The 107,831-nt window shown below is 42.3% G+C and carries 108 protein-coding genes and 1 pseudogene (1 of these 109 only partly in view); 67 read left to right on the top strand and 42 right to left on the bottom strand.

All coding sequences use genetic code 11. The features are described from left to right. Positions 1-160 precede the first annotated feature (160 nt). Positions 161-391: a helix-turn-helix domain-containing protein gene (locus CWB72_RS08205; protein WP_138630498.1), complete on the bottom strand. Its 231-nt coding sequence runs from the start codon at positions 389-391 to the stop codon at positions 161-163. A 592-nt stretch (positions 392-983) separates the two neighbouring features. Further along, positions 984-1,592 carry a PKD domain-containing protein gene (locus CWB72_RS08200; protein ID WP_138630496.1) on the bottom strand — a complete coding sequence of 203 codons (609 nt, stop codon included), beginning with the start codon at positions 1,590-1,592 and terminating at the stop codon, positions 984-986. Between the two features lie 182 nt (positions 1,593-1,774). Here CWB72_RS08200 and CWB72_RS08195 point away from each other — a divergent pair, with 182 nt between their 5' ends. Beyond that, positions 1,775-5,470, top strand: a complete 3,696-nt coding sequence (locus CWB72_RS08195) for a M4 family metallopeptidase (protein ID WP_138630494.1) — start codon at positions 1,775-1,777, stop codon at positions 5,468-5,470. A 59-nt stretch (positions 5,471-5,529) separates the two neighbouring features. On the opposite strand, the gene CWB72_RS08190 is transcribed toward CWB72_RS08195, so the two are convergent. Then, complete coding sequence (locus CWB72_RS08190) at positions 5,530-7,650, bottom strand: methyl-accepting chemotaxis protein (RefSeq protein WP_138630492.1); 2,121 nt, start codon at positions 7,648-7,650, stop codon at positions 5,530-5,532. Between the two features lie 107 nt (positions 7,651-7,757). Next, positions 7,758-9,464: an alkaline phosphatase D family protein gene (locus CWB72_RS08185; protein ID WP_138630490.1), complete on the bottom strand. Its 1,707-nt coding sequence runs from the start codon at positions 9,462-9,464 to the stop codon at positions 7,758-7,760. A 430-nt stretch (positions 9,465-9,894) separates the two neighbouring features. Between CWB72_RS08185 and CWB72_RS08180 the strand changes: the two genes are divergently transcribed. Then, positions 9,895-10,809 carry a diguanylate cyclase gene (locus tag CWB72_RS08180; protein WP_138630488.1) on the top strand — a complete coding sequence of 305 codons (915 nt, stop codon included), beginning with the start codon at positions 9,895-9,897 and terminating at the stop codon, positions 10,807-10,809. Between the two features lie 2 nt (positions 10,810-10,811). Here the strand turns inward: CWB72_RS08180 and CWB72_RS08175 are convergent, their stop codons facing one another. Continuing rightward, a complete protein-coding gene (locus CWB72_RS08175) occupies positions 10,812-11,213 on the bottom strand; it encodes a YbaN family protein (RefSeq protein ID WP_130256079.1) in 402 nt (133 codons plus the stop codon). 185 nt (positions 11,214-11,398) lie between these two features. On the opposite strand from CWB72_RS08175, the gene CWB72_RS08170 reads away from it, so the two are divergent. The 3 genes from CWB72_RS08170 (at position 11,399) to CWB72_RS08160 (ending at position 15,634) form a co-directional block, all read left to right on the top strand. After that, complete coding sequence (locus CWB72_RS08170) at positions 11,399-12,250, top strand: D-hexose-6-phosphate mutarotase (RefSeq protein WP_138630486.1); 852 nt, start codon at positions 11,399-11,401, stop codon at positions 12,248-12,250. A 162-nt stretch (positions 12,251-12,412) separates the two neighbouring features. Next, the gene (locus CWB72_RS08165) at positions 12,413-12,667 is read left to right on the top strand and encodes a hypothetical protein (protein WP_138630484.1); all 255 of its coding nucleotides are present in this window, start codon (positions 12,413-12,415) and stop codon (positions 12,665-12,667) included. Between the two features lie 93 nt (positions 12,668-12,760). Beyond that, the gene (locus tag CWB72_RS08160) at positions 12,761-15,634 is read left to right on the top strand and encodes a TolB family protein (protein ID WP_252371512.1); all 2,874 of its coding nucleotides are present in this window, start codon (positions 12,761-12,763) and stop codon (positions 15,632-15,634) included. A 44-nt stretch (positions 15,635-15,678) separates the two neighbouring features. Here CWB72_RS08160 and CWB72_RS08155 read toward each other — a convergent pair whose 3' ends face one another. The 6 genes from CWB72_RS08155 to CWB72_RS08130 all read right to left on the bottom strand — a co-directional run bounded on the left by CWB72_RS08155 (position 15,679) and on the right by CWB72_RS08130 (position 24,004). Continuing rightward, the gene (locus CWB72_RS08155; RefSeq protein WP_138630483.1) at positions 15,679-16,794 is read right to left on the bottom strand and encodes a hypothetical protein; all 1,116 of its coding nucleotides are present in this window, start codon (positions 16,792-16,794) and stop codon (positions 15,679-15,681) included. 161 nt (positions 16,795-16,955) lie between these two features. Beyond that, positions 16,956-18,188, bottom strand: coding sequence for a sensor histidine kinase (locus tag CWB72_RS08150; protein WP_138630481.1), 1,233 nt, complete (start codon positions 18,186-18,188; stop codon positions 16,956-16,958). A gap of 3 nt (positions 18,189-18,191) precedes the next feature. After that, positions 18,192-19,520, bottom strand: coding sequence for a sigma-54-dependent transcriptional regulator (locus CWB72_RS08145; RefSeq protein WP_252371511.1), 1,329 nt, complete (start codon positions 19,518-19,520; stop codon positions 18,192-18,194). Positions 19,521-19,586: 66 nt separating this feature from the next. Continuing rightward, a complete protein-coding gene (locus tag CWB72_RS08140) occupies positions 19,587-22,049 on the bottom strand; it encodes an ABC transporter permease (RefSeq protein ID WP_138630479.1) in 2,463 nt (820 codons plus the stop codon). Continuing rightward, positions 22,046-22,738, bottom strand: a complete 693-nt coding sequence (locus CWB72_RS08135; protein WP_138567612.1) for an ABC transporter ATP-binding protein — start codon at positions 22,736-22,738, stop codon at positions 22,046-22,048. Before CWB72_RS08135 ends, CWB72_RS08140 begins: the two co-directional genes overlap by 4 nt. Before the next feature lie 9 nt (positions 22,739-22,747). After that, positions 22,748-24,004: an HlyD family secretion protein gene (locus CWB72_RS08130; RefSeq protein WP_138630477.1), complete on the bottom strand. Its 1,257-nt coding sequence runs from the start codon at positions 24,002-24,004 to the stop codon at positions 22,748-22,750. A 272-nt stretch (positions 24,005-24,276) separates the two neighbouring features. On the opposite strand from CWB72_RS08130, the gene CWB72_RS08125 reads away from it, so the two are divergent. Beyond that, positions 24,277-24,570, top strand: coding sequence for a hypothetical protein (locus tag CWB72_RS08125; protein WP_138630475.1), 294 nt, complete (start codon positions 24,277-24,279; stop codon positions 24,568-24,570). A gap of 91 nt (positions 24,571-24,661) precedes the next feature. On the opposite strand, the gene CWB72_RS08120 is transcribed toward CWB72_RS08125, so the two are convergent. Beyond that, positions 24,662-27,178, bottom strand: a complete 2,517-nt coding sequence (locus CWB72_RS08120) for a zinc-dependent metalloprotease (protein ID WP_138630473.1) — start codon at positions 27,176-27,178, stop codon at positions 24,662-24,664. Between the two features lie 281 nt (positions 27,179-27,459). On the opposite strand from CWB72_RS08120, the gene CWB72_RS08115 reads away from it, so the two are divergent. From CWB72_RS08115 to CWB72_RS08095, 5 genes are all read left to right on the top strand, one after another. Next, positions 27,460-28,620, top strand: coding sequence for an efflux RND transporter periplasmic adaptor subunit (locus tag CWB72_RS08115; protein ID WP_138630471.1), 1,161 nt, complete (start codon positions 27,460-27,462; stop codon positions 28,618-28,620). A 10-nt stretch (positions 28,621-28,630) separates the two neighbouring features. Continuing rightward, the gene (locus CWB72_RS08110; protein ID WP_138630469.1) at positions 28,631-31,780 is read left to right on the top strand and encodes an efflux RND transporter permease subunit; all 3,150 of its coding nucleotides are present in this window, start codon (positions 28,631-28,633) and stop codon (positions 31,778-31,780) included. Between the two features lie 164 nt (positions 31,781-31,944). Further along, positions 31,945-32,496 (top strand): hypothetical protein, encoded by a 552-nt coding sequence (locus CWB72_RS08105; protein WP_138630467.1) that lies wholly within the window; start codon positions 31,945-31,947, stop codon positions 32,494-32,496. 90 nt (positions 32,497-32,586) lie between these two features. Next, positions 32,587-34,650 (top strand): S9 family peptidase, encoded by a 2,064-nt coding sequence (locus CWB72_RS08100; RefSeq protein WP_138630465.1) that lies wholly within the window; start codon positions 32,587-32,589, stop codon positions 34,648-34,650. Between the two features lie 70 nt (positions 34,651-34,720). After that, complete coding sequence (locus CWB72_RS08095) at positions 34,721-35,146, top strand: hypothetical protein (RefSeq protein WP_138630463.1); 426 nt, start codon at positions 34,721-34,723, stop codon at positions 35,144-35,146. Here the strand turns inward: CWB72_RS08095 and CWB72_RS08090 are convergent. Next, positions 35,114-35,587: a Dps family protein gene (locus tag CWB72_RS08090; RefSeq protein ID WP_130255401.1), complete on the bottom strand. Its 474-nt coding sequence runs from the start codon at positions 35,585-35,587 to the stop codon at positions 35,114-35,116. The two genes, CWB72_RS08095 and CWB72_RS08090, sit on opposite strands and share 33 nt — an antisense overlap. A gap of 297 nt (positions 35,588-35,884) precedes the next feature. Here CWB72_RS08090 and CWB72_RS08085 point away from each other — a divergent pair, with 297 nt between their 5' ends. Continuing rightward, on the top strand, positions 35,885-36,094 hold the full coding sequence (locus tag CWB72_RS08085) for a hypothetical protein (RefSeq protein ID WP_138477677.1): 210 nt from the start codon (positions 35,885-35,887) through the stop codon (positions 36,092-36,094). Between the two features lie 13 nt (positions 36,095-36,107). On the opposite strand, the gene CWB72_RS08080 is transcribed toward CWB72_RS08085, so the two are convergent. Together CWB72_RS08080 and CWB72_RS08075 are read right to left on the bottom strand one after the other, a co-directional pair. Continuing rightward, positions 36,108-36,713 (bottom strand): alpha/beta fold hydrolase, encoded by a 606-nt coding sequence (locus tag CWB72_RS08080; RefSeq protein WP_138630461.1) that lies wholly within the window; start codon positions 36,711-36,713, stop codon positions 36,108-36,110. A gap of 119 nt (positions 36,714-36,832) precedes the next feature. Next, complete coding sequence (locus CWB72_RS08075) at positions 36,833-37,369, bottom strand: YaeQ family protein (RefSeq protein ID WP_138630459.1); 537 nt, start codon at positions 37,367-37,369, stop codon at positions 36,833-36,835. A 151-nt stretch (positions 37,370-37,520) separates the two neighbouring features. On the opposite strand from CWB72_RS08075, the gene ylqF reads away from it, so the two are divergent. Continuing rightward, entirely contained in the window at positions 37,521-38,465 is a 945-nt protein-coding gene (gene ylqF, locus CWB72_RS08070; RefSeq protein WP_138630457.1) for a ribosome biogenesis GTPase YlqF, read from the top strand. A 770-nt stretch (positions 38,466-39,235) separates the two neighbouring features. On the opposite strand, the gene CWB72_RS08065 is transcribed toward ylqF, so the two are convergent. After that, a complete protein-coding gene (locus CWB72_RS08065) occupies positions 39,236-39,433 on the bottom strand; it encodes a hypothetical protein (protein ID WP_138630455.1) in 198 nt (65 codons plus the stop codon). A gap of 94 nt (positions 39,434-39,527) precedes the next feature. Between CWB72_RS08065 and CWB72_RS08060 the strand changes: the two genes are divergently transcribed. The 8 genes from CWB72_RS08060 to CWB72_RS08025 all read left to right on the top strand — a co-directional run bounded on the left by CWB72_RS08060 (position 39,528) and on the right by CWB72_RS08025 (position 48,027). Then, positions 39,528-40,163 (top strand): hypothetical protein, encoded by a 636-nt coding sequence (locus CWB72_RS08060; protein WP_138630453.1) that lies wholly within the window; start codon positions 39,528-39,530, stop codon positions 40,161-40,163. 47 nt (positions 40,164-40,210) lie between these two features. Beyond that, positions 40,211-41,119 carry a serine hydrolase domain-containing protein gene (locus CWB72_RS08055; protein ID WP_171037244.1) on the top strand — a complete coding sequence of 303 codons (909 nt, stop codon included), beginning with the start codon at positions 40,211-40,213 and terminating at the stop codon, positions 41,117-41,119. A 1-nt stretch (position 41,120) separates the two neighbouring features. Then, complete coding sequence (locus CWB72_RS08050) at positions 41,121-42,182, top strand: sensor histidine kinase (RefSeq protein WP_138630449.1); 1,062 nt, start codon at positions 41,121-41,123, stop codon at positions 42,180-42,182. After that, a complete protein-coding gene (locus tag CWB72_RS08045) occupies positions 42,179-42,871 on the top strand; it encodes a LytR/AlgR family response regulator transcription factor (RefSeq protein WP_138630447.1) in 693 nt (230 codons plus the stop codon). Before CWB72_RS08050 ends, CWB72_RS08045 begins: the two co-directional genes overlap by 4 nt. Positions 42,872-42,991: 120 nt before the next feature. Beyond that, positions 42,992-44,293: a GntP family permease gene (locus CWB72_RS08040; protein WP_138630445.1), complete on the top strand. Its 1,302-nt coding sequence runs from the start codon at positions 42,992-42,994 to the stop codon at positions 44,291-44,293. An 88-nt stretch (positions 44,294-44,381) separates the two neighbouring features. Continuing rightward, the gene (locus tag CWB72_RS08035; RefSeq protein ID WP_058031343.1) at positions 44,382-45,170 is read left to right on the top strand and encodes a TIGR00266 family protein; all 789 of its coding nucleotides are present in this window, start codon (positions 44,382-44,384) and stop codon (positions 45,168-45,170) included. 193 nt (positions 45,171-45,363) lie between these two features. Then, positions 45,364-47,451 (top strand): elongation factor G, encoded by a 2,088-nt coding sequence (gene fusA / locus CWB72_RS08030; RefSeq protein WP_138630443.1) that lies wholly within the window; start codon positions 45,364-45,366, stop codon positions 47,449-47,451. 183 nt (positions 47,452-47,634) lie between these two features. Beyond that, positions 47,635-48,027, top strand: coding sequence for a hypothetical protein (locus CWB72_RS08025; protein ID WP_138567595.1), 393 nt, complete (start codon positions 47,635-47,637; stop codon positions 48,025-48,027). A gap of 51 nt (positions 48,028-48,078) precedes the next feature. On the opposite strand, the gene CWB72_RS08020 is transcribed toward CWB72_RS08025, so the two are convergent. The 12 genes from CWB72_RS08020 to CWB72_RS07965 form a co-directional block, all read right to left on the bottom strand. Beyond that, the gene (locus CWB72_RS08020) at positions 48,079-50,802 is read right to left on the bottom strand and encodes an ExeM/NucH family extracellular endonuclease (protein WP_138630441.1); all 2,724 of its coding nucleotides are present in this window, start codon (positions 50,800-50,802) and stop codon (positions 48,079-48,081) included. Positions 50,803-50,941: 139 nt separating this feature from the next. Beyond that, the gene (gene hemB, locus CWB72_RS08015) at positions 50,942-51,952 is read right to left on the bottom strand and encodes a porphobilinogen synthase (protein ID WP_138630439.1); all 1,011 of its coding nucleotides are present in this window, start codon (positions 51,950-51,952) and stop codon (positions 50,942-50,944) included. Between the two features lie 9 nt (positions 51,953-51,961). Beyond that, complete coding sequence (locus tag CWB72_RS08010; protein ID WP_138630437.1) at positions 51,962-53,797, bottom strand: sensor domain-containing diguanylate cyclase; 1,836 nt, start codon at positions 53,795-53,797, stop codon at positions 51,962-51,964. A gap of 1 nt (position 53,798) precedes the next feature. Further along, entirely contained in the window at positions 53,799-54,587 is a 789-nt protein-coding gene (locus tag CWB72_RS08005) for a TatD family hydrolase (protein ID WP_138630435.1), read from the bottom strand. After that, positions 54,587-55,066 carry a hypothetical protein gene (locus CWB72_RS08000; RefSeq protein ID WP_138630433.1) on the bottom strand — a complete coding sequence of 160 codons (480 nt, stop codon included), beginning with the start codon at positions 55,064-55,066 and terminating at the stop codon, positions 54,587-54,589. Before CWB72_RS08000 ends, CWB72_RS08005 begins: the two co-directional genes overlap by 1 nt. Further along, on the bottom strand, positions 55,063-55,809 hold the full coding sequence (tatC, locus tag CWB72_RS07995) for a twin-arginine translocase subunit TatC (protein ID WP_138630431.1): 747 nt from the start codon (positions 55,807-55,809) through the stop codon (positions 55,063-55,065). Before tatC ends, CWB72_RS08000 begins: the two co-directional genes overlap by 4 nt. A 12-nt stretch (positions 55,810-55,821) precedes the next feature. Then, the gene (tatB, locus tag CWB72_RS07990) at positions 55,822-56,154 is read right to left on the bottom strand and encodes a Sec-independent protein translocase protein TatB (protein WP_130256613.1); all 333 of its coding nucleotides are present in this window, start codon (positions 56,152-56,154) and stop codon (positions 55,822-55,824) included. 5 nt (positions 56,155-56,159) lie between these two features. Next, positions 56,160-56,390 (bottom strand): Sec-independent protein translocase subunit TatA, encoded by a 231-nt coding sequence (gene tatA, locus CWB72_RS07985; protein ID WP_130256614.1) that lies wholly within the window; start codon positions 56,388-56,390, stop codon positions 56,160-56,162. 57 nt (positions 56,391-56,447) lie between these two features. After that, on the bottom strand, positions 56,448-58,049 hold the full coding sequence (gene ubiB / locus CWB72_RS07980) for a ubiquinone biosynthesis regulatory protein kinase UbiB (RefSeq protein ID WP_138630429.1): 1,602 nt from the start codon (positions 58,047-58,049) through the stop codon (positions 56,448-56,450). 10 nt (positions 58,050-58,059) lie between these two features. Next, a complete protein-coding gene (locus tag CWB72_RS07975; protein ID WP_138630427.1) occupies positions 58,060-58,662 on the bottom strand; it encodes a ubiquinone biosynthesis accessory factor UbiJ in 603 nt (200 codons plus the stop codon). A gap of 8 nt (positions 58,663-58,670) precedes the next feature. Then, complete coding sequence (ubiE, locus tag CWB72_RS07970; protein WP_130256643.1) at positions 58,671-59,426, bottom strand: bifunctional demethylmenaquinone methyltransferase/2-methoxy-6-polyprenyl-1,4-benzoquinol methylase UbiE; 756 nt, start codon at positions 59,424-59,426, stop codon at positions 58,671-58,673. A 118-nt stretch (positions 59,427-59,544) separates the two neighbouring features. Continuing rightward, the gene (locus tag CWB72_RS07965) at positions 59,545-60,528 is read right to left on the bottom strand and encodes a GGDEF domain-containing protein (RefSeq protein ID WP_138630504.1); all 984 of its coding nucleotides are present in this window, start codon (positions 60,526-60,528) and stop codon (positions 59,545-59,547) included. Between the two features lie 361 nt (positions 60,529-60,889). On the opposite strand from CWB72_RS07965, the gene CWB72_RS07960 reads away from it, so the two are divergent. Further along, on the top strand, positions 60,890-62,617 hold the full coding sequence (locus CWB72_RS07960) for a DUF885 domain-containing protein (protein ID WP_138630425.1): 1,728 nt from the start codon (positions 60,890-60,892) through the stop codon (positions 62,615-62,617). Positions 62,618-62,685: 68 nt separating this feature from the next. Here the strand turns inward: CWB72_RS07960 and speE are convergent, their stop codons facing one another. Then, positions 62,686-63,546 carry a polyamine aminopropyltransferase gene (gene speE / locus CWB72_RS07955; RefSeq protein WP_138630423.1) on the bottom strand — a complete coding sequence of 287 codons (861 nt, stop codon included), beginning with the start codon at positions 63,544-63,546 and terminating at the stop codon, positions 62,686-62,688. 311 nt (positions 63,547-63,857) lie between these two features. Here speE and speA point away from each other — a divergent pair, with 311 nt between their 5' ends. The 5 genes from speA to CWB72_RS07930 all read left to right on the top strand — a co-directional run bounded on the left by speA (position 63,858) and on the right by CWB72_RS07930 (position 69,806). Further along, entirely contained in the window at positions 63,858-65,738 is a 1,881-nt protein-coding gene (speA, locus tag CWB72_RS07950; protein ID WP_138630421.1) for a biosynthetic arginine decarboxylase, read from the top strand. A 112-nt stretch (positions 65,739-65,850) separates the two neighbouring features. Next, positions 65,851-66,717, top strand: a complete 867-nt coding sequence (locus CWB72_RS07945) for an acyltransferase (protein ID WP_138630419.1) — start codon at positions 65,851-65,853, stop codon at positions 66,715-66,717. Positions 66,718-66,747: 30 nt separating this feature from the next. Further along, positions 66,748-67,647 carry an acetyltransferase gene (locus CWB72_RS07940; RefSeq protein WP_138630502.1) on the top strand — a complete coding sequence of 300 codons (900 nt, stop codon included), beginning with the start codon at positions 66,748-66,750 and terminating at the stop codon, positions 67,645-67,647. Beyond that, positions 67,644-68,819 (top strand): mechanosensitive ion channel family protein, encoded by a 1,176-nt coding sequence (locus CWB72_RS07935; protein WP_138630417.1) that lies wholly within the window; start codon positions 67,644-67,646, stop codon positions 68,817-68,819. The genes CWB72_RS07940 and CWB72_RS07935 overlap by 4 nt, the downstream gene beginning before the upstream one ends. 207 nt (positions 68,820-69,026) lie before the next feature. Continuing rightward, positions 69,027-69,806 (top strand): substrate-binding periplasmic protein, encoded by a 780-nt coding sequence (locus CWB72_RS07930; RefSeq protein ID WP_138630415.1) that lies wholly within the window; start codon positions 69,027-69,029, stop codon positions 69,804-69,806. Here CWB72_RS07930 and CWB72_RS07925 read toward each other — a convergent pair whose 3' ends face one another. From CWB72_RS07925 to CWB72_RS07905, 6 genes are all read right to left on the bottom strand, one after another. Then, entirely contained in the window at positions 69,807-70,172 is a 366-nt protein-coding gene (locus tag CWB72_RS07925) for a nuclear transport factor 2 family protein (RefSeq protein WP_138630413.1), read from the bottom strand. A gap of 30 nt (positions 70,173-70,202) precedes the next feature. After that, positions 70,203-70,361: a hypothetical protein gene (locus CWB72_RS20520; protein ID WP_171037243.1), complete on the bottom strand. Its 159-nt coding sequence runs from the start codon at positions 70,359-70,361 to the stop codon at positions 70,203-70,205. A gap of 33 nt (positions 70,362-70,394) precedes the next feature. Next, positions 70,395-70,715, bottom strand: coding sequence for a helix-turn-helix domain-containing protein (locus CWB72_RS07920; RefSeq protein ID WP_138630411.1), 321 nt, complete (start codon positions 70,713-70,715; stop codon positions 70,395-70,397). A gap of 9 nt (positions 70,716-70,724) precedes the next feature. Continuing rightward, positions 70,725-71,156, bottom strand: coding sequence for a hypothetical protein (locus tag CWB72_RS07915; protein ID WP_138630409.1), 432 nt, complete (start codon positions 71,154-71,156; stop codon positions 70,725-70,727). A 226-nt stretch (positions 71,157-71,382) separates the two neighbouring features. Further along, complete coding sequence (locus CWB72_RS07910) at positions 71,383-71,727, bottom strand: rhodanese-like domain-containing protein (RefSeq protein WP_138630407.1); 345 nt, start codon at positions 71,725-71,727, stop codon at positions 71,383-71,385. A gap of 4 nt (positions 71,728-71,731) precedes the next feature. Continuing rightward, positions 71,732-71,914: a YgaP family membrane protein gene (locus tag CWB72_RS07905; RefSeq protein WP_354384658.1), complete on the bottom strand. Its 183-nt coding sequence runs from the start codon at positions 71,912-71,914 to the stop codon at positions 71,732-71,734. 136 nt (positions 71,915-72,050) lie between these two features. Here CWB72_RS07905 and CWB72_RS07900 point away from each other — a divergent pair, with 136 nt between their 5' ends. From CWB72_RS07900 to CWB72_RS07890, 3 genes are read left to right on the top strand one after another with little or no spacing between them, the layout of a single operon-like run. Continuing rightward, complete coding sequence (locus CWB72_RS07900; protein WP_058031315.1) at positions 72,051-72,353, top strand: ArsR/SmtB family transcription factor; 303 nt, start codon at positions 72,051-72,053, stop codon at positions 72,351-72,353. Next, positions 72,353-75,643, top strand: coding sequence for an efflux RND transporter permease subunit (locus CWB72_RS07895; protein WP_138630405.1), 3,291 nt, complete (start codon positions 72,353-72,355; stop codon positions 75,641-75,643). The genes CWB72_RS07900 and CWB72_RS07895 overlap by 1 nt, the downstream gene beginning before the upstream one ends. Beyond that, complete coding sequence (locus CWB72_RS07890; protein WP_138630403.1) at positions 75,627-76,685, top strand: efflux RND transporter periplasmic adaptor subunit; 1,059 nt, start codon at positions 75,627-75,629, stop codon at positions 76,683-76,685. Before CWB72_RS07895 ends, CWB72_RS07890 begins: the two co-directional genes overlap by 17 nt. 67 nt (positions 76,686-76,752) lie before the next feature. Here the strand turns inward: CWB72_RS07890 and CWB72_RS07885 are convergent, their stop codons facing one another. Continuing rightward, the gene (locus CWB72_RS07885) at positions 76,753-77,430 is read right to left on the bottom strand and encodes a nitroreductase family protein (protein ID WP_138630401.1); all 678 of its coding nucleotides are present in this window, start codon (positions 77,428-77,430) and stop codon (positions 76,753-76,755) included. A gap of 151 nt (positions 77,431-77,581) precedes the next feature. Between CWB72_RS07885 and CWB72_RS07880 the strand changes: the two are divergent. From CWB72_RS07880 to purT, 3 genes and pseudogenes are all read left to right on the top strand, one after another. Beyond that, positions 77,582-77,944 (top strand): annotated as a pseudogene (locus CWB72_RS07880) (ATP-binding cassette domain-containing protein); the annotation flags it as partial. Between the two features lie 323 nt (positions 77,945-78,267). After that, positions 78,268-78,927, top strand: a complete 660-nt coding sequence (locus CWB72_RS07875; protein WP_138630399.1) for a fumarylacetoacetate hydrolase family protein — start codon at positions 78,268-78,270, stop codon at positions 78,925-78,927. Between the two features lie 44 nt (positions 78,928-78,971). Then, positions 78,972-80,159, top strand: a complete 1,188-nt coding sequence (gene purT / locus CWB72_RS07870; protein WP_130256634.1) for a formate-dependent phosphoribosylglycinamide formyltransferase — start codon at positions 78,972-78,974, stop codon at positions 80,157-80,159. A 62-nt stretch (positions 80,160-80,221) separates the two neighbouring features. Here purT and CWB72_RS07865 read toward each other — a convergent pair whose 3' ends face one another. After that, complete coding sequence (locus CWB72_RS07865) at positions 80,222-80,887, bottom strand: TorF family putative porin (protein ID WP_138630397.1); 666 nt, start codon at positions 80,885-80,887, stop codon at positions 80,222-80,224. Positions 80,888-81,129: 242 nt separating this feature from the next. Next, complete coding sequence (locus CWB72_RS07860) at positions 81,130-82,296, bottom strand: hypothetical protein (protein WP_138630395.1); 1,167 nt, start codon at positions 82,294-82,296, stop codon at positions 81,130-81,132. 242 nt (positions 82,297-82,538) lie between these two features. On the opposite strand from CWB72_RS07860, the gene CWB72_RS07855 reads away from it, so the two are divergent. The 18 genes from CWB72_RS07855 (at position 82,539) to rplQ (ending at position 93,295) form a co-directional block, all read left to right on the top strand. Then, entirely contained in the window at positions 82,539-84,497 is a 1,959-nt protein-coding gene (locus CWB72_RS07855) for an AsmA family protein (RefSeq protein ID WP_138630393.1), read from the top strand. Positions 84,498-84,824: 327 nt separating this feature from the next. Further along, a complete protein-coding gene (rplN, locus tag CWB72_RS07850) occupies positions 84,825-85,193 on the top strand; it encodes a 50S ribosomal protein L14 (protein WP_058031680.1) in 369 nt (122 codons plus the stop codon). Positions 85,194-85,203: 10 nt separating this feature from the next. Then, positions 85,204-85,518, top strand: a complete 315-nt coding sequence (gene rplX / locus CWB72_RS07845) for a 50S ribosomal protein L24 (protein WP_058031301.1) — start codon at positions 85,204-85,206, stop codon at positions 85,516-85,518. A gap of 16 nt (positions 85,519-85,534) precedes the next feature. Continuing rightward, the gene (gene rplE / locus CWB72_RS07840) at positions 85,535-86,074 is read left to right on the top strand and encodes a 50S ribosomal protein L5 (protein ID WP_058031300.1); all 540 of its coding nucleotides are present in this window, start codon (positions 85,535-85,537) and stop codon (positions 86,072-86,074) included. A gap of 10 nt (positions 86,075-86,084) precedes the next feature. After that, positions 86,085-86,390 carry a 30S ribosomal protein S14 gene (rpsN, locus tag CWB72_RS07835; protein WP_058031299.1) on the top strand — a complete coding sequence of 102 codons (306 nt, stop codon included), beginning with the start codon at positions 86,085-86,087 and terminating at the stop codon, positions 86,388-86,390. Between the two features lie 20 nt (positions 86,391-86,410). After that, complete coding sequence (rpsH, locus tag CWB72_RS07830) at positions 86,411-86,803, top strand: 30S ribosomal protein S8 (protein WP_058031298.1); 393 nt, start codon at positions 86,411-86,413, stop codon at positions 86,801-86,803. Positions 86,804-86,816: 13 nt separating this feature from the next. Then, on the top strand, positions 86,817-87,347 hold the full coding sequence (gene rplF / locus CWB72_RS07825; RefSeq protein WP_058031297.1) for a 50S ribosomal protein L6: 531 nt from the start codon (positions 86,817-86,819) through the stop codon (positions 87,345-87,347). A 9-nt stretch (positions 87,348-87,356) separates the two neighbouring features. Further along, the gene (gene rplR, locus CWB72_RS07820; protein ID WP_058031296.1) at positions 87,357-87,707 is read left to right on the top strand and encodes a 50S ribosomal protein L18; all 351 of its coding nucleotides are present in this window, start codon (positions 87,357-87,359) and stop codon (positions 87,705-87,707) included. 9 nt (positions 87,708-87,716) lie between these two features. Beyond that, positions 87,717-88,223 carry a 30S ribosomal protein S5 gene (gene rpsE, locus CWB72_RS07815; RefSeq protein WP_058031295.1) on the top strand — a complete coding sequence of 169 codons (507 nt, stop codon included), beginning with the start codon at positions 87,717-87,719 and terminating at the stop codon, positions 88,221-88,223. A 6-nt stretch (positions 88,224-88,229) separates the two neighbouring features. Next, positions 88,230-88,409 (top strand): 50S ribosomal protein L30, encoded by a 180-nt coding sequence (gene rpmD, locus CWB72_RS07810; RefSeq protein WP_058031294.1) that lies wholly within the window; start codon positions 88,230-88,232, stop codon positions 88,407-88,409. A 4-nt stretch (positions 88,410-88,413) separates the two neighbouring features. Further along, on the top strand, positions 88,414-88,848 hold the full coding sequence (gene rplO / locus CWB72_RS07805) for a 50S ribosomal protein L15 (protein WP_130256640.1): 435 nt from the start codon (positions 88,414-88,416) through the stop codon (positions 88,846-88,848). A gap of 11 nt (positions 88,849-88,859) precedes the next feature. Next, on the top strand, positions 88,860-90,188 hold the full coding sequence (gene secY / locus CWB72_RS07800) for a preprotein translocase subunit SecY (protein WP_058031292.1): 1,329 nt from the start codon (positions 88,860-88,862) through the stop codon (positions 90,186-90,188). Between the two features lie 22 nt (positions 90,189-90,210). Next, positions 90,211-90,324: a 50S ribosomal protein L36 gene (rpmJ, locus tag CWB72_RS07795; RefSeq protein WP_002959476.1), complete on the top strand. Its 114-nt coding sequence runs from the start codon at positions 90,211-90,213 to the stop codon at positions 90,322-90,324. A 127-nt stretch (positions 90,325-90,451) separates the two neighbouring features. Then, positions 90,452-90,808, top strand: coding sequence for a 30S ribosomal protein S13 (gene rpsM / locus CWB72_RS07790; protein ID WP_058031679.1), 357 nt, complete (start codon positions 90,452-90,454; stop codon positions 90,806-90,808). A gap of 13 nt (positions 90,809-90,821) precedes the next feature. Beyond that, a complete protein-coding gene (gene rpsK / locus CWB72_RS07785; RefSeq protein ID WP_010562279.1) occupies positions 90,822-91,208 on the top strand; it encodes a 30S ribosomal protein S11 in 387 nt (128 codons plus the stop codon). Between the two features lie 18 nt (positions 91,209-91,226). Further along, the gene (gene rpsD / locus CWB72_RS07780; RefSeq protein ID WP_058031291.1) at positions 91,227-91,847 is read left to right on the top strand and encodes a 30S ribosomal protein S4; all 621 of its coding nucleotides are present in this window, start codon (positions 91,227-91,229) and stop codon (positions 91,845-91,847) included. A 24-nt stretch (positions 91,848-91,871) separates the two neighbouring features. Continuing rightward, on the top strand, positions 91,872-92,858 hold the full coding sequence (locus CWB72_RS07775) for a DNA-directed RNA polymerase subunit alpha (protein WP_130256641.1): 987 nt from the start codon (positions 91,872-91,874) through the stop codon (positions 92,856-92,858). A 38-nt stretch (positions 92,859-92,896) separates the two neighbouring features. Beyond that, the gene (gene rplQ / locus CWB72_RS07770; RefSeq protein ID WP_130256642.1) at positions 92,897-93,295 is read left to right on the top strand and encodes a 50S ribosomal protein L17; all 399 of its coding nucleotides are present in this window, start codon (positions 92,897-92,899) and stop codon (positions 93,293-93,295) included. 426 nt (positions 93,296-93,721) lie between these two features. On the opposite strand, the gene plsB is transcribed toward rplQ, so the two are convergent. Then, on the bottom strand, positions 93,722-96,148 hold the full coding sequence (gene plsB, locus CWB72_RS07765) for a glycerol-3-phosphate 1-O-acyltransferase PlsB (RefSeq protein ID WP_138630391.1): 2,427 nt from the start codon (positions 96,146-96,148) through the stop codon (positions 93,722-93,724). A 382-nt stretch (positions 96,149-96,530) separates the two neighbouring features. Here plsB and rpsJ point away from each other — a divergent pair, with 382 nt between their 5' ends. From rpsJ to CWB72_RS07705, 12 genes are all read left to right on the top strand, one after another. Beyond that, complete coding sequence (rpsJ, locus tag CWB72_RS07760; RefSeq protein ID WP_005495349.1) at positions 96,531-96,842, top strand: 30S ribosomal protein S10; 312 nt, start codon at positions 96,531-96,533, stop codon at positions 96,840-96,842. A 27-nt stretch (positions 96,843-96,869) separates the two neighbouring features. After that, positions 96,870-97,505, top strand: a complete 636-nt coding sequence (rplC, locus tag CWB72_RS07755) for a 50S ribosomal protein L3 (RefSeq protein WP_138630389.1) — start codon at positions 96,870-96,872, stop codon at positions 97,503-97,505. A gap of 17 nt (positions 97,506-97,522) precedes the next feature. Next, positions 97,523-98,125 carry a 50S ribosomal protein L4 gene (rplD, locus tag CWB72_RS07750; RefSeq protein ID WP_058031286.1) on the top strand — a complete coding sequence of 201 codons (603 nt, stop codon included), beginning with the start codon at positions 97,523-97,525 and terminating at the stop codon, positions 98,123-98,125. Then, the gene (gene rplW, locus CWB72_RS07745) at positions 98,122-98,424 is read left to right on the top strand and encodes a 50S ribosomal protein L23 (RefSeq protein ID WP_058031285.1); all 303 of its coding nucleotides are present in this window, start codon (positions 98,122-98,124) and stop codon (positions 98,422-98,424) included. The genes rplD and rplW overlap by 4 nt, the downstream gene beginning before the upstream one ends. 17 nt (positions 98,425-98,441) lie before the next feature. Beyond that, the gene (gene rplB, locus CWB72_RS07740; RefSeq protein WP_138567563.1) at positions 98,442-99,266 is read left to right on the top strand and encodes a 50S ribosomal protein L2; all 825 of its coding nucleotides are present in this window, start codon (positions 98,442-98,444) and stop codon (positions 99,264-99,266) included. A 16-nt stretch (positions 99,267-99,282) separates the two neighbouring features. Then, entirely contained in the window at positions 99,283-99,561 is a 279-nt protein-coding gene (gene rpsS / locus CWB72_RS07735; RefSeq protein WP_010561269.1) for a 30S ribosomal protein S19, read from the top strand. Between the two features lie 12 nt (positions 99,562-99,573). Next, on the top strand, positions 99,574-99,906 hold the full coding sequence (gene rplV / locus CWB72_RS07730) for a 50S ribosomal protein L22 (RefSeq protein WP_058031283.1): 333 nt from the start codon (positions 99,574-99,576) through the stop codon (positions 99,904-99,906). 12 nt (positions 99,907-99,918) lie between these two features. Next, a complete protein-coding gene (rpsC, locus tag CWB72_RS07725; RefSeq protein ID WP_058031282.1) occupies positions 99,919-100,620 on the top strand; it encodes a 30S ribosomal protein S3 in 702 nt (233 codons plus the stop codon). 13 nt (positions 100,621-100,633) lie between these two features. Continuing rightward, positions 100,634-101,047, top strand: a complete 414-nt coding sequence (gene rplP / locus CWB72_RS07720) for a 50S ribosomal protein L16 (RefSeq protein WP_058031281.1) — start codon at positions 100,634-100,636, stop codon at positions 101,045-101,047. Then, positions 101,047-101,238, top strand: coding sequence for a 50S ribosomal protein L29 (rpmC, locus tag CWB72_RS07715; protein ID WP_058031280.1), 192 nt, complete (start codon positions 101,047-101,049; stop codon positions 101,236-101,238). Before rplP ends, rpmC begins: the two co-directional genes overlap by 1 nt. After that, positions 101,238-101,495 (top strand): 30S ribosomal protein S17, encoded by a 258-nt coding sequence (gene rpsQ, locus CWB72_RS07710; protein WP_138630387.1) that lies wholly within the window; start codon positions 101,238-101,240, stop codon positions 101,493-101,495. Before rpmC ends, rpsQ begins: the two co-directional genes overlap by 1 nt. Before the next feature lie 336 nt (positions 101,496-101,831). Then, positions 101,832-102,404, top strand: coding sequence for a hypothetical protein (locus CWB72_RS07705; protein WP_138630385.1), 573 nt, complete (start codon positions 101,832-101,834; stop codon positions 102,402-102,404). A gap of 27 nt (positions 102,405-102,431) precedes the next feature. On the opposite strand, the gene CWB72_RS07700 is transcribed toward CWB72_RS07705, so the two are convergent. Beyond that, the gene (locus CWB72_RS07700; protein WP_138630383.1) at positions 102,432-103,073 is read right to left on the bottom strand and encodes a DUF2959 domain-containing protein; all 642 of its coding nucleotides are present in this window, start codon (positions 103,071-103,073) and stop codon (positions 102,432-102,434) included. Between the two features lie 86 nt (positions 103,074-103,159). Between CWB72_RS07700 and CWB72_RS07695 the strand changes: the two genes are divergently transcribed. The 3 genes from CWB72_RS07695 to dtd all read left to right on the top strand — a co-directional run bounded on the left by CWB72_RS07695 (position 103,160) and on the right by dtd (position 105,555). Continuing rightward, entirely contained in the window at positions 103,160-104,050 is an 891-nt protein-coding gene (locus tag CWB72_RS07695) for a virulence factor BrkB family protein (RefSeq protein ID WP_138567692.1), read from the top strand. A gap of 20 nt (positions 104,051-104,070) precedes the next feature. Continuing rightward, positions 104,071-105,009 carry an alpha/beta fold hydrolase gene (locus CWB72_RS07690; protein WP_138630381.1) on the top strand — a complete coding sequence of 313 codons (939 nt, stop codon included), beginning with the start codon at positions 104,071-104,073 and terminating at the stop codon, positions 105,007-105,009. 108 nt (positions 105,010-105,117) lie between these two features. Next, positions 105,118-105,555, top strand: a complete 438-nt coding sequence (gene dtd, locus CWB72_RS07685) for a D-aminoacyl-tRNA deacylase (RefSeq protein WP_138630379.1) — start codon at positions 105,118-105,120, stop codon at positions 105,553-105,555. On the opposite strand, the gene CWB72_RS07680 is transcribed toward dtd, so the two are convergent. After that, positions 105,552-106,241 (bottom strand): spermidine synthase, encoded by a 690-nt coding sequence (locus CWB72_RS07680; RefSeq protein ID WP_138630377.1) that lies wholly within the window; start codon positions 106,239-106,241, stop codon positions 105,552-105,554. The genes dtd and CWB72_RS07680 overlap by 4 nt on opposite strands. Before the next feature lie 197 nt (positions 106,242-106,438). Between CWB72_RS07680 and CWB72_RS07675 the strand changes: the two genes are divergently transcribed. Next, positions 106,439-107,332: a bifunctional GNAT family N-acetyltransferase/hotdog fold thioesterase gene (locus CWB72_RS07675; RefSeq protein ID WP_130254377.1), complete on the top strand. Its 894-nt coding sequence runs from the start codon at positions 106,439-106,441 to the stop codon at positions 107,330-107,332. Between the two features lie 64 nt (positions 107,333-107,396). Here CWB72_RS07675 and CWB72_RS07670 read toward each other — a convergent pair whose 3' ends face one another. Continuing rightward, positions 107,397-107,831, bottom strand: the final stretch of a protein-coding gene (locus tag CWB72_RS07670) for a phospholipase A (RefSeq protein WP_138630375.1). The gene runs 585 nt beyond the window's last position; the window shows 435 of its 1,020 coding nt (coding positions 586-1,020); its start codon lies beyond the right edge, outside the window — the gene reads right to left on this strand; the stop codon is at positions 107,397-107,399.

Below are 107,831 nucleotides of genomic sequence, written 5' to 3'. Positions count from 1 at the left end.
GCTCGAAAGATCTGATCACCACAAGGGCATTTAGTTCAATTTCTTATGCGCAGCTCAGGTTAAATAGGTGTTTTTTCCAATGTTTAGTGATTAAAGTGAGCAAAAAAATAGCGAGTAATCGTCGACTCGCTATTTTACCTAACGTTTGGAGGAGTTAGGGTTAGGCGGTTTGCTGGGTGAGCCGAGCATCAATGTTGGCGATATTGGCCATTAACTGCTCTCTAACTCGTTGCAAATGTTGTTGTCGCTGCTCAGGGGCTTGTTTAGCAAAACGTAATGCGCTGTAAAGGCTGCGTTTTGAAACTTGATATCTTGATGCGGCTTGTGAGAGGCTCGACTCGCCGATCATGACGCTTAACATGGCTTCGTTTAACCCCGGTTGCATACTCATTAAAGTTGCTCCTTAGCGTGTTGTGAGACCTGTTTCTCTTCGTGAATTGGCCATATACTCACTTTTGAGTACCAATCTAAGTGCCAAATTAGCTGCATGGTTTGAATAAAGTTGTGCATACGAAAACCCCTGTAATAACTGCTTTGCTTCTTATATTAAGAAAAAGTTATGCCAAGATTATAAGGTTATGATTTTAATTAATTTCTTGTTTTTTTACTTGTACCTGTTGCACTATTTATGTGAAGACCATAGCCATATTGCACTGATACGGCGCAGGGCTATTGAGAAGCCTAGGCGTTCTTTAATATAGATTATGAAGAAGATTATTTTTTTGCTTGGAGCGCCTTAAAAGTGAAAGTCCTCGGCTAAAAATTATCTACAAATTACTCTTTAAATGTTTGTTAGTAAATAAAAAGGAATGAGTTTTATCTATTAAGGAAATAGGAGGTAAAGTGCAGTGGTTAAAAGTACAGATTTTCAAGTAGTCAGGTTGTCATACTTAATATATTTGAATTCTTTTCACTTAGGTTTTTCGCACTAAAAAAGGGCTTTTCAGCCCTTTTAATTGTTTTAATATTTAGAATTTTTAGCTTTATTGTTTACGCCTTAACACCAAAATAAATAGGGCTGGCAGCATCCAAAAAAGTGATCCGCCCCCACCATCTGATTGCTGAGCCTTGTCTTTGGGAGTGGTTGGTGATGGGGTTGTATCAGCCGCCGTTACTGTATAAGAAAGCATGTCTGTTGTGACCTTCCTCCCTTCAAAAAAGCCACTTACGCTTAGCTCAAAAGACCCTACTTTGTCTGTCGTAAATGTGTATTGATTACCACTATGCTCAATGCCTTCATGGTTAGTCCAGATATAACTCAACTGTAATGGCTTTGTTGTTTCAAGTTCTGCTGAAAAAGAGACTCGCTCTCCAACTTTGGTATTGTTTTTTCCTAAAATGCTAAACTGTTTAATAGCTGGAGATACTGCATCAATCACGTGTTGCTTGCTGTAACTGAGTTTTTCATTCACGAATGCGTTGAGAGTTACCTGATAAAAACCCGGTTGTTGATATACATGATTGGGGTTGGCTTCTGAACTGGTTGTGCCGTCTCCGAAATCCCACTGATAATCTGTTATTTCTATACCGTAAAGAGTCGAGGAAAACGCGAGTATTGTTAAGCATCCTAGCCATCGTTTAATTGTATACATCTTTATCTTTGTCCTTAAATTAGAAAATGCTTTTTTATAGCAATAGCAAAAATAATAAACTTTTACTAGTAGCTAAGTAGTTGATAAGAATATTTTTAATTTACATTTGTATCTGTAAAAGGTAAGTTATTTTATGCGTTTTTTACATTATTAAACTAGAAAAACTTTTAAGGGATATAATTTTGAAGGATCATTTGAAGCTTACTTCATTGCTTTTGTTTTTAACGGCCCCCCTCAAAGCAACAGAGCACACTTATTCTGCCGTACCCGCTATGATGGGTAATGCAAAAATGGGCTTATTGTGCGCACAAGCCCCCGAATTTGCTAGTCGTGATTGTCAAACCACAGTGATACCCGATAATGGGCGAACAAGAGCGCTGTTTCCATATATTCCAGAGCAATATAATTTATTGTATCGGGACGAAGATAGCCGGTTATTTTCTCAGTTCAGTGGTTATCCGTTTGTTGTAAAACATCAAGACGGAGTGTGCTCTTTAGAAAATGCCGCCGTGATTACGCGCCAGAATACGGTTGATTATCCAGTCTACAGTTACACCTGTGACGGGGCTGCACAAGAGAGTGCGGATCTATCTCGGGTTCAAGTTAATTATAATGGTGCTGGTGTTTTTCAAACTGAGAACGATGCCCACTTTTATGGCGGTATTACTATGGATATCTTGCATAAAGAATTTGCCGCTATGTATCCAAACACCACAGTTCCTTGTGATTCAGAGGCCGAATATTGTTTAGAACAATTAAATGTTGTGGTGAATGGTAGTAGTGAGCCTTACTCTAGCGCTTGGAAAGATGGAAGGGTTTTGTTGGGCAGAGGTATTATTGGAAGTGGAGGGTTTTCACATGCGACTTCACTGGATATCATTGCCCATGAAACGGGTCACGCTCTATTAACCTGGAACTCAATAATTGGCTATGAAAATAATGACACAGCTGCGATTCAAGAGGCATTTGCTGATCTAACCGCTGTACTAGTTCGAAATGAGTTTTATAAAAAATTACAGGCAGGTGGCGAACAAAACTTTATAGAGTCTGATGCGCATCAACAGTTATCCACTGGTGGTAATTTTTATTATGCCATGGCATGGGATAAATATGTTCAAAATAGAGCGCTGCGTTATTTATACTCGCCGATGACAGATGGTAAGAGTATTGATGATTGGCGTGATATAGAGATTGAAACTCCTGGCCCACATTATCAAGCAGGGATTTTAAATCGTTTCTTTTATCGTTTATCTACTTCAAAAGAATGGAATATTTCGAAAACCTACCGCTTAACCATGAAAGCTGCACAGTCGTGTTTTGTTGAAGATACTACGTTTGAACATGCGGCATTTTGTTTGATAGATGTGGCTGAAGAGCAAGACAAAGCCATGGTCTCAGCCAAGTTGCAAGAGGTTGGTTTAATCCCGACAAACACCTTAGCAAACAACCTAGACTTTTCTATTGAGCGGATTTATACCTCGATTAATTACGCTTTGGCTGAGTCAGAGCAAGCTGATCTCAGTGCAGTGAATATTAACCTTAATGAGCAGCCATTGTATCAGTGGCAATCACACTTCAATACTCAATCACAATTTAACGCGATTAAACAAGCGCAGCTTAGTTTAGATTCAGGCGAACATTTATTGTCAATTACCACTTCAAACACAAATGGCGAGACTAAAACAGGCCACAGACTATTGAGTGTTTTCGCTGAACCATGGTGTCAGCCTGAAACCGGCAGCGTGCTATCGAGTCAATTCAGTGTGAATGGTGAGGACTTTGCGTTAGATCAGGGTTATGCCTTGTTAGCAGCACAAAATATATGGTACCAGCAATCATTAGGCGAGTTTCAACTCCACAATATGCCTGCCGATAAAGTGGTATCGGTATTTTATGATTTGAATCGAGACCGTCAGTTTACAGACGATGAAAACGTATTAAGTACGACAGAGTACAATAGTGCAGTCACGCTACCTAATGTTGATGCAGTGCCTGGCGACATGCTGGTGAGATTTCGCATTGATGATTCATCTGTGAGTGCATGTACTGAGAATGAGTTAAGCCAGTCTTTTGATCTTAAAGTGCACATTGAAGCGGGTGTACCTACTACACCTATTGACTTCAGCCATAAACAAGTTGAGCAAACACTACTCCTAACTGTTTTACCTAGTTATGACGAGCAAGCAATGTTCCGTTGGATCTTACCTGAGCAAGTGATAGAGCAGCGCGAAACTGAACTAGAGCAAGCAGTAAATGCACAAGGTGCTTATACCATTTCACTCGAGCATGTAGTAAGCGATCGTGTGCTTAGTCGAGCTGAAAAGCAGATTGAGCTCATTGCAGATCCAAATTTAACCATAACATGTGAAGCTCAAGGCACGCAGTGTACACTATCTGCGAGTCACGATGCCCAACAGGCAGGAGTTGAATACCGCTGGATTTTGGCTGGGGAGCAACTTGTAAAGCAAGATAACCAGCCATTTAATTATGATTTTGCAGGTTATGGTGAATTTGATGTCTCTTTGGCTATGGCATACATAGATGGTACAGCAGAGTTCTCTGTGCAGACCAAAGTGCTTCTCAGTGAGCCTTTGCCCGATTTAAGTTTAGTGATTGGCAAGCAAGTGAATAGTGTCATTACTTTATCAGCCAATAGCGAATTTGATAATCGCTATACTTTAAATTGGTTTATTGGCGGCGAGCTGCAGTCTAGCCATGAAAAAGAAATAGCGTATGAATTTACTGCAGCGCAAATGGTTACTTTGCAGCTGCTGAAAGCAGGTGAAGTTGTAAAAGAAACATCTCAATTGGTCACACCTATCAGTGATCCTAATCTACTTATCCAATGTGAGCTTTCAGGCACTCAATGCGAGCTATCTGTAGCTCATGACTTAGCAGATATTGGGCTTACCTATCAATGGGTCCTAAATGGAGAAAGAATTGCTAAAGCTTCAATGGATACATTTAATTATGACTTTGCAGGCTATGGAGAGTTTACGATTTCACTTACCTTGCTAGTACCTGATTCTAATGCTGAGTTTACAACTAGCAGAGTAATTCAGATCCAAGAACCTGAGCCATTACCAGACGTGAGTTTTAATATCTCTCAGGTCAATAACACATTTACTTTTGCGTTGAGTTCGGAATTACCTGCTGGGTTCGAAATCACAGTGGTTATTGATGGGCAAGAGTATGTTTTAGAAGATGGTCAACTGCAAATAGAGCTGCTGAGTGATGCATCAAGTTTTGTTTATATGTTGAAAAAAGAAGGCCAGATAGTCGAGCAGCAAACACGTGACTTACAGAGAGAAGTGGTGCCAAACTTGGACTTTGTGTGTGTGGCTGATGGTTTAAGTTGTCAATTGAGTGCATCACATAACGCAGATGTTCAAGTTGAGGAGTATTTATGGTCTACAACAGCAATGCAACAGCCAGTACAAACCTCAGAGCCTAATTATGTCATGCAGTTTTCAGAGGCTGGTGAATACGCGGTGTTACTTACTATAGTAACAGAGTCGGGTGCACGATTTACAAAACAAAAAGTGGTGGTCGTTGCTGAGCAGCCTTATGCAAATGTAGACATTTCATCTTCTCAACATAATGCTAGCTTAAAACTTTCTACAACCAATGCTGATCAGCTAGGTGAGCAATATCAGTTTATTTGGTTGCTTAATGATAAGCAAATTACTGCAAAGCAACTTGAAACTGAATTAGCAACGTTGGCAACTGACTATACGGTGAAGCTGCAGGTGCTTATGGCAGGTAAACTTGTTAAAGAAGTTTCGCAAACCATTTATGTATACGAAGATATAGGCCTTGATTTTACTTGGCAAAGTAATACAGAGCAGCCGTTAAGGTTTTCATTCAAAAGCCTTTAAGTTAAATAAAAAGGGTCACTATGATGTGACCCTTTTTATTTATGGGTTTACATTACCTACTAAGTTCTAAGTAGTCCTAGTTGACTGTTCTTATGTTCGACAAGCTTCATCAGATGCTGCGCTGCATCTTCAATTGTATCTGCGAGTTGTGCAAGCTCTGCGGCTGCATCTGAGATCCCCGTCATGTTGGCACTTAGGTCTTCTGTAACGGCGCTTTGTTGCTCGGCAGCTGTCGCGATTTGGGTCACTTCATTCGAAATATCGTCCAAAGCCGCCACCATTTCACTCATTTGTGCTGCAGCACTACCGCAATGGGTCATGGCATCATGCGCTTTCACCACAGAGTGCTCGATAATATCTTCTGAGGTTTTAACTTCAGTTTGCAAGTTATCTATTAATTGACTGATCTCGTTTGTTGAATCTTGCGTTTTTGAAGCCAGAGAACGCACTTCATCGGCTACCACCGCAAACCCTCTGCCTTGTTCTCCCGCTCTTGCCGCTTCAATGGCAGCATTGAGAGCAAGTAAGTTGGTTTGTTCAGCAATAGCTCTGATCACATCAAGAATTTGGGTGATATCGTTACTTCGAATCGCAACGGCATTGATGGACTCTTTGGCATTTGCAATTTGCTCAGACATCACTTGGACAGATGAGGAGGCCGCGGAGATCCCTCGTTCACTGGCTTTGACTTTCTTATTGGTTTCATTCGTAGATGAAGCGGCGTTTTCAGAAGAACGAGCGACTTCACTGGCTGTGGCGCTCAATTCATTGATAGCTGTAACTACGCTATCGATTTCCATATGTTGCATGTTTACTTTGGCTTTAATGTCTTCGGCAGCCTGTGAAGTTTTGGTGGATTGCTCGTAAGAGTTGTTCGCTAACCCTTTTAGATCATTCACCATATTACGCAGCTTTTGAGTGAACAAGTTAAAGCCAGTCGCAATGGCTATCAGCTCTTCATGTTGAGTTACATCGAGTTGCACCGTCAAGTCACCATCGTTGCTTGCAAGATTTTCTACTCTATTTTTAATCGCAGTGAGTGGATCTATGATGGTTTCTAAAATAATCAGAGATAGAGTAAGTGCGATTATAGTTGCGATAACACCAGTTAAAATCATGCTAGAACCAACACTTGAAGTATCTTTAGCTTGTTGCATTGCTAATAAATATGCTTGTTCTAGTGCAAGGGCTCTAGGTAGTTCTATTACTAAACTCCATGTGGTGTTGGCGACTTTGATATCGATTGGCATGGTAAAAACGAGGTTATCACCAATTTCAAATTCAGCTTGTCTCTTACGGTTGTCCATAATGGTTTTGCCTGCATTACCAGGTAGAGATTCAAGCAAAGGGCGGGCTAATTTATCGTAATGACTAGAACCAACTAACAAACCTATATCACTTAAAATACTGACCTTAGCTTGACCGTTATAAAGTGATTTCGATACTTCTTCTGTAAGCGTTTGAAAGCGCGGTAAATTAATATCTACGCCGACTAAGCCAATAAAACGGTTGTTTGCGATTACTGGAGTGGTGAGTGAGGTCATTAACTCTGAATTACCAGGGGTGATCTCATAGAGGTAAGGTTCCATAATACATGGCTTTAAATTGTCCTTGGCACACAAATACCATTCGCTTTCTCGAAACCCAAATTCGTTACGTGCGTTTAGGTATTTCTCACTAGGATCTTCAATTTGATGTTGTGTAAATTGGCCTGGTGCATCGCGGGTAATATAAATTTCGAGAGAGCCCGCACCTGGAACCGAATGGGTTTGGTTGGCATTGCTAAATTGGCTGTCTTTACCATCGTAGCCATTGGCTTCAAATTGCGCATAAATTGACGAGACACCTCGGTTTTTTTCTAGTGCACCAAGGGCCATTAAATATAAACTTTGCCGAGATATAGGGCTTTGTTCGGCGGTTTTAGCTATTCCCCCCGCCAATGAATATGGGATTTGATATTCTTTATTTATGTAGGCACTCACTTGCTCTGAATAGAGTCTGGCTTTTGCCATTAAGCGGCCATTGATTTCGTTAAGCACAACATTTTGCACGCGCTCACTTTGTACTTGGTTATTACTATTAAGCTGAAGCCAACTAATAGTGACAAGTGAAGTGATAAGCAAAATTAGAGTAACCGAGATAAATGCTATAAGCTTAATTTTGATAGAGCGCTGATCCATATTCCTACCGATTTATTTTAAACAACTATTACTAAAGACAATGAGGGGGGGCTGGTGGCTTAGGTTGGGTGAGAAAAGCGGTTTACCTTAACCGCTTTTCTATCATGCTAAAGCGCTTTTTGCATCAGTTGTTGATGCTCAATCGCAAATACTTGAGATTGTACGTCGCTAATAAAGTGCCACTGACTATCAATTTTATCAGGCGTAAATGTTAACGTCATAAAGCCGCGCTGATGAATATTGGCAAATTCGAGGTCATCAACGAGTAACTTCAGCACATCGGCAAATTCGGTGACTTGTGCTTGTGGTAACTGGAGGTAGTATTCCAAGCCTGGCGAACTGACTGAAGGGGTAGCAAATTCATACCCACAAATGTCACCTTGAGCATTACACAGCTTACCCGACCAAGCGTTATGCGTATCTCCGGCTATGGTGACAAGGTTTTTATTTGCGGCTTTTGCGGTTTGTAACAACATTTCACGCTCAACAGGGTAACCATCCCATGCGTCCAGATTATAAGGAGCAGCAAAACTGATGCGGCTTTTTTCTTGCTCGGTTAAAGATGTATCAGCAGCCATTACTCTGCTCTTTAATTGAGCCAGTTCAGTCATTTGTGAGGCAATAGATACATTTGGATTAGCCAATGCAGTAAGCAACTCTGCAGGTAGCAACATCTTGGTCATAAGTACCTGTTGACCGAGTACTTGCCACTTTGCCTGTGATGTTTTGATGTTATCTGTGAGCCAAGTTAACTGTTCAGTACCGATGAGTTGCTGCTTAGGCGCTGTGATATCAGCTTGAAAGCCGGCAATATCTAACTGTCCTGATGTAGGGTCTAGGTAGTTTTGATAATCGAGTGGCTTTGAACGTGCTTCATGACGGGTATCGAGCATATATAGAGAAACCAATGAACCAAAGTCGAACTTACGATATAGGCTTTCGGCTTGGCCTGTTACATAAGGTCGGATTGGCATCCACTCATAGTAGGCTTTAAGTGCAGCAAGCTTACGCTCAGTAAACATGCCTTCATTGTCATTGTGGTTTTCTGCACCATCAATATAGGCATCGTTACACACTTCGTGATCATCCCACACCGCAATAAAAGGCGCTTTAGCATGTAATTTTTGTAAGTTAGTGTCGGTGCGGTATAGCGCGTAGCGTTTGCGATAATCTTGTAAAGAGATCAGTTCGCCTTGATTGTCTGCTGGTAATGCACGACCCAGTTCCACGGCTTTATCGGTCGCATATTCACCCATACCGTACTCATAGATATAGTCACCTAAATGTAAAACGGCATCTAGATCTTGCATCTTGGCAGCTTCTCCATAGGCATGGAAATAGCCTGCTGGGTAGTTTGCACATGACATAACAGCAAATTTAACTTGATCAACATCATTTCTTGGCAATGTTTTTGCCTGACCAATTGCTGACGGGGTTTCGTTTACTTTGAAACGATAGTAGTAGCGGGTATTGGCTTTTAGCCCTTTGAGGTCGACTTTGATGGTGTAATCATTTGTCTTTAAAGCAGTAATCGCTTCATCAAATTCAAGGTTTTCGAATGTTTTGTCTAATGAAACTTCTAGGCTGACATTGACGCTTTGAGGCTCACCTTCGGGTGTAACACGCGTCCATAAAATGACACGGTCGTCTAACGGATCACCACTTGCGACGCCATGATTAAAGCTTGCATTAAAGTCGTTATAAGATGGACTTGAGTCATTGTTAGTGCATCCAATCAGTGACAATGAAACCGTAGTTGTGCCAACGCCAATCAATGCGCTCTTAATAAAATCTCGACGAGAAAACCCTGTCATGAGATGTACCTCTATATTGTTATGTCTTTTAAAAAGCGCTGATGTTAGACAACGGATATGACACTTTTACGACTGGTCGTACCTTGTCATATGTTATTCATGCTAGTGTCATACAACATGAACTTAATATGTTTAATTTGCTGATTTATAATGTTTTAATACTTTAGTTTCTGATTTGTTAACGGTTCGAGAAGGCAATATTTTGTTTATGTTTCATTGCAACAACTTAGGTGCATTGGTGCATTTTTTGGACTAGCCTCATAGGCTAAGTTAAAGGTTTTATTCGCTATTTAAGTTGTTATAACTTCTGCCGATAAGTTTTAAGGCTGTGTATTAAGAATGCTTTATTTGGTGATGAAAAAATGTTCACGTCAAGTGAAGTGGCAAGCTGCAAGGTTGGCTATCAGTTTTATTAAATGGAAACGACTATATGTTTAAAGATGTTAGTGACCTTGCAAGTTGTGAAGTACTAATTGTTGATGATTCAGAGCTAATGCGTAAGTTACTTATCGGTTGTTTGCAAGATATGTGTAAAGTAAAAACCGTTGAATCTGCAGAAGAAGCGATTCAATATTGTCGTGAAGATAAGCCTGACTTAGTGCTTATGGACTGGGTATTAGAGGGCATGTCTGGGCTGGATGCATGCAAAATGATGCAGGCGACTCCTGAACTGTCTGAAATCCCAATCGTGTTTGTGACGTCTAACGCTAATGAAGAGAGCCAGTTACAATGTTGGGAAGCCGGAGCGGTAGATTTTGTGCCAAAACCAATCGTACCTAAGACCCTACAAAACAGAGTTAGAACGCATTTAAATTATAAAATTCAAGCAGATATCCTACGCAATTACTCATTTATTGATGGTCTAACAGGCATTTATAATCGCCGTTTCTTTGATACCGAAGTTGCACGACTTTTGAAGCAGCGTCATCGTGTTTCCCATTCTCTCTCTACTATTATGATTGATATCGATTTTTTCAAAAAGTATAACGACCATTATGGGCACTCGGCTGGTGATGATGTACTTAAACAAGTTGCCACTAAATTGAAAGATATCGTTCGCAGGCCATTAGATTCAGTGTGTCGATATGGTGGTGAGGAGTTTGTTATTTTATTACCGGATACACCTTTGCAGGGGGCGAGGATCATCGCAAAAACGTTAGTTCGTGCAATTGCCGGTATGCAGATTGAACATACACAATCACCTCATCAATTTATTACTATTAGTGCAGGAGTTGCTTCGGCGGCTGAGTCATGTGCTTCAGTATCATCTTTAATGAACAGCGCCGATAAAGTGCTGTATGAAGCAAAAGAAGCGGGCCGAAATACCTTTAAGTGCGCTGAATAAGGTTATTGCACCTTGATAGGTGGTGTAGAGGGTTTTGAAATTATATACGCCATCACCGCCATTTCTATACTGGCAACGAGCATTAATACCCAAATCGCTGGCTGACTAAAAGCCAAAATAATAAAGCCAAGTAGCATACCTAAACCCGCCCCCCATTTACCTTTGCTAGGGATCACTTGGTGGTCTTGCCAAAGTCTTAAAGGCTCTCCAAACTTAGGATGAGTGAGTAACCAGTTCGCAAACTTAGGTGAAGAGCGAGTAAAACAGGCAAGAGCCAGAATAAAAAAAATGGTGGTTGGCATTACAGGTAAGGCCATGCCTATAAAGCCTAAGCCGACAAAGATGATTCCCGCGGCATGTAGCCAAAAGCACTTGTTGAACAACTTAGGACGACTTTTATTCATTCTTTCACCTCGCCAACTTGTAATAATTTAAGCTTATCACAGAGTCTTCTCTTTGCGAGTTTTTCAATGACTTTACTGTATGACGTTTGAATGAAGATGCTTCATTTAAGTGTTTTCATGTTTACTCTTAGTGTGATTGTTCGGTAATGTAAGCAAGTTATCAAAATCTTGAAGTTAGGTGAATTATGGAACTTTCAGCATCGGTTTCTATCCAGCGCACGGAGCCTGGACTTGAGTATTTAAATGTCGATAGTCCGCGTTGTAGCGCAAAAATATTTTTGCAAGGTGCGCAATTGACAGAGTTTACCCCTGCGGGTAAAGGCAACTTGATTTGGGTATCGGCAGATGAAGATTACCTTGAAGGCAAAGCAGTACGAGGCGGTATTCCAATTTGTTGGCCTTGGTTTGGTGTGCATAGTGATCCTGATTGGCCGATCCATGGTGTGGCTCGCAAACTAATGTGGCGTGCCGAAGAGGTGCATGAAAATGATGATGGCATAATAATTAAACTGTCATTACCTATGTCTTTAGTGGATGAAACCTATTGGCCGCATAAATCTAGGCTAGAAGTTGAATTTCATTTGACTGAACAGTTACGTGTTAGCTTAACCAATACGAATTTAGGTGAGTCAGCGTTTACTTTAACTCAAGCACTTCATACTTACTTTCCAACGCCGAATATCGAAGCTACAAACGTAGATGGTTTGCAAGGTTCGAAATTTATTGAATTTGGCGAAGGGCCATTTGATCAAAATGAAGTGATAGGTTTTGCGCGCGAAACCGATATGGTTTACACACAGGCTGCGCCAGTACAAATTATCAAAACACCTGTGGGTGATATTGAAGTGGGGCGAGAAAATTCTAGCTCGTGTGTTCTTTGGAATCCTTGGATTGAAAAATCTAAACGCCTTAGTAACTTTAGAGACGATGAATACCTTACTATGTTGTGCCTAGAAGCAGCGAATGTAATGGACGATGCTGCGACAGTTGAGCCGGGGAAAAGTCATACATTAACCACGACTTTACGTTGGTTATAAACGTTTATTAAGCATTTTCTCAATTTTTTGTAAGCCGTATTGAATAGATATGGCTTTTTTTATTTCACCACTTGATAATGATTCTTATTAGCATATACTTTGTTCTAGTTTATTGAACGGTATATGAGTTAGAAACTTAGTTAGTTTTAAAAGGAGGTGGAGATGATGTTTATATTGAGTTTGTTAGTTGTGGCTTTAATGATAGCTGCATTGGTAAATATTCGCGCTTATACCCCGATATTTAAATCGCTACATCATATCGCAACCTGGTCTGTGGCAGGGATTATCGCCAGTACGATGTTTTATATGGGATTGAGCTTAATCCTTGCGATATTTATGTTCGCAATTGCTGGGAGTATTTTAGCGCTATTTATTACGCTGGCTAAGCCTGAGCAAGGGGAGAATAGTTTCTTTTAAACACGGTGTTACAATTTCCTACGCCTTACCTACATTCTTTAATAAATGATTGCCTTATTCTATTGAACATTCTTTTTGCAAGGATTTTGGAATATGCACTCACTTATGAAGAACTTGGCAGCAGGCTCTTTGATGTCGATCTCGAGTATTGGCTACGCAATACCGTCTTGGTTTACCATAGAAACAGAGCACTTTAATGTGCACTATACCCAAGGTCATAAAAGTTGGGCAGAGTCAGCAGCTCATGAGCTTGAATTAGTGCGTGATAAAGTCATCGAGCAGCAGCAACGGAGTTTAGAAGCGAAAGCCGATGTGGTTGTGTTCGACCCTTACCATGGCGCAAATGGCTTTGCTATCCCCAGTACTGATAAACCGCTAATGGCACTTTTCACTACACCTCCTCAATCAGATACCGTTATTTCTAATAGTAGTGGCTGGCAGCAGCTATTGATATTACATGAGTACATTCACTTGGTGCATTTATCCCAACCTAACCGCAGTACATGGCGACAAACTTTACGAGATGTTTGGGACCCATACGATATTGCACTTGCCGTGATGCCTCGCTGGGTTGCCGAAGGCTACGCCACCTTGATGGAGTCGAAAATGACGGGGCGTGGTCGTCTTTATGATAACTATACAGAAGCACTATTAACTGAGTTTGCAAGACAAGGCGCTTTGCTACCTTATTCAGCTTTAAACAATGGTAATGATAGTTATCTGAGTGGTTCGATGGCCTACTTAATCGGCGTTCGTTACTTAGCTTGGCTTGAAAAAAATTATGGCGAACACACTTTAGATGCTGTGTGGACACGTATGCAAGCCGTTGAATCTAGGAACTTTGACGAAGCATTTAAGGGCATATTTGGCGATCATCCTGCTAAGTTATATAAGCGTTTTGTTGCTGAGTATACATATATAAGTATGGCGTCAGCACAAGCTTTACCTGAACTTGATACTCAGTTATGGCATGATTTTAAATTCGACGCTAAAAATTTAAGGTTGTCGCCAAATAGTGAATTGGTAGCCGTGACTGAACGAGATAGTAAAGGTCGAACTGCGCTTAATGTTTATACAACACAAGAGAATACTGAGGCGCAAGAAGACTTTACACGAACGCAGCGAGCGCTATTAGAAAGCGACCCCAAAGATATCGCCAATAAAGCACCAGATACATTCGGTCGCAATAAAAAATATACGTTAACGCCAGAAAATTTTGCTGGGATCCGCTATGCGCGTTGGAAAGATGATAAGACGCTATATTTTATCGCATCTGTGCAAAAGCAAGATAATCAACACGCAGTACAAGGGGAGCTATTCCAATGGCATATAGAACGAGATGAAGTGACTCAGCTAACTCAGAATGCGGGGATCCGTCGCTTTAGTATTAGTAAAAACACGAAAGCCATTGTGGCGGAGAAAGTACGTTACGGTTATTCAAGTTTAGTAAATATAGAACTAGCCTCAGGTACTGAGACGCTATTATCTAACAATCAACTAGGCGACACTTTCGACTACCCTGAGTTTGCGCCAAACGGCGATTATCTTGCTTTTTTAAAGGCGAGTTTAAATCAAAATTGGCAACTTTATATTCGTAACACACAAAATCAATCTACATTGCAAGTACCAGCGCCAAAGGGTTATCAATTTTTGACTCAGCCTAGCTGGTCTGCTGATGGTCGAACGTTATTTTATGTTGCTGGAGTAAATGGACAAATTAATCTTTATGCATACCATTTAGATAGTCAGCAATTAAAACAACTGAGTCATGGTCAACAGGTTGTGAATTCTCCGCAGCAGCTGAGTGATGGTAATTTACTTTATTTGGGTGTTTCACCTGAAGGACCCGATGCATTTCAGCTTTCTAAGCACCATATTGGCAGTCTAGTGACTGAGTTGAGTGATACAAAGCAAGCGCCTAAGTTATCTACAGCTAAGGTGCAATTAGAGGATGCAGAGGTTTTTACCCAGCCACTTCAAAGTCAAGTTTATGATAAATGGGAGCAAAGTGCTTCTATGACCTTAGGTTCGCAATATCATAGTGCCAGCACGAGTGTATTACATGTAGGAGTAAAAGGGTCTGATTTCTTAGAAGAGCTTAGTTGGCATGTGGGCTTAACAAAAAGCCTAGGCGATGAAACTTTAGCTGGTGGTTTCGCCGATGTTAAACTTCAGCAAGAAAATACCCAATGGCGCGCTAAATTATTTAGCTTAGACTTAGATACCACAGAGCAAAATAGCCTTGTAGATGAAAGCTTTTTAGGCCGTCACCAGCAAAAAAGGACAGGGATCGCAGCACAAGTCAGTCATACTTACCGTCAAGGTACATTCTCACTGACAGGCGAGGCAGCTGCACACTTGAGTCAACTTGAAATGGCAGGCACTGACTATGACCAGCAGTGGTTACGTGTAGGGTTGGCGCAAAGCTGGCAGTACGATAAACAGGCATTTTCTATTGGGCAGCAGATCACTGCGCAATGGTTTGATGGTGCTTTAGATGAGACCGATTGGCAAGGTTACAACCTAGGTGTAAGTATCTTTGGTAAAGCATTTCATATGCCTATGTATGTTCAAGCTGAAAAAATGAAACGTGAAGATGCATTACTGGAGCTTGGCGGGTTCCAATCTAGTTTGGTCGATAACACAGTAATGGCCAATACCATTTATAAACCGGATTTACCTTTCTTAGCTGATGCTGGTGAGCGCTACCAAGGTTATGGCGGTGGTATAGCGGTTACTGAAGGTGCTCCCTGGCTTTATTATCAGCAACATCAACTGGATAGTGCGGTATTTGGACAAAGCTATGGCTTGAAATGGACGACTTGGTTTAACGGTCAGGATTGGAGCGCTAAATTTGCACCGGCAGGGATCAGTGATATGCGCCTAGATTTTGGTATTAGCCGTGTAGAGAGTGAACAGTATGAAAATGAAAACCGTGCCTGGATGGGGATCTGGTTTGATTTGTAAAGTTTAACAACTAAAAAGGCTCGCTTTATGGCGAGCCTTTTTGTTTAGTGCAATGTCAATTCTAATGACTTGAGTTTGGCTTCATACATCCCTGTTTTTTCCTGTGAGTCAGACTTGGTAATTGCGTGCTCTAGTGCATCGCGAGCTAGATCTTGATGGTTTTGTAAATAATGTACTTTAGCGAGTTCGAAATAAGGCTCAGGTAAATATGGGTAATGTTCGATTATGTTTTTTAAAATCTTTTTAGACTTTCGATATTGTTTTTTGGCCGTCGCTTTTTGAGCAATAGTGAGATAATCAAATGGCGTTCTTGCGACTTGTTCTAGCTTTTCTTCTAGTTGATGTTCAAGTTTCGGGTCGTTTAAAGTTTTAGCAAGAAAGCTATAAGATGCAATGAGGTTGCTACTCAACAAATTGTGCTGTATAGCAAATTCAAACAGTTTTTTGGCCGTATTTGTATCTCCAGCTCTGCGGTGAATGATGGCCAATAAATTGATTAACTCTGGGTTATGCGGCGTAAACTGAAATGCTGCACGAGCAAGAGAGTAACTTAAGTTCAGATCTTCCTTTATGAGCGCTTGAGTTGATAAATTCACGTAAAACTTAGCAACGAGCTTTGGGTACTTAGCATTACCTAAATAAAACGTGCTTTGCTCAGGAAAGTAGTCGACGACAGTACCTGCCCGTATTGCTTGGATCCAATTTTTATTTTCTTCTTGCTCTGGCGCAAAAAGTTTTGTTGAGAAGTGGGAAGAAACGAGTAGCAAGTCTTGTTCTTTTTTATATATAGGATAAGCCGAGACCTCACGGAAACTGGTTTCTACATTAACTATTTTTGCTAACGCCTGAGTCAATATAGCTAAGCTTATACAATTACCTTTTTTATTCCTTAATGTTTCGATAGCCGTAAATGTTTCTCCGTCATAGGTAAAATTGCTGACATATTTTTCAAGGTATTGATAAATGGCTTTATCAGCCCTTATGTCCTGCTCTAAATATTGATTGTAATGCAATAAAAACGTTTTTTTTTCTGAAGCAGGTAACGAGAAAATGTCGTTTTCACTTGGCACGGGGACTGGGGTAAATAGCTTGGTATTAGCGAGTGTTAATGGTGAAGGGATGGCTGGTGGCTTTTGCTCTTGCGTTGAACTGCACCCCATCAAAAAAACAGCGCTTATTAAAAGTATAATGATATAAGGCAATGTACGTCTCCTTGTGTACAGTTACTACTAACCTGTAGTGCTATTCTTAACTGGCTTTGGTGTATTTGTAAAGGTGCGATTTTTAGCTTTGGATTTTTTAAATCAGCACTTTATAGCTTTTAGGGAGTTTTAAAAGGGAGCTTTATAGTCACTTTTGCACCGTCTTGGTGGTTACTCAAAGAGAGCTCACCACCATGCCTCTCTATGATGTCTTGGCAGATAGCAAGGCCAAGTCCATGTCCCGACGGTTTAGTTGTGTAAAGCGGTGTGAGCGCATTGCTTAAATTGGCAAAACCTGGGCCGTTATCGCAGACCGTGATCTGTTGCCAACTGCCTATTACCTGATTTTGTATGGTGACTTTTGCATCTGACTCGGCTGCTTCTTTAGCATTCTTAATTAAGTTGATCAGCACTTGTTCTATTTGTATTGCATCAGCAATTAAATTACTGGCGCCAGAGTAGTACAGCTCAACATTTTGCTCATCTGCGCACGCTTGAACGATACCTTGTAAATCAAAATGCTGAGCATGGGGCTCAGGTAATCGACTGAGGGTGGCGTAACTTTTTATAAAACTCAGTAGTGATTCGCTGCGGCTTTTGACTCGAGTCAGAGCTTGGCGAGTTTGCGACTCAGGCAGTGGATCGTACTCTAATAAAGTCTCAGCCATCGAGCTCATTGGAGTCAGTGAATTAGTGAGTTCGTGGGATAAAATACGAATTAAATCAGCTTGGCTTTGACGCTTGGCTTTTTGCAAGTGCTCACCAATAAATAAGGCGCTTACCAGCGTGTAATGTTGTTCTTTGAGCTTAAATAATTGTAACTGCCATTGTTGGTTGAAATCAGCATGACAAACACTATTTTGTGTGATCTTAAACCCAGTATCAGCTTGTGACATGCCGGTTAGTAACGGCTGGTTTATTGCTTGATGCATGCTGTGGTTAAAAAAGCACAGCTTTTGCTGTTCATCGAATACTGCAATTGGTGTAGGCCAGCTTTGCAACAGTGAAAAAAATAGCGGTTGTTGCTGTGCTTCATCTTGATGAAATAGATTACTCAGTTGCATACCGAGTTGCGCAATGGGGGCGCTGTGATCGGTAAAGTTTAAACTGAGATTGGTTTGCCCTTGTTGTTTAGCATTCACAAAGGCTTGTAGTTGCTTAATGGGCTCAAACCAGGCCAAGTATATGCGATACGCTATGTAGCTAAATAAATAAGCTAAGACTGAAAATATGCTGGCGGTAAGTAAAACATCGTTGCTCAGTGTATAAAGTAAAGTGCAGCTCAGAGTGAGTAATAGCAGTACACAAGCAGTTAAGAGCGCTTTTACTTTGAAAGTTTGAGTATGTCTCATGGCTTACTCTGGCAAATCGATTTGATATTTTTCTAAGCGACGATAAAGCGCATTACGTGAAATACCTAATACCTTGGCAGAGGCACTGATCTGCGACTCATTTGCTGCTAACACATCCAGAATACGCTGTTTTTCGAGTGCTTCTAAGGTCATTGCTGGCACTTCAGAGGTTTGCTCTGAATGAGTCGTTTCAATTAATAATTGGGTATCATTAATGGACTCGTTTTGACAGATAAGTACTGCGCGTTCAAGGGTGTGGCTTAATTCTCTGACGTTGCCCGGCCAGTTATGCGAAAGTAGTCGTTGGCTGGCAGTTTGGTCGAGAGTTGGTCGAGTCTTATTATATTTTTGACTGTATTTATCAATAAAGTACTCGGCAAGAGGTAAAATATCAGCTTGTCTGGCTCGCAGTGGTGGCAAGGTGATAACAAAGGTATTGAGCCGATAATATAAGTCTTGACGAAATTGCTGTTTAGCAATGGCTTGCGGAATATCCTGATTGGTTGCTGCAATTAAGCGCACATCAACTTTGCTTGGCGCACTCGCGCCCAGTGGTGTAAATTGCCCAGTTTCTAATACTTGCAATAATTTAGGCTGTAAATGAATGGGCAGTGCCCCTATTTCATCCATAAATAAGCTGCCCGACTGGGCTTGGCTAAATGCCCCTAAACGGTCTGCCTTGGCATCGGTAAAAGCGCCTTTTTGATGACCGAATAGCTCGCTCTCGAACAAGTTGTCTGTGATGGCGGCCATATTTAAGTTGATCAGGGGAGCTTGGTGACGGTGGCTGAGTTGGTGAATACGCTGCGCTAGTTGTGACTTTCCTGTGCCGTTTTCACCTAAAATCAGTAAATTTGCGTCTGTTTGTGCCAGTTGGTGAACCAATTGCTCAATTTGCTGCATTTTCTCAGAGTGTGCGACCCAAGCTGTAGCGCTATCACTTTGCACTTTGGCAGGCTCAATATGTCGGGCGATCTGTGCCAATAAGGCATCTTTACGCCATGGCTTTTCAACAAAGTCTTTTGCGCCGAGTTGCATACCTTTTACCGCAAGTTCAATGTTTGCCCAGGCGGTCATTAAGATGACCGGAATATTCAATGCGGTAAGCTCAGGCAATAAGGCGAGGCCCTCTTGGCCTGAAGTGGTATCGCGAGAGAAGTTCATATCTAGCAAAATTAAGTCGGGGGTCAGACGGGTTAATACTTGTTGGCAGGCAAATGGGTTTTCGGCTTCAACAACACGATAACCAGCTTGCTCGAGTAATAAACTGAGCGCGAAACGTATGTCGTCATGATCATCGACAATTAAAATGCAGGGCTTTGATATGGGCATGAATATATGTACTTCTTTCTAGGGCGGCTACCATAGCCGCCCGGTCCTTGATTAAGAGAATAGGTATTATAACTCTCTTAGTGCGCGCATCGGGTCGGCATTGATAATACGCCAAACAACCCAAGTAATGGCTGAGAGTACGATAGCAAGCAAGGCAAAACCAAACAAGCCCAGTGCAGTCCAAGAAAGTGCTGGCAAACTACTGTGGTTTTGCTGCAGCACACCGTAGCCAATACTTGATAACGCAATGGCAATGCCTGCGGCAATCAGCAATAAAGGGGTGATGCTTTGCAAAGTGTGCTTCAGTAATGATACTCGGGTTGCCCCTGTTGCCATTCTGATGGCCAGTTCAAAACGCTTCAATTCACTAAAACCAACCGCCATGGCATTTGAGCCAACAAAAGCCAGTAACAAGGTTAATACACATAAACCTGAAATAAAGTAAAAGCGAATGCGATCTTGCTCAATATGGTTGTCCCAAATTGATGCCAGTGAGTCAAACTTTAATTGCTTTATTTTTGGATGTGCACTTAACATGGCAGTTTCAAGCTCTGATTGCTTGAATGTTTGTCCCTCAGGCAACTGCATCATGATGAAAACTCCGGTATTTGCAGTATTTATAATAGGTGACATTAGGGTTGGGTAGCCTCGACCTTTGCTGACAAGGCTATAGTGATCGGCAATCACACCAATGATTTGTAAGGTACCTATTTGTTTGCCAATGGCTGATTCAATCGTACCATCCTTAGATAATTGCAATGCTAAAGGTTCATTAATAATGGCGACTTGCGCTAATGAAGTTTGTTCTTCTGCTGTTATGTTGCGACCCGCTAGTAACTTTAACCCAAACGCGTCGACATAATCTGCGCCAATGTTTTTGTACATATATGTGATTTGTTCGTTAGTATCTTCATCGAAATTCATCGAAATCATCATATTTGAACCAAATGGTTCACTTTGAGAGTCGAGAATTTTGAGTTGAGGTTGAACGTTTTGAGCTGCTGACGATAACTGTGCTTTGATATCTAGAATCTCTAAGTGAAGACGCTGCTCTTCAGCACGTCTTAGCTGTTCTTCTGAAGGTAGTGGGTCACCTTGTCCCTCGAAATCAACTTTTACCATCATAGTATTGCCTGGTGTAAAACCTAAATCGACGTTCACCTTGTTGTAAGTTGCTTCGGCTAAGAGGGCTGTACCTGTCATGATCAACGCGGCCGAGCTTAATTGTGCGATAAATAAAGCTTTTGTTAACGGGCTCATTTTGCCAGCATTCACCCCTTTGTTAGAGGTATTAATGTGTTGATTCAATGCTGTCGAGTCGCACTGAAATATGGCAGAAAGAGAGAAAACAGCATTGATGATCAAGACAATGAATATGGCTATACCCACAGTTACAAGATCTAAATTTACCAACGAAAGCATTTCAATATTGCCACCGCTGATGATAGGCAATGCACGAATAATCCAAGCACAGGCAAATAGGCCAACGAGCGCAGAGATTAAAAACAGTGGCAGGTTCTCTAAAAAGGCAATGATAAATAAGCGCTTTCTCGGAGAGCCTAGGCATAGGTGTGTGGCTAATTCTTGCTCGCGTTGTTGATAGTGAGACAAAAATAAGTTGAACAAATTTAAGCTCGCCATGAACAGCAATGCAGACACTGAGATAAATAGAAAAATAATCAGTGTGTTTTGATTTTTCATTAAATGTGCACGATAAAGCTCAACCTTGCTAGATGTGCCCATTTGCTCTAGCATGCCTTTGTAGCTTGCTAATTCAGTCTCGTATTTTGCGAATAAATGCTGCCAAAATTGGGTGAGCATTTCTTCGGTAAATACTTGATTTTGCGTTTTAATGAAGAGTTTATTTGAGCCGCCAAATTGGTTCGATGGGGTATCAGCTAAGTGACTTGATAAATCAAAAAACTGCCAAGTTTGCTGCGAAACGATATCATCCATACTATAAAACGAGCGAAAATCAACGAATACCCCACGGATAATTAGTTGCCTTCCTTCTAGCTCTAATTGTCGACCGACCACATTCGCGCTGCTGGCAAAGGCGTTACGCCACAAGCTTTCAGATATCCACACTGCACCCTCTTGATTACTCAAGTTTGGCATCTCACCAATCAATAGTGGTGTATTGGCAATCACCGTTTGAAAGTTATTTGAAGCTGTGAGCTTAGTAATGGCAAGGTTTTGATCGTTGACCTGTACAAAATTGGCCCGGGCGTGCAAGGTTGCAACCTCACCAATTTGCTTATAATAATCGGCAAATTCGGCGGCACCATGGCGGTTAATAATCGAGATTTTAAAGTCTTCAGAGACCTGTACCTGCCTATCAACATGATAAATATTTTGCTCGTCTTTGATGTCTGGTAAAGGCTTAAAAATTAGATTGCTGCTCATGGCAACGACGGTCAGCACGGCAGCTAAGGTCAAACTTAATGTGATCAGTACCGGTAGGGCTAACCTTGGTTTTGTGATCAGTCTTTGCACCCCGTGTGTCAGTGCGCGTTGGTAAATACTCATGCTACCGCCTCCTGCTGCTCGACTAAGACTTTGCCATCAAATAAACGAATTTGGCGTTTCGCCATACGACTATAACGTTCGTCGTGTGTCACCATGATAATGGTGGTACCTTGGCGGTTAAGCTCTAATAACAGTTGCATAACGGCATCACCATTTTGACTGTCTAGGTTACCGGTTGGCTCATCCACAAGTAGCAGATCGGGTTCACCTACTAAAGCGCGTGCAATCGCAACACGCTGTTGTTGTCCGCCAGAAAGCTGACTTGGCGTGTGATCTAAGCGACCTGTCATATTAACGGCGGCAAGCTGTTTTTCTACGGCGGATTTAATGTCTTTTTTGCTAGCGCCACGATGTTCAAGGGGCAATGCCACGTTTTCGAACACAGTTAAGCTATCGATCAAATTAAATGATTGGAACACATAGCCAATATGTTTGTTTCTGACTTGCGAACGCTGATCGACATTGAGGGTTTTTGTGTCTATGTCTGCCAATACGTATTGACCGTCAGATGCGGTATCAAGTAACCCTAAAATACTGAGTAATGTCGATTTACCACAGCCTGAGGGGCCAGAAATAGCAATGAACTCGCCTTCTTGAATTTGTAACGATACAGCTTGCAACGCATGCGTGTTTACTTGTCCTTGCTGATAGATTTTGTTGATGTTGTTAATGGTCACTAAAGTTTTCATGTGCGTTCCTTATAGTTTGTTGTTATCAAGCGCAAGTTGACTGAAATTATGCCACTGACTGAGATCAGATGTGATAACTATGTCACCGACTTGTAGGCCTGAGTGAATGAGAAGATATTGTTCGCTCAGCTCACCAAAGCGAACTTGCGTTTGTGTAAGCTGTGCTTGCTGCGCTGTTTTTTTGTAAAGCGGTTGCGTGCCTAAAGGCGAGAGGCCTGGGCGCTGTGCGATATAGAGCGCATTTTCAAGGTGCTCTAAAAACACTAAGGCATTAACTGGCTGTGCAGGACGTAAGTTAGCCGGCGCGCCTTCAGTAAAGTGCACTTCGGCAATGATAAAGCCGTTTTCAACCACTGAGCCGAGTTGTTGTACGGTGCCCGAAAATGCCCCTTGAGGATGTTTTAAGTTAACTTGCGCGCCCAGTTGTACGCGTTCAGCAAGACGTTGGGGAATATTAATGCGCGCCATTAACTGAGACTTAGAGCCAACACGTGCCATGGCCTGACCTTGAGATACGCGTTGCCCAAGTTCAATGTCGAGCTGCTGTAATGTGCCTTCGATGCCTGCTGTGACGGTGAGGTTCGCCACTTTATCGGCAATGAGTGTCACTTGTTTTTGCTGTTGATTAAGCTGTATTTGTTGTTGCTCAAGTTCAAGTTTGTGCATTTCTTGCTGCTTTTCGAAACGATATTGCGCGAACTGCAATCGTTTTTGCAGTTGCGATAAGCGTAGTTCAGCACGTTCTAATTCTATCTTGGCGGCGATCCCTTGTTGCGCGAGTCGCTGGTTTACATCTACATCGAGTTGTGCAGCCTGAATTTGGCTTTGCATATCGGCCAGATCGGCTTGAAAGTTCAGTTGCTCGTTTTGCTTTTGTAATTTAAATGCCGCGAATTCTGAATGCATACGCTCTAGCTGTGATTGGCTTTCAAAGAGTTGTTGATCAAGATCTGGATTACTTAACTTTGCGATGATGCTGGTTGGCGTGACTTCTGCACCTGCGCGTAAAAAGATTTCTGTAATCTGTGCGGTTTCGGGCGCACTGATCAAGCGCTCGTAGCGTGACGCATATTCTCCGAGCACAGGAATTTTAATATCAAGCGGTCCTTGCTGAACTGTGGCGGTTTCGAGCTCTGCGGTCTTTAAAGTTGGTATTGACGGGCTATTTAGCCAGAAAATTAGCAATGCAAAACTAATTAAACCCGCGGTTAGCCAAACATATTTATGTTGTTTGGGATTGCGTTGAGTGGTGGTCGAAATATCCATGTAAAACCTGCATATAAATAACTATGCTAAAGGTTAAGGAAGTCTTGTGCCAAAATTCAAAGTTTTTAATTATCAGTTGCTTACGGTTATTTTTGAGTGTTTTATAGGTGACGTATGTGCGGTAACGAACAAGGAGTGTTCGATTTCGGTCAACTCTGATTCAGCAGGTGGGTATTTACACCTTGTTGCATTTTAACTTGATAATGATTTTCGAATATTGGGACTAACAGCTATATTAGGAAGAGTTAAATTCTTAACAAGGTTGGGGTGAAATGTTTGTGTTGATTAAGACCTTACTTTTTAAATTGTTTAAACAGCAGGCCAGCAAAAAAGTGGCGGGCATTGTAGTTGAAAAAGCGATGCAACAAGGCATGGCATATATGGCGAAACGCGGCGAGCAGACAGAAGATGACACCATGTTACTTGCTGCGGCGTTAAACAGCTTGGCCAATAAAGGTTTAGAAGACGGCGTTTATCCACTTGAGTGTGGGCATAAGCGTTTTAATGTGACCATTCGAAACCAAGGTATTGTGGCTATTCAGCCGATCGAAGCCAGTAAAATGTAGTTGATCAAGTTTCATCTTAATTAGAACAGATAAATAAAAAGGCCAGCATGAACTTCGCTGGCCTTTTAACATCACAATGCAAACTGGATGATTAAGCGTCTAATGCTTTCTCGATTAGGCGTTTAATGTAAGCATGATGTGCTTTAGTGGCTGTATCAGCACCCCAAGGTGCACTCATGTCATTAATTTGTTGTAACTGATATAACGCTGCGGCTTTAGCAAGGTTGTCATATTTACTTGGTTTACCAAGGCCCGCAACTTTGATTAAGCGATTAACATATTCAACCTGTAGGTTTTGGCTGAATGTGCTTACTTCTTTGCTCTTCACAAAAATACCAGCGGTTAAATCAGTCATAAAGTCGTTTAACGCGTACTCATTACCGTATAGCGCCGTGTCAGATAAACGCTGTAACACATTTGGGTGTAACAGTTGGTTCAGCACTGACTTCTGCATGCCTAATACCATTTTGTGCGCCTTCGGATCTTCGTTCTTACCATAGTGGTTGAAGCCACGACGCTGTTGCTGCATGTAGTTATACAGAGGCTGCATGTTCGCCAATACGTTTGGTGCAAATACTTTGTCAGCAAGTGCTTGCATCGCTTCTTGTTGGCGCGCTAAAGGTACAGGTGTGAATGGTTTTACTTCATCAGCCGTGCCAACTACGTTACGCTCAACATATACGCCACCAATTTGACGAGAGATCACGTCAGCTTGGCGCTTATATTGGCCGAACAGTACATTTGTAGAGGTTAATAGTTGTTGGTGTGATTCGCCTTGTACACGTGCAGTGTCAGTTAGCTTGACTAGTAGGCTGTCGATAAGCTCCATGCGATCAACACCATAAGCCACTGGGTTAGATGATAAATCACCGATCATCACGCGTGGGTCAATGTGGCGACCTGGTGCACGCATATCGTCTGCGTCATTACCGAATGTTAGTTTTGGATCATTTGAGCGAGATAGAATTGCTTCAAGGCGTTTTTCTTCTGCATCAGATGTGCTTGCTGCAACGCTGTAGCCGTATTCAATTGCCCAATCATCGTAAGGACCCGGACGAGTTTGGAAGATATCGCCTTGTTTTTTACCAAGCGGCGCAATGTTCGCTGGTGCATAATCCATCACTGAACCAGTCACGATACCTTGTGTTAGATTCTTATCGTGTACTTCGTTTTCATCCCAGATGATAGACGACTTCATGTTGTGGTTAAGACCTAGTGTATGACCTACTTCGTGTAAGATAAGTTGTACAAGGGCTTGGCGAAGCATTTCTTTACGTTCGATGTCGCTGCCTGTTGATAGGCTGGCTGTCATCATTTCGCCTTGTAGCTCATGACCTAATGAACAGTTTATCGCATCATGTTCACCTAAATCGGCATTGCTGTGGCTCATCGCACCTTGGCTATAAAGCGTGTCGTAGATCCAGCGGTTCTTCATAAACACATACTCAAGCATGATGTCTGAACCTAAGATCTCGCCCGTTAATGGGTGCGCAAGTGCAGGACCGTAACCGCCGAAAGGAGGGCGAGGTGAAGAGGTCCAACGTAGCACATTGTAGTTAATGTCGCCGGCATCCCACTCTGCATCATCAGGTTGTACTTTTACAACCAATGCGTTTTTGAAACCGATTTTTTCAAATGCACTGTTCCAAGCCAAGACGCCGTCACGTACTGTGTCACGCCATTCAACCGGGGTAGTATTTTCAATCCACCATACGATTGGCTCTACAGGTTCAGATAATTCAGCATTAGGGTCTTTTTTCACTAAATCCCAACGCTTGATCACGTCATTGTACGGTGTCCAATCAGGTGATGTCATCACGTCGAATTGGTTAGTGAAATAACCGATGCGCGCGTCATCTTTACGTGGCTGATAATTGTTTTTAGGTAATGCAACAAAACTGTGTTGAACTTTGACAGACACAGAGCGTGGATCTGTGACTGCAGCAGAACCACGCACACTTGGGTTCGGGTTGCTAAATACATAATCAACAACAATGTCTAAGTTGTTTGAATATGGGCGCTGTTTGATGATACGAGATTTCTTGCTATCCAGCTTGCCAACGTTGAAGCGTTTGCTGGCATTTTTGTCACCAGCGCGCTTCCAAGGTGATATTTTATGTAGTGATTCACTTAAGAAGATTTTGTCGGCTTTAAATGCAATTTTACCATCTTCTTGTTTTGCAATTTTTACACTTGCCAGCACTGCTTCACTGATGTTTGCTTCGCTTGCACGTGCTAGCGCAGTGTTTTCTTCAAACTGGTAGCGTGGTGTTTTACTGATGATATCGATGCGGTTGAAATGCTGTCTAAATTCAATCAATTTAGTTTCACGGTAGCTGCCACGAACATGGCCTGCATCTGTGACACCATCAACGGTATGTGCAAAATAAACAAAAGGGGTATTTAATTGGCTTTCTTCTAAAACCAATAAGTGCTCACCCGTTTTCTTATCTTGGTAAAGCTCAAATACGCCTTTGAATGCGGTTTTGTTTTCAATCAGACTGGCAATGGTCTTTTCTTTTTTATCTTCTTTTTTCTTATCGGCAGCAATGGCTGCTTGGCTAGCAAAAGTCAGCGCTAACGCAATTGAAAGGGCAGTTTTTTTCATAAGTACGCGTATTCATTGTTATTAGAAGAAATCAGTGTACCTAATATCATTGTTATTGCTATTAAGTTGCGATGCGACACTTGCTTTTTTATTTAAAAAGCCATACCAAACAGTGTCTTATGTTTGTTTTGATTTTGTAACAGGGTATGAAAAGTCCAAATTTTAATAAATAGCGTATTAGCTGTAACAGATTCTTACAAATGTCACATTTTTCTTGGTATTAATCTTGTTAGTATAAAAAGTAGAGTAGGCTAGCAAATTTTTTAATAGGTGAAGTCGTTATGCAAACGAAGGTACTAAAATGGATATTCCCTTTCGCAGCTATTGTTGTTGGGATGATGGGCGCGAAGGGCATTAATGCTTTAGCAAATGAACCAGACGCAAAGGAACAAGTTGATACTCGTCCTGTTGTCGCTGTAGAAGCGGTTTCTTCACTAGATCACCAAGTTGTGATTAATAGTTATGGTGAAGTACAGCCTTTTGAAAGCACTAGACTTTCTGCGCAAGTGTCGGGCGAAGTGGTAGCTTGGCACGATAACTTTGTAACCGGTGGTATTGTCGCTAAGGGTGAAGTACTACTGAGTATAGAAAAAGACAATTATCAAGCAGCACTATTACAAGCCGAAGCTGAAGTCTCTCGTGCCGAAGCAAAGCTAATTGAAGAGCAAGCACTTGCCGATGTGGCAGCCGATGAGGCGAGACGCTTCCCGAATAAAAAGCACACCGATTTATTTCTACGTAAACCGCAACTCTTGAGTGCGAAAGCTGGGCTGAAATCAGCAAAGGCAGCGCTTAAACGTGCACAAAGAGATTTAGATAACTGCGACATTCTTGCCCCTTACGATGCATTAATTGTGTCACGTGATATTGGTTTGGGTCAGTTTGTAAATATGGGTAGCAGTGTTGCTCAGCTGAATAATATTGAGCATGCAGAAGTGGTCATTCCTATAGCTGGTTTCGACAGTGCGTTCCTGCCAGAGCGAATCGAAGGTCTAGATGCGACGATCACTCAAACGGGCTTAAATGGTTTTACCCGCTCTGCAAAAATCCACCGTGATTTAGGTGTGGTTGATAAAGCAACGCGTATGGTAAATCTGGTAGTTAGAATTGCAGATCCATATGGGTTACAGACGCAACAGCCACAAGTGAAGTTTGGCTCATACGTACAAGTAAACTTCTCTGGTAAAACGTTAAATAGCATCTACCGCTTGCCGCAAGATCTGGTCAATAACAACACCGTATGGTTGTTAAATAGCGAAGGCCAACTTGAATCTCGCAAGGTGCAGGTGATCCGTGAAGAAGGTGAATATTTCTACGTGAGCACAGGCCTGAAAGACAACGAAAAACTGGTAACTACTTTGCCTGAATACCCGCAAACAGGGATGTCGGTAAAAGTAGCTGGTTCAGATTCATCCAAAGCTGAAACCACAGACAAGCTTTAAGGAGTAGCAGATGAGTCAAGCTGAACTTGAAAAGCAAACCGGTTTAATTGCTTGGTTTGCGAAAAACTCGGTGGCGGCCAACTTATTGATGGTTTTCATCATCATTATTGGTTTGTACACCTATAACACCATTCAAAGACAGATGTTTCCGAATGTAGAGATTAACTACATTACTGTTGCGGCAAACTACCCTGGTGCTTCACCGCAAGAAATCGAAGAAAGTATTCTGATGAAGATTGAAGAGGCCTTGAAAGATGTCACTGAAATCAAAGAAGGGGTGTACCGCGCAAACCGAAATGGCGGTAGCGCGACATTAGAAATCGATCCTGACGTTGAACTAACTGACGTGTTAGATAAGGTAAAATTGCGTGTCGATGGCATTGCGACTTTCCCTGCAGCGATGGAGCCGGTCACCATTAATCAAATTGAATTTCAGCAGCAAGTGATACAAATGACTTTGTCGGCTGATTTACCACTAACTGAATTGAAGCCGATGGCCAAACGCATCGAAGATGAGTTATTGCAACTTAACAACGTGTCGTTGGTTGATGTGAATGTGCCTTTAGATGAGATCGCTATTGAGATAAAACCAGACATGCTGCGTCAATACGGTTTAACTATTAATGAAGTGGCAAGCACTATTCGCAACTACTCTGCTAACTTTTCAGCAGGTCAGCTACGAACTGACTCAGGCATAATTTCAGTACGTATTGAAAACCAATCTTATAACGGTGACGAGTTTCGTCAACTACCGGTAAAAATTGGTGCACATGGTGGTCAAGTACTTTTACGTGATATTGCAGTCATCAAAGACGAATTTACTGAAGGCGAGCGCTACTTCAAATTAAACGGAAAGAATGCGGTATTTATTTCTGTTAAGGCAACCAAAGAACAAAACATGGTGCCGGTTGCTGAATCAGTTAAAAAGTTTATTGAACTCAAGAATCAAGAGTTACCAGCTGGTGTTGAATTGGATTCCATTGTTGATATGACCTATTACTTAAATGGTCGTCTAAACATGATGAAGACTAATCTACTACAAGGTATGTTCTTAGTGACCCTAATGCTGTTCTTATTTTTAAGATTTAAGTTGGCAATGTGGGTAACCATTGGTATTCCAGTATGTTTTCTGGGGGCAGTTATGTTGATGCCAGTGCTGGGTATTACCATTAATGTGACCTCATTATTTGCCTTCATCATGGTACTGGGTATCGTCGTTGATGATGCAATCGTAATCGGTGAGAGCGCTTACACAGAAGTAGAAAAAAAAGGCTCAGGTGTCCACAACGTTATTGTGGGTGCAAAACGCGTTGCGACGCCTGCAACTTTTGGTGTACTAACCACCATGGCTGTATTTGCACCACTTATGTTTTCTACGGGTCCAGAAAGTGCCAACTTTATTAATATTGCCGGAGTAGCATTGCTGTGTCTATTCTTCAGCTTGATTGAATCTAAATTAATACTGCCTGCGCATATCGCTGCGATTAAGTTCAAGCCGCTTAAAGAAGATAGCTGGCGTCATAAGTTCAATACTAAGTTCTTTGGGTTTGTGAATGGGCCTTACCGTCGTTTCGTCACACTTTGTGTAGAGTGGCGTTGGACTGTTTTATGTGCCTTTATTGGTATGTTTATCGCCAGTATCGCTTTGAGTAGCAGCGGTATGTTGCGCACTCTGTTTTTACCAAAGATCCCGCATGATTTCCCTAGCATCAATATCACGATGAATGACAACGTGTCGGATGAGCAAACCATTGAGGCATTGAAAAAGCTTGAGACTGTGGTGCTGAATGTCGATAAGCAAGTTCAGCAGGAGTATGGTGTCTCAATGTTGCGTGATGTCATGGTGTTTAATGAAGGTCGAACTGAGGGTAAGTTACTCGCCCCGCTGGTAGATGAAGAAGAACGCCCGTTTAACACTTTCGAACTAACGCGTCGTTGGCGTGAGCAACTCCCTGAAATTGCAGGTATGAAGTCTATCCAAATTGAAGATGAAGTAATCAATATGGGCCAAAATGGTGACTTCGGTTACTTATTATTTGGTTCTGACATAGATACGTTGAATTCGGCTGGTCGTCGATTGATCAGCATGCTGCAAGCTGAAAAAGGCGTCTTTGATGTGAGTTCAACCATTGATCCTGCCAGTAAAGAGATCCAGTTAGCTCTCAAACCGGTTGCTTATGAGTTGGGTTTAACTCTACGTGATATAGGTTCTCAAGTGGGTGCAAGTTTTTACGGTGGTGAAGCGCAGCGCGTGATCCGTAATGGCGAAGAAGTGCGCGTTATGGTGCGCTACCCTAAACTGACTCGTGAGGCATACTCTTCATTGAAGCATACCGTGATAAAAACGCCCCAAGGGCGTGAAGTGATGCTAGGTGATGTGGCTGAGATCTCTGAAAAACCGGGTATCAGTTATATTCGTCGTGAAGACGGTTACCGTACTGTTTATGTCTACGGCAACATCGATGAAGAGGTCGTAGAACCTAATGCTGTTACCAAGCGCATTGATGATGAAATATTACCTGAGCTTATTAAGATGTTCCCGTCTGTTAAAACTAAGCTAGGTGGTGCGATTGAAGAGCAGCAAGCCCAAACCAATGAGCAAATCGTATTTTTCATAATTGGTATGCTACTGGTTTATATATTACTGGCAATTCCGCTTAAAAGTTACTCTCAGCCACTGATTGTTATGTCTGTTATTCCGTTTAGCTTGGTCGGAGCGTTATGGGGCCATCTTGCATTTGGCTTAGATTTAAGCTTGTTTTCACTTTACGGGATCATTGCCGCAGCGGGGGTTGTTATCAATGACTCGCTAGTAATGACTGATTTTGTAAACCAATCTCGTAAAGCGGGTCACTCAATAAAAGAAGCGGTAATTGAAGCGGGTTGTGCAAGATTTCGTGCAATCACACTGACATCAATTACAACGTTCGTGGGTGTATTGCCTATCATGTTTGAAACCAGCTTACAGGCTATGTTTGTTATTCCAATGGCTGTTTCACTAGGTTTTGCTGTTGTGTTTGCGACGTTAATTACACTATTACTTGTACCATGTTTATATATCATACTAACTGATATCGGCAATGTTTTCGGTAAGGGTGGAAGCTTGATTAAGCGTGCTGGTAGTTCGCTTAAGCCTAAAGGTAAAGTGCAAAATATCTAATACCCAAATTTAGAAAGTATTCAGGCCAGTATTTGCTGGCCTTTTTTATGCAGAACATACAATTTAATTAAAAAGCATTAATTTATTTCTGCTTTATAGTTAAAAGGTTGAGTTAAGGGGGTTGCTAGCTATAATTTAGGTTCGATTTTTATTTTGAGATAATTATGTTTAGGCGCCCATTGATACTTGATGAATGGCAACAGATATCAGTATTAAAACAGAATCGTCAATTATATGTTGGCGACAATGTTACTGCGCACTTTTTCACTCAAGAAGGTGAAGTCGAAGCGTTGCAGCTCAATTTGAATATCGCTTATAACGCAATGCAAACATCGCAGTATTGGACGCGAGAGCTAGCAAGTCTCATTAATTTTCATCTCCCCCTTGTTAAGGTGGGTAAAAAAGCTTTGTTGGGTTGGGAGGTAGGCTATGGAGAACTTCCTATTTTTAGCCACCCAAGTAGTGGTATTACCCAGTTTGAACTCAGTTATCAATGCACTGCTAAAGCGAAGGCGCAAAGTAGTGAAGCACACACGCAAAACATCTATCCTCAGCAACCGCAAAACTATCAGCCAGGTACTAAAGTGTGGCATCAAGGTACAGGGCGTTATTACAAGTGCAAAGCTTGGCCATTTAGTGAGTATTGTCGCGATATCAGCGGTGACTTTGAACCTGGTGTTGGCTCTTTCTGGGAAATGGCTTGGGAAGTGTGTTAATTATCTAACTTATGTAGAATAACTCGTAATCTTTTCACATATTTAGACTGTGTTACACTGCTGCTAATTAACTTATTTAAGGAAAGGCAAGTGAGTCAGTCTATTTCAGCCCCAATCGCAAAAAAAATCCCCCATGTTTTAGAGACGCATGCAGAGCAACGCGTCGATAACTATTATTGGATGCGCGACGATAATCGCCAAGATCCAGAAATACTGGCGCACTTAGAGGCTGAAAATGACTATCTAAAAGCGGTAATGGCACCTCACGATGCTTTAAAAGATCAACTGTTTGAAGAAATGAAAGGGCGCATTGTAAAAGACGACAGCTCAGTGCCAGTAAAGGATGGTAAATACTGGTATATGAGTGAAGTTGCAGGTGACAACGAATATGCGTTTCACTATCGAGCAGACAATGCCGAGATGCAAAACAAGCAGTTGCTGCTGGATGTCAATGAACTTGCTGCGCCATACGAGTATTATGATATTGGTGATATGGCGGTCAGCCAAAACGATGAACTAATGGCCTATAGCGAAGATACTGATGGCAGACGTATTTATAAAGTTAAGTTTATCAACTTAGATAGCGGCGAATATCTGTCTGATGAGTTAGAAAATACCGAAGGCCAAGTGGTGTGGGCCAATGATAATCGTACGGTTTTTTATGTAAAAAAAGACCTACAAACTCTACTAGGTTTTCAAGTGTTCAGACATGTTCTGGGTACGCCTCAATCAGATGACGTGCTCGTTTATGAAGAGCAAGATCGTCAGTTTTATATGGGCTTAGGAAAAAGTCGTGACGATAGCCAGATCTATATTTATCTAGCAGCAACCGAAACATCAGAGCAATGGGCGCTCGATGCTAATAATCCGGAACAGGCATTTGAGTTATTGTGCCCGCGTTTAGAAGGCCATGAGTTTGGTATTGATAAGTTTGCAGAGCAGTACTTCATTGTCTCTAACCACCAAGCAAAAAACTTTAAGCTCTGTACAGCAAAGCTAGAAGATATCGCTGATATTGCAAAGTGGCAGACACAGATTACACACAGAGAAGACGTACTGATTGAAGGGTTAGAGCTTTTCAATAGCCACTATATTGTGACTGAGCGTTGTTTAGGGCAAACACGTTTTGTCGTACATGACTATCAGGGCGGCAGCCATACGTTGGCATTTAATGATGTGTGTTATAGCGCGCATATGGGCAATAACCCCGAGCCAGAATCAACTGCGGTGCGCATTCATTATTCAAGTCTGACTACGCCGAGTAGCGTGTATGAATGCGACCTAGCCACAGGTGAAAAGCAGTGCTTAAAGCAGCAGCAAGTACTCGGTGGTTTTTCAGCGGATGACTATGCCTCTGAGCGCTTACACATTACGGCGCGAGATGGCGTTAAAGTGCCTGTCTCTTTGGTATATAAAAAGTCATTATTCAAAAAAGATGGCTCTAATCCTATGCTGCAGTATGGCTATGGCGCTTATGGCATCACCATAGATCCAAACTTCTCGAGTAATACCCTGAGCTTATTAGACAGAGGGTTTGTTTATGCCATAGCGCATATTCGCGGCTCTGAAATGTTAGGTCGAGAATGGTACGAGCAAGGCAAAAAAGCCCATAAACAGAACTCATTTAATGACTTTGAAGATGTGACCCGTAGCCTTGTTGAACAAGGTTATGTTGATGCGCATAAAGTCTTTGCTTCTGGTGGCAGCGCGGGCGGTTTGTTAATGGGTGCTGTGGTAAACCAAGCGCCACAATTGTATTTAGGGGTAGGATGTCACGTGCCATTTTTAGATGTGCTCACGACCATGCTTGATGAGTCAATCCCGCTTACAACGAATGAGTATGACGAATGGGGTAATCCAAATAACGAAGCTGATTATCAAACCATAAAAGCATATTCACCGTACGATAACCTGAAGCAGCAAGCCTATCCAAATATATTAGTCACAACGGGTCTACACGATTCGCAAGTGCAATATTGGGAGCCGATGAAGTGGGTTGCGAAATTACGTGAAACTAAAACAACAGACTCTTTATTGTTATTCAGAACTGATATGGGTTCTGGCCATGGCGGCGCAAGCGGTCGCTTTAAACGCTTAGAAGAAATAGCGCTAGAGCAGGCATTTTTTATTAGCCTGCTTGAACAGGCGTCTTGATAAGACGCTATACTTTTAAATGTCTAAGACGGGCTGTGACCTTAACAGCCCTGTTTTAATAGGGGTAAAGATGAAGTTTAAAGCACACGGTTTATGGCGTGTTCATATTGAAAATGCGACGATTTATATTGCGTTGAAAGGTGGATTCAACCGCGAAGGGGTGATTGATTTTCAAAATGATATTATTAAGCGTGTTATGTCAGAGCCAACACCTTGTGACAGTGCTGTACTGAATTTATCTGAATTTGAAATGAGTACCTCAGATAGTTTGGAGGCAACTAAAGAGTATTTCGAAGGGGTAAAGCAACGAGGCTATAAATGGGTCGACTATATTGGTGTGAATCCAATCGCTGAGCATTTATTGAAGCAGTTGTGGCAAGGGGCAAAAACTCAGCTGAGCTTTTACCCCGATGAACAGACCTACTTAGCCCATAAACCTGAGCATCAACAAGCTCTGGCTGTGTTATCCCAAATACGCTTTGAGCATCCACACTAGCTTTTCTTGTTCTTTAATATAGTCGCTCATTAGAGCGGCTGTACCTTCATCTTCTGCGTCACTTGCCACACCTAAAATCTCGCGCTGCTGTTTTAATAATAGCGTGAAGCCATTCAGTAATGTTGTCACCGCGTCATTACCATCTGCGATGTTTTTCGCTTCCTGAATGTCAGCACGCTCAAGATAATCACTAAATGCATGTAGTGGCTGGCCACCTATGGTTAAGATACGCTCCGCTAGCTCATCTACTTTTAACAATAATTGGTCATAAATTTCTTCGAACTTTAGGTGCAGCTCAAAAAAGTTTTTGCCTTTGATATTCCAATGAAAACCACGCGCATTCATGTATTGAATTTGGTAATTACTTAATAAGCCATTTAGTTTTACTGCTAGGTCTTCACTTGCTTGTGTTGATAAACCGATATCGCTGAACTGTGTCATGTTATTTACTCCTGTTGTTTGCATGGGAGTAAGTATGGGGTATGTGCTTTGATTGGTCTAACGGGATAAAACAATAACTGTAATTCAAAAAAGCGATTGATTAGGTGTTATTAATCTATGGAATAAAGCTTGCCAACATTAGCTGGTTTGTTTGCTTTTTGACCTGAAAATTGATTTATCACAAGTTGGTGATAGGGGGTATAAATACTAGAAATAGAACTTGATTTAGGTCAATAATCACGCAGGTATGACGCGCATAATGACTCTGTAAACAGACAAAAATCAATGGGTGTCATCATGGAACTAAAAACACAATCTCAACATAAAGCAGAAATCACCGTTGTCGTTATCGCGTTACTGGCATTTGTAGTCGGTCTTGTTGGCCATTTAGCAGGTGCAAGCTTCGCAAACTCAGATGCGTTTGGGTATATTGCTGCGCCAATCCCACTGATCACAGGTATTATCGCATTTGTGGCTTATAAAATTGCTGAAAAAGGCGATCACTAAATAAGCGTTTAAGTCACTCTGAATCAGTTAGAAGTGACAATACATAGTCGGTGACTTTGCGTGAATAAATCATACTGGTATGGCTAACATGAAATACTCTGTGCTCTGCCATACCTTGTAGTTTTGTTTCTTCCAATAATACTGTGCCATCAGAGCTACTGCCTTTTTGCAAAATGGGCATCAGCCCCAAAGGTAAATCACCAGCAATGCTGTAAAGCCTTGCCTTGTAAGGCCAATCTTGGTTGTCTGAGACCAAAAACTCCACACTGTTTTTTAAAAAGACATCGAGCCCTTTTTCATGCATCTGTTTGGCAAACGTGCTGCCTTTGTGGGGGGTGCCTAACGTGATGACTTTCTCAACCTGCTCACTGGTTGCTGAGTGGTTATCTAAATAAGCGCGCGCGATTAATCCGCCCATTGAGTGGCAAACTAGCGCAGCGCTATCATTACCAATAAAGTCATCGATTTGAGAGAAGATCTCTGATTTATCAGGGCTAAGGGTATTGTAAGTAAGATTTAAAATCTCAAATTGATGTTTCTTAAGCTTGTTGCACAATGGCTGCATCACGAAGCCAGACATATAAAGCCCATGCAAAACGATGATTTTATGTATTGCCATTGTGCCTCCAATTTAAGTCTTCCCTGTTTCGTCGAGCATACTTTAACAAGTGAAACTGAGCCGGCGCTTAATTAATCGTTGAAAACCAATTACAGTTTAAATTTTACCAATGATGATCACTATTTCCAGATGGTTGGGATAATGTGCACACTTTGTTCTTCATCGCTTACCCAAATTTCACCATCTTGCACTGTCACGGTTAAATTCATGCCACGTTTTGCCATCGTCGCAAGTTGTGATGTTGCTTCATACGGTAAACTGATAACCGATAGATTATCGTGGCTATAAAGCTTAGGTTGATTCTTTTGCCACCAAATCTCTTGGTTATTTTCACCATAGCAATATAGCACCACATCTCTAGCACGATTACAGGCTTTCTTAACGCGCTTTTCATCAGGTAAACCTAGCTCGATCCAAAGTTCAATCTCTTCATTATAGTTTTTTAACCAAACTTCAGGCTCATCATCAGCACAAAGCCCTTTGGTGAATTCCAAACGTTCTTGGTAGTGAAGCGCAAATGCTAAAATGCGGATCATCAAGCGCTGTTCATTTTCAGATGGGTGTTGCGCCACCGTTAGAGAGAGAGTTTCGTATACGTGTTTATCCATATCGCTCAAAGCGAGTTGCGCTTTGATGATGGTCGATTTTAAAGCCATTATCTTCGTTCATGCTAATAAGAATGGCAGCAGTATACATGAGCAAACACGATTAAATACGATTTTATCAACGAGGTTGCTTAGTGTTTTTGCTGATTTTTGCGTAAAATAGCGCAATAAATTTTTTCGAACAGAATTTAGGAGCGCAAGTATGGCCATTCAGTGGTTTCCTGGGCATATGAATAAGGCTCGCAATGAGATTAAAGAGATCATGCCGCAAATGGATGTGATTATCGAAGTTTTAGATGCGAGGATCCCGTATAGCAGTGAAAACCCAATGGTGTCTGCGCTTCGCGGTGATAAGCCGGTCATCAAAATCATGAACAAAGCAGACTTGGCTGACCCTGAGCTTACCAAGCAGTGGATGGACTATTTTGAACAAGAAAGTGGTGTAAAAGCCATTGCGTTTGGTCATGATAAAGGTGCCGAAGTTGCTAAAGTCAATGAGCTGTGCAAGAAGCTAGCCCCACATAAAGTGGGTGCAGATAAGCAGCTAAAAGCCATGATCATGGGTATCCCGAATGTGGGCAAGTCGACTTTAATTAACCACCTTGCTGGTCGTATCGTGGCGAAAACCGGTAATGAACCCGCGGTGACCAAGTCTCAGCAGCGTATTCGACTTGAAGATGGCATCATGCTGTATGACACTCCAGGCATGCTATGGCCAAAAGTTGAAAATGAAAACTCGGGTTATCGTCTAGCGGCGACAGGTGCTGTAAAAGATACGGCGATGAATTACGAAGAAGTTGCCAGCTTTACCGCTGAATACTTACTGACTGCCTACCCTGAGTTATTACAGTCACGTTATAAAATTGATGAATTACCGGAGCAAGATTGGGAGTTTGTCGAAATGGCGGGCCGTAAGCGTGGTTGTATTCGCGGTGGTAACCAAGTTGATACCCATAAGATGTCTGAAATCTTAATCAATGAGTTACGAGATGCCATTATTGGTCGCATCACCATGGAAACACCTTCGATGCGTGATGAAGAAGAAATTATGGTTGCTGAGCTGCGTGCTGCAGCTGAAGCAAAAAAAGCCGCAAAAGAGGAAGAGAAAAAACTACGCAGAGCAAGAGCGCGTAAGAACCGCCGCTAAAACTCTCACGTATATTGCAGACATAAAAAAAGCCCGTGCAGGGCTTTTTGTGTTTCATATCTACCGTCACCGATATGAGCAATGTAGCAAGTAAAATGTGTTTGGAGAAAAGTGAAGATATCGCGAGGGGCGTTGCGATATCTCACTCCCTACCATGGCTTTAACGTGGCAACACGTGTTTCGGGTCGAGAAACAAATTAGAGTAAAGTAACAAAGTAAGCCGTCAATCTCGCCTTGTTGAGATTGATTATCAATTAGATTATTGAATGTGTCAATAGCCTTTTTGAAAATAATTCTCATTTATTTTTAGGTGGCTGAATTCGGGAGTTACAGGCATAAAAAAAGCCCAATTATGGGCTTTTTGACTTTTCATATCTACCGTCACCGATATGAGCAATGTAGCAAGTAAAATGGGTTTGGCCGCCAACACATGATAACAAGGGGCGCGTTACAGTGTGTTATTGGCCAATGCTGTTAACGTGTTTGCATCACGAATTCTGGGTCGAGAAACAAGATTCAGTAGCGTGCTTTCTTGTTGAGATTGATTATCAGTTAGATTGTTTAGTGTGTCAATAAATATTTGAAAATAATTCTCATTTAGATCTTTCGTTATGAAAACACAAAATTTAGACATAAAAAAAGCCCTATTAAGGGCTTTTTGACTTTTCATATCTACCGTCACCGATATGAGCAATGTAGCAAGTAAAATAAGTTTGGTCGCCAGCTTAATCTAACAGGGGCGTGTTATTTTTGGCTTTTGACCAGTGCTGTTAACGTGTTTGCGTCACGAATTCTGGGTCGATAAACAAGATGAAGTTGTGTGTTATTTCGTCTTGTTGAAATTGATTATTAGTTAGCTTTTGATTTGTGTCAACATCTATTTGAAAATAATTCTCATTTACTTCTTGATTTGTTATTTCTGTGCTGTTCACATCGTTTTTCTTCCTTTCGAACAAATAATCGCTCATGCAAAACTTTTTACAATGTAATCTGTAACTAGGTTTGGTACTTAAGTTATCAAAAGGTATGCTGATTGCGGTAGCAATCACTAAGGAGCTAAAAATGAAATGGTTATTAGTAATAGTGAGTTTATTAATGAGTGCAACGACAATCGCAATGGATAAATGGCGTGGCTTATTAGAAATACAGCCGGGTGTATATTTAACTTTAGGATTCAATGTTGACGTTAACGCAAATGCTGTGACGCTAGATAGTCCTAATCAAGGTGCATTTGGCAAAGTGCCAACAGAGTTTTCAGTATCAAAAACGCATTTATCTTTTAAAGATAAGCAACTTCAAGCTGAGTTTACCGGTGAAGTAAAAGGGAACAAATTAGTTGGCACCTTTACACAAGGTCGAGCAATGCCTGTAACCCTGCAGCGCCTTAGCGAGCAAGATCTAACGCAGCTAAAATATGAAGGCGCTTATACTGGTGAGCTTGATATTAATGGTAAACCTTTGCCTCTTGTGGTTCAGGTGGCTGTGATTCATGGTGGCTTTTATACCTCATTAGATAGCCCTGCTCAGCAGAGTTATGGTATTCCCATGACGGAGTTTGCAATTAATAATGATGAAATGACGTTTAAATCGAAAATGATCAGTGCAAGTTTTTCTGGCAAATTCAGCGAACAAGGTTACAAGGGGAAGTTTGTACAAGGCTTTGAGATGCCGCTTACCTTGAAAAAAAAACAGCTATAAATAACGACAAGCAGGTAGAAATAAAGCTGAGCCAGCTTCAGGCTCAGTTGCCTGACATCTTTGTAGACATAAATGCCGCAATTATTGTGCTTAAAGGTGATGAGCAAGTGTTTTACCTGCATGGGGAGCCAGTTAACAAGTCGAGTTTGTTTGAAATAGGATCAGTGTCAAAACCGCTGTTTGCCTTGTTAGCAAGCCAGCTGGTGACAGAGCAAGCATGGTCACTTGATATGCCTGTTGCTCAGTTACTAGATAAACAATATCGTCATCATAATTATTCTCTTCAGCAATTATTGACCCATCGTTCTGGTCTGCCTAGATTACCCAGTAACTTAACCCCCATCAGCATGGATGACCCATATGCTCTATTTGGAGATGAAGCCCTTGCAGAAGCACTAAGCGCAAGCAATTCAGCCCCCGGGGTGTTTGAATATTCCAATTATGGTTATGGCTTACTCGGTTGGTTAATGGCTGAAAACTTCAAAGTGTCACAGTCTCATATGGTTGAAAAGTATTTATTTGATAACTTAGAAATGGATCATGCGCAGCTAGCGATAACAGGTTCTAAGCAAACTAAACTGAGTGGTCAGGACTATTATGGTGATAAGGTACCTAATTGGCACTTTGATAGCCTAGTTGGAGCCGGTGGTGTGTTAGCGTCACCACAAGATATGGCAAATTGGATCAGTGCATATTGGCTATCGCCGGAAACTAACCCCACATTGGCCAAGTCAATTAACAACAGTTTGGCTCATTTAAATGATGACATGGCTTATGCTTGGCGAGTAGGGCAGCAAGGTCAATATTTTCACGGAGGACGAACGGCTGGCTTTAGTACTATGGTGGTATTTAACCCTAAAAAACAGGTTGCTGTGATCACTATGGTTGCGGGTGAGCGTGATGCAGGCAAAATAGCGATGACACTCTTTGAGCAGTTGCAAAATAAAGATAAATAAAATGAAGCTTCTACAGTATCAGTACTTTTTCGGACAGCGATATGTTTTCGCTGTCTGTCATATCATCAGTTGGTTAATTGCCTACATATTCATTACTTCTATTGTCATGCAAAACCCTTATGCGGGTTGGATAGAAGCGGTATATGGTGCAATCTTTTTATCGGCTGGTGCTCTAGTGACGTATATTTTACGTTGTGTATATAAACGTTTTATGCAACAAAAGAGTAACTTACATCAGTTTATCTTTTTATTTATAGGTGCATTAATTTGCACGTTTTTAGCAACAGCCGTGTTACTACTCGGTGTTTTTTTCATTGCCTACATTGGCGTATCTCAACCAATTCCATCTTCGCAAGTTACTTTCATCATAGAGCATGTAGGTTTGAGTAACGGCATTAATATGTTGGGTATGACATTGTTATGGTCATTTGGGTATTTAGCGGTAAGTAAAATTAAACTGTTAACAGAGGCACATTCACTGCTTACCGTGAGTCAATTACAGGCGTTGAACAGCCAACTGAACCCTCACTTTTTATTTAATGCCATTAACGACATTCGCGCTTTGATCTTAGCTCAACCCGCTCAAGCGCGTGATGGCCTAGCTGAATTGGCTGATATGTTGCGTTATTCTCTGCAACCCAATCATGAAGATAAAGTGCCATTATCAGAAGAGCTTGCAAATGCAGAACATTATTTAAACCTATGCAAAATTGGTTTAGCAGAGCGATTAAAGACACAAATCAAGGTTGTACCTGAGGCGCTTCAGTTAACTATGCCGAAAATGATCCTACAGTTATGTTTAGAAAATGCCATTAAGCATGGCATTGCAAATAGTCGCATAGGTGGCACAGTTTATTTATCGATTAGCTGTGAAGAAAAGCTCATGATTGAAGTTGTTAATCCCTTACTTACAAACAAGCAGCCTTCAGATGGCTTGGGTTTGGCGACAAAAAATATAGAGAAACGTTTGGCGTTACTCTATAAAGGTCAAGCAAGGTTGAATCGTTTTGAGCAAGATCAGCAAGTAATTACACGTATTGAATTACCAAAGGAAACAGTATGACTCGGGTGGTGATTGTAGATGATAGCCATTTAGCAAGACTTGAATTAAAAGCGCAAATCGAAGAGTTAGGTGGGCTTTATGTGGTTGGTGAGGCGCCAGATATCATTGAGGCTAAGGTTATTATAGAGCAGGAACAACCTGATTTACTGCTGCTTGATATCAATATGCCCAGCGGCAGTGGGTTCGACTTATTGGCACAATTAACCTATGTGCCTCATGTGATTTTTGTCACCGCGCATGATGATTTTGCTGTTAAGTCATTCGAAGTCAACGCCCTCGATTACCTCTTGAAACCTGTGACGCAAGCTCGCCTGGCTGTGGCGATCGAAAAGTATAAGAAACTGCAAACGCCACTTGAAATAGACAGTCGCTTTTTTATCAAAGATGGTCAACGTTGTTTTTTTATTGCGTTAGAAGAGGTGCAGGCATTTGAAGCCATGGGAAATTATACGCGCTTACACACAGAAAATGGCGCTGTTAGCGTGTATCGAACATTGGCAAATATCGCTGAACGTTTACCGAAAGAGCCTTTTTTTAGGGCCAATAGAAGTTGGCTATTTAATATTAATAATATCGCAGAACTGGAACAAGAAAGTGGCGGTACGCTTGAAGTGAGGTTGCAAAATAATCTGCAAATTGCTTTGTCTCGCAATCAAACAACCGCATTTAAACAACGTTATAAATTATAGACTGTGTACTTTTTCATCTAAATCTCCTAACGTGTAGTTATCTGTAATACCAATCTTCAAAATAGAGCGTTTAATTAGAGGGTTGGTTTAAAACAAAAATAAAAACAAACAGGTGACATTATGTTGAGTTCAATCGGTCTCGCATTTGCGTTAGTTACATTAATCGTATTGACGCTCAGGGGCGTTAACTTATTTATTTCAGCCCCTTTGTGCGCTGTGGTTGTCGCGTTATCGAGTGGCATACCTTTATTCCAAATAAGTGATCAGGCAAGTTTTGTATCGGGCTACATGAGTGGTTTTGCTGGTTTTGTGCAAGCTTGGTTTTTAATGTTCTTATTGGGGTCACTGTTTGGCAAGTTGATGGAAGACAGTGGGGCGGCAGATGCTGTTGCTCGCTATATCGTGAATAAACTGGGTATGAAGTATGCGGTGTTGGCTGTAGTGCTTGCTTGTGCCTTGCTCACGTATGGTGGTGTAAGTGTTTTCATCGTGGCATTTTCGGTTTACCCCATGGCACTCAGTCTATTTAAAGATGCGAACTTGCCTCGTCGATTTATTCCTGCGGCATTGGCGTTCGGCTCTGTCACTTTTACCATGACATCGGCAGGCTCCCCTGAAATTCAAAACTGGATCCCGATAAAATACCTAGGCACTTCACCTTATGCTGCATGGCAAGAGAGTTTGATCATTGCCATATTCATGGCGGGACTCGGATATGTATTACTGCAATATATGATTAAACGTGCCGTAGCAAAAGGTGAACAGTTTGAAGCGCGAGATAATGACCCTGAGGCAACACGCAACAAGCTGCCAAATCCTATTACGGGTGTGATCCCTTTGTTGGTCGTGCTGGCGCTGTCTTTTACCTTACATGAAGCACTGCAGCAAAATGCCTTAATTGTGGCTTTACTCGGTGGGGTGATCAGTCTATTTATTATTAACTTTAAATACTTTATTAATATTGAAGCTGCGGTGAATCAAGCAACAACAGGCGCTTTAGTTGCAATAGGTAATACGGCAGCTGTTGTTGGCTTTGGCGCAGTGGCTAAGCTGACCCCAGCATTTCAAGATGCAGTCGTTATGATGACGCAGATCCCCGGGCATGAACTAATTGGTGCTGCGATAGCGGTGAGTGTGATTGCGGGCTTAACTGGCTCTGCATCTGGTGGACAGGCCATAGCTTTACCTTTGGTGGCGCCACATTATATGGACTTGGGTGTTGAGGCTGATGAATTGCACCGTGTAGTAGCAATAAGCTCAGGTGCCATAGATACCTTGCCACACAATGGCTATGTGGTGACAACCATACGTGCGATTTGTGGCGAAAAACACCAAGACGCTTATTGGCCTCTAGCGATGCTCACTGTGGTCGTGCCGTTAATTGGTTTGGCTTTGATCTTAGGGTTATTTATTGTTTTTTAACTTTGCTTACAATTTAAGGCTGTTAAAAGTGGCGTTTTTAAGCGCAAGATAACAGCCACAATCATGTTCAATCTAGAAGGATTACACAATGCGATGTCATGAAATTGATTATGAAATAATCGGCGAGTCTATGCAGATGGTTGAAGTCGAATTAGACCCACGAGAAACCGTTATCGCTGAAGCTGGCGCAATGAACTATATGGAAAGCGGCATTGAGTTTGAAGCCAAAATGGGTGATGGTTCAGAGCCTGAACAGGGTTTTATGAGTAAGCTATTCAGTGCTGGTAAGCGGATGATCAGTGGTGAGTCGCTATTTATGACGCACTTTACGAACAGTGGGCATGGCAAAAAGCGTGTCGCATTTGCCGCGCCTTTCCCAGGTTCCATCATACCTCTGGATATGGCTGAGCTTGGCGGTTCTGTTTATCTTCAAAAAGACTCCTTTTTGTGTGCGGCTCTAGGCACCAAAGTTGACATTGCATTTCAACGTAAACTTGGCGCAGGCTTTTTTGGTGGCGAAGGCTTCATTCTCGAGCACTTGCAAGGTGATGGCATGGCATTCGCGCATGCAGGCGGTACGGTCATCAAAAAGCAACTTAATAATGACACATTGAAATTAGATACAGGTTGTGTGGTCGGTTTTAGTGAAGGCATTGAGTTTGATATTGAGCGCGTCAGTGGTCTAAAAAGTATGTTCTTTGGTGGTGAGGGGCTATTTTTAGCTACTTTATCGGGCACGGGCACCGTGTGGATCCAGAGTTTACCTTTCTCAAGGTTGGCCGACAGAGTGATCCAACATGCACCAAGTCAAGGAGGCAGCCGTCAAGGTGAGGGCTCAGTACTTGGTTCAATTGGCGACATAATTGATGGCGATTAACCTCAGAAACCCTTTTATTTAAGCGCTTTTCGGCCTCATTCGATTTAAATGTATCGAGTGAGGCGTATTTCTTTTCAAGAAAAATCACTTTTTAGCAAATTGTCTGCATTTTAGACGATATCTAGGATGATGTTCACCGAAAGAGGTGATATACTCCCGCCGAATAATTTTCTACTTTAAATAGAGTAAAACAATGGCAGATTTATCGAAATACAGAAACATTGGTATTTTCGCGCACGTTGATGCGGGTAAAACTACCACCACTGAGCGTATCCTAAAGCTTACTGGTAAAATTCACAAAACTGGTGAGGTTCACGACGGTGAGTCAACTACTGACTTCATGGAACAGGAAGCTGAGCGTGGTATTACAATCCAATCAGCAGCTGTAACTTGTGAGTGGAAAGGCCACCGTTTAAACGTTATCGATACTCCTGGACACGTTGACTTCACAGTTGAAGTATACCGTTCACTTAAAGTACTTGATGGCGGTATCGGTGTATTCTGTGGTTCTGGTGGTGTTGAGCCACAGTCAGAAACTAACTGGCGTTATGCGAACGAATCAGAAGTTGCACGTTGTATCTTCGTAAACAAACTAGACCGTATGGGTGCTGACTTCTACCGCGTAGTTGGTCAGGTTGAGAAAGTACTTGGTGCTAACCCACTAGTTATGACTCTTCCAATCGGTATCGAAGACCAGTTCACTGGTGTTGTAGACGTACTAGAGAAAAAAGCATACATCTGGGACGAGACAGGCCTTCCTGAAAACTACGAAATCACTGACGTTCCAGCTGATATGGTAGACAAAGTTGAAGAATATCATGAGATGCTAGTTGAGTCTGCGGTTGAGCAAGACGACGACCTAATGGAAGCGTACATGGAAGGTGAAGAGCCTTCTCTAGAGCAAATCAAAGCTTGTATCCGTAAAGGTACACGTGACCTTGCTTTCTTCCCAACTTTCTGTGGTTCTGCATTCAAGAACAAAGGTATGCAGCTAGTTCTAGACGCAGTTGTTGACTACCTACCGTCTCCAACTGAAGTTGATCCACAGCCTCTAACTGACAAAGACACAGGTGAGCCTACTGGTGAAGTAGCAACTGTTTCTGCAGATGAGCCACTTAAAGCGCTTGCGTTCAAAATCATGGACGACCGTTTCGGTGCACTTACGTTCATCCGTATCTACTCTGGTCGCATGAAGAAAGGTGACACAGTACTTAACTCTGCAACGGGTAAAACAGAGCGTATCGGCCGTATGGTTGAGATGCAAGCAGACGAGCGTAACGAACTGACTGAAGCACAAGCGGGTGACATCATCGCGGTTGTTGGTATGAAGAACGTTCAAACTGGTCACACTCTTTGTGATCCTAAGCACGAATGTACACTTGAAGCGATGATCTTCCCTGATCCGGTAATCTCTATCGCTGTTGCACCTAAAGATAAAGGTGGTAACGAGAAGATGGGTATCGCGATCGGTAAGATGGTTGCAGAAGATCCTTCATTCCAGGTTGAGACTGACGAAGATTCAGGTGAAACTATCCTTAAAGGTATGGGTGAATTACACCTAGACATCAAGGTAGACATCCTTAAGCGTACTTACGGCGTTGAGCTAGTTGTTGGTCAGCCTCAGGTTGCTTACCGTGAAACTATCACGCAAGAAGTTGAAGATAGCTACACGCACAAGAAGCAATCAGGTGGTTCTGGTCAGTTCGGTAAGATCGATTACCGCATCAAGCCAGGCGAAGTTGGTTCAGGCTTCACGTTCTCTTCTTCAGTTGTTGGTGGTAACGTTCCTAAAGAATTCTGGCCTGCAGTTGAAAAAGGCTTTGCTTCAATGATGGAAGAAGGTGTTCTAGCTGGCTTCCCTGTATTAGACGTTGAAGTTGAACTATTCGACGGTGCTTTCCACGCAGTTGACTCATCAGCAATCGCGTTCGAAATTGCAGCTAAAGGCGCATTCCGTCAGTCTATCCCTAAAGCGGGTGCACAACTTCTTGAGCCAATCATGAAAGTTGACGTATTCACACCGGAAGACAACGTGGGTGACGTAATCGGTGACCTTAACCGTCGTCGTGGTATGATCAAAGACCAAGAAGCTGGCGCAATGGGCGTTCGTATCAAGGGTGAAGTACCTCTATCTGAAATGTTCGGATACATTGGTCACCTACGTACTATCACGTCTGGTCGTGGTCAGTTCTCAATGGAATTCTCTCATTATGCACCATGTCCGCAAAACGTTGCTGACACTGTAATCGCAGCTGAGAAAGAGAAAAAAGCAGCTAAGTAATTAGCCCTTTTTATCTGATTTTAAAAACCGCTTGTTTTACAAGCGGTTTTTTTATGCCTGTAATAACTCATCCTAATATCGTATAAAGATATATTGAAAAAGGTACAATCTGTAAGTACTATGCTGCCGAAATGATGTCACTGATATCAGTTTGTTTTATAATACGTATAATGGAGTCGTGTTTTGCATACCGTAGATTTAAGTTTTAATAAGCTTGTTCTTTTTATTAGCTGTTTGGCTAGTCTATTCTTCCTTTTTTTATCTAATTTCGAGTTAGCATTATTACAACCTTTAAGGTTTTTAGGTTTTGCTTGTTTATTTTTGACTGGATTAGTCCTCTATCTGGAGCAAAGCAATAAGTTATTTGTGCATATCGATAAAGCAGGGATAAGCTATGGTTTGATATTTCAAACAAAATATATTCATCAAGAGTCTATTCAAGCAGTCACTAAAAAGCCTGGGATTTTTGGAAGTGTGCTACAAGTTTCAATAACAGGCGATAAGGTAAAGAGATTTTATTGTTGGCAACTGAGAGATGATGAGTTTGCGAAGTCAGAACGTTTATTATCTCTTTGATATGTATAAAAATGCGCCTTACGGCGCATTTTTTGGTCGCTAATATCGTAATTACTTACGACGACGGCGAAGAAGCGCTAGAGGTGCAGCTAATAAGCTTAACCACGCAAGACTACCGCTTTGCTCATCATCTGTATCTTCTACATTTAGTACTTCAATTTGTACTTCCACCATATCAGATAGGTTACCAGCAGTATCTTCAGCTTGAACCATGAAACGAATGCGATTCTCGTATTCATAATCGAAGTTACCAGCAACAGTGATTAAACCCTGCTCATTAATGTTAATAAGATCAGTGCCAGATACGATAAAGCGTTTTACTGGAGAGATTTCAGAGTCAGCATCGGTGAATGCTAATTTGCCAATCGCTAAATTGATTTGAGAATTCTCACGTACTTGGAAGATTTGTCCAGCTTCAATCATTGGGCGAGGATCAACAGGAGGTTGACCTGCAACAGTCATAATCTCAACAATTACTGGGTCATGATCTGAAGAGCGGTATGCGTGCTCTGCATAGTAATTTGCTACTTGTGTTTCAGATTTGTATTCAGTGTTGTAGTCAAATACTACAGGCTCATCAGCGTTAATATGCCAATCAGTTGCATCTGTTACTTTTTCTAGCAAGCTTGCAGATGCAACAGCGTGATCTAGGCTACCCAAACGACCTGAGAAAGTATAAGAATACCCGAAGTTATCGCCTTCAACATGGTTCATAACATTGGCAAGCCCTTTGTCAGCAAATGCCGTGATAGGATCTTCCATTGCGTAAGCATTCATGTCACCAACGAGGATGATGTCAGCGTCTTCGTTACCTGTAGGGTAAGACATTAACCAATCAGCAAACTTGTTTGCACCTTCAGTTCGGATCTCATTCCAACAGCCTTGACCGTCGCCTTGGTCTGCATTATTACCTTCGGCACTACGACAGCCGCCTTTAGATTTTAGGTGCGCTACAGCTACAGTAAATTGTTCATGGTTGTCTAATTTTCTAAAGCTTTGTGCAATTGGTGGACGGTTACTATAGTCAAATGGTGCTTCAGTGGTGAAGCTTGCTTCACCTGCTTCTTCAACCACATCTTTGCGGTAGATAATAGCCGTTGTAATGTCGTCAGTACCGATTTTATCCGTATTGAAGTTTACGAACGCATACTCGCTGTCCGCTTCTTCATTAATTGCTGCAACTAGGTCGCTGATGGCACTGAACTCACCAAAGCCGTCATTTTCCATTTCCATTAGACCGATAACATCTGCATCTAATGCGGTGATTGCAGAAACAAGTTTAGCCTGTTGGCGAACCAATTCTTCTTCGTTATCTGCACCACGAGGTGTAGGGAAGCCACCACCTTGTCCGTCACCGTTGAAGTAATTTAGTACGTTGAAGCTCGCAATGCGTAAGTCGCCTTCGCCTTTTAGTTCAGGAGCCTCTGTTCGCTCATTCGTTTTTACAAACTCAGGTGTCATCGTTGGGTGAATACGATATTTACTGAAGCTATAACCCATCACACCTGTGATGTTATTCACAGTGTCGCCCAAACGAAGGCTGTTGTATGCGCTCAGGCCACCTTGCGGGTATTTAGGGTCAAGGTTTTGCTGAGTTGAACCATCATCAACTAGAATCTCTTTTAGTTTGTTTTGCGCTTCAAGTGCATTTGCATCATCACCTGGGCGAGCAACTTGTGTACCTTGGTAAAGGCGCTCAGTACCCAGTGCAACTTCACCATAACGACCTAAACCGTAAGTGTTATTAACGAAAAGTTCTTGGTCAATGCTAACTAACATACCTTCGAATGCTTCAAGGTCGTCGATTGCAGCAACTGGCAGAGTTAACTGATCTGCTGTGATATCTGCTGTACCACAGTTTTCAGCACGAGTGACATTTCCGATTTGAGTTGCGCTATAGAACTCTTGAACTGTACCTTCAAGGCGAACAATATCACCAACGTTTACATCTGAATCAGTGTAATAAACAAATACACCTTCAGAAGTCATTGCATCCTCATCCATATCTTTATCTAAAGATTGAACAAAGAAGCCTTTTAATTGATCGTCAGCTTGTAGATCAGCGGTTACAACCGCTTCGATAATTACGACTTGGTCTTTTAGTGGGCTCTCTGCACCATTGCCTTGAATAGCATTAATCGCTGTGCTTGGGTCGTTACATACTAAAGGCTCTTCTGGTGGTGGTATATCGCCATCACCGCCATCAGTTGCGCCATGCGAACCTAGACCTGAGAAGTCGTTTTGATCAAATTGTTCCCATTGTTCACTTGGGTTAAATGCAGAAGTTGCATCAGTACGGCCTGAAGTGATGCTTGTTTTACGACGAAGTGTTTTATTTGCTGTTGTTACACCACCTTCATCCCATGCTGAACCTGGGTCAACACCAAGCTGGCCAAAACTATCTACAATCGCACCATCTTTAGTAAGCACTAATGCATCATCACCGTTGAAGTAAGTAATGGTTGAGTCGATGTCCGCTTTTGCTTTTAAGTCATCAACTGAGCCAGCATTAACAATCACGTAAGTCGCATTTGCAGCTAGTGTACCGGTTAAATCTAATGTTTTGGTAGGCGCAGCTAGGTCACCATTACCATTTGAGTATAGAGAGATAGTATAGCCATCAAGAGAGAGTTCAGCACCAGAGGTGTTGTATAGCTCTACAGCTTTGTTGTTTGAGCTGCCTTCGACGTATTCAGAAATAATAAGTTGAGCTTGCGCTGGTGCAGTTGCCGCCGCAACTAACAGAGCAAGAGGTTTTAAGCTTGTGTTAATCATTTTGTTCCCGTGTAATTTTGATTATCCGCTAAAAAGGGACATTAGCGTACACGGGGTATGTTACAGAAAAATGAAAAAATGTTAATCAAAAACTATGAAAAGAGTGAGAACTCTAGCTCACTCTCTATACGATAAGTGTTTACTTCTCATTCAGCCAAATAGCTACTTGTTTTGCAAAATAGGTTAAGATACCGTCGGCGCCGGCACGTTTGAATGCTAACAGAGACTCCATTATGCATGGTTTTTCAGCAAGCCAACCATTATCAATTGCTGCTTTGTGCATGGCATATTCACCACTTACCTGATAAGCGAAAGTTGGTACACCAAACTCGTCTTTTACGCGACGAACGACATCTAGGTATGGCATACCTGGTTTGACCATGACCATGTCAGCACCTTCTTGCAGGTCTAACGCCACTTCACGGATTGCTTCATCTGAGTTAGCCGGATCCATTTGGTAGTTCTTTTTATCTGCGCCTTTTAAGTTACCCGCAGAGCCAACAGCATCACGGAACGGGCCATAGTAGCTTGAAGCATATTTCGCGGAATAAGCCATGATACGGGTATGGATATGACCATCAGCTTCTAATGCTTCACGAATTGCACCGATACGGCCATCCATCATGTCTGAAGGGGCAACCACATCAGCACCTGCTTCAGCATGTGATAGTGCTTGTTTTACTAAGAGCTCGGTTGTGATGTCGTTCATCACATAGCCCGTTTCATCAATGATGCCGTCTTGACCATGCGTCGTGAATGGGTCAAGTGCCACATCGGTGATCACACCAAGGCTTGGACATTCAGCTTTTAAGGCACGAACTGTTCGCTGTGCTAGTCCTTCAGGGTTGTAAGATTCTTCCGCGTGAAGCGATTTTTTATCAGCTGGGGTTACAGGGAAGATTGCGATTGCAGGTACACCGAGTTCTACCAGCTCTTTCGCTTCTTCTACTAGCAAGTCGATGGATAGCCTTTCGATACCAGGCATAGATTCAATGGCTTCACGGCGATTTTTACCTTCAAGCACAAATACTGGATAAATCAGATCATTCACAGTTAACTGATTTTCACTCATTAAGCGGCGAGAAAAATCATCACGACGCATGCGGCGCATACGGGTATAAGGAAATAAATCTAATCCTGATTGAGCCATTCTGTTCTCCTAAGGCTGATAGATTCTAACTTGGTTACGACCCAGCTGCTTGGCTTCATAAAGTGCTTTATCGGCAAGGTCGGTATAAATATGAGGTGACTTCGGATCAATAGCAACGCTGCTATATACGCCAGCACTGAGTGTCAGGTTGATGATGGCTTTATCTAGTTTCAGCTGAAAAGCTTCAACAGTGCTGCGGATCTGTTCCGCAATAAGTTGCGCACCTGCAAGCTCTGTGTTTGGTAATAACATCACAAATTCTTCACCGCCATAACGGAAAACTTCATCTGATGGACGTTGCAAGTGAGAATTTATAATATCGGCTACGGCACAAATGGCTTTATCACCACTCAAATGTCCGTAAGTGTCATTGATATTTTTGAAATGATCTATGTCTAACATCACTAAGCTCAGTGTGCTTTGTTCACGCCTCGAGCGACGCACTTCCATTTGTAAGCGTTTGTCAAAGTAGCGTCGATTCTTAATTTTAGTGAGCGGATCTTCAATATTCATTTGTTCGAGCTCACGGTTTTTGTCTTCTAGCTCACGCAATGTGACTTGTAATTCGAAGGTGCGTTCATCAACCAAAGCTTCAAGATCAGCTTGTGTTTGCTCTTGCAGTTTCAACTTTTCATTGAGTAAAGCATCTTGTGCTTGGCTTTGAGCCAGTTTGGCTTGCTGGGCTTCTACTTCTTGATCTCGCTCGCGGATAAATTGTTTAACTAAGGTAAAGCTTAAAATTAAACTCATGGTGAAATAGCAAAAGTAACTAATTGGTGTATTTAGTTGAGGGCCAGATATTAAGCTAAGTTCAAAGCTGATTTGATGGCCTAGGGCAAGTAACATAAAGCTGAATATAGCAACCAAGCTTGGTGTTCGAGATTTATTTTTCAGCCATTGATAAGCAAACAAGAATAATAGTGAGGTCAATAGTATGAAGCTCAATATGTAGCTGGCTGCGACTGAAAGGTGAATAGGTAAAACGCTCAGTGTGAGTAGTAATGTAATGAGGCCCGTATAAAAATAACTGGGGGGTACAGAAAACGCTGAGCGAACACGATTTATTTGGACAAATGGTTTTATAAGAGGCAGTAAAACAACGCTAGATAATAGCACTAGTAAAGGTTGTGCATACTGCTGTAACCAATGCCAGTTACCGTACAAGTAACGGTAACTGAAACCATATAAATGTACATTCAACAACCAAATGATACTAATAAAACCGATGGCATATAAAAAGTAGGTTTTCTTAGTAAAAGAAAATAACACCAAGTGAATAAGTGCTAAAGCAATAATAAAGCCTGCAAAGATACCGTAAATCAGATTAAATTTACTCTTGTATTTGATGTATTCAATAGGGTGCCAAAGGCTCAGAGGAGCATTAACTGCGCCATGGTGCTCAATTTGAAGATAAATATCAGCACTTTGTGTAGCCAGCAGTTTGATTGGGACAAGCTGAGCTTCGTGCTTTATGGGTCTTTTCACTAAAGGCAAAGAATCACCAAGTGCCAGTGTAACAATGGGGGTATCTTGAGTGGTGATATAAGCAGTGACTTTGTCTAACAAGATATTATCAATGCTGAGTAATAAATCTGTATCACTAAATGACAGGTTGTTGAGTGTAAGTTTTATCCATAAAGGCTTATCAGCTTGGCCAAGGTTAAGTGTGCTGTCAGGCTCAGCTCGCCAATCTACCTCTTTTCTTAATAAATCATTTAGGCTTTTAGAGTCATCAAGCGTATATGAAAAAGGAAGCTGCTTTTGGTAGGTAAACTCGCTGCTGACGGAGAATGCTAAACTTAATTTAGAAGACAATAATACCAATAAGAAAAGAACGAAGCGCATATTAACAACCTTGTGGGGACATAAATAAGCGCTCGAAATTATGTCGAGTTATTTCTGTGATATGTTCAACAGATTGACCTCTTAGCTCAGCTGCTACTTTGGCGACCTCATGTAAAAATGCGGGTTCATTACGACGAGACTTAGGTTTCGGTTTTAAGCTGCGCGGTAATAAATAAGGCGCGTCGGTTTCAAGTAAAAGTCGATCATCAGGAATAAGCGGCAGCAGTTTTTGCAGTTGCTCGCCACGACGCTCATCACATAACCAGCCTGTGATGCCTATCATTAGTCCGTAATCAAGATAGTATTCTAATGCTGCTTGTTCACCAGTAAAGCAGTGCAAAACACCATTAATCGATGTTTTCTCAAGTTGGAAACGCATACTTTCAAATGCGTCTCTTTCATGGAGATAAACAGGCATATCAAACTGGTTCGCTAATGCTAACTGTGCTTGCAAAACTTGCTGCTGTTTTGGCCTAGGTGAAAAATCGCGATTGAAGTCTAAGCCACACTCGCCGATAGCAACCACTTCTTTATTTTTGATCAACTGAGTAATGCGACTTATAAAATCATCTGGTGCATCTTTCGCATCATGGGGGTGGATACCTGCGGTACTGACAAAGCCAAATTGAGCTGCTTGATGAAAGCTGATTTCGCTGCTTTTAAGGCAGCAACCAATCAGAAGCATATTTTCTATACCTGCTTCTTTTGCTCGAGCTACAACCTCTGCTCTATCTTTATCAAATTGATTACTGGTGAGGTTTACGCCAGCATCAATAAACGCGATAGACATTACTTTAATCGCTTGACTCTGATGGTTCTATTTGAGTCTTTCTTTTTCATTAAAAAAGATCCTAAAGAAGCGCGTTTAATAATCACAGTGTCTCCAATTTTGGCTCTGAAAGAGTCAGAATCGGTTTGCTTCCAAACTTGCCCATTTTCAAGGGTGATCGTTTTTTCACCTACTTTTGGTAGTTTGAGGGCTGTAATTTTAGATCTGATTTCATCTGCTTTATGAACTGTTTTCTTTTCAAGACCGAAGTTATCAGAAGTCGTTTCAACCAAATGAGTAGGCGTTTCTTTGCTCTCTTTTTTCTGTTGATCATGCGAGGATAGGTTTATTTGTTTGCCTGCCATCACCTTGTCATAACACATCAAGCGCTTTAAGTCGTTTTCGACTAGGCTGCATGCTTCTAGAGCTTGAACATTAAGCTGAGATGCGTAACTTGACGCAGAGAGTAATAAAAGCGTTGTCATTAGTATTTTTTTCATAGCTCTTCTTCCTGTTGTTCAGTTGTTTTTTTTGTATAAAAAGCCGCTAATATGAGACCTAACTCAAATAACAATAGCATAGGTAATGCGAGTAAAGTTTGTGATAGAACATCTGGCGGTGTTAAAAACATCGCAATAACAAACGCACCTACGGCAATGTAAGGGCGCTTTTCTCGCAAGCTTTGGGTTGTGGTTGCGCCGCTCCAGCATAACAGCATGATGGCAACGGGGATCTCAAATGCCACGCCAAAAGCAAAAAATAACTTTAAGATAAAACTTAAATAGCTACTGATATCGGGAGAAAGTGTCATCATCTCAGGCCCAACACTGGTAAAGAAGCCCAGAATGATTGGCATGACAACGAAATAACAAAAAGCAATACCTGAGTAAAACAGCACAATACTCGAGACCAAAATTGGGATCAGCATGCGCTTCTCATGTTGATAAAGGCCCGGTGCTATAAAGCTCCACACCTGATGCAAAATGAAAGGGATGGCTGCAAATAGCGATATAAACAGAGTTAATTTGAATGGTGCAAAGAAAGGGGCCGTCACATCGGTCGCAATCATGGTGCTGTTTTCTGGCAAACTTTGTACAAGTGGGTCTGCGACAAACGCGTAAATATCGTTAGCAAAGTAAACCAAGGCAATAAATATCAATAAAATACTAAGTAGCGCCTTCATTAAGCGATTACGCAACTCAATTAGATGGCCAATAAACCCGCTTTGTAGCGATTCGGACATAAAGAATGCTCGTTATTTTTGATTATCATTTTTCTGCTCAACAGGTGGTTGTTGAGCGGGTTGCTTATAACTGTGTTGCACTGACTCTGCGGCTTTTTTCAGTTCTTCAACAGAGTCTTTCAATGCTGGTGCTAAGTCTTCCATATTTTGTTGCTCAGCCTTTTTAAGGTTGTTATGCAACTCATGAATTCGCAGCTCTTCATTGACTTCTGCTTTAACAGAGTTAGCCACCGACTTAATGGTTTTAACCCAGCGGCTAACAGTTCTAATTGCGACGGGCAGGCGTTCAGGTCCCAGCACAACAAGGCCGACAATTAATACGACCACTAATTCCCACATCCCCATAAGGGTTAAACCTTATCTTTTTGCTTTTCTTCAGCTGCTTGGGTTTGCTGTTGGCTGTTGTCTTTGAGCTGCTCAGGTTTGCTGTTTTGGTCTTCATCAGCTACGGCTTTTTTAAAGCCTTTTACTGCATTACCTAAATCGCCACCAATGCCGCGTAGTTTTTTAGTACCAAATAAAAGCACAATGATCGCCAAAACAATCAGAAGTTGCCAAATACTAATTCCACCTACACCCATAATGACTCCAAATAAAAAGATAAAATAAAATTGATTATACGCCCAGTGCGCAAAATATCACCCTGTTTTACGCCATGCCGCTAGAAATGCGCCAATTGATGCAATTAAGGTAATAGTGCTTAAGGTTGTCTGCGTTGCTAAAAAGCTTAGGCCTGACACAATGAATAAGCTAGAAGCCAGCATTCCCAGTAAAATAGGTTTTTGGGAGCTTACAACAGGCTGCACGTTATGCTGCTTTTTTTGTTTCAGATTTTGATAGATTAAATCTGGTAGCTCAGGCATCTTTTCTGCCCAAAATGGTAAGTTAGCATACATTTGTTTCAGTACTGAGACAGGACCTACTTGTTCTTTGACCCAATTTTCCAAGAAAGGTTTCGCCGTTTGCCAAAGGTCAAGCTGTGGATAGAGCTGTCGACCTAACCCCTCAACATATAGTAAGGTTTTTTGTAGCAACACTAGCTGTGGTTGTACTTCCATGTTGAAACGACGCGCCGTGTTAAACAGATTCACCAACACATGGCCAAATGAAATCTCAGCTAGCGGTTTATTGAAAATGGGCTCGCACACCGTACGGATGGCAAACTCAAACTCTTCAACGCAAGTATCGGCGGGCACCCAGCCTGAATCAACATGTAGCTGCGCGACTTGGCGATAATCGCGGTTAAAGAAGGCAATAAAGTTTTCGGCAAGGTAGCGTTTATCTTCTTTGTTTAGAGTGCCGACAATGCCGCAGTCGATACCAATATATTTTGGATTTTCAGGATGTTCACGAGAGACAAAGATATTACCAGGGTGCATATCGGCATGGAAAAAACTGTCTCTGAATACTTGGGTGAAAAAGACTTCAACGCCACGTTCAGCAAGTAATTTTAAATTAGTATTTTGCGCTTCAAGGGCGTCAATATCTGATACAGGAATGCCGTATATGCGTTCCATCACCAGCACATTCTTGCGTGAGTAATCACTGAAAACTTCAGGAATATATAGTGCATCAGAGTCTAAGAAGTTGCGTCTTAGTTGTAGGGCATTTGCCCCTTCACGTTGCAGGTCGAGTTCATCTAATAAAGTCTTACGATACTCTTTGACTACTTCAACGGGGCGAAGACGGCGTGATTCTCCAATAAACTTGACGATGACTTTCGCCACTTGTGCCATTAAAGATAAATCGGCCTGAATTTGTTTTTCGATATCAGGGCGAATGACTTTAATGACGACGTCCTGAGTACCTGATTCAAACTCTAGGGTTGCGGTGTGTACTTGGGCAATAGACGCTGACGCCAATGGGGTTTGTTCAAAATTGGCAAAAAGCTCATCGATGCTATTTATTTCTAGCGCTTGTTCAATCAGCTTTTGTGCTTTATGACCTTCAAACGGCTCTACCTTGTCTTGCAGTAGGGCAAGCTCACGGGCGATATCATCTGGCAGCAAGTCGCGACGAGTAGACAGCATTTGCCCAAACTTAATCCAAACCGGGCCAAGAGATTGCAGGGCAAGGCGAAGGCGATACCCAAGAGGCTTATCTTTATGCTGATTTTGCAGCCAAAATAAGCTGCTTCTAGCTGCTTTGGCAAACCAAGGGAGTTTGTCTTTTGGTATGAGGTCGTCAAGGCCGTAGTGCAGAAGGGTCTTTGTAATATGATACAAGCGCGATGCAGACAAAATAGCTCCCTTAGCGATTTAAAAGTTGTTCAATACGTTGTTCGAGTTGCGCAGCATGCTGCTTTATAGCGCGTGTATGCTGTTTAAACTGTTGTAATTCTAAAGGGTGGATCGCAACTTTCAGCTCATCTTGCATAAGTTGAGCAAAGGTGCCAGCAAAGGTTGTAGCACTGTGGCTCAAACATGTTTTGGTTTGTTGGCCCTTTTCGACGATGAGTTGCGCTGGGGCATCACCGATATAAGCAGATAGATGTTCAGCCCAATCAATGTCTAATTTTGCAAAAGCGCCGCTATAGGCCTGTGCTAAGTGTAAATCACCTTCTAAATCCAGTTTTTCCTGACGAATAAGCTGCGTCATAACACTGGGGTCTTTGAGCTCAGGTAAAGTTTCCAAATGTGCGCTGATTTTACACTCTGCTTGCTCTTGATAGTTGTTGAACAGCATAAACTGTTTGCCAGTGAAAGTGAGCGCATAAGTTGTGTGCCAGTCTCTAATTTCAACCGCCAAGGTTTTATGCTTAACCTGCTCAAGTGCTAGCTTTAAGCTAGGCTCTTTGTCTAAAAGTAGATTAAGCGCATTTTCAATGGCTGCGCAGGCAAGCGTTGTCAGCATAGTCGATCCTAGTACTTGAAGCCTCGGTGTAATGCGACGATGCCACCTGTCATATTTTGATAGGTTGCTTGCTCGAACCCCGCATTTTCCATCATGCCTTTCAGTGTCTCTTGATCTGGGTGCATGCGAATTGACTCGGCAAGATAGCGGTACGATTCACTGTCATTAGCCACTAATTTGCCCATGTTTGGCAAGATGTTGAAAGAGTAGAAGTCATATAGCTTAGAAAGCGCTTCATTATCTGTTTTGGAAAACTCCAACACGAGTAAACGGCCACCCGGCTTTAAAATACGGTACATAGAGCGAAGCGCCGCGTCTTTGTCAGTGACATTACGTAACCCAAATGCGATAGTGATCACATCGACACTGTTGTCTGGAAACGGCAGTGCCTCGGCATTCATTTGTACATATTCAATGTTGCTCACTAAGCCTAAATCACGCAGTTTGTCACGACCGACTTTAAGCATAGAGTCATTGATGTCGCCTAAGATAACTTGACCGGTTTCACCAACCAACTGGCTGAACTTTGCCGTTAAGTCGCCTGTACCGCCTGCAAGATCTAAAACGCGGTGGCCTTTACGAACACCAGCACAAGCAATGGCTTGACGCTTCCACAAGCGGTGAATACCGAACGACATGAGATCGTTCATGATGTCATATTTGGCCGCAACGGAGTGGAATACATCGGCAACCATAGAGGCTTTATCTGCGCGATCAACGGTTTTATAACCAAAATCAGTGGTATTTTGCTGCGACTCTTTCATCTGTGCTTCTCTAATTGTTTGGCATTGAAACTTGCTTGCCATAGTGTACTTGATTGCGCCCAATAGGTGCAATTTATAACGAGATGAAATTACGATAGTTTAGAAGTTATTAACGTTTTTATAGTGCGATATAAGCTGACTGCTGCAACGAGTGTGCTTTATGTGCGGCATGGCTTGCTTTACGAGCTAGGGTGTTAAAATTGCTTTCATCATTACGTTTAGCAATACCAAATGATAGATCAACTTTAGGTAGATTTTTTTCGCTTTTAGAGCTGACGAATTTCAGTTTTTCAACGCCTACGCGAATTTTTTCAGCAATGATATTAGCGGTATCAGGTTCAATGTCCGACATCAATACGACAAACTCATCTTTGGCTGTGCGTCCAGGAAGGCCACTTTCAAATACGTACTTTTGAATTTTCTTTGCTACACGGTTTAAAACAACTTCGCTGACTAAATCACCGAAGTCTTCAGTGAATTCATGCAAGTTATTGATTTGAATAGAAATGGCGCAGATTGGTTTATCTTGTGAAATCCATAATTGAGCTTGCTGATTCAGGTAATGGCGTTTATACATGCCAGTTTGAACATCAATAAGTTGTTCTTTGCGTAGCTTAGCTAATTGTGTTTTAGCATCACGATGCATCATGCGGGTTTTTTGCAGCATCTCTTTAAACTTTTGATGCTGCTGTAGAATGATATCTGTTTGCTTCGAAAGTTGTGTCAACGCATGTTTAGTTTTTGCCACATTATGCTCATCTAAGCTATTGACACAAATACTTACTTGTTCAGCAAAGTGGGTGATACTGCGCTGTGACTGTTGTGCTGAATTAGCTAGACTTGTCACCACGCCATCAACATTTTTTAACATGGCAGCTTCAGCATCATGAGTACGGTTTAAATGTTCAAAATACAGTTGTTCGATAAAAATACTATCAATAGTGTAATTTTGTCGAATAGCATAGTCGAGAGTACGGTTTAACTCAGAATGAGTTTTGCTGATGTAAGTATAAGCAACCTGATAGCTTAATGGTGTCGGAGGTAAAATATGCTGCTCTAAGAACAAGCAGACCTTAGTCATTTTCTCTTGAGCTATTTCCATTGGATCATGAAACATGAACTTACTACCACATACCAAAATAAACAAAAAACAAACAACGTCCAGTTGATATCTCTGTGATCCATCACATTTGCCAGACTACTTTTTTTCTTTATTTTTGCAAAGTAAAAAATGCATTTGAGTAGAAAATATAAAAATAAGCAGGGTGTTTTGTTCGAAATTCGAGCAAAAAGTATGAGGTGAGATATGACTTTGAATTAAGGCGGTATAAATCTGTCTTTTTCTTAAACTGGTCGCAATTTAATTGCACATTGGCTTTTCTAGTCGATATGGTAGCAGCATACACAGCTACAGGATAATTATAGTGAAACACTTTCGACCATCTCGTTTATTAAGCGCTTGTATGTTTACAGCAATTTTAGCTTTATCAGGTTGCCAGCTAACTGGATCTGCTCCTGATGAAGCATTTAGTGCAATTACCAAGCAGATAGAAACTTATCGTGGTGAAATTAGCGCATATTCTCGTAAAGACTTAAATGCTGAGTATTTATTGCCCAACCTATCTGCTGGTGCTTTAAATACACAAAACCAGCAAAGATTAGCGTTTCTAGCGCAATTAGATAGTATGGATGTGTCTCGCTTAAGCAGTGAAAACCAAATCAATCACACTATTATCCGTGCACAAGTACAAAATAAAGTGGATGAATACCAATTTAATGCCCACTTTATGCCATTGACGTCAGAATATGGCTTTCATTCGAGCCTATCGTTTATGGTTCGCGGTCATGATTTTACTAAAAATGCAGGATTTGAGCTGTATCTACAGCGATTAACACAAGTTCCTCGCTTCTTTGAGCAAAACATCAATTGGATGAAAGAGGGGATCAAGATAGGTCTGACGCAACCGCAAGCGGTTCTACAGGGCTATGAAGAGTCTATTTTGGCTTATATTCCACGCAATATTGAAAACTCTGAGTTTTTCGCGCCGTTTAAAACAAATACGGCCAACTTAAGTGATGCTCAGTGGGCGGCTTTACAACAGAAAGCTAAGCATATTATTGCAGAGCAAGTAATACCAGCATACCAAGCCTATTTCGATTTCTTTACGCTTGAGTATCGTCCTGCCGCGCGTCAAGAAATAGGGATCAGCTCAACACCAAATGGTAAAGCGTTTTATGCTAACCGAGCTAAGCACTATACCACTACAGGCATGATACCTGAGCAAATTCATGAGCTTGGCTTACAAGAAGTGGCACGTATTCGTGCTGAAATGGAAGGCATTATTAAGCAAGTTGGTTTTGAAGGTAGCTTTGCTGAGTTTGTGCACTTTTTAAGAACAGACCCACAATTTTATGCTACAACCCCAGAACAGCTTTTAAAAGAAGCGTCTTATATAGCTAAGAAAATGGATGCTCAACTACCAAAACTGTTTCATACGCTACCGCGCCGTCCATACGGTGTTGCGCCAGTGCCAGCGAGCATTGCGCCTAAATACACAACGGGTCGTTATTCAGGTGCACGTAAAGACGATGAAGCAGGCTTTTATTGGGTAAATACCTATGCACTCGATAAGCGCCCGCTATATGTTTTAGAAGCATTAACACTGCATGAAGCAGTGCCAGGCCATCACTTACAGATCGCTTTAAACGCAGAGCTAGATTATTTACCAAGTTACCGTCGTAATGCCTATATCTCAGCATTTGGTGAAGGTTGGGGCTTATATTCTGAATATTTAGGGCTAGAAGCAGGTTTCTACCAAGACCCATACAGCAACTTTGGCCGTTTAACATACGAAATGTGGCGTGCAGCGCGCTTAGTGGTTGATACCGGTATGCACATGTTTGGTTGGAGCCGAGATAGAGCAATGAAGTTTATGCAAGACAACACGGCTTTATCGCTACATAACGTAAAAACTGAAACAGATCGTTACATATCATGGCCAGGACAAGCACTATCGTATAAAATTGGAGAGTTAAAGATTAAACGCTTACGTAAAGAAGCTGAAACACGTTTAGGTGATAAGTTTGATATTCGTGAATTCCATCACCAGATTTTACGCCACGGTTCAGTGCCATTATTTGTGTTAGAGAAACAAATAGAGATTTATATAACAGAAACATTGCAGAAATAGTTAAAACATATTTCTAGGTGTAAAAAGCCCGAGTTAATCGGGCTTTTTTATTGCTGCAATACAAGCTATTACTTTTCGAAGGCGCGCTTCATAAAGTTAGGTGTTGCTAATGCACCATAATGAATACCGACATTGTAGTAATCTGTGTTAAATGTTGCATTGTCAGCATCTTGCTCACGGAAGCCATCGAAGCGCTCACCTTTACGAGCCATTGTTGCCGACCATAAACCACTTGGGTAGATTGGTTGCGGGAAAGGTAGTGTTTGTAAATCAGCAAAACCAACCTCTTTCATTGCATCGCGCATTTCTAAAAGCAGTGGCATATGCATCAGTGGAGATTCACTTTGTTGGATCATGATACCGCCTGTGCGTAGTGCATTTAGACAGCTTGTATAGAAAGCGTGGTTAAATAAACCTTCACCTGGACCTACTGGATCTGTGCCATCAACAATGATCACATCAATTGATTCTGGCGTTGCTTCGCGCATGTACTTGATGCCATCATCAAACATCACAGTTGCACGCGGGTCGTTGTTTGACTCACATAATTCAGGGAAGTATTTTAATGACATTTGAGTCACTACTTCGTCTATGTCGATTTGCGTTACTGTTTCAACACCTGAGTGTTTCAGTACTTCACGTAACGTACCGCAGTCACCACCACCAATAATCACCACGTTTTTCGGTGCAGGGTGTGAGAAGAGTGCAGGGTGGCTCATCATCTCGTGATAAAAGAAGTTTTCACGAGTACTTACCATAGTACAACCATCGATGATCATCAGGTTGCCAAAATCAGTTGTTTCAAACATCTCAACTTTTTGGAAAGGAGACTGAATTTCATCAAGCTTTTTATTGATGCGTAAAGAGAACGCACTACCATCGCGATCACTGATCTCGGTAAACCAACGGTTTGCTTCTAAATTCGACATAAGAATTAAATCACACTGTAAATTGTTAACGGCGCATTTTGCCAGCGCCTGAGTTTATGCTCAATCATTATTTGATAGATGTTGGGGCAGTTTTTTATACTTCAATCTTCCCCGGTGCTTTCAACTTATACCTGTGCTGTTTTACACATAGCTACAAGTAAAATCATTTAATTGTAATACGTGGTAGCGTTAAAAATAGATTGTTAATTTATAGCTTAGTTGTAACTGAGCAAAATGAGTAAAAATACAGTCGCAAATGCTTAAACTGCATATTAAAATGCATGTTTTGCTAGTTTGTTTAAGAGGTCGAGATGACTTGGGGTTTAGATACCGCGCGAGCAACATATAACGTAGCCCATTGGAGCGATGGCTACTTTGATATCAACGAGCAAGGTGAGCTGGTTGCATTTCCAGATAAATGTCAAAGTAAGGCACCGATCTCTTTTACAAAATTAACTGAAGAATTTAAAGCACAAGGTTTAACTTTACCTGTGCTGGTTCGTTTCACCGATATTCTGCAAGACAGAGTCGATACTATGACCAATGCGTTTGCAAAAGCGTGCGAACATAAAGGGTATCAGGGCGACTACACGTGCGTTTATCCAATTAAAGTAAATCAGCAGCGCTCAGTCGTTAGCAAGTTACTGGCTCATCCAAGCGGTAAAGTCGGTTTAGAGGCAGGTTCTAAACCTGAGTTGATGGCCATTTTAGGCTTGGCAAAACAGCCGATTAAAATTGTCTGTAACGGTTATAAAGACAGTGAATTTTTGCGTTTGGCATGTATTGGTCAAGCGCTGGGTCATCACGTTAATATCGTAGTCGAAAAGCTCTCTGAGTTAACCACTTTGCTGAAAGAAATTGATGACTTAGGCATTGAGCCTGCGATTGGTATTCGCATTCGCCTCAACTCAGTTGGTAAAGGAAAATGGCAAAATACCGGTGGTGAAAAAGGTAAGTTCGGTCTTACCGCAGGTCAGGTGCTTGAAGCGGTAGAGATGCTAAAAGCCGCAGGCAAGCTGCATTTAATGCAGTTGGTGCATTTTCACATCGGCTCGCAAATCGCCAATATCCGTGACATCCAACGTGCATTGATTGAATGTGCCCGTCACTTTGCTGAGCTCTCTAAAATAGGCGTGCCACTTTGTACCGTTGATGTAGGCGGTGGTTTAGGTGTTGACTATGAAGGCTCGGGCTCACGCAGTGCTTGCTCGATGAACTACACGGTTGAAGAGTATGCAAAAAACGTGGTGTCGGCGTTTGCTGATGTGTGTGAGCAACATGGCTTAACTCAGCCTGCCATTATCACAGAATCTGGCCGCGCACTTACTGCGCATCACGCGGTATTGATCACAGATGTGATTGATGTTGAAACAGCCCCTAATCAGGTCGAAGTGAGTCAACCTGATACCGACGCACACACTATTTTACAAGAGCTATATGGCGTATATCAGCAAGTGTCGCCGCGCATGGCACTTGAAAGCTACCACGATGCGATGCATTTATTCAGCGAAGCGCATGGTCAGTATGTGCATGGCTTAGTAAGCATGCTGCAGTGGGCGCAAATTGAGCAGCTCTACTTTACGATTCTGCATAAAGTGCGTAGTGCGCTAGACAGCAAATCGCGTGCACACCGAGAAGTGCTAGATGACTTAAATGAAAAGCTGGCCGATAAGTTATTTGTTAACTTCTCTTTATTTCAATCACTGCCGGATGTGTGGGGTATTCAGCAGTTATTCCCTGTGATGCCAATTGAGAACTTACATACACCATTGACTCAACGTGCGATCATTCAAGATATTACCTGTGATTCTGACGGTCAGATCAGAGAATATGTCGAAGGTACCGGCATCGAGGCGAGTTTGCCAATTCCGCAATACAATACCGGCGACCAATATCATATTGCGATGTTTATGGTCGGCGCATATCAAGAGATCTTAGGTGACTTACATAATTTATTTGGCGATACCGACTCAGTACATGTTGAAATGACTGAAAGCGGTTATCAGTTAACCAATGCCATTAAGGGTGATAGCGTCACTGATGTATTGAAGTTTGTGCATTATGAGCCGAGTTCGCTTGCAGATAACTTCCAGCAATTAGTGTCTGCGTTAACCATTCCTGAGTCGCAAAAACAGCAATATTTAGCTGAGCTACAAGCAGGTCTAGAAGGTTATACCTACTTCGAAGACTAGTGCGAGTTTTAGCCTCCACTTTTGTGTTTGCGTAAAAAACGGTATTATTCATACGCTATATGGCGATATAAGGTGTATCGCCGTACTTATGTTGTGGTAAAGGAAGTCATTCATGTCGTTTTTTCGCAGTATCTTTAGTCTTATTTTTTATTGTTTAAACACATTATTTTGGTTTGTTCCTATCTTCATCTTCGGGTTGATAAAACTCATTCCTTTCAAGCCACTACAAACTTTATTTGGTGTATTAGCTAAAAGCTGTGCCAGTAATTGGGTGGCGACCAACAGCTTAATTCAAAATATTTTTTCACCATACAAGATTGAATTAACCGGGCTAGATGCTTTACAGCGCAAGGATTGGTACTTAGTTATTGCGAATCACCAAAGTTGGGTAGATATTTTAGTATTGCAACGTGTGCTGCATAACCGAATTCCTTTTTTAAACTTCTTTTTAAAAAAAGAACTCCTCTATGTGCCTTTCTTAGGTTTAGCTTGGTGGGCGCTGGATTTTCCGTTTATGAAGCGTAGCAGTAAAAGTCAGTTAAAGAAGAATCCCAAGCTTAAAGGCAAAGACATAGAGACTACGCGCAAAGCCTGTGAAAAATTTAAAACTATGCCAGTGAGCATAGTGAACTTCGTTGAAGGCACGCGTTTTACATCAGACAAACATACCCTTCAGAAAAGTCAGTTTAAGAACTTACTTAAGCCTAAAGCTGGCGGTATCGCGTTTGTAATGCAAGCTATGGGTGAGCAAATCAATCAAATCGTGAATGTCACCATTCATTATCCTGATGGCATTCCAACTTTTATGGATTTCGCCTCGGGCAAAATGAAGCGTGTGCAAGTTCATGTTGAAACGCAAAGCGTAGATGACAAACTGATCGGTGACTACAGTGGTGATAATCAGTTTAGAGTGCAGTTTCAAGCAAAGCTTAATACGCTTTGGGAGCAAAAAGACGCTCAATTAGAAAAGCTGAAATAGGCTTTGGAGATGCGTGTGCTAGTAAATATCATGCAATTAATTAGAGGGGCAGTCGCGACGGCTGTTTTAGTGCTCAATACCGCATTGTGGGGAACGCTGATCTTTTTAATGGGGTTGGTGAAATTATTACTGCCCTTAGCGCTGCTATCTCATGCTCTTCATGGTTTTTATAAATGCTGGTGTCGTGGCAATTACTTTGCGCTCAAACTCAGCGGCGTGCAGTTCTCAACAGAAATTGCGCCACAGATCAATGCGCAGGGCTGGTACTTGCTGGTAGCAAACCACATTAGTTGGTTAGACATTATTGTGTTGACTGCTATTGAAGCCTTGCCGGCACCTAAATTTTTCTTAAAGGATGAATTAAAATATGTGCCGCTTATAGGCTCAGGTGCTTGGGCTTTAGGCATGCCCTTTATGAAGCGAGCAAGCAAAGCACAAATAGCTAAAAATCCTAAGTTAAAGGGTATGGACGTGGCACGCACACAAAAAAGCTGTAAAAGCTTTAAACATCATCCAACGACAGTGATTAACTTTGCTGAAGGCACTCGCTTTACTGAATATAAACAACAAAGGCAAAACTCTCCATTTAAACACCTGCTTAAACCTAAAGCAGGAGGTACGGCTTTTGCGCTTCAAGTACTTATTGAACAACTCGATGGTTTAATAAATGCCACACTCATTTATCATGGCGGCAATAAAAATATTTTCCAAAGCTTTATGCTTGGCAGATTAGCAGTCATTGATGTTAAATTAGACTATGTGCCTTTAGCAAAAGTACCTCAAGGTGATTATCAATTAGATAAAGCCTATAGAGTGACATTTCAGCAATATCTAAATGCTCAATGGCACAGGAAAGATAATTTAATTGATTCACTTTCAACTTTACAAAGCAGTAGTAACGCGATAGCAAAGGAAGTGTCGCAACTATGACAGAAATACACTTAACCCAATTGATCGAACCTTGGTTACAGCAATCAATAACGGCTACTTGGCTGACAAGCTCAGTTGCCAACGTAATTGGTATAACAGGTATTTGCTTATTGTATTTGGTGATCCGCCGTTTAGTGTTGCCTAGCTTGCAAAATGCCATAACACGCTTTTCACCGAGTCGAATAACTCCGCTGAGTTCACAGCTAAGCAAGTTATCAGGCCGTTTGTCAGCCTTACTTTGCTGTGTATTATTTTTGGGTTTTTATCAAAGAGTATTTGTTGCACCTGACTGGCTATTCGCTGTTGCTAAGGTCGCAGGTCAAATCTTGCTAGTGATATTTTCAGGTTTGATGCTAAGCGCTTTTACAAATTTAGGTCATGGTATTTATTTGCAGTTAAAGTTTGCTAAAGATGTACCTATTCAAGGCCTAGTTCAGGTCGCAAAACTGATCACATTTATCGTTTGCGCTATTTTAGTTATCAGTATTCTGATCAATAAGTCTCCGACTTATATTCTTTCCGGCTTTGGCGCCATTGCAGCTGTCACTTTATTAGTATTCAAAGACACCATTTTGGGGTTAGTAGCGAGTATTCAGATAGCGGCGAATCGTCTAGTCAGTATAGGTGATTGGATCCAAGTTGATGCCTTTGGTGCTGATGGTGAGGTACTTGATTTGGGCTTGAACACAGTGCGGGTTCGTAATTGGGATAACACCATTACGACCATTCCAACTTATTTACTTATTTCTGATTCATTTAAGAATTGGCGGGCAATGCAGCAGTCGGCGGGAAGACGCATTAAGCGACCTATCTACGTCGATATGCATAGCTTACAGACTTGGTCTGTAGAGAAGGCGGAACAGATAGCCGAGAGCATAGGGTTTGAACTCGCAACAGAACAACCTCTGAGTAATGTTTCAGTTTATCGCTTGTTTGCTGAGCATTATTTAAAAAATCACCCTAAAATTAACCAAGATTGCGTATTAATGGTACGCTCACTGGCACCCAGTGAAAAAGGGTTAGGGCTAGAGGTCTATTGCTTTAGTCGTAATACCCAGTGGGTTCCCTATGAGCAGTTGCAGGCTGAAATAATAGAGTATCTTATTGCTGCATTAGAAAAATTTGAGCTCAAGCCTTACCAAGCTGTAACCGGGCAGTTAAAACTTGACTAGTTTTAAAGCCCATTAATACTTTAGGTGAATCACTGTAATTCTTTTGTGTTATATCTAGTAAAAAAATTGTCATAATTTACTCAATAATTGGCAACTGGCTATGATAATATAATCAGGTTCTGACGATAACGTCAGTTTGTTTTTGTGGCACTTGATACGGAGTTAGAAATCACGCAAAGCAATAAGGAAGTGAATAGAGGTAATTTGATGAAATATACTGCTATCACATTTTTTCTTTTGTTGTTTGCTCGATTTTCTTGGGCCGACCACACTATTCATATTGCCGTAGATCATGCTCCCCCCTATAGCTATATCGACCAACAAGGTGAAAGCCAAGGCTTGATCATCGATATCGTCTCAGAGTTACTGAAAGAATCTCATCAAAATTACAAAATAAAACCCGTACCTTGCCCTTTTTCTCGTTGTGTACGTATGCTTGCCCAAGGGCAAGTTGATGTAATGGGAGGGTTAATTAAGACTAGTCGCCGTACGCAAACTATGGCATTTGTGCAACCCCCATATATGGTTCTATCTTCTTCTTTCGTTTTTTATGCAAATAAAAACAGTGATATAGAGGTAAATAACTTTGATGAGCTACATGGTAAACGTATTGCGGTAATGCGTGGAGGTGCTTATTACAAAGAATTTGATGAAGATAAAACACTCAATCGAGTACAAGTAAACTCTGAGCATGTGGCATTTGATTTGCTGCTAAAAGGGCGGGTTGATTTAGTCTTATCGGTGGAGGAAACTGCTGAGGTTGCTATGAGAACGCTTAACCAGCCATTTGATCAATTAAAGAAAGTAAACTATCGGCATACCAATAACATCTACGGTCATATGGCATTTAGCCAGCGTTTTGCAAAAACGGCTTTAGCGATTAAATTGCAGCGGACTATGCTTAAGCTGGCGAGCTCAGGCCAGCTTAACACATTGGTTGCGCCTTATGAGTTGCCAGCCATTCCTAGCTCGGTCATTACTGACTAATTATCGCCCCATAAAAGTGACGCGTTTAATAAGGCCGTCAATCACCTCATAAGCGGCAATAATCGTCACGCTATTATCAATAATATTGGCATCCTCACTGGCTGATTCTGCAAGCTCGTGATCGACTAAAATATTGCCCTCTATCATACGTTTTAATGAACTGGCATTAAGATATTTTAAAGAGGCGAACTTCTGACCATAGCGCTCAACCAGCTTATCTTTACCCTGATATTGCAAACCACCAGGGAAAGCATGAATTTCAACATCATCGTGATATGTCGCAGCAAAAGCGTCGATATCACGGTTGTTATAGGCGTCGAGTTGTTTATCAACGATGGCAACGGTTGCCAGTTCAATGTCAGTCATACATTCCTCGGTATTTTTAGACGTTATTGTTTATTCGCAGCTCTGTTTATAGCCAAGAAGCGCGTATATTAGCGCGATACTCACAATAATGATGTCAGCATAAAAAGGCGGTGTTTGTGTCGACAGAGTTGTGCCAATGACGATAAGAAACAAGCTACTCTTATAATATTTATTCATTGATTTTTTCATTGTCTTTTCCTTGAAATATAAAACTTTAGCTATTTATCCGATTAATAAATACAGAATACCTGCACCAACAAGTCCACCAAATAGTGCTGCAGCACCTAACATCATTAAATGTAGTTTCATATTCACCGTAGTTTGGTTGCCATTGGTTTCTTCAACATCATCGAGATTGATCAGATATGACTGCTTTACTTCAAAAACGGCACACAAGCTCATCATGGTTTCTCGGCTGGCAACCCCTTCTTTTTCAACACGTTGAATGGTGCGAAGACTGAGTCCACACGCATCTGCCAATGATTGCTGGGTCCAATTTTTGTCATCTCTTAGCTGTTTTATGGTTTTTTGATTGAGTTGCATGGCAGTCTCCTAAAGTGTACTGCCGAACCAGCGACCAATGAAGTAACCAACAGTAGCGAAACCAGCGCCAAAAATAAGGCCATAACAAAAGAAGGCGGCAAATGCCTTCATCATAAGTTTTGGGTTTTGTGCAAACGGTTTTAAGGCTTTTCTGCCAACTTTCTTTTTGCCCTTAAATATCAAGCATTCGGTTTCAGAGGTGAGCATATTGATAACGTCAAACTTAACAGTCCAGTCAGCGCCTTCATACTCAAAAGTATGCTTACTTTTAAAGCCTAAGTTACGTTTCTCAGAAACCAACTCATCATTGATATAGACATATTCTTTGCCGTTTAAGAGATTGGCTTTACAGGCTATTTGGTTATCGCCATCTTGAAAGTACAATTCAAAAGGTAATTTCTTAGGTAGAGACTTTTCTTCGTTGTTGATGCTAGGAGTCATGGTGCATATTCCCTTAGTTGTTTTGGTTAAGTTGGGATAAGCATATTAGGTACACCAGTATAAAGCGCCGACAGCAATATGTCAGTGCCTTTTTTGTCATAAGACAGTGCCTGTCATATATTCTAACTTATTAATTTATAAGCTAATAAAAGTATTATTAAAGAGTGTTATGACAGTGAGGTGGCAGAGTGAAAGAGCGCTTTGCACAGGGACAAAGCGCAAAATTTTAGAAAATATTGCAAATATCGTCAGCTTTACAGGTGATCACCGTCACATTTTGATAGCCAATACGAGTCAGTTGCTCTGCGGCAAATACCGCACGGCCGCCTGCAGCGCAATGCACATAAATGGGTTTTGCGGCATCTTTCACGATTTCAGGTAATTTAAATTCTAGTAAACCACGTGGCACATTGATGGCACCGGCTGCTGCTTTTTGCGCGTGTTCTTGAGGCTCGCGCACATCAACAAGTATACCCTCATTGTCTTGAATTTCTTGCTTTGCTTGCTCTGCGCTAATGCAGCGCTGATTAGGGCGAACTGTTTTTAATACATCTTGAACAGGAGTCAACATTGAACTATTCCTTAATACCGAGTCGTTTTAAAAAAGTGATCATCGGACACCAAAGCGTGAAAGATGACTGAATTAAATTTATAGCAATAAATACCGTAGACCACACAAAGTTTTCGTGTATGAAGTAGGTTAACAGTAAAGAAATTAACACCATAGTGCCGGCAATTAAGCGCAGTATTGGATGCATTGTCATAGCTCACCTCAAAAATTCAGAAGTCATGGCCATAATCAGTTTATTAGGAAAATCTAAATTAGCAATCTCTAATATTAGATTTTTCTAATGTATGGTTTATACTTGTTGAAAATCGACCGTGGGGACATGTATGCAAATTGAAGATATGGCGCATAACGCAGAACAAGCAGAGCAGTTATTAAAAATGATGGCGAATAAAAACCGCCTGATGATCTTATGCAGCTTGTTGCAAGGTGAAATGAGTGTGACGCAGTTAAATGAGTCGATACCGTTAGCGCAATCGGCACTTTCTCAGCATCTTGCAGCTTTAAGAAAGGCCGAATGTGTTGCCACCCGTCGAGATGCGCAAACAATTTACTACCGCCTTACCGATCCTAAGGTTGAGGCGATTTTGCAGCAGCTTTATCAACTCTTTTGCCAACCGGGTGAATAATGATGGGTTTAGACAAAGCCATTTCGGTAAGCTTACAAGGTCGTATCCCCATTGTGATCTTGTTCTTATCGCTGGTAATGGGGGTTATGGCCTTACAGTTTACGCCGCGTGAAGAAGAGCCACAAATTGTCGTGCCAATGCTCGACATTTATGTGCAGGCGCCAAATATAGGGGCGCCTGAAGTGGTGCGTTTGGTTACTGAGCCACTCGAAAAGTTATTGCGACAAATTCCTGGTGTTGAGCACGTTTACTCTACGACACAAACAGGGCAAGCGGTTGTGACGCTGCGCTTTCATGTTGGTGAAGACAGAGAAAACGCCATTCTCAATACCTACAGCAAGCTTTATGCGCATCAAGAGCAAATGGCGCCGGTGATCAGCAATTGGCAGATCAAACCCATAGAAGTCGATGATGTGCCAATTTTAATGTTGGGCTTGTACTCACAAGACCCCCGTTTATATGGCGACTATGAACTTACGCGTTTTGCTCAAGAGCTATCAAATCACCTGCAAAAAATTCCTAATACCAGTGCCATTGAGGTGCTCGCAGGTCGCACCCGCCAAGTTCAAGTCGATTTAGACATCAGTGCGCTATCTGCATACCAAACCACGCCTTTAGATGTATTACGCGCGCTGCAAGTGTCGAATCAATTGCAGCAAGTCGGTCATCTGGTGAAGGGCAAGCAACAGATCCAACTTCAAGCGGGCGATGTGCTTCGCGATGTAATACAAGTGGCGAGCCTGCCGGTGAATGTCGTGAACGGTCAGCAAGTATTATTAAAAGATGTCGCAACGGTCACCGATGGCCCAAGCGAGCCAAATCAATATCAGTGGTTGGCCATTGATGATGCACAGCAAGATTTACCCCTTGCCACCATCAGCGTTGCCAAGCAAAAAGGCAGTAATGCTGTCGCAGTAGCCGAGCAAACGCTGGCCAAAATGGCGCAACTTAAAGCTGAGTTACTGCCCGATGAAGTGGATTTCAAAGTACTTCGCAATTACGGCGAAACGGCCAATGAAAAAGTAAATAACCTCACTGTGAGCTTGGCCTTTGCGGTCTTTACAGTGGTGGTTTTTGTCGGGGTTTTTCTAGGCTGGCGCCCAGCGATTGTGGTTGGCCTCGCTGTGCCTATTTGTTATGGCATTACACTGGCGCTAGATTTTGCCTTTGGTTATACCATTAACCGTGTCACCTTATTCGCGCTTATCTTGTCTTTAGGTTTATTAGTTGATGATCCAATTACGGGCGTCGATAACATCAGCCGCTTCTTAAAGCATGGTAAGCAATCAGACTCGTCAAGCAAGCGTATTCTTGGCGCGATGAGTGAGATTAAAGTGGCGTTGTTGATGTCGACGTTAACCATTGCGGTGGCATTTGTGCCGATGGCATTTATCACTGGCATGATGGGCCCTTACATGGCACCGATGGCGTTTAATGTGCCTGTGAGTGTGGTGGTCTCAACCGTCGTGGCCTTCTTTGTCACGCCTTGGCTTGCCAAAAAGCTGCTTAAAGGCCATGAAATTGAAGAGCCTGAAATCGGTGAAGGCAAGAGTCTGTATAGCAAGTTATTGATGCCGCTATTAGACTCGAATACGAAAGCAAAGTGGTTACTTTGGTCGGTATTGGTGCTGTTTATGCTGAGCGCCAGTTTACCGGTATTTAGGGCGGTGCCGCTTAAGTTACTGCCGTTTGATAACAAGAATGAAGTGCAAATATTGGTTGAGCTACCAGAGGGTAGTTCGCTGGAGCAAACCAGCTTGGTGGCACGACAAGTACAACAAGCCGTGTGGCAGCTTAACGAAATCACCGCGGTTGCGGCTTATGTCGGTCAACCTTCGAGTATGGACTTTAATGGTATGGTGCGCGGTTATTACCGCCGTCATGCTCCGCATCTTGCTGACTTGCGCGTATTACTTAACGATAAAACCGAGCGCGACCACCAATCTCATGGGGTGGTATTGCGTTTACGTCAGGCGTTGGTCGGGTTCAATCAAAATGGCATCAAGGTCAAAGTGGTCGAAGTGCCACCGGGTCCGCCAGTGTTAAATACTTTAGTGGCCGAAGTCACCGCCGATCCATTTGTTGAAACACAAGTGCATCATGAGGCGGCAAACACACTTGCGAAACGTTTAGCAAAAGAACCCCATGTAGTTGAAGTCGACACCTCTATTGCAGAGCTCGCCCCTCTTGCGCGTTTTGTGACGAACAAAGAAAAAGCCGCGTTATCAGGCATTAGCACCCAAGATATTAGCCAAACCCTGCAGATAGCCAGCCAAGGTATGCCAGCAGGAGTACTATATACTCCGTACGAAGCCATACCCGTACCAGTGCAACTGCAAGTACCTTATGAAGTGCGCAATCAATGGCAGTCTTTGGCGGCCGTGCAGTTAACGGGTCAACAGGCATTAAGTAAAGTCGCCAATGATTATGGCCTAGATAGTGCGGCACGACCTTTGGTTGCACTGTCTGAACTTGGTCAGTGGCAACAACATCATGTTGAACAGCCGATTATGCGCAAAGACCTGCAAACCGTGGTGTATGTCATGGCGGAGTTAAATGGTCGTACGCCAGCAGGAGTTATCGCCGATGTGGTTGCAGATGAAAATCGCACTGAGGAAGGTTACCAACCTTGGCAAACGCGCACTTTCTTAAACTCAGGCGGCACACAAGGGTGGCAAATGCCTACAGGCACCAGCTATAGCTTTGGTGGCGAAGGTGAGTGGCGCATTACCGTTGATGTGTTTAGAGATATGGGTATTGCCTTTGCTTTTGCCCTCACGGCGATATTTATCATATTGCGTATGCAAACGGGCTCGAACCGTTTAGCGCTGATAATTATGTCAGCTATTCCATTGACCATGATTGGTATTATGCCGGGCTTTTGGGCGCTAAATCAGTTTGGCGAACGCGTGATTGCGGGCGCACCTGAGCCTATTTTATTCACTGCCACGGCTATGATAGGCATGATAGCACTGGCAGGCATCGTAATACGTAATTCACTTATTTTGGTTGAGTTTATCAATCAGGCTCGAGCTGAAGGCATGGCATTAAAAGCAGCTTTGGTGCGCGCAGGTGAAGTGCGTATGCGCCCAGTGCTACTCACCGCAGGCACGACTTTATTGGGTAATGCGGTGATCATCCTCGACCCCGTATTTAGCGGGCTGGCTTTGGCCATTATGTTTGGCATTATCGCTTCAACGATTTTCTCGTTGTTAGTGGTGCCAGTGGTGTATTTCTTAGTTTTCAAATCAACCGAGCAACAGGGGCAGCAAGATGCAACAAGTAACTAAAATTGCAGGGATCAGTGCGGCGATGGGCGTGTTAGCGATTGCCATTGCGGCCATGGCTGGGGTGTTTAACGAAAAAATGCCAGCGGGCACAAAAGCCCTTGCTGAAGAATATAATGGTCAAACTCATACCGTGAGTTTGCAAGCGGTAAAAAGCGCTGAAGTCGTCAGCGGCAGCGTCGATGCCAAGTTTAATACGCGCGTGTCGAGTCGTGTGCTGGCGCAGTTAAAAACCTTACATGTACGTGCGGGCGATACTGTATCAGCGGGGCAGTTAATCGCAACCCTTGATGATGCTGACTTAAAAACACAAGTTCAGCAAGTTAAGGCTCAGCAAAGCGCCAATGACGCCCAGCTTGCACAAGCTAAAAAGCAATTAGAACGTGTGGTTGCACTAAAAGCCCAAGGGCTTGTGGCACAAAATCAGGTTGATGAATGGCAAACCAAAGTGAATGAACTAGAAGCGCAGTCGGCGGCTTTGGTTCAGCAGTTTGAAGGCACACAAGTTGCCTTGGGATACACCAAAATTCATGCGCCAATTGATGGCAAAGTGGTAGAGCGCTTACAAGAGCCTGGTACTATGCTGAGCCCAGGTATGGCGATTGTGTCTTTGTATAACCCGACTAAGCTACAAGTTCACACGCCGGTGCGCGAACAACAAGCTGCTTTTTTACGAGTTGGCGATAAGTTAAAAGTGTTTGTGCCTGCCGTTGGTCTAACCGAGTATGCGCAAATCAGCGAAATTGTCCCGGTTGCCGATAAACAAGCGCGTCGTTTTGCCATCAAACTTGATATTGGTTTTGCTAAAGAAGTAAAACCGGGCATGTATGCGCAAGTCTTTCTGCCTGGCGAAGAGCAAGTTACCATTGTGATCCCGCGTAAACTGGTGAAACGTTATGGGCAATTAACTATGGTTGAAGTGGTTGAGCAAGGACAATTGCAAAAGCGCTATGTTCTCTTAGGTGAAGCCGTAAATAACAGTGACGTGCAAGTACTGGCAGGGTTAGAAGCGGGCGAGAAAATCGCATTGAAGCCTGCGATTTAAGAGACGGAACGGTTACATAAGTAAAAGGCCACATACTTAAATGTGGCCTTCTTTTAGAGCGCATTCTTCATAAAAACGTTGCAATCTCTTCGATTGGTTTCTTCACTAAAGCGTGCTCTGGCACGGTCGCATCTTCACTTGGGTAACCCGCAATCAACAACATATAAGGGCGCTCATTGTCACGGTCACGGCCACAAATATCGGTTAAGAAGCTCATCGGTTTTGGTGTATGTGTCAGCGTTGCTAAGCCGGCATTATGTAGCGCTTGAATTAAGAAGCCTGTCGCTAAGCCCACAGACTCATGCACATAGTAGTTAGTGTTTTTATCTTCAGTGTGAATACCGCCTTTCTTTTGACTGAACACAGCAATTAACCAAGGCGCGTGCTCAAGATACGGTTTTTGTGCATCAGTGCCTAATGGCTTCAGGGCGTCTAGCCATTCTTCACCCGCTCGACCTTCATAAAAAGAGCGCTCTAGGTCTTCTGCGGCTTGGCGAATTTGCTTTTTTACATCAGCTGAGTGGATCGCGACAAAATGCCAAGGTTGATGGTTGGCACCACTTGGTGCAGTACCTGCGGCTTTAATGCAGGCTTCGATGATCTCTTTTGGTACAGGACGGTCGCTAAAACTGCGAATAGTGTGGCGACGCTTACAGTTATCTAAAAAGCTTTCAGCGCGGCTCAGCATCTCGTCTTGTGGATACTCTATAAAATCGGTTAGTGGTCGGTTAGCATGGTCTTGCATTTTTCATCCCCTTGGTATTCTTGTTTTGTATCTGAGATTCAGTGTTTCAGTGTTCACAAATTATTGCAATTGTTAGCAGGGCATTAATTGTACCTGTATCGTAAAGCTGCTAGAACAGTTGCTGCTTATTTGTTCTAAAAAGGGAATGTAAATGCTTAAAATAACTTGGTTTTCAAAAACATATGATAATGGTGTGCATGCGTTACGTGGAGTTAATTTAGATATTCCAAAAGGTATGTATGGATTGCTGGGGCCGAATGGCGCGGGTAAGTCTTCACTTATGCGAACAATTGCGACATTACAATCCGCAGACTCCGGCAGTATTGAGTTTGATGGGATAAACATACTCGAACAGCCAAAGGCGCTACGTGAGCGCTTAGGGTATTTACCACAAGATTTTGGTGTGTATCCACGCGTCAGTGCCTATGACTTACTTGATCATATTGCTCTGTTCAAAGCCGATCCTGATGACATCAATGAAGGTGAGAATGTGATGTATCTGCAAAAGCACAGCATTACAACGAGTGATAATGTGATCAAACTTAAAGTTAGGGATTTACCTAAGTTTGCTGGTATCGACCCATTTGTAAAACTCATCGATAAAGAGACCGGCGATAATATTAAGTCTCTGTAATGTGTATGAGCTATATTCAATGATAGCTCAGTTCAATCAATATAGGCCTCTCTTGTAGAGGCCTTCACTTTTCTAAGTGGAGCGATTTCAAATAGCTAAAATAACTTTGATGAATGTTTAAGGTTCAATAAATAAACCTTAAAAATAATACGGTCATGTTAACCTCTCGACGTAGATGAAAAGGTATCAAAAAAGGAGCGCGTATGTATCAACATCAATGGCACACAGGCGAGGCGATCAACCTACCGACGGGCAAGATAGTTTGTATTGGGCGCAACTATGCGGCGCATGCGAAAGAGTTGAATAACCCGATCCCGAGTCGACCTATTCTATTTATTAAACCCAGCACCTGTTTGCAGCCTTTCAAAGAGATTAAGCTTGCTAAACGCTTAGGTGAACACCATTACGAAGCCGAATTGGCCTTGTTAGTTGGCGAGACTATTTCATACGGTGATAAAGATGTTCTGACAAAAATTGCCGGAGTTGGGCTCGCCCTCGACTTGACCTTACGTGATGTGCAGAGCGAGCTTAAAAGCAAAGGTCATCCTTGGGAGCGTGCCAAAGCCTATGATGGCAGCTGTCCAGTCACACCTTTTTATCAGTTAGAATCTGCCACTGAACTGGCTAGTGCTGAATATAATTACTGGCAAAACAGCGAACTAAAGCAATATGGCAAAACACAGCTGATGTTATTTAGTATCGAGCGACTTTTAAAAGAAATTACTGAGCACTTTACGCTTTGCCCTGGAGATCTTGTATTAACAGGTACGCCTGAAGGGGTTGGCGTATTACATCATGGCGATAAGTTACAATTGCAATATCAAACCTACTCTCCTATCAATGCATTCGTTACAATCGACTGATCCCAATCTCAAATAGGTTGGTTTTAATTTACCAAGGATAAATTATGAAGATTAAACCATTAGGCACGCCATTTTCTGTAACAGCCTGCAAGGTGTTGCTTTGCGGAGGTGGAGAACTTGGCAAAGAAGCAGTAATTGAATTTAAACGCTTAGGCTGTGAAGTCATTGTATTAGATAGGTATGAGCACGCTCCAGCGATGCAAGTTGCAGACAGAAGCTATGTTTTGTCTATGTTAGATGGTGAAAAGTTAGAGGCCATCATTCAGCAAGAGCAACCAGATTATATCGTGCCAGAAATAGAAGCAATTGCCACTGATAGACTCGTCGCCTTAGAAGCACAAGGCTTCACTGTCGTGCCTAGCGCAAAAGCGACTCAGTTAACCATGAATCGAGAGGGTATTCGCCGTTTAGCTGCTGAGGAGCTAAATTTAACGACTTCACCTTATGAGTTTGTCGATAACTTTGCAGACTTTGAATCAGCCATAAGCGCAATTGGTATGCCTTGTGTGGTTAAGCCAATCATGAGTTCTTCAGGAAAAGGGCAGAGCGTAATAAAAACTAAAGCAGACATTACGACTGCATGGCAATATGCCCAAGAAGGTGGCAGAGCAGGTAAAGGGCGCGTGATTGTTGAGGGTTTTGTCGATTTTGATTATGAGATCACATTACTGACTATTCGCCATATTAATGGTACAAGCTATTGTGCACCGATTGGCCATGTGCAAGAAGGCGGTGATTATCAGCAAAGCTGGCAACCACAAGCTATGAGTGAGCTTGCTTTAACTCGTTCAAAAGAGATCGCTGAAAAAGTCACAACCGCTTTGGGTGGCCGAGGATTATTTGGGGTAGAGCTATTTATTAAGGGTGATGATGTTTTCTTCAGTGAGGTATCGCCTCGTCCTCATGATACAGGCATGGTAACTTTGATTTCGCAAAACCTGAGTGAGTTTGCATTACATGTACGTGCAGTTTTAGGATTACCAATTGCAAATATTGAGTTATATGGGCCTTCAGCATCAAGTGTAATACTGGTGTCAGGAGAATCTCAGCAAGTGCAATTTGATCAAGTTGCAGAAGCCCTTGCACAGCCTTATACAGATATACGATTGTTTGGTAAACCAGAAGTGAGCGGGACGCGCCGAATGGGGGTTGCTTTGGCGAAAGCAGAAAGCGTTGAGCAAGCTGTTGGTAAAGCTAAAAATGCGGCGAGTATAGTGTCACCTATTTTATAGCAATTCATCTAAAAGTCAGTTTAGTAAACTTTCTAAACTGACTTCTGACAGTAAATTAATACTTAAAGTGTGAAGTCTAAAGCATAGCTAACGTAAGCTTTCATATCGTCATCGGCTTCAAGGTCTGTTTTAATGACACCAAATGTGAAGCCATCTTTGCTTAAGCTAAAACCGTAGTCCATATAGCTGTCTTCAGAATACCATTCATTCACAGTGTCACCACTTGAACGACCAAGGTGTAAACCAAGCTCAGTGTCTGTGAAAACATTAAATGCAGCGTTTAATTCGATATAAAGCATGTCTTCTTCAGCGGTTGAGCCGCTCTGAGCATTACTTAAGTAGCTAACCTTAGCGCTTAAAAAGTCGTAACTCACTTCACCATATAACTCGCCAAAGTCGATACTGCCTTCGGCATCTGGGTAAGCATAATAGACATAGCCAACATCGTAGCCAATATCACCAGCAGAGCCACTAAAGCCCGCATAAAAATCCATCTCGTAGCTTTCTTTGCCACCGAAGTCGATGTTTGATACCCATGTACCAGCGTAAAAACCAGAGTCGTTGCCATAATCAATGCCACCTGATACGGCTGCACCATCAGCTGACTGAGTGATACCACGCCAGAAGTAATTTGAGCTTGCTGCAATATTTGCAGTGACTTCAGCATAACTTGCGGTAGAAGTTGCGAGTAATAGTGAGCTAAGCAAGATAGAGGTTGTCTTTTTCATCTTCATTCCTATGTGGGCTAATTTTTCCTAATTTTAAAAGCAATGCGTGCACCACTTTTCGTATGTCTATATTAATATAGTTTATTATCTGATTATTAATGTTTTTTTATAAATGATATTTTTTGATTAGAAAATTTATGCACAGCTTTAGTGCGAAAGGAATAATGTCTTGCACGATATTTGCGCATATCGTGCAACGGAGAATATTTATTTCTTTGTGCTTAATCTTATATATCTAAAGGTTAGCCAAAGATAGCGCGCATCAAGCCGATGGTTTCGTCCACGCTGCGGCCTTTTTCAACCTCTGCGATGATTGAGTCACGCTTATCGCGAATATGATCAGGAATGCTTTCATCAGCAAGTGCGCGATCCACCAATACCTCTGCTGACTCTTTACCGCGACGAACTGTTTTAGTGCCACCGCTGCGGCTACTACGCACAGGCTTATTTAATAACTTAATATAGTTAGAGTTATCAGCCGTGTCTTTGTCAGCATAATAGAAGAAGCAAGGCAGTAGTGCTTTAATGCTGGCGAGTTGCTCTTCTAATTCGCCGTTTTCAGTCGTCATTGCAAACCAAGGCATAGTGCGGACGCTCATCACAACATCTGACCAATAGCGCTCAAAGTCACGGTTATTTAAACGGCTAATAGCCAATGCTTGGCAAAGTGCATCTAGTCGGTTGTTGCTAATAGGTGTGAACACATCCGGGCGACGCATCGATAATAGGCGTGTAGCAGGCGCAAGGGTTGGTTTTTCGTCTGTGCCCGCAAACGCACTTAAGTAACCAATCATAAATGCTTGATAGTCTTGCTCGCTTACGTCACCTTCAGCAGGAATGTTCGCAAGGGCGTCATCAAATGCGCCAGGTAAGTCTGCTAATAGCTGGTGGAACCCTTTGGCGCTCTTCGTTGACGCAAACCACTCAACGTCGAAGTTGTACACGCTGGTATCTAAACTAGCAGCATGTTTACCAGTAAACGCTAAACGGTCTTCGGCGATCATCTCTTTTAATGGCGTGCTGCGCATCGGTGCTAAGTAGCTGGTTAGCTTTAATTTTTCTTCAAGTGCTAATATGTCTTTATGTTGCTCGATGAAGCCACAGATTACCGGCCAAGGTGCAATACGTAGCGTTTTAAGCTGTAAAAAACTGATGGCAGAAATTAACAAATCTTGTAGTTTTTTTACTGTCGGAAGCTGGTTATCATCGAGTAAATCGAAGTTGATGCGGTTTTTTGCCACATCTAATAACTCATAGCACCAACCCAAAAAGTCTTCTGGGTGGTTTTCTACTTTGACTGCCATCAGATTCAAACTTATCTCGGTAGATTGCTTAAGAATGTTTTGGTAAATCTGACTTTCTTGTTCACCCAATGCCATTTTTGACGGGGAAATGAGCAGCTTTTTCATAGGGGTTGGTGTCTCCACGGGTTAAGTTATTAAGGGTTAATTGGCTAACCAAATAAGTGTAGTAGAACTTGTGCTACACAAATGAGGGCGAGGATCATACCTAAGTGTGACGTGGATGCAACGATAGAAATGCGTTTTAATTTTAACGGTATAAATCTGTAGCTTAAATGAGCGAAGAGGCAGATTTTTTTCGTCTCAGCCGTTATGATTAGTAACATCAATTGCAAATGTAAGGAAAAGCAATGAATCGCTTTGTAAAAGTCATTGGTGGTGTGGTTGTTGTGGCCGTTGGTGCTGTGGTTGCGGCGCCATTTTTGATCCCAACCGACACCATTATTCAGCAGGTTTCAGAACAAGTTGAAAATACCGCAGGTCGTAAACTCACCATTGCCGGTGAAAGCCAGCTAACGGTGTTTCCAAGCCTAAGTATTGAGCTGAACGACGTTGCTTTTGCCAATATGGCCTCGGGCAGTGCTGAAAATATGGTAAGTATGGAGCAGCTTGCCGTGCATATTCCTTGGTTGTCGCTATTAAGTGGTGAAGCCAAGTTAGAGCGTTTTGTGATCCGCAATCCAAACATCTTGCTAGAAAAAGACAAACAAGGCAAAGCGAACTGGCAGATCATGCCAACAACCGCCGCTGCGCCAACAGCCCAAACGAATGAAGCCGCCGCTGGTCCAGTAAAATTACCTCAAGGGTTTGATGTTAGCTTAGGTGAAGTGGCGATTTACGGAGGGCAACTGACTTATCTTGATGGTGTGACTGGCGCAAAACAGCAGGTGAGTGACTTTGAATTAATTGTAGCGCTGCCTTCTTTATTCAAGCCGCTAGATGTGAAAGGGGGGTTAACCTACCAACAACAGCGTTTTGAATTAAATATCCAGGTCGACACACCAGCAAAAGCCATTGAAGGGCAAACCTTTAATGTGACGCAAACTTTAGCGTCGGAGTTATTAGATCTTGAATTTAATGGTGCCATTGCTCAGCAAGGTAAAGACATCAAAGGTAACTTGAAGCTTGCTGGTGACTCAGTAAAAGCCATTACTCAGTGGCAGGGCATTGACCTAGAAGCCAAAGACAACGCCTTTAACCAGTTTAGTGTCAGTGGTGATATGCACCTCGCGGGAGAGACTTTTAAGCTGAGCGCGTTCGAAGCCAAACTTGATGCACTGGCAATTAAAGGGCAAAGCCAAATTGATTTAGGCGCGCGTTTAAATGTCATGGCTGACATTGATCTGGGTATGTTAGACCTCAATCCATACCTACCTGAGAGGCCAGAAAAACCAGCCGAACCTGCAAAGCCTGCAGAGCCAGGCGAGCCACAGCCAATTGTATGGGATGACACTCCGATTGATTTATCGGGTCTTAATGCTTTAGACGCCGACATTAAAGTGCGCTCAACGGGCCTAATTGCCAAAGAGATCAAACTGGGTGAAAACCAATTCTCAGTTAAGCTTAAAGACGGCAAAGCACGTTTAGGCTTAGATAAATTCAATGCTTACGAAGGTAAAGGGCAGGGTAAAGTGATGGTGAATGCCAACCGTGCCCCTTATCAGATCAATACCGACTTCAGTTTAACCGACATCAACGCCGAACCATTACTGACTGACGCGGTCGGCTTTGACAAGGTATTGGGTAAAGGCAGCATCAGTTGGGCGCTGAACACCCAAGGTCAAAGTCAGAAGCAGTTTGTGTCTGCTTTAACGGGTAATCTGGCGTTTAGCTTTGTAGATGGTGGTGTAAAAGGGGCCAATATTGCAGAGATGATGCGTAAAGGCAGCGAAATGCTCAAAGGTGACTTCTCATCATTAAAAGAAGGCCTGAATGCCGACTTCGATCCAAATCAGAAAACCGACTTCTCGGCACTGACTGGCACCTTCACCTTTAAAAATGGTGTCGGCACCAATACCGACCTAAACCTTGCCAGTCCACTGTTACGTATTACGGGCAGCGGTGAAGTCGATTTACCTAAAACCTATGTGAATTACCGCCTAGTGACTGGTTTGGTTGATACCATTGAAGGCCAAGCAAGCAGCGATGACAGCACTGGCTTTAAAGTACCGCTGCGTATCAAGGGCCCATTCCACAAAGCAGATTACAAACTTGACTTTGGCAGTGCGGCAAAAGACAAAGCCAAAGAAGAAGCGAAAGACAAAGTAAAAGATAAGCTAAAAGATAAATTGAAAGGTTTATTTGGCTAAGCTCGACAAAGAATAAAAAGCTGGTGGTTAATTTACCAGTTTTTTATTTTTTGCAATCACTCCTTTGTATATAAATTAAGCTATTGAACGCTTTTACTTTTTTACGCTTGAAAAAGTAACTGCTTGTCACCATATCAGAAATGCAATTTAGGAAACTTGGTGGAATAGCGCAATTAATTAAAAATTGAACTATCCATACCTCATCTTTATTGCTACAATTGCCCGCCCTTGAAAGACGAACTCCACGTTTTTTGAGTGATTAATAACCTAACTGCTTCATATTCATACGAATTTGGAGCGAAGTTTAACTACACCGGAGCATCAAAAATGATCCAAATGCAAACTCAGCTGGACGTTGCTGATAACAGCGGCGCTCGCAAAGTGCAGTGTATTAAAGTCCTTGGTGGTTCGCACCGTCGCTACGCGGCAGTTGGTGACATCATTAAAGTTTCTGTTAAAGAAGCAATTCCTCGCGGTAAAGTGAAGAAAGGTGATGTTAAAAACGCAGTAGTTGTGCGTACTAAAAAAGGCGTTCGTCGTCCAGACGGCTCTTTAATCCGTTTCGATAGCAATGCGGCTGTTATCTTAAATGATAACCTACAGCCAATTGGTACTCGTATCTTCGGCCCTGTGACTCGTGAACTACGTAACGACAAGTTCATGAAGATCGTTTCACTAGCACCAGAAGTACTATAAGGAGTCGATCATGGCAGCAAAAATCCGTCGTGATGACGAAGTAATCGTACTAGCCGGTAAAGACAAAGGTAAGCGCGGTAAAGTGCTTTCAGTTGTTACTGAAACTGGTCGTGTTTTCGTTGAAGGTGTAAACCTTATCAAGAAACACCAAAAACCAGTTCCTCAGCTTCAACAAGCTGGCGGTATCATTGAAAAAGAAGCATCAATCGACGCTTCTAACGTAGCGATCTTCAATGCCGAAACTGGCAAGGCTGATCGTGTAGGTTTTAGATTTGAAGACGGCAAAAAAGTTCGTTTCTTTAAGTCTAACGGAAAAGCTATTTAATTAGTTGGAGTAGACGATGGCGAAACTGCATGAAGTTTACAAAGACAAAGTAGTAAAAGAACTTTTTGAAAAGTTCGGTTACAGCTCTGTCATGCAAGTCCCTCAGATCGAAAAGATCACACTTAACATGGGTGTGGGCGAAGCCCTAGCTGACAAAAAGATCCTTGAGAACGCTGTACGCGATCTTGAGTCAATCTCTGGTCAGAAGCCTCTAGTGACTAAAGCTCGTAAATCAGTTGCTGGCTTTAAGATCCGTGAAGGTTACCCAATCGGCTGTAAAGTAACCCTACGCGGCGAGCGTATGTGGGATTTCCTAGAGCGTTTAGTCTCTATCGCGATGCCACGTATTCGTGACTTCCGCGGTGTTAGCGCAAAGTCTTTTGACGGTCGCGGTAACTACTCTATGGGCGTACGTGAGCAAATCATCTTCCCAGAAATTGATTATGATAAAGTAGACCGCGTTCGCGGTATGGATATCACGATCACTACTTCTGCGAAAACAGATGATGAAGGCCGTGCGTTATTAGAAGCGTTCAACTTCCCATTCAAAAAGTAAGGGTAGGGTTATGGCAAAGAATTCAATGAAAGCGCGCGAAGCAAAGCGCACTAAATTAGTTGCACAGTACGCTGAAAAGCGCGCTGCACTAAAAGCTATCATCAGCGATGTTAACGCATCTGAAGATGATCGTTGGGACGCGGTATTAAAGCTTCAGTCTTTACCGCGTGATTCAAGCCCTGCACGTCAACGTAATCGTTGTAACATCACGGGCCGCCCACATGGTTTCCTTCGCAAGTTCGGCATGAGCCGTATCAAAGTTCGCGAAGCTGCTATGCGCGGTGAAATTCCTGGCCTTAAAAAGGCTTCTTGGTAATAGAATCACGGGAGTAAGACATGAGCTTGCAAGATCCTATTGCGGATTTATTCACACGTATCCGTAACGGTCAGTCTGCGAAGAAGGTATCAGTTTCAATGCCAACTTCAAAGCTGAAAGTAGCAGTTGCTAAAGTACTAAAAGAAGAAGGTTATATTACTGACTTCGCAGTAGCTGGCGACGCAAAACCAGAATTGACTATCGAACTTAAGTACTTCGAAGGCAAAGCTGTAATCGAAAATATCCAGCGTGTTAGCCGCCCTGGTCTACGTATCTATAAGAAACGTGACGACTTACCAAAGGTAATGGGTGGTTTAGGTATCGCTATCGTATCAACTTCTAAAGGCTTAATGACTGACCGTGCTGCACGTAGTGCTGGTATTGGCGGTGAGATCATTGGCTTTGTAGCTTAATCGGAGGGGAACTATGTCTCGTATAGCGAAGGCTCCTATTGCAGTTCCTGCCGGTGTTGAAGTTACACTAGCTGGCCAGGAAATCAAAGTTAAAGGCAAAAACGGCGAGTTAACTCGTGTAGTTAACGATGCAGTTGAAGTTGCTTTAAACGACAACGTTATCACTACTGCTCCACGTGACGTAGCAAATGCTTGGGCTCAAGCTGGTACTGCACGTGCACTGATCAACAACATGATCCAGGGTGTTAACGAAGGTTTCGAGAAAAAGCTTCAATTAGTAGGTGTTGGTTACCGTGCTGCAGTTAAGGGTAAAGTTTTAGACTTAACGCTTGGCTTCTCACACCCAGTGAACTTCGAGATCCCTGAGGGCATCACAATCGAAGCTCCTAGCCAAACTGAACTAGTAGTTAAAGGCGCTGACAAACAATTAGTTGGTCAAACTGCTGCTAACATCCGTTCATACCGTGAGCCAGAGCCTTATAAAGGTAAAGGTGTACGTTATGCTGATGAGCACGTGCGTCGTAAAGAAGCTAAGAAGAAGTAAGGTAAGACGATGGATAAGAAAACAGCTCGTCTACGTCGTGCTAAGCGCACTCGTAGAAATTTTATTGAACAAGGCACAACGCGTCTTGTTATCCACCGCACGCCACGTCACATCTACGCTCAGCTAGTAAACGCTGAAGGTACTGTGCTGGCTGCTGCTTCTACTGTTGAGAAAGCAATTGCAGAAGCCCTAACAGGCACTAGCAACATCGCTGCAGCACAAGCTGTAGGTAAAGCAATTGCTGAGCGCGCTGCAGACAAAGGCATTGAAAAACTTGCTTTTGACCGTAGTGGCTTTAAATATCACGGCCGTGTGAAGGCGCTTGCTGATGCAGCGCGTGAAGCTGGCTTGCAATTCTAGGAGTAGACAATGGCTAACGTAGAAGCAAAAGCACAACAGCCAGAATTAGCTGAAAAGCTAATCGCGGTAAACCGTGTGTCTAAGGTAGTTAAAGGTGGTCGTATCTTTAGCTTCACTGCACTAACAGTAGTTGGTGATGGCGCAGGTAAAGTAGGTTTTGGTTACGGTAAAGCACGTGAAGTTCCAGCTGCGATTCAAAAAGCAATGGAAAAAGCACGTCGTAACATGATCACTGTTGACCTAAATGGCAACACGCTACAGCACCCAATCAAGGGTCGCCACGCGGGTTCTAAAGTATACATGCAGCCAGCATCTGAGGGTACAGGTATCATCGCAGGTGGTGCGATGCGTGCAGTACTAGAAGTAACTGGTGTACAGAACGTACTTTCGAAAGCATACGGTTCAACTAACCCAATCAACATCGTTCGCGCTACAGTAGCTGCTCTTGAGAACATGAACTCTCCAGAGAAGATTGCTGCTAAGCGTGGTCTAACTGTTGACCAAATTCAGGGGTAATTAACCATGGCAAATACTGTAAAAGTTACTCAAGTAAAGAGCTCTATCGGTCGTTTACCGAAGCATAAAGCAACTTTACGTGGCCTTGGTTTACGTCGTATCAACCACACTGTTGAATTAGAAGATACAGCATGTGTACGTGGTATGATCAACCAAGTTTCTTACATGGTTAAGGTAGAGGGCTAATTCGATGCGTTTGAATACTCTTTCTCCTGCTGCAGGTTCAAAAACTGCTGGTAAACGTGTTGGTCGTGGTATCGGTTCTGGTCTAGGTAAAACTGGCGGCCGTGGTCACAAAGGTCAAAAATCACGTTCTGGTGGTAAAGTACGCGTTGGTTTCGAAGGCGGTCAAATGCCTATGCAACAACGTCTACCTAAGTTCGGTTTCACTTCACGTAAATCACTAGTATCTACTGAAGTAAACCTATACGAGATCGCTAAAGTTGAAGGCGATTTGGTAGATGTAAATACGCTAAAAGCAGCTGGTCTAGTTAAAAAGAACATCCAGTTCGTTAAAGTAGTTAAATCTGGCGAAGTTTCACGCGCTGTTACTGTTAAAGGCATTAAAGTGTCTAAAGGTGCACGCGAAGCAATTGAAGCTGCCGGAGGCAAGGTAGAAGACTAAGGAAGTACACAATGGCTAAACCAGGTCAAGATATGCAAAGTGCACAAAGTGGCTTAGCGGAATTAAAGCGCCGTTTACTATTTGTATTAGGTGCAATCATTATTTACCGTTTAGGTTCTTTCGTGCCGATCCCTGGGATTGACGCCGCTGTACTTGCCGAGTTCTTCGAGCAACAAAAGGGCACCATTGTTGAAATGTTCAACATGTTCAGTGGTGGTGCGCTTGAGCGTGCTTCGGTATTAGCGCTGGGTATTATGCCTTACATCTCAGCTTCGATTATTATGCAGCTATTGACGCACATACATCCTGCGATGATAGAACTTAAGAAAGAAGGTGAGCAAGGTCGTAAGAAAATCAGCCAGTATACTCGATACGGTACGCTCGTGCTTGCTACATTCCAGTCGATTGGTATTGCCACTGGCTTACCAAGCATGATGGACGGGTTAGTTGTTAACCCTGGTTTCGGTTTCTATTTCACCGCTGTGGTGAGCTTAGTAACAGGTACTATGTTCCTTATGTGGCTGGGTGAACAAATTACAGAGCGTGGTATCGGTAACGGTATTTCAGTTCTAATATTTGTTGGTATAGTAGCTAACCTGCCGTCTGCTGTTGGCTCGACAGCCGAAATGGCGCGCCAAGGCGATTTGAATGTTTTTGTATTGCTAATGATTGCGGTAATCGTATTCGCAGTAACTTATCTTGTTGTGTTCTTTGAGCGTGGTCAACGTCGTATCGTTGTTAACTATGCGAAGCGTCAACAAGGTCGTCAGGTATTTGCAGCTCAAAGCACGCATTTACCTCTAAAAGTTAATATGGCGGGTGTTATTCCACCAATCTTTGCTAGCAGTATCATTTTGTTCCCTGGTACAATTGCAAGCTGGTTCGGCCAAGGTGAAGGTCCGGTCGCTGATGTGCTACAAGCTATCTCTGCAGTGTTGACTCCTGGTCAACCTTTGTATGCGATGGTATTAGCTGCGGCTATTATCTTCTTCTGCTTCTTCTACACTGCGTTGGTATTTAACCCGCGTGAGACAGCAGATAACCTTAAAAAGTCTGGCGCTTTTATTCCAGGCATTCGTCCGGGTGAACAGACATCAAAATACATTGATAAAGTGATGACACGCTTAACCCTTGCGGGCGCGTTGTATATAACCTTTATCTGTCTAGTGCCCGAGTTTATGACTATGGCGTGGCAAACGCCATTCTACTTCGGCGGTACATCAATCTTGATTATCGTTGTAGTGATCATGGACTTTATGGCACAAGTACAGACTCATATGATGTCTCATCAGTATGACTCTGTGCTGAAAAAAGCAAACCTTAAGGGCTACGGTCGTTAAGGCTAGTTTACGGAGTTGAGTAATGAAAGTACGTGCTTCCGTTAAGAAAATTTGCCGTAACTGTAAAGTAATCAAGCGTGCCGGTGTTGTACGTGTGATCTGCAGTGAGCCTAAGCACAAGCAAAGGCAAGGCTAATAAAAGTCATGCAGGCTAAGTAATACTACTTAGCCTGTTTCATTGGTAAAACTTGAATATCGGTTGGGTATCCTATACGGGCTTTCCAACATGATGATAATCAAGTTTATTTATAGGAGATATGTTAGTGGCCCGTATCGCAGGCATTAACGTTCCTGATCATAAGCATGCTGTTATCGGTTTAACAAGCATCTATGGTGTAGGTAAAACTCGCGCTAAGGCGATCTTAGCAGCGACTGGTATCGCCGAAACAACTAAAATCGGTGATCTTTCTGACGAAACACTTGACGTACTTCGTGAAGAAGTAGGTAAGTACACTGTTGAAGGTGACCTTCGTCGTGAAGTTACACTAAACATCAAGCGCCTTATGGACCTTGGTTGTTTCCGTGGCTTACGTCATCGTCGTTCGCTACCACTACGTGGTCAGCGTACTAAGACTAACGCGCGTACTCGTAAGGGTCCTCGCAAGCCTATCAAGAAATAAGGTGGGGTAAGTTATGGCTAAAGCACCAATTCGTCGTAAAAAGGTCAAAAAGCAAGTTGCTGACGGTATGGCACACGTTCATGCGTCATTCAACAACACGATTGTGACCATCACTGACCGTCAAGGTAATGCTCTTTCTTGGGCGACTGCAGGTGGTTCTGGTTTCCGTGGTTCTCGTAAGTCTACTCCGTTCGCCGCACAGGTTGCTGCTGAGCGCGCAGGTACTGCTGCACAAGAGTACGGTCTTAAGAACCTAGAAGTATTCATCAAGGGCCCAGGTCCAGGTCGTGAATCTTCAGTTCGTGCATTAAATGCACTTGGTTACCGTATCACAAACATCACTGACGTGACGCCAATCCCTCATAATGGTTGTCGTCCACCGAAGAAACGTCGCGTTTAATAGGTTAGGAGAAAGAACATGGCAAGATATTTGGGCCCTAAGCTCAAGCTAAGTCGTCGTGAAGGTACTGACCTGTTCCTTAAGAGCGGCGTGAGAGCAATCGACTCTAAGTGTAAATTAGAAACAGCACCTGGTCAGCACGGCGCTCGTAAGGGTCGTCTATCTGATTACGGTTTACAATTACGTGAAAAGCAAAAAGTTCGTCGTATCTACGGTGTACTAGAAAAGCAATTCCGTAACTACTATAAAGAAGCTGCTCGCCTTAAAGGTAATACAGGTGAAAACCTACTACAGCTTCTAGAGCAACGTTTAGACAATGTTGTATATCGCATGGGCTTTGCAAGCACACGTGCTGAAGCACGTCAGCTAGTTAGCCACAAAGCGATTATGGTTAATGGTACTGTTGTTAATATCCCTTCTTTCGTAGTTACTCCTGAAGATGTAGTAGTAATTCGTGAGAAGTCTAAAAAGCAAGCGCGTATCATCGCTGCTCTAGAGTTGGCTGAGCAACGTGAAAAGCCAACTTGGATTGAAGTTGACGGTAAGAAAATGGAAGGTAGCTTCAAGCGCCTACCAGAGCGTTCTGATCTGTCTGCGGACATTAACGAACAACTAATCGTCGAACTTTACTCGAAGTAAAGTTAAGAGTTAAGAGAGGATAAAATGCAGGGTTCTGTAACCGAATTCCTAAAGCCAAGGTTAGTCGATATCGACGCTATCAACCCAACACGTTCCAAAGTTGTTTTAGAACCTCTTGAGCGTGGTTTTGGTCACACTTTGGGTAATGCTTTACGTCGTATTCTATTGTCATCTATGCCTGGTTGTGCAGTGACAGAAGTTGAAATTGACGGTGTATTACACGAGTACAGCGCGAAAGAAGGCGTACAAGAAGACATCATTGAAATTTTGTTAAACCTAAAAGGCTTAGCAGTATCTCTAGAAGGTAAAGATGAAGTTTTCCTTACCCTGACTAAATCTGGTGTAGGCCCTGTGACTGCGGCAGATATTCAACATGATGGCGATGTAGAAATCGCAAATCCTGAGCACGTGATTTGTCACCTAACGGCTGACAATAGCGAGATCAGCATGCGTATTCGTGTTGAGCGTGGTCGTGGTTATGTACCGGCGTCAAGTCGTTTATCCTCTGATGACGATGAGCGCCCAATTGGTCGTCTGTTGCTTGATGCATCATTCAGCCCAGTTGAGCGTATTGCGTACTCGGTAGAATCAGCACGTGTTGAACAACGTACAGATTTAGATAAACTAATCATCGATATGGAAACAAACGGCACATTAGATCCAGAAGAAGCGATCCGTCGTGCGTCGACTATCTTAGCTGAGCAACTAGAAGCATTCGTAGATTTACGTGATGTGACTGAGCCAGAAGAGAAAGAAGAGAAGCCGGAGTTCGATCCGATTCTACTTCGTCCAGTTGATGATTTAGAGCTTACTGTACGTTCAGCAAACTGTCTGAAAGCCGAGCAAATTCAATATATCGGTGATCTGGTACAGCGTACTGAGGTTGAGCTTCTTAAGACGCCTAACCTTGGTAAGAAGTCTCTAACAGAGATCAAAGACGTGCTAGCTTCACGTGGTCTATCTCTAGGTATGCGCCTAGAAAATTGGCCACCTGCAAGTCTAGCTGAATAATCAGATTACTATATTAGTTTAGTTAGAAGGATAGGGTCATGCGCCATCGTAAGAGTGGTCGTCAATTAAACCGTAACAGCAGCCATCGCAAAGCGATGTTCAGCAACATGGCTGGTTCTTTGGTGAAGCACGAAATCATCAAAACTACTTTGCCTAAAGCGAAAGAGTTGCGCAGTGTAATTGAACCTTTAATCACACTGGCTAAGACTGACAGCGTAGCAAACCGCCGTTTAGCGTTTGCTCGCACGCGTGATAAAGAAGTAGTTGGTAAATTGTTCTCTGAGATCGGTCCTCGTTTTGCGGATCGTCCAGGTGGTTACACTCGTATTCTTAAGTGTGGCTTCCGTACAGGTGACAACGCACCAATGGCTTACATTGAGCTTCTAGACCGCCCAGTTGCGGAAGAAACTCAAGAAGACGCACAGTCTGCAGAGTAAGTCTTTATAAGACATGAAAAGGCCGAGCTTTTGCTCGGCCTTTTTGTTTTTAGAACAACCCCTTTTCTTGCCCCGCTTTCTAGTTCTTAAGTGATAACTTAAATATCCGTGATATTTTTCATTTAACCCTCTGAATTTGTAAGTATGACTCCAAGTTAATCACACGCTGAAAACTTTGCTCATAAATATTTCTAGTCGGGTGAACGGTTTTGCCTTGAATTACCTAAGTAGTTAAAAGGGCAGGAAGGGGGTACTTAATGTCTTTTAAGAAATTCTCTTAATGATAAGCAGTTTTTGGTTTTAGATAACTTTAGATTGCAAAGATAGATTGGTAGAAACTAGAAAAATGAAGTAAATAGCACTTATATCTATCTAAATATGGTTAATAAAAAGCCGCATTTTAATGCGGCTTTTATAGTCTTTGTATCAACTACTGTGCTCATGAATAGATTGCCAAATACTGGCTGGCAATAATTCAGTAAGATGCGATTGTAAATTTGCAATGGCCTCTTGGGCATGGATGGTGTTTTGCTCACAAATACTGATATAGTTTTGCTCCTTTAACCCAGATATCAGATTGGTAAGCACCTTCTTATCAAAGAACTCTGGGCTTTTTATGCCATGTAAAGTACCTAAGCGTTTGGCTAACACTTCGCAATCTGCTTCAAGCTGCTGGCGCTTAATCGCATCTGAGTTGATGATCTGCGTCGTCGTGATTGCGTAACGTTCAAGGGTTAGATGCATTACGTTACCAAGCATTTCTAATTGAGCTTGCGCTTGCTTGTTGGCAGTGAGCTTGATGATACAATTATCTATACTGATCAGCTTCTGTTGTTCAAAGCTGTTTAAGATATTCGGGAGATAGTCCTCAGACAGTGTTGTTAAAAACCATTCTTTCGCAAACAACGGATATAATGCATTCACAGTCTTATTTGCAGTCTCAATAGAGACTTCTGTTTTTTGATAAATTAGCTGTGCCAGTATGCTCGGGACAGCAAAAAGGTGAATGATGTTATTTCTATAGTAATTAAATAGTGTGCGCTCTTTCTCCTTAATAGAGATAATTTCGCCCATCTCATCAGTTAACACATCAAACTTATTCAACTTTAATGCATGTTCAAGTAATGATTGTGCATCATCTGAAGGAAGCGTCACTTGATCGTTATATTTTGCTTGCTGCTGAAGTGCTAAATAAAAGTCCAGCTGCTTTAGTAGCTTTGGTTTGCTTAAAGCAAATTGATTGCGACTCAGTAAAATTGTGGCGAGTAAGTTAACAGCATTTAGTGCTGCGGCGCTGTTTATATTGATCATGATGTCTTGTGCAACATTAGCAACTTGGGTATTAAGCCATTGCGGCTTCGCACTATCATCACCAATATGTGCACGCCAATCAGGTTGGTGCTCATTTAGGTATTGTTGAAGTGGGATTGGTTCACCGAAGTTCAGATAACCGCGACCGTAGTTTTTGAGGTTTTTTATCGCTTTAAATACTGCAAAAATAGATTCGTTCTTTTTGTCATTACCCGCAAGCTCTTTCAGATAGGTATTAATCTCCATTACATGCTCATAGCCGATATAAACAGGCACAATAGAGATTGGTCGCTCAATACCACGCAGCATAGCTTGCATAGTCATCGCTAACATACCTGTTTTAGGTGGTAATAGACGACCAGTTCTACTGCGGCCACCTTCAGTATAAAACTTAACTGAATAACCTTTCATAAAGAGTTGGCTTAAGTACTCTTTGAAAATGGCTGAGTAAAGTTTATTTCCAGCAAATGAGCGGCGAATAAAGAAAGCACCAGAGCGACGGAAGATCCCTCCTGCAGGGAAGAAGTTTAAATTTACACCTGCAGCGATATGTGGAGGTACCAGCCCTTGGTGATAGATAACATAAGTGAGTAACAGATAGTCCATGTGGCTGCGGTGGCAAGGCACATAAATAATTTCGTGGCCTTTATTGGTTAGCTCATGAACACGCTCTGCGTATTTTACTTCGATGCCATTATAAAGTTTGTTCCACAACCAAGTTAAAATACGGTCTCCTACTCTGATCATGGCATCAGAGTAGTTGGCTGCGATCTCCTCAAGTAATTCTTTCGCTTTTAACTTAGCTTCTTCATGACTTAACCCTTTCGCTTTAGCTTCGTCTGCAATCGCATTCTTAATGCCTGGCGATGCAAGTAAGCCTGAGAACAGTGCTTCTCTCGAAGGTAACTTGGGGCCAGTTGCAGCCAATTTTTGACGTTTGAAGTGCACCCGTGCCACGCGAAGTAACTTGTGCGGCAGTTCGTCAACATCCGCTTTATCCGTCATCAACTGATTGAGTTCAATGGGGTGGCTAAAGCGAACGAGGTTATCTCTACCAGAGAACAACAAAACAAAAAATTTTCTTAACCAGCTCGGAGTCATTGAATGAGAGAATAGCGTGCCGAGACCTGGTTTTTCTTTGCCTGGATTTCGGCCCCAGAGAATAGTAACAGGCACAACCTGTGCGTGTTGCTCAGGAGAGAAACTAAATGCATCGAAGATTTGTTTGCCTAATTCAAGTGCGTCACTGGGTTTTGCTCTATCACCAAACAGCGGGGTTGGGTTAGCAAGCGGGATAAAACGGTCAATCTGTTTTCCCGAGAGTGATTGTTGCTCTCTTGGGTCTGGCAAGCCAAGCTGCTTACATACTGCTGCTAATGCAGCCAAATCTGCTTTTGAATTTAGACGTGTAACGTAAAACGTAGGCACAGATGGATCGAGTTCAAACTGCTCGACAGGAGAGTCCGGTAGCAGTTTTGTCCTAACTAAAATACGGTTTACGGCAGCCGCGATTACGTTCGTGCTGCGAGTCAAAATATTCATATCATAACCAGCTAAAAAATTTGCTATAGAATACCAAGGAAATACTGGACTGACCATTTACAAAAAAGCATCAATCTCAGAAGCTTCTATTAAGTGTAGATGTTTTCAAATAGAACTCGACTAATTCGCTGTAGCGCGGGATAAGAGATTTATTAAGATAAACTGTTGCATTTATCGCCAGTCTCTATATAATACGCAAACTTTCTGCTCGCTATGAGTTAGAAAGTCAGCTATAGGACTTGGATTTCAAGTCGTTAAACAGGAACTCCGATTTGGAGTTCAATGGTAGAAATAGAAGAACACCCGACCTCTTAAAGTTTAAGACGGTTTCGGATGTTTTTTTATGCTCTTTTTAAATGCTCTTTTTATTTGAGGTTTAAGAATGTCAAATCAACGCATTCGTATTCGCCTAAAAGCTTTTGACCACCGTTTGATTGACCAATCAACGGCGGAAATCGTGGAAACTGCGAAACGCACTGGTGCTCAAGTACGTGGTCCAATCCCACTACCTACGCGCTTTGAACGTTTTACTGTATTGATCTCTCCGCACGTAAACAAAGACGCGCGTGATCAGTATGAAATCCGCACCCACAAACGTCTGATCGACATCGTAGAACCAACAGACAAGACTGTAGACGCTCTAATGCGCCTAGACCTTGCTGCTGGTGTTGATGTTCAAATCAGCCTGGGTTAATCGGAAGATTAGAGAGGTTTTAGGAAAATGGCATTAGGTCTAGTCGGTCGTAAAGTGGGTATGACACGTATCTTCACTGAAGATGGTGTATCTATCCCTGTGACAGTTATCGAAGCGACGCCTAACCGTGTAACGCAGATCAAATCTGACGCTACAGACGGTTATAACGCGCTTCAAGTTACTGCAGGCGAGAAAAAAGCAAGCCGTGTAAACAAACCAGAAGCGGGTCACTTCGCTAAAGCTGGTGTTGAAGCGGGTCGTGGCCTGTGGGAATTCCGTCTTAACGGCGGAGAAGGTGAATTTGAAGTTGGTGCTGAACTAACAGTTGAGCTTTTCAATGACGTGAACAAAGTTGACGTTACTGGCACTTCAAAAGGTAAAGGTTTCCAAGGTGGTGTTAAGCGCTGGAATTTCAGCATGCAAGACGCTACACACGGTAACTCTATCTCTCACCGTGCTCCTGGTTCAATCGGTCAAAACCAATCACCTGGTAAGGTGTTTAAAGGTAAGAAAATGGCCGGTCACATGGGTGCTGAGCGTTCAACGACTCAGAATCTTGAACTAGTTCGTGTTGACGCAGAGCGTAACCTGCTTTTAGTTAAAGGTGCAGTACCTGGCGCTATCGGCGGTGACGTTATCGTTAAACCAGCTGTTAAAGCATAAGTCCTGGAGATTTAGTGATGGAATTAGCAATTAAAGGCGCTGGCGCGCTTGAAGTTTCCGAAGCTACTTTTGGACGTGAGTTTAACGAAGCATTAGTACACCAAGTAGTTGTTGCATACGCAGCAGGTGCTCGTCAAGGTACTCGTGCTCAGAAGACGCGTTCTGAAGTGCGTGGTGGTGGTAAGAAACCATTCAGCCAAAAAGGTACTGGCCGTGCACGTGCTGGTACAATCCGCAGCCCAATCTGGCGCAGCGGTGGTGTGAGCTTTGCAGCTAAGCCGCAAGATCACAGCCAAAAAGTTAACCGTAAGATGTATCGCGGTGCGATCAAAAGCATCTTATCTGAGCTTGTACGCCAAGAGCGTTTAGTAGTTGTTGAAAACTTCGGTTTAGAAGCACCTAAGACTAAAGAGCTTGTTGGTAAGCTTAAAGAGCTTGAGCTTAAAGACGTGTTAATCGTGACTGAAGAAGTAGATGAGAATCTATTCCTTTCTGCACGTAACCTATACAAGGTTGATACACGTGACGTAGCTGGCATTGACCCAGTAAGCCTAATCGCTTTCGATAAGGTATTAATTACTGCAGGTGCTGTTAAGCAACTTGAGGAGGCGCTAGCATGATCCGTGAAGAACGTCTTTTAAAAGTAATCCTTGCTCCACACATCTCTGAAAAGAGCACTATTGCTGCTGAAGAAAACAACACAATCGTTTTCAAAGTAGCAACAGACGCAACTAAAGCTGAAGTTAAAGCAGCTGTTGAGAAGCTTTTTGAAGTAGAAGTAACTGGTGTTCGCACACTTAACGTTAAGGGTAAAACAAAGCGTACTGGCATGCGTTTCGGTCGTCGTTCAGACTGGAAGAAAGCCTACGTTACTCTTAAAGAAGGTAGCGAGCTAGACTTTGTCGGCGGCGCCGAGTAATAAGGGGAGTTAGAATTATGGCACTTCAAAAGTGTAAACCAACTTCTGCGGGTCGTCGTCACGTCGTTAAAGTGGTTAACCCAGATCTACATAAGGGTAAGCCATACGCTCCGCTACTAGAGAAAAACTCTAAGTCAGGTGGTCGTAACAACAACGGTCGTATCACGGTTCGTCACATCGGTGGTGGTCATAAGCAACACTACCGTGTAATCGATTTTAAACGTACTAAAGACGGTATTCCGGCTAAAGTTGAGCGTTTAGAATATGATCCAAACCGTAGCGCAAACATCGCTCTTGTATTATATGCAGACGGTGAGCGTCGTTACATCATCGCACCTAAAGGCCTAAAAGCTGGTGATACTGTTCAGTCTGGTGTTGATGCACCAATCAAGGCTGGTAACACATTACCAATGCGCAACATGCCTGTAGGTTCTACTGTTCACAACGTTGAGCTTAAGCCTGGTAAAGGTGCTCAAATCGCTCGTTCAGCGGGTGCATACGTTCAGATCCTTGCTCGTGAAGGTCAGTACGTAACACTTCGTCTACGTTCAGGCGAGATGCGTAAAGTTGAAGCTGATTGTCGCGCAACTTTAGGTGAAGTAGGTAACGCAGAACACATGCTACGTTCACTAGGTAAAGCTGGTGCAAATCGTTGGCGTGGTATCCGTCCTACAGTTCGTGGTGTTGCCATGAACCCAGTAGACCACCCGCACGGTGGTGGTGAAGGTCGTACTTCTGGTGGTCGTCATCCTGTATCTCCATGGGGTGTACCTACTAAAGGTAAGAAGACACGTAAAAACAAGCGTACTGATAAATTAATCGTACGTCGTCGTACTAAGTAATAGTTGAGGAATTGCCATGCCACGTTCTCTCAAGAAGGGTCCATTCATTGACCTACACTTGCTGAAGAAGGTAGAGAAGGCGTTGGAAAGCGGTGACAAGAAGCCTATCAAGACTTGGAGCCGTCGTTCAATGATCATCCCTAATATGATCGGATTGACCATCGCAGTCCATAATGGTCGTCAGCACGTCCCTGTATTTGTTTCGGACGAAATGATCGGTCACAAACTAGGTGAGTTTGCACCTACACGCACTTACCGCGGTCACGCTGCGGATAAGAAAGCGAAGAAGCGTTAATCGGAGGGTATGATGGAAGCATTAGCTAAACACAAATTCGCCTCTGGTTCGGCGCAAAAAGCACGTCTAGTTGCTGATCAGATCCGCGGACTACCGGTTGATCGCGCACTAGAAATCCTGGCATATAGCCCTAAGAAAGCGGCTGTATTGGTTAAGAAAGTACTAGAGTCTGCTATCGCTAACGCGGAGCACAACGAAGGTGCTGACATTGATGAGCTACGTGTAGCTACGATCTTTGTGGACGATGGTCCTACAATGAAGCGTATTATGCCACGTGCTAAAGGACGCGCAGACCGCATCCTTAAGCGTACAAGCCACATCACTGTTGTGGTTTCGGATAGCTAGGAGATATAAGTAATGGGACAAAAAGTTCATCCTACTGGTATTCGCCTAGGTATCTCAAAGCCTTGGGTATCTACTTGGTACGCGAATACTAAAGATTTCTCTGAACAGCTTTTTGGCGATCACAAAGTACGTCAATACCTTACTAAGGAATTGAAGTCTGCTTCTGTGTCTAAAATCGTTATCGAGCGTCCAGCTAAATCAATCCGTGTAACAATTCACACAGCTCGTCCTGGTGTTGTTATCGGTAAAAAAGGTGAAGACGTTGAAAAGCTTCGCCAAGCTGTAACTAAGCTTGCTGGTGTACCTGCACAAATCAACATCGCAGAAGTACGTAAGCCAGAGCTAGATGCACAGTTAGTTGCTGACGGTATCTCTTCTCAGTTAGAGCGTCGTGTTATGTTCCGTCGTGCTATGAAGCGCGCAGTACAGAACGCAATGCGTCTAGGTGCTAAGGGTATCAAAGTTGAAGTTAGCGGTCGTCTAGGCGGTGCTGAAATCGCACGTTCTGAGTGGTATCGTGAAGGTCGTGTACCTCTACATACACTTCGTGCTGATATCGATTACGCAACTTCTGAAGCTTTAACCACTTACGGTATCATCGGTGTTAAAGTTTGGATCTTCAAAGGCGAAGTTATCGGTGGTCTTCCACTGAAACAAGAGCAAGAGAAGCCAGCTAAACGTGCTCCGAAGAAAGCCAAAAAAAGTGCTAAGTAAGAGGTAGCGATTAATGTTACAGCCAAAACGTACAAAATTCCGTAAGGTTCATAAAGGCCGCAACCGTGGTCTTGCGAACAACGGTAACAAAGTTAGCTTCGGTTCATTCGGCTTGAAAGCAACAGGTCGTGGTCGTATGACTGCTCGTCAAATCGAAGCAGCTCGTCGTGCTATGACTCGTCACATCAAGCGTCAAGGTAAAATCTGGATCCGTGTGTTCCCAGACAAGCCAATTACAAACAAGCCGCTTGAAGTTCGTATGGGTAAAGGTAAAGGTTCTGTTGAATACTGGGTTGCTGAAATTCAGCCTGGTAAAGTGCTTTACGAAATGGAAGGTGTTTCTGAAGAGCTTGCTCGTGAAGCATTCAACCTTGCTTCTCGTAAACTACCATTCAAGACAACTTTCGTAACTCGGACGGTAATGTAATGAAAGCTAGCGAATTAAAAGACAAAAGCGTAGAAGAGCTAAATGCTGAACTTCTAGAGCTACTTCGTGAGCAGTTTAACCTGCGCATGCAAGCGAGCACTGGTCAGCTAGCTCAAACTCACGAACTGAGAAAAGTACGTCGCAATATTGCGCGTGTTAAAACGGTTATTAACCAGAAGGCAGGTGCATAATGAGCGATAAGATCCGTACTCTTCAAGGTCGTGTAGTAAGCGATAAAATGGACAAATCAATTGTTGTTGCTATCGAGCGTCAGGTTAAGCACCCGATCTACGGTAAATTCATCAAGCGCACAACTAAGTTGCAAGCGCACGATGAGAGCAACACTGCTAAAGCAGGTGACGTAGTTACTATTCGTGAATGCGCGCCTATCTCTAAGAATAAATCTTGGACTTTAGTTGACGTTGTTTCTAGTCCTAAGCAAGCTTAATTTAGTTTTAAACTAAGTTTATAATTGCTTAAAAGCCCCGGCATCAGCCGGGGCTTTTGTGTCTATAGAGGACTCAATCGTATTTTTCAGCTTTATAATTTTATTTAGCCTAAACCCTAAACCCTAAGCTTTAACAACAGATTTCTCTCATTCCACACTTGTATTCTGAAATGCATATTACGTGAAAATTTATCATCATAATTGTCTTCTTACAGTCACTTATTCTGGATATATTTTGTACTCAATCAAAAACAGCTTAGCTCGATTTTAATCAATATTAGAAATCTCGGCATAAGTGCTTTTGAGCATATTAGATGTTTAAAGAGGGAGATATTTATGAAATTACAAGCAATATTAATTTGTATCATTTGGACTCTGAGTTTTAATGCCTATGCATTAGAGATTGCTAAAGGGCAGTCAATCTATATGCAGTTTAATGAGACACAAAAGAACCCAATTAGTAATGTGTTAAGAAAACCGATTCTAGATGCTAAGGTGATAAAAACCTTATTTGGTGATAACAAAGACAGAGTACAGTTTTATAATAACGTTAATACTTCTGATGGTATGGATAAGATTTTCTTAAAAGCAACGACAAGTAAGGGGCTTGTGTTTACACCCGATCAAGATCAGCATTATACATTGGCGCAAGTTTGGCTTGCTGATAATGACGATTATGAAGCTTATTTAAATGCTACAGATACATTGCGAGAGCAGTTAGGTGCTAATGTCGTTTTTAAGTTAAAAGTCGATAAGGCAAAGGGTAATGAGCCAGATTTTATAATTTTGGTGCAGTGGTCCGAATTACAAAATATAGCTCACTATGCAAAAGATGAAACCTTCTTAAATAACCAACACTTATTTGCCAGTGGCACTACAGGCTTTAATTGGTATCAAGTGGCTTTTTAAGATGAGTAGTAAATTGCTCTGCAATGTCTAGTTGGTGCTCATCTGGGCTATAAATGCATTTGATTCTGCAATAGAGCGGTTCATGTCATTAATTAAGTTTTGAATATCTACTTTTAGTGCGTCGAATTCACCACGAATGGCAGCAACTGCTTGCGCATTTAAGTTGTGTTTTAAGTACAGCACGTTGTCTTTTAGCGAATCTAAAACAGGCTGCATTTTAGCTTCACTACGACGCATTGATTTAAGTAGCTTTGAGAATTGTCTTTGTGTTTGTTTTAATTTTTTTTCACTCTCACGTTTTAAGTTTGCATTTGAATATTGAGTGAGTTCATCTTGCCATTCATCAAATAGAGCTTCAGCTACGTCCTCTACTTTATCTATATTGCTTGAAACATCATTAGCAGCAGACAAGCTCGTTTCATAGTCGTCATTAAGCTGCTCATAAGCTGTTTGTAGTTCACCGCCATCAAAGTTAACGAGTGTGGTTAGTCTTTCTAGGGCTGTCTGAAACTCTTGCTGAGAGGTTTGCTGTGACTCTTTGGTTGCTTCAACTCTGTCTACTAAGATTTCACGTTTGTGTACGCCTACTTTTTCCATTGCGGAATAGTACACAGTTTGGCATGCAGTGAGCCCTAAACATAACGCAGCTGCTAAAGCTAAATGTTTCATAATCAACCTATTTATTAACTATCTTGATGTAAATTATGGGGTGGATTGCTATGATGTGCAAAGCGTTTCTTGTTTATTTTAATTTTATGCATCTGCAATATCAGCAATTACAGTCGAAAGCGAAATCGTGGTTATCACGTCAACCAAGTTGGTGGCAGCATTATTTTAAGCGTTGCCAAGAAGATCAAATCACCATTAACGCAGGGTATTTGGCCTATGTAACATTGCTCTCTTTGGTCCCCTTAATCGCTGTTGGTGTGGCAATTTTCTCTGCTTTTCCTGGTTTTGAAGATACTCGAGTTGCGATTGAAAACTTTATCTTTACGAATTTTGTACCAACATCAACAGACTCTATAAAGTCGCATATAAGTGCTTTTACGGGTAATGCGAATCAAATGACGGCGGTAGGTATAAGTTTTCTAGCCGCTGTAGCACTTCTGCTTATCAGAAATGTAGATACAGCGCTCAATCGAATTTGGCGGGTAAAAGAGAAGCGACCGTTTATGATTTCGTTTGCCATTTATTGGATGGTTCTGACATTGGGGCCTGTTTTACTTGGTGCAAGTATCGGTGTGACCTCTTATATAGTTTCTTTGGTTTCGTTTGCGGATCAAGGCATTCCTGGTTTTAGCGGCTTTTTACTGAAATTATTGCCATACGTTATTTCCATGGCTGGCTTTATTATGCTCTATACTTTAGTTCCAAATACAAGAGTTGCTTTTCAAGCTGCGATACCTGGAGCCTTATTTGCTGCACTACTTTTTGAATTAACCAAGAAAGGTTTTGCAATGTACATTAGCCACTTTCCATCATACGAAGTGATTTATGGTGCATTAGCAACAGTACCGATTTTATTTGTGTGGGTATATTTATCTTGGATTGTAGTGCTACTAGGCGCTGAATTTACTGTTTGCTTAAGTGAGCGTATTAAGCAAAAGACAGGCTCACTTCATCAGGAGATTTCCCAGCAGGAATAAGCGATAACCTCGGAGGTACTATGTCTCTTGGTTACGAATTTAAGTCTGCTCGGCAAAGCTTTCACCTTGCCGTAGGGCAAGGTGCACAAATTCATGTTGAAGAATATGGTTCTGAGCATGGGATCCCAGTTGTTATTTGTCATGGGGGACCGGGGGCAGGGCTATTACCGGCTTCAAGTTGTTTATTTAACCCTCGAAAATACCGCATTATTCTATTTAGCCAGCGAGGCTCTGGACTCTCTACTCCTGATTCCTTAACAAACAACTCGCCCATTCAATTAGTTAAAGATATAAATATACTTCTCGATTATCTTGGTATTGAAAAAAGTGTTATTGCGGGAGGTTCTTGGGGAGCAACATTAGCGCTTCTGTTTTATCAACACTACCCTGAAAGAGTATTGGGGTTGATCATGTGGGCCAGTTTTTTAGCTGAACAGTCTGATTTGACCTGGTTGTACGGACCTGACGGTGCTGGTGCCCAATTTTACCCTGAGCTTTATCAAGATTTTAGCTGTGGATTCAAAACAGCAAAAGAGATACTGACCTATTATTATGCTTCATTGACTGGAGATGATGAGTTAGAACAACATAAAGCTGCTCATATGTGGATGGCTTGGGAGTCTAAATTAGCACTTGGCTTAAGAGCAAAGATCACTAGAGTTGAACAAGCACATTGTGCGATACAGCAAGCAAAAGTTATGTGCCACTTCTTCCAAGAAGACAATTTCTCCCAGCTCTGCGATATTTCTGAATTTAAAGCATCGCTTTGTCATCTACCATGCTGGCTAATTCATAGTCGAGATGATTTATTGTGTCGTTATGCACCCGTGCAACGATTTGCTCAAAAGCATAAGGCCCAATTTTATGTATTGGAGAATGCCGGGCACGCGCAGCGAGAAGGCGACTATATGGACGCCATTATTCGTGCATCAGACTTAATGCTGTGTCGCTTGCACTAGTCTTATGAGCGTCGAATACTCGGTTGCAAGAAGCGCTGTGAATGCTATTTAAGAAGATGCTTAAGTTCGGTATATTTAGCGCATTCTAAATAAAGTTTTAAGAGTATTATGCAAGGATTAATTCAAAGGGTTACTCAGGCTAAAGTGGAAGTGGCAGGAGAGTGCGTTGGTGCAATAGATAAAGGCATTTTATTGCTATTAGGCGTTGAAAAGCTTGATGATGAGTCTACAGCAGACAAGCTACTTCATAAAGTGAGTAATTATCGTATATTCACTGATGATGCTGGCAAAATGAATCTCAGTCTAAAAGACATTGAGGGGGAGCTTTTAGTGGTATCTCAGTTTACTTTGGCCGCGGATACTAAAAAGGGCATGCGTCCAAGCTTTTCGAGCGCGGGTACACCAGCACAAGCTGAAGCGCTATACGACTATTTTGTGGCACAGGCAAAATCTGTGGGTATTAAAGTTCAAACAGGACAGTTTGCCGAAGATATGCAAGTGAGCTTGTGTAACGATGGACCAGTCACCTTCAACCTGTCGGTTTAGCGGCTTACTGCAATGATGTGATTCAAGTAATCAGGTATGGCAACTTCTTTTGGCTTCTTGCCAAAATTGGTGATCAATCGATGCTGAAGTTGCTCTAGCTGCGAAGGGTGGCTTGAGAGAAAGTTAATAAACAGCCATCCGCCTTGATTTAAGCGATTACGAATATTTTGGTAAAACTTGTGGTCGAACAAAAAATTTGGTGCATCTTCCTGACTAAACAAATCTAAAATTATCCAATCATAAAGTGCATTTTTTTGTACAAATAGCTCGGCATCATCACAGATCAGCGCACTGAGTGCATCACCGTCGAAATACTTCTTATAACAGCGAATAACTTCGGGATCTTTTTCAATTGAGGTGACATGCACTTCAGGGTATTTAACTTCTAAGAAGTTGCGAATAGCACCTGCACCGAGTCCTAATTCTAATACTGTTTTAGGCGCTACTAATGGCTGCCAAAGCGCGGAGAGTTGTTGTAAATGAGGAAGTAGAAGATGTGACGAATCGTCTCTATCAATCACTGATTGTAAAGTGTCGTTGATTAAGAGCCATCGATATTGTTTTTCTTGGCGAACCTGAATACTAATTTGGCCATGTTTCTGCCAATAAATGAGATGCCCCAAGTCATGACAGTTAAAAACAAAATCGGTGCTCAATGTAGCAGAGCTTGTAAAAAATTTTTCCATAATTACATCAGCATAGCTGAGCTTTTTTGTAATGCCAGCCTGTTCACCAAGTTTTACAGTTATTCTTTGTTAAGCAGCATGAAACTATGTTTTATTTTGGGCTTTTCTAGTATGGTGAAACTATAAAAAAGACACCAAGTTATCGTTGTTAGTAAAACAAAATCAACGGTCAGAGATGCATCAAAACAGGAGTAATTATGTTTCAGGTAAGTGCACCACAGAGCAGCGAAGATTGGCAAGCCTATTATCAATTACGTTGGCAAGTTTTACGCGCCCCGTGGGATCAACCCCGCGGCTCAGAGCAAGATGATTTAGAGCAAGAAGCGGAGCATCGTTATATTAAGAATAACGACGGAGATGTCTTAGCCGTTGCACGTTTGCACTTTAATAATCAACAGCAGGCACAAGTACGTTATATGGCGGTGGATGAAAAGCATCGTGGTCAACATTTAGGTAGCCGTTTGTTGCATGAACTAGAGAAAATAGCTTGGCAACAAAATGCTGATGAGCTGGTTTTATTTGCCCGTGAGCGAGCGTTGTCGTTCTATGAGAAACATGGTTATACCGTATTAGAAAAAGCCCACCTTGCGTATGACGATATACAGCATTGGAAAATGGTTAAACAGAAGCCCTGTGAACCAGGTTGGTTCCGTCACCCTGATTGGACGCAGGTATTGCAAAACACTTGGCGTGAGTCTATCCCTATCAGCGATGCAATGGGTATTAAAGTTGAAAGCTACACTGACTGGCAGTTCTCTACTAAAGCTGATCTCAAAGCCAACTTAAACTTGCATAACTCTATGTTTGCGGGTTCTGTGTATAGCATGGCGACATTGACTGGCTGGGGTGCAACTTACTTGGCACTAAAAGAGCTTAATCTTGAGGGAAATATTGTACTTGCGGATGCAGAGATTAAGTATCTTAAACCACTCACTACAGCGCCAAGTGCGACAGTCACTATTGCTGACTGTTCAGGAAAATTGCTAGATTTAGAAACTGAAGGCAAAGCAAAATACTACGTACCTGTGAATGTGTACGATGGTGATAAGCTAGTTGCTAAGTTTGAAGGCTGTTTTGTAGTCTTACGTTAGACTTCAATTTAAATAGCAAAAGCCAAGCTCAACAGCTTGGCTTTTTTTTGTTCAGAGGAAATGACTACAAAATATCAGTGAGTAATATACCAATTCCAAAGCGTTGTATATCGGCATTGTAGTCAATCATGCTTTCACCATAGCCATTAAAATATTGTGCGTAGCCTCGTAATCTCCCCCACATAGGAAAAGACCAATCTAATTGTAATGCGCCACGGTTATCACTATTGAGGTTGTTGCGGGCTAAAAAACTAAATTCATGATTACCATGACGATATACGCCACTAAATTCAAAGTATCCCATATACTTATGGATATCAGGATTATCATCACCTTTAGCTAACATAGGATCAGTTTTCTTATCTTCTGGTAGGCGATACCATGGTTTAAAGCTAAATACGAAACCTTGGTTCTCCCAGATAAAATTAGCGTAAAGTCGATTCCAAGAGCGAGAGAAAGGCTGCGAGCGGCCATTAGATTGGTGAGACAGACCTAAAAT

It is taken from the genome of Pseudoalteromonas phenolica (assembly GCF_005886345.1).
Taxonomy (GTDB): Bacteria; Pseudomonadota; Gammaproteobacteria; order Enterobacterales; family Alteromonadaceae; genus Pseudoalteromonas; species Pseudoalteromonas phenolica_A.
Note: the sequence above shows the minus strand (reverse complement) of the source record. Positions and strands in the feature narration are given on the sequence as shown.

Excerpts from the sequence above, each read along its gene's own strand:
- CWB72_RS08205 (WP_138630498.1), bottom strand. The coding sequence starts at position 391 with ATGAGTATGCAACCGGGGTTAAACGAAGCCATGTTAAGCGTCATGATC.
- CWB72_RS08200 (WP_138630496.1), bottom strand. The coding sequence starts at position 1,592 with ATGTATACAATTAAACGATGGCTAGGATGCTTAACAATACTCGCGTTT.
- CWB72_RS08190 (WP_138630492.1), bottom strand. The coding sequence starts at position 7,650 with ATGGATCAGCGCTCTATCAAAATTAAGCTTATAGCATTTATCTCGGTT.
- CWB72_RS08185 (WP_138630490.1), bottom strand. The coding sequence starts at position 9,464 with ATGACAGGGTTTTCTCGTCGAGATTTTATTAAGAGCGCATTGATTGGC.
- CWB72_RS08180 (WP_138630488.1), top strand. The coding sequence starts at position 9,895 with ATGTTTAAAGATGTTAGTGACCTTGCAAGTTGTGAAGTACTAATTGTT.
- CWB72_RS08175 (WP_130256079.1), bottom strand. The coding sequence starts at position 11,213 with ATGAATAAAAGTCGTCCTAAGTTGTTCAACAAGTGCTTTTGGCTACAT.
- CWB72_RS08170 (WP_138630486.1), top strand. The coding sequence starts at position 11,399 with ATGGAACTTTCAGCATCGGTTTCTATCCAGCGCACGGAGCCTGGACTT.
- CWB72_RS08165 (WP_138630484.1), top strand. The coding sequence starts at position 12,413 with ATGATGTTTATATTGAGTTTGTTAGTTGTGGCTTTAATGATAGCTGCA.
- CWB72_RS08160 (WP_252371512.1), top strand. The coding sequence starts at position 12,761 with ATGCACTCACTTATGAAGAACTTGGCAGCAGGCTCTTTGATGTCGATC.
- CWB72_RS08155 (WP_138630483.1), bottom strand. The coding sequence starts at position 16,794 with ATGGGGTGCAGTTCAACGCAAGAGCAAAAGCCACCAGCCATCCCTTCA.
- CWB72_RS08150 (WP_138630481.1), bottom strand. The coding sequence starts at position 18,188 with ATGAGACATACTCAAACTTTCAAAGTAAAAGCGCTCTTAACTGCTTGT.
- CWB72_RS08145 (WP_252371511.1), bottom strand. The coding sequence starts at position 19,520 with ATGCCCATATCAAAGCCCTGCATTTTAATTGTCGATGATCATGACGAC.
- CWB72_RS08140 (WP_138630479.1), bottom strand. The coding sequence starts at position 22,049 with ATGAGTATTTACCAACGCGCACTGACACACGGGGTGCAAAGACTGATC.
- CWB72_RS08135 (WP_138567612.1), bottom strand. The coding sequence starts at position 22,738 with ATGAAAACTTTAGTGACCATTAACAACATCAACAAAATCTATCAGCAA.
- CWB72_RS08130 (WP_138630477.1), bottom strand. The coding sequence starts at position 24,004 with ATGGATATTTCGACCACCACTCAACGCAATCCCAAACAACATAAATAT.
- CWB72_RS08125 (WP_138630475.1), top strand. The coding sequence starts at position 24,277 with ATGTTTGTGTTGATTAAGACCTTACTTTTTAAATTGTTTAAACAGCAG.
- CWB72_RS08120 (WP_138630473.1), bottom strand. The coding sequence starts at position 27,178 with ATGAAAAAAACTGCCCTTTCAATTGCGTTAGCGCTGACTTTTGCTAGC.
- CWB72_RS08115 (WP_138630471.1), top strand. The coding sequence starts at position 27,460 with ATGCAAACGAAGGTACTAAAATGGATATTCCCTTTCGCAGCTATTGTT.
- CWB72_RS08110 (WP_138630469.1), top strand. The coding sequence starts at position 28,631 with ATGAGTCAAGCTGAACTTGAAAAGCAAACCGGTTTAATTGCTTGGTTT.
- CWB72_RS08105 (WP_138630467.1), top strand. The coding sequence starts at position 31,945 with ATGTTTAGGCGCCCATTGATACTTGATGAATGGCAACAGATATCAGTA.
- CWB72_RS08095 (WP_138630463.1), top strand. The coding sequence starts at position 34,721 with ATGAAGTTTAAAGCACACGGTTTATGGCGTGTTCATATTGAAAATGCG.
- CWB72_RS08090 (WP_130255401.1), bottom strand. The coding sequence starts at position 35,587 with ATGACACAGTTCAGCGATATCGGTTTATCAACACAAGCAAGTGAAGAC.
- CWB72_RS08085 (WP_138477677.1), top strand. The coding sequence starts at position 35,885 with ATGGAACTAAAAACACAATCTCAACATAAAGCAGAAATCACCGTTGTC.
- CWB72_RS08080 (WP_138630461.1), bottom strand. The coding sequence starts at position 36,713 with ATGGCAATACATAAAATCATCGTTTTGCATGGGCTTTATATGTCTGGC.
- CWB72_RS08075 (WP_138630459.1), bottom strand. The coding sequence starts at position 37,369 with ATGGCTTTAAAATCGACCATCATCAAAGCGCAACTCGCTTTGAGCGAT.
- ylqF (WP_138630457.1), top strand. The coding sequence starts at position 37,521 with ATGGCCATTCAGTGGTTTCCTGGGCATATGAATAAGGCTCGCAATGAG.
- CWB72_RS08065 (WP_138630455.1), bottom strand. The coding sequence starts at position 39,433 with ATGAGCGATTATTTGTTCGAAAGGAAGAAAAACGATGTGAACAGCACA.
- CWB72_RS08060 (WP_138630453.1), top strand. The coding sequence starts at position 39,528 with ATGAAATGGTTATTAGTAATAGTGAGTTTATTAATGAGTGCAACGACA.
- CWB72_RS08050 (WP_138630449.1), top strand. The coding sequence starts at position 41,121 with ATGAAGCTTCTACAGTATCAGTACTTTTTCGGACAGCGATATGTTTTC.
- CWB72_RS08045 (WP_138630447.1), top strand. The coding sequence starts at position 42,179 with ATGACTCGGGTGGTGATTGTAGATGATAGCCATTTAGCAAGACTTGAA.
- CWB72_RS08040 (WP_138630445.1), top strand. The coding sequence starts at position 42,992 with ATGTTGAGTTCAATCGGTCTCGCATTTGCGTTAGTTACATTAATCGTA.
- CWB72_RS08035 (WP_058031343.1), top strand. The coding sequence starts at position 44,382 with ATGCGATGTCATGAAATTGATTATGAAATAATCGGCGAGTCTATGCAG.
- fusA (WP_138630443.1), top strand. The coding sequence starts at position 45,364 with ATGGCAGATTTATCGAAATACAGAAACATTGGTATTTTCGCGCACGTT.
- CWB72_RS08020 (WP_138630441.1), bottom strand. The coding sequence starts at position 50,802 with ATGATTAACACAAGCTTAAAACCTCTTGCTCTGTTAGTTGCGGCGGCA.
- hemB (WP_138630439.1), bottom strand. The coding sequence starts at position 51,952 with ATGGCTCAATCAGGATTAGATTTATTTCCTTATACCCGTATGCGCCGC.
- CWB72_RS08010 (WP_138630437.1), bottom strand. The coding sequence starts at position 53,797 with ATGCGCTTCGTTCTTTTCTTATTGGTATTATTGTCTTCTAAATTAAGT.
- CWB72_RS08005 (WP_138630435.1), bottom strand. The coding sequence starts at position 54,587 with ATGTCTATCGCGTTTATTGATGCTGGCGTAAACCTCACCAGTAATCAA.
- CWB72_RS08000 (WP_138630433.1), bottom strand. The coding sequence starts at position 55,066 with ATGAAAAAAATACTAATGACAACGCTTTTATTACTCTCTGCGTCAAGT.
- tatC (WP_138630431.1), bottom strand. The coding sequence starts at position 55,809 with ATGTCCGAATCGCTACAAAGCGGGTTTATTGGCCATCTAATTGAGTTG.
- tatB (WP_130256613.1), bottom strand. The coding sequence starts at position 56,154 with ATGGGGATGTGGGAATTAGTGGTCGTATTAATTGTCGGCCTTGTTGTG.
- tatA (WP_130256614.1), bottom strand. The coding sequence starts at position 56,390 with ATGGGTGTAGGTGGAATTAGTATTTGGCAACTTCTGATTGTTTTGGCG.
- CWB72_RS07975 (WP_138630427.1), bottom strand. The coding sequence starts at position 58,662 with ATGCTGACAACGCTTGCCTGCGCAGCCATTGAAAATGCGCTTAATCTA.
- ubiE (WP_130256643.1), bottom strand. The coding sequence starts at position 59,426 with ATGAAAGAGTCGCAGCAAAATACCACTGATTTTGGTTATAAAACCGTT.
- CWB72_RS07965 (WP_138630504.1), bottom strand. The coding sequence starts at position 60,528 with ATGGAAATAGCTCAAGAGAAAATGACTAAGGTCTGCTTGTTCTTAGAG.
- CWB72_RS07960 (WP_138630425.1), top strand. The coding sequence starts at position 60,890 with ATGTTTACAGCAATTTTAGCTTTATCAGGTTGCCAGCTAACTGGATCT.
- speE (WP_138630423.1), bottom strand. The coding sequence starts at position 63,546 with ATGTCGAATTTAGAAGCAAACCGTTGGTTTACCGAGATCAGTGATCGC.
- speA (WP_138630421.1), top strand. The coding sequence starts at position 63,858 with ATGACTTGGGGTTTAGATACCGCGCGAGCAACATATAACGTAGCCCAT.
- CWB72_RS07945 (WP_138630419.1), top strand. The coding sequence starts at position 65,851 with ATGTCGTTTTTTCGCAGTATCTTTAGTCTTATTTTTTATTGTTTAAAC.
- CWB72_RS07940 (WP_138630502.1), top strand. The coding sequence starts at position 66,748 with ATGCAATTAATTAGAGGGGCAGTCGCGACGGCTGTTTTAGTGCTCAAT.
- CWB72_RS07935 (WP_138630417.1), top strand. The coding sequence starts at position 67,644 with ATGACAGAAATACACTTAACCCAATTGATCGAACCTTGGTTACAGCAA.
- CWB72_RS07930 (WP_138630415.1), top strand. The coding sequence starts at position 69,027 with ATGAAATATACTGCTATCACATTTTTTCTTTTGTTGTTTGCTCGATTT.
- CWB72_RS07925 (WP_138630413.1), bottom strand. The coding sequence starts at position 70,172 with ATGACTGACATTGAACTGGCAACCGTTGCCATCGTTGATAAACAACTC.
- CWB72_RS20520 (WP_171037243.1), bottom strand. The coding sequence starts at position 70,361 with ATGAAAAAATCAATGAATAAATATTATAAGAGTAGCTTGTTTCTTATC.
- CWB72_RS07920 (WP_138630411.1), bottom strand. The coding sequence starts at position 70,715 with ATGCAACTCAATCAAAAAACCATAAAACAGCTAAGAGATGACAAAAAT.
- CWB72_RS07915 (WP_138630409.1), bottom strand. The coding sequence starts at position 71,156 with ATGACTCCTAGCATCAACAACGAAGAAAAGTCTCTACCTAAGAAATTA.
- CWB72_RS07910 (WP_138630407.1), bottom strand. The coding sequence starts at position 71,727 with ATGTTGACTCCTGTTCAAGATGTATTAAAAACAGTTCGCCCTAATCAG.
- CWB72_RS07905 (WP_354384658.1), bottom strand. The coding sequence starts at position 71,914 with ATGCATCCAATACTGCGCTTAATTGCCGGCACTATGGTGTTAATTTCT.
- CWB72_RS07900 (WP_058031315.1), top strand. The coding sequence starts at position 72,051 with ATGCAAATTGAAGATATGGCGCATAACGCAGAACAAGCAGAGCAGTTA.
- CWB72_RS07895 (WP_138630405.1), top strand. The coding sequence starts at position 72,353 with ATGATGGGTTTAGACAAAGCCATTTCGGTAAGCTTACAAGGTCGTATC.
- CWB72_RS07890 (WP_138630403.1), top strand. The coding sequence starts at position 75,627 with ATGCAACAAGTAACTAAAATTGCAGGGATCAGTGCGGCGATGGGCGTG.
- CWB72_RS07885 (WP_138630401.1), bottom strand. The coding sequence starts at position 77,430 with ATGCAAGACCATGCTAACCGACCACTAACCGATTTTATAGAGTATCCA.
- CWB72_RS07875 (WP_138630399.1), top strand. The coding sequence starts at position 78,268 with ATGTATCAACATCAATGGCACACAGGCGAGGCGATCAACCTACCGACG.
- purT (WP_130256634.1), top strand. The coding sequence starts at position 78,972 with ATGAAGATTAAACCATTAGGCACGCCATTTTCTGTAACAGCCTGCAAG.
- CWB72_RS07865 (WP_138630397.1), bottom strand. The coding sequence starts at position 80,887 with ATGAAAAAGACAACCTCTATCTTGCTTAGCTCACTATTACTCGCAACT.
- CWB72_RS07860 (WP_138630395.1), bottom strand. The coding sequence starts at position 82,296 with ATGAAAAAGCTGCTCATTTCCCCGTCAAAAATGGCATTGGGTGAACAA.
- CWB72_RS07855 (WP_138630393.1), top strand. The coding sequence starts at position 82,539 with ATGAATCGCTTTGTAAAAGTCATTGGTGGTGTGGTTGTTGTGGCCGTT.
- rplN (WP_058031680.1), top strand. The coding sequence starts at position 84,825 with ATGATCCAAATGCAAACTCAGCTGGACGTTGCTGATAACAGCGGCGCT.
- rplX (WP_058031301.1), top strand. The coding sequence starts at position 85,204 with ATGGCAGCAAAAATCCGTCGTGATGACGAAGTAATCGTACTAGCCGGT.
- rplE (WP_058031300.1), top strand. The coding sequence starts at position 85,535 with ATGGCGAAACTGCATGAAGTTTACAAAGACAAAGTAGTAAAAGAACTT.
- rpsN (WP_058031299.1), top strand. The coding sequence starts at position 86,085 with ATGGCAAAGAATTCAATGAAAGCGCGCGAAGCAAAGCGCACTAAATTA.
- rpsH (WP_058031298.1), top strand. The coding sequence starts at position 86,411 with ATGAGCTTGCAAGATCCTATTGCGGATTTATTCACACGTATCCGTAAC.
- rplF (WP_058031297.1), top strand. The coding sequence starts at position 86,817 with ATGTCTCGTATAGCGAAGGCTCCTATTGCAGTTCCTGCCGGTGTTGAA.
- rplR (WP_058031296.1), top strand. The coding sequence starts at position 87,357 with ATGGATAAGAAAACAGCTCGTCTACGTCGTGCTAAGCGCACTCGTAGA.
- rpsE (WP_058031295.1), top strand. The coding sequence starts at position 87,717 with ATGGCTAACGTAGAAGCAAAAGCACAACAGCCAGAATTAGCTGAAAAG.
- rpmD (WP_058031294.1), top strand. The coding sequence starts at position 88,230 with ATGGCAAATACTGTAAAAGTTACTCAAGTAAAGAGCTCTATCGGTCGT.
- rplO (WP_130256640.1), top strand. The coding sequence starts at position 88,414 with ATGCGTTTGAATACTCTTTCTCCTGCTGCAGGTTCAAAAACTGCTGGT.
- secY (WP_058031292.1), top strand. The coding sequence starts at position 88,860 with ATGGCTAAACCAGGTCAAGATATGCAAAGTGCACAAAGTGGCTTAGCG.
- rpmJ (WP_002959476.1), top strand. The coding sequence starts at position 90,211 with ATGAAAGTACGTGCTTCCGTTAAGAAAATTTGCCGTAACTGTAAAGTA.
- rpsK (WP_010562279.1), top strand. The coding sequence starts at position 90,822 with ATGGCTAAAGCACCAATTCGTCGTAAAAAGGTCAAAAAGCAAGTTGCT.
- rpsD (WP_058031291.1), top strand. The coding sequence starts at position 91,227 with ATGGCAAGATATTTGGGCCCTAAGCTCAAGCTAAGTCGTCGTGAAGGT.
- CWB72_RS07775 (WP_130256641.1), top strand. The coding sequence starts at position 91,872 with ATGCAGGGTTCTGTAACCGAATTCCTAAAGCCAAGGTTAGTCGATATC.
- rplQ (WP_130256642.1), top strand. The coding sequence starts at position 92,897 with ATGCGCCATCGTAAGAGTGGTCGTCAATTAAACCGTAACAGCAGCCAT.
- plsB (WP_138630391.1), bottom strand. The coding sequence starts at position 96,148 with ATGAATATTTTGACTCGCAGCACGAACGTAATCGCGGCTGCCGTAAAC.
- rpsJ (WP_005495349.1), top strand. The coding sequence starts at position 96,531 with ATGTCAAATCAACGCATTCGTATTCGCCTAAAAGCTTTTGACCACCGT.
- rplC (WP_138630389.1), top strand. The coding sequence starts at position 96,870 with ATGGCATTAGGTCTAGTCGGTCGTAAAGTGGGTATGACACGTATCTTC.
- rplD (WP_058031286.1), top strand. The coding sequence starts at position 97,523 with ATGGAATTAGCAATTAAAGGCGCTGGCGCGCTTGAAGTTTCCGAAGCT.
- rplW (WP_058031285.1), top strand. The coding sequence starts at position 98,122 with ATGATCCGTGAAGAACGTCTTTTAAAAGTAATCCTTGCTCCACACATC.
- rplB (WP_138567563.1), top strand. The coding sequence starts at position 98,442 with ATGGCACTTCAAAAGTGTAAACCAACTTCTGCGGGTCGTCGTCACGTC.
- rpsS (WP_010561269.1), top strand. The coding sequence starts at position 99,283 with ATGCCACGTTCTCTCAAGAAGGGTCCATTCATTGACCTACACTTGCTG.
- rplV (WP_058031283.1), top strand. The coding sequence starts at position 99,574 with ATGGAAGCATTAGCTAAACACAAATTCGCCTCTGGTTCGGCGCAAAAA.
- rpsC (WP_058031282.1), top strand. The coding sequence starts at position 99,919 with ATGGGACAAAAAGTTCATCCTACTGGTATTCGCCTAGGTATCTCAAAG.
- rplP (WP_058031281.1), top strand. The coding sequence starts at position 100,634 with ATGTTACAGCCAAAACGTACAAAATTCCGTAAGGTTCATAAAGGCCGC.
- rpmC (WP_058031280.1), top strand. The coding sequence starts at position 101,047 with ATGAAAGCTAGCGAATTAAAAGACAAAAGCGTAGAAGAGCTAAATGCT.
- rpsQ (WP_138630387.1), top strand. The coding sequence starts at position 101,238 with ATGAGCGATAAGATCCGTACTCTTCAAGGTCGTGTAGTAAGCGATAAA.
- CWB72_RS07705 (WP_138630385.1), top strand. The coding sequence starts at position 101,832 with ATGAAATTACAAGCAATATTAATTTGTATCATTTGGACTCTGAGTTTT.
- CWB72_RS07700 (WP_138630383.1), bottom strand. The coding sequence starts at position 103,073 with ATGAAACATTTAGCTTTAGCAGCTGCGTTATGTTTAGGGCTCACTGCA.
- CWB72_RS07695 (WP_138567692.1), top strand. The coding sequence starts at position 103,160 with ATGCATCTGCAATATCAGCAATTACAGTCGAAAGCGAAATCGTGGTTA.
- CWB72_RS07690 (WP_138630381.1), top strand. The coding sequence starts at position 104,071 with ATGTCTCTTGGTTACGAATTTAAGTCTGCTCGGCAAAGCTTTCACCTT.
- dtd (WP_138630379.1), top strand. The coding sequence starts at position 105,118 with ATGCAAGGATTAATTCAAAGGGTTACTCAGGCTAAAGTGGAAGTGGCA.
- CWB72_RS07680 (WP_138630377.1), bottom strand. The coding sequence starts at position 106,241 with ATGGAAAAATTTTTTACAAGCTCTGCTACATTGAGCACCGATTTTGTT.
- CWB72_RS07675 (WP_130254377.1), top strand. The coding sequence starts at position 106,439 with ATGTTTCAGGTAAGTGCACCACAGAGCAGCGAAGATTGGCAAGCCTAT.